This window comes from Nonomuraea candida, assembly GCF_000725485.1.
GTDB classification, from domain to species: Bacteria; Actinomycetota; Actinomycetes; order Streptosporangiales; family Streptosporangiaceae; genus Nonomuraea; species Nonomuraea candida.
On the sequence record NZ_JOAG01000015.1, the window covers coordinates 286457 to 401799 of the forward strand.

Sequence of the window (115343 nt, forward strand, 5' to 3'; positions counted from 1 at the left end):
CGCGGGGCCGGTCGCGGGGCCGGTCGCGGGGCCGGTCGCGGCCATGGCCGGTCTCCGGTGCCCCGTGGCCGGGGCCGGTGGCCGGTGGCCGGGGCCGGTGGTGCCTCCGGCGGGGCCGACAGCCGTACCCCTGACCCAGGAAAGACCCCGCGTCCCTGCCCACCGCGCCGGCCCTCGCGAGAGACGGCCGGCAGGGCGCGCCGATCGAAAGGTCTGGAAGTTGTGATCGTCACCTATCCGTTCAGCGCCGTGGTCGGGCTCACCGACCTGAAGCTGGCGCTGGTGCTCAACGCCGTCTCCCCCAGGGTGGGCGGCGTGCTCGTACGCGGGGAGAAGGGCACGGCCAAGTCCACGATCGTCCGGGCGCTGGCGGCCCAGCTTCCCGCCGTGGACGTGGTGCCCGGCTGCCGCTTCGCCTGCGACCCGGCCGCGCCCGCCCCCGACTGCCCGGACGGCCCGCACGAGCCGGGGAGCGGGGGCGTCAGCCGTCCCGCCGCGCTGGTGGAGCTGCCGGTGGGCGCGTCGGAGGACCGGCTGGTCGGCTCCCTCGACGTGGAGCGGGCGCTGACGGACGGGGTGAAGGCCTTCGAGCCCGGCCTGCTGGCCGCCGCGCACCGCGGCGTGCTGTACGTGGACGAGGTGAACCTGCTCCACGACCACCTCGTCGACCTGCTGCTCGACGCCGCCGCGCTGGGCACGTGCTACGTGGAGCGCGAGTCCGTCTCCGTACGCCACGCCGCCCGCTTCCTGCTCGTGGGCACCATGAACCCGGAGGAGGGGGAGCTGCGCCCGCAGCTGCTCGACAGGTTCGGGCTGACCGTGGAGGTCAGGGCGTCCAGGGAGCCCGCCGAGCGGGCCGAGGTGGTGCGCCGGCGGCTCGCCTTCGACGCCGCGCCCGAGGAGTTCGCGGCCGGGTGGGCGGCCGAGGAGGCGGCGCTGGCCGCGCGGATCGCCGCCGCCCGGAGCCGGGTGCCGGAGGTGCGGCTGCCCGACGCGCGGCTGCGGCAGATCGCGGCGGTGTGCGCGGCGTTCGAGGTGGACGGGCTCCGCGCCGACCTCGTCACGGCCAACGCCGCCATCGCGCACGCCGCCTGGCAGGGCCGGGACCGGGTGACGACGGAGGACGTGCGCGCCGCGGCCCGCCTGTCGCTGCCGCACCGGCGGCGGCGGGACCCGTTCGACGCGCCGGGGCTGGACGAGGCGCTGCTGGACGAGCTGCTGGAGCGCACGTCGGGCGACGACCCGGACGACGACCCGCCCGGCGGCCCCGGCGCGGGCGATGACACCGGTCCCGGCGGCGGCTCCGACGGAGGTGCCGGTCCTGACGGTGGTCCGGGCGAGGGCGCCGGGCCGGACGGCGCCGGCGGTCCGGGCGAGGGCTCCGCGCCGGACCGGCATGGCGGTCAGGCCGGCCGCGGGCCGGGCGGCGGGGGCGACAGCGGGCGCCGCGACGGCGCGGATGCGTTCGGAGCCAGGACGGACCCGTTCGGGTCCGGGACCGACGCGCAGGGCGGCGGCGGGGCCGGGCAGGCAGGCGGGGCCGGGCGGGGAGAGGGGTCCGAGGCCGCCGGGGACGGCACGCAACAGGGCACCGGCGGCGAAGGGCCCGGCGGGGAAGGACGGGTGGCCGGGGTGGCGCGGCCGTACCGGGTGCCGCTGCTGGACGTGCCGGGCATCGGTGAGGGGGCGGCGGGCCGGCGGTCGCGCTCGCGGACCCCGCACGGCCGGGCCACCGGCTCGCGGCGCCCGTCGGGACGGCTGCGCGACCTGCACGTGGCCGCGACGGTGCGGGCGGCGGCGCCGTACCAGAAGGAGCGCGGGCGCACCGGGCCCGGGCTGGTGCTGCGCGGGGACGATCTGCGCGAGGTGGTGCGGGAGGGCCGGGAGGGCAACCTCGTGCTGTTCGCCGTGGACGCCAGCGGCTCGATGGCGGCCCGCAAGCGGATGACCGCCGTCAAGACGGCCGTGCTCAGCCTGCTGCTCGACGCCTACCAGCGGCGCGACAAGGTGGGCCTGGTGACGTTCCGGGGCTCGGGCGCGGAGGTGGCGCTGCCGCCGACGTCGTCGGTCGAGGTGGGGGCGGCGCGGCTGCGCACCCTGGCGACCGGCGGGCGCACGCCGCTGGCGGCGGGGCTGGTGCGGGCGGCGGAGGTGCTGCGCGTCGAACGGCTGCGCGACCCCTCCAGGCGGCCCCTGCTCGTCCTGGTGACCGACGGCCGCGCGACGGCGGGCGGCGACGTGGACCGGGCCGCCGCCCTGCTGGCGGGCACGGCCGTGGTCGTCGTGGACTGCGAGAGCGGCCCCGTGCGGCTCGGCCTCGCGGTACGGCTGGCGGCGCGGCTGCGCGGGCGGCTCGTACCGCTCGACGAGCTGGCCGACCTCGGCACGGTCGTCCGCGACCACCGGACAGGCGGCCAGCTGACGGGCGGCCGGCGGACGGGCGGCCAGCGGACGGGCGGCCGGCGGACGCGGAACCACGACACCCGCGGCCACCGGACGCGCGACGGCAGATCGCGCGACGGCGGATCACATGGTGACAGGACGCGTGAGGACAGGATGCAGGGCGACAGGCCCCGTAACTACAGGAAGGCTGGTTGAGGATGCCGCAGGGGAAGCCCGCCATGGTGCCCGACGACGGGCTCACCACCCGGCAGCGCCGCACCAGGCCGCTGCTGATGGTGCACACCGGTCCGGGCAAGGGCAAGTCGACCGCCGCCTTCGGGATGGCGCTGCGGGCCTGGAACCAGGGCTGGCCGGTCGGGGTGTTCCAGTTCGTGAAGTCGGCCAAGTGGCGCATCGGCGAGGAGCGGGCGCTCAGGGTGCTCGGCGACAGCGGCGAGGGCGGCCCGGTGACCTGGCACAAGATGGGCGAGGGCTGGTCGTGGATCCAGCGGCCGGGCGCCGAGGAGGACCACGCGGCCGACGCCCGCGAGGGGTGGGAGCAGATCAAGCGGGACCTGGCGGCCGAGACGTACCGGTTCTACGTGCTGGACGAGTTCACCTACCCGCTGAAGTGGGGGTGGCTGGACCTGGACGACGTGCTGGCGGCGCTCACGCGGCGGCCGGGGAACCAGCACGTGGTGATCACCGGCAGGGACGCGCCCGAGCGGCTGGTCGAGGCGGCCGATCTGGTGACGGAGATGGGCAAGGTACGCCACCCCATGGACGCCGGGCAGAAGGGCCAGAAGGGCATCGAGTGGTGATTCCCCGGCTCGTCGTGGCGGCGCCGTCGTCCGGCAGCGGCAAGACGACGGTGGCCACCGGGCTCATGGCGGCGCTGCGGGCCCGTGGCCTGCGCGTCTCGCCGCACAAGGTGGGCCCCGACTACATCGACCCCGGCTACCACGCGCTGGCCACCGGCCGTCCCGGGCGCAACCTGGACCCGTGGCTGCAGGGTGAGGAGCGGGTGGCGCCGCTGTTCCTGCACGGGGCGGCGGGGTGCGACGTGGCGGTGGTCGAGGGCGTGATGGGGCTGTTCGACGGGCGCGGGGAGACGGACTTCGCCTCCACCGCGCACGTCGCCAGGCTGCTGGACGCGCCCGTGGTGCTGGTGCTGGACGTGGCGCGGCAGAGCCGGTCGGTGGCGGCGGTGGTGCACGGGTTCGCCACGTTCGACGCGCGGGTGCGGGTGGCCGGGGTGGTGCTCAACCGGGTCGGGTCGGAGCGGCACGCCGAGCTGTGCCGGGCGGCGCTGGCCGAGGCGGGCGTGCCGGTGCTGGGGGCGATCCCGCGCGACGAGGCCGTGTTCACGCCCTCGCGCCATCTGGGGCTGGTGCCGGCGGCGGAGCGGGGGGCCGAGGCGGTGGCGGCGGTGGAGCGGCTGGGCGCGCTGGTGTCCCGTACGTGCGACCTCGGCGCGCTGCTGCGCCTGGCCGGGTCGGCGCCCCCGCTGGCCACCTCCCCCTGGAGCCCCGGCGACGCCGTGACACACGGCACCGGTGACGGGGCCGGGCACGGCCGTGACGGGGCCGGCGGCGGGGGCCGAGGGCGGCCCGTGGTGGCGGTGGCGGGCGGGGCGGCGTTCACGTTCGGCTACGCCGAGCACGTCGAGCTGCTGCGGGCGGCCGGCGCGGACGTCGTGACCTTCGACCCGCTGCGCGACGAGCGGCTGCCCGACGGGACCGGCGGGCTGGTGTTCGGCGGCGGCTTCCCCGAGGTGTACGCCGCCGAACTGGCCGCCAACGAGCCGCTGCGCGCGCGGGTCGCCGCCTTCGCCGGGCCGATCGCGGCCGAGTGCGCGGGCCTGCTGTACCTGTGCGAGGAGCTGGACGGGCGGCCCATGTGCGGGCGCGTCCCCGGACGGGCGTCGATGACCTCCCGGCTCACGCTCGGCTACCGGGAGGCCGTCGCGCTCGGCCGCTCGCCGCTGACCAGGCCGGGCGAGCGCTACCGGGGCCACGAGTTCCACCGCACCGCCGTGCGGTACGCCGCCGCGCCGCTGTTCCGCTGGGAGAACACCCCCGCCCGCCCCGGCGCGGAGGGCGCCGACGGGTACGGCGACGCCCTGGTGACGGCGTCGTACCTGCACCTGCACTGGGCGGGCGGCCCCGGGCACGCTCAGCGGCTCGTGTCGTCCTCCAGGTCGCCCTCCGTCTTGAGATAGACCTCCTGCAGCCCGCGCAGCACGTCCGGGTCGGGGTGCTCCCACATCCCGCGCTCGGCGGCCTCGAGAAGGCGCTCGGCGATGCCGTGCAGCGCCCACGGGTTCGACTCGGCCATGAACGCCTGGTTCTCGGGGTCGAGCACGTACGTCTCGGTCAGCTTGTCGTACATCCAGTCGGCCACCACGCCGGTGGTGGCGTCGTAGCCGAACAGGTAGTCGACGGTGGCGGCCAGCTCGAAGGCGCCCTTGTACCCGTGCCGCCGCATCGCCGCCAGCCAGCGCGGGTTGACCACCCTGGCGCGGAAGATGCGCGCGGTCTCCTCCGACAGGGTCCTGGTGCGTACGGCGTCGGGACGCGTGCTGTCGCCGATGTAGGCGGCCGGAGCCCTGCCGGTGAGGGCGCGGACGGTGGCGACCATGCCGCCGTGGTACTGGAAGTAGTCGTCGGAGTCGGCGATGTCGTGCTCGCGGCTGTCGACGTTCTTCGCGGCCACGGCGATGCGGCGGTAGGCGTCCTCCATCTGCGGGCGGGCCGCCACGCCGTCGAGGTCGCGGCCGTAGGCGAAGCCGCCCCACACCGCGTACACCTCGGCCAGGTCCGCGTCGTCGCGCCAGTTGCGGCTGTCGATCAGCGGCAGCAGCCCGGCCCCGTACGCGCCGGGCGCGGAGCCGAAGACGCGCATCGTGGCCGTGCGCTCGTCGGCGCCGCTGCCGGCGACGTGGGCGCGGACGTAGTTGTGCTCGTGCGGCTCGTCCAGGCCGGCGACCAGGCGTACGGCGTCGTCCAGCATGGCCACCACGTGCGGGAAGGCGTCGCGGAAGAAGCCGCTGATGCGCACCGTCACGTCGATCCTGGGCCGGGCCAGCTCGGCGAGCGGGATCGGCTCCAGGCGCGTGACGCGGCGGGAGGCCTCGTCCCACTCGGGGCGCACGCCCAGCAGCGCGAGCACCTCGGCCACGTCGTCGCCCGCCGTGCGCATGGCGCTGGTGCCCCAGACGGACAGGCCCACCGAGCGCGGCCACTCCCCCGTGTCGGCCCGGTAGCGCTCCAGCAGCGACTCCGCCATCGCCTGCCCCGTCTCCCACGCCAGCCGGCTCGGCACCGCGCGGGGATCGACGGAGTAGAAGTTGCGGCCGGTCGGCAGCACGTTGACCAGGCCGCGCAGCGGCGACCCGCTCGGCCCCGCCGGCACGTAGCCGCCGTCCAGGGCGTGCAGGACGTGGTCGAGCTCGTCGGTGGTTCGGGCCAGGCGCGGCACCATCTCCGTGGCGGCGAAGGCGAGCACGCGGGTGACCAGCCCGACGTCATGACCCCCGGCCGGCCCGCTTTCCGAAGCCGCCTCCGGAACCTCCGCGACTTCCGGCGTCTCGCGGGCCGGGGCCGCTTCCGTGACCTGCGGAGCCGCCTCCGCGAAGGCGGTCTGCGGAGCCGTCCGGGCGAGCACGGAGCGTGCCACCTCCGGGGCCGCCTCCGGCGCCCAGCCGCGTTCCTCCATGCCCTCCACCAGGGCGCGGGCGACCGCCTCGGCCCGGTCCACCGCGCCCAGCCCGGCCGTGCCGTCCTCGGCCAGGCCGAGCGCCTCGCGCAGGCCGGGCAGCGTCTCGCGGCCCGCCCACATCTGCCGGGCCCGCAACATGGCCAGCACCAGGTCGACCCGCACCCGCCCGGCGGGCGCCTGGCCGAGCACGTGCAGCCCGTCGCGGATCTGCGCGTCCTTGACCTCGCACAACCAGCCGTCCACGTGCAGCAGGAAGTCGTCGAACTCGCTGTCGTGCGGCCGGTCGGCCAGCCCCAGGTCGTGGTCGAGGCGGGCGGCCTGGATCAGCGTCCAGATCTGCGCGCGGATGGCGGGCAGCTTGGCCGGGTCCATGGCGGCGATGGTGGCGTGCTCGTCGAGGAGCTGCTCCAGCCGGGCGATGTCCCCGTACGTCTCCGCCCGCGCCATCGGCGGCACCAGGTGGTCGACCAGCACGGCGTGCGCCCGCCGCTTGGCCTGCGTCCCCTCGCCCGGGTCGTTGACCAGGAAGGGGTAGACCAGCGGCAGGTCCCCGATCGCCGCGTCCGTGGCGCACGCGGCCGACATGCCGGCCGACTTGCCCGGCAGCCACTCCAGGTTGCCGTGCTTGCCCACGTGCACCATCGCGTGCGCGCCGAACTCGGCCGACAGCCAGCGGTAGGCGGCCAGGTAGTGGTGGCTGGGCGGCAGCTCGGGGTCGTGGTAGATGGCGATGGGGTTCTCGCCGAAGCCGCGCGGCGGCTGCACCATGACCACGAGGTTCCCGGCGCGCAGCGCGGCCAGCACGATGTCCGTCCCGTGCTCGCCCTCGTGCACGAACAGCTCGCCGGGCGGCGGGCCCCAGTGCCGCTCCATGGCGGCGCGCAGCTCTTCGGGCAGCGTCCGGTACCACCGCTCGTAGGAGGCGGCGGAGATCCGCACCGGGTTGCCGGCCAGGTGCTCCTCGGTCAGCCAGTCCTGGTCCTGCCCGCCGGCCGCGATCAGCGCGTGGATGAGGGCGTCGCCGTCCTGCTCGGCCACGCCGGGGAAGCCCTCGCCCAGGTCGTAGCCGGCCTCGGCGAGCCGGGCCAGCAGCCGTACGGTGCTGGCCGGGGTGTCCAGGCCGACGGCGTTGCCGACGCGGGAGTGCTTGGTCGGGTACGCCGACAGCATCACGACCAGGCGCCGCTCGGCGGGCGGGACGTGGCGCAGCAGGCCGTGCCGCACCGCGATGCCGGCCACCCGCGCGGCCCGCTCGGGGTCGGCGGCGTAGACGGTCAGCCCGTCCTCGTCGATCTCCTTGAACGAGAACGGCACCGTGATGATCCGCCCGTCGAACTCGGGGATCGCCACCTGGGAGGCGGCGTCCAGCGGCGACAGGCCGTCGTCGTTCTCCTCCCACGCCGTCCTGCCGGTGGTCAGGCAGAGGCCCTGGAGGATCGGCACGTCGAGGCCGGCCAGCGCGCCCACGTCCCACGCCTCGTCGTCGCCTCCCGCGCCGGCGTCGGCGGGGCGCGCGCCGCCCGCCGCCAGCACCGTCACCACCAGCGCGTCGGCGGCGCGCAGGGCGTCGAGCAGCTCGGGCTCGGCGGTGCGCAGCGAGGAGCAGAAGATCGGCAGGGCCCGGCCGCCCGCGTCCTCGATGGCCGCGCAGAGCGCCTCGACGAACGCGGTGTTGCCGGCCAGGTGATGCGCCCGGTAGTACAGCACGCCCACCACGGGCCCGCGCTCCGACCTGGCCGCCCGCTCCAGCCGCCCCCACGACGGGGTCGGCGCGGGCGGCGCGAACCCGTGCCCGGTCAGCAGGACGGTGTCCGACAGGAACGCGTGCAGCTCGGCCAGGTTGGCGGGCCCGCCGTGCGCCAGGTAGGCGTGGGCCTCGGCGCAGACGCCGCCGCTGACCGTGGACAGCTCCATCAGCTCGGCGTCCGGCGCCTGCTCCCCGCCCAGCACCACGACCGGCCGGGGGCCGGCCAGCAGCGCGTCCAGCCCGTCCTCCCAGGCCCGCCGCCCGCCGAGCAGCCGCACCACGACCAGGCCGACGCCCTCCAGCAGCGCGGGCAGGTCCTCGGGCAGGAGCCTGGCCGGGTTGCCCAGCCGGTAGGCGGCGCCGCTCGCGCGGGCGCTCAGCAGGTCGGTGTCGGAGGTGGAGAGCAGCAGGACGGCGGGGCCGTCCTCGCCGCTCGCGGCGCGCTCGCCGGGACGCGGATGGACGGCACGGCCGTCGTGGGGGCGCGGGTGACCGGTACGGCCGCCGTCGGGGCGCGGGTGGCCGGCAGGGCGGTCGCCGGAGCGCGGATGAACGGCACGGCCGTCGTCGGGGCGCGGGTGGTCGGTACGGCTGTCGCCAGGCACGGCGCATTCCTCCCTCGGGGTCCTCGCCCCGGTCGTGGGTGACGCGACGGCAGGAGTCTCCTGGCTCCCGGATCAGCGCTCACCCCGGCCTTCCCACCCGTCGCCGGGCAGTGGCCTGCGGTGGGGTTCGCTCCCCGGTCACAGTGGCGGGACCGCGCCGGTTTCGCACCGGCTTCCTCCCTTTGCCATCGCCTACCAGGAGACTACGGCAAGAGCGGCCTTCACAGAACTGGCGTTACCATCCTCTTCGTGTCCATAGCCGACTTTTCCGGGCGGATGCGTCCTGACGCCTGTCCGGGCGCGCTACAGGTACACGAGGCCGCCGACGGTCCTCTCGCCCGGGTCCGCCTGCCCGGCGGCGCGATCTCCACCGCCCAGCTCCGCGAGCTCGCCGCCTGCGCGGACTGGCTCGGCTCGGGGGTGATCGAGCTGACCTCGCGGGCGAACGTCCAGGTGCGTGGGCTGCGCTCGCCCGCCGCCTTCGCCGCCCGCGTCGCCGCCGCCGGCCTGCTGCCGTCGGCCGCGCACGAGCGGGTGCGCAACATCGTCGCCTCCCCGCTGAGCGGGCGCGGCGCGGCGGGGGTGCTCGACGTGCTCGCACTGGCCCGGGCCCTGGACCGTACGCTGTGCGCCCGCCCCGAGCTGGCCGCCCTCCCGGGACGCTTCCTGTTCGCCCTCGACGACGGCACCGGCGACGTGACCACCCTCGGCGCCGACGTCACCTACACCCCGTTCCCCCCCGCCGGGACCATGACCTCGCCGCCCGGGCAGCCCGGCACCGGCCGGGTGCTGCTCGCGGGCCGGGACACGGGGCTGGTGGCCGGCCCGGACGCCGCCGTCGCGCTCATGGTCGCCGCCGCCGGGGCGTTCCTCGACGAGCGCCGCGAGCAGGCCCCCGAGGACGCGACCGCCGCCTGGCGGATCCACGAGCTCACCGACGGCCCCGCCCGCATCACCGCCCGTGTCTCCGCCCGCCTGCGCGACCGGCCGGACGAGCCACAGGCCGCCCCGCCCGCGCCGTCAGTCCCTTCGGCGCGGGCGGTGGCGCGGCGGGCCGGGCGGGTCGGGCAGCGGGACGGGCGGGTGGCGCTGGAGGTGCTGGTGCCGCTCGGCCGGCTGTCCGCCGCCCAGGCGCGGGCGCTGGCCGGCAGCGGGCCCGAGGTGCGGCTCACCCCCTGGCGGACCGCCGTCCTCCTGGACCTCTCCCCCGCCGGCGCGGACCGCGCGGAGCGCGTGCTCACCGCCGCCGGCCTCGTCACCGACCCCGCCTCCCCCTGGGCCGGCGTCACGGCCTGCACGGGACGCCCCGGCTGCGCGAAGGCGCTGGCGGACGTGCGGGCGGACGCGCGGCGCTGGGTGGAGAGCCTCGACGCCGCCCCCGAGACCCCCGTCCACTGGGCCGGCTGCGAACGCCGCTGCGGCCTGCCGCGCGGCCCGGTCGCCGAACTGATCGCCACCGGCGACGGCTACCGGCGGCGACAGCGGTGACGGCCCCCGCCGAACCGGGCCCACGATGAGGACCGACCGTCACCGAGAAAGGCAGACGTGACCGACTACATCCGCGACGGCGCCGAGATCTACCGGCGCTCGTTCGCGACCATCCGCGCAGAGACCGACCTCACGGGCCTGCCGCCCGACGTGGCCCAGGTCGCGGTGCGGATGATCCACTCCTGCGGCATGACCGACCTGGTCGCCGACCTGGCCTGGTCCCCCGGCGTGGTCGCGCGGGCCCGTGAGGCGCTGCGCCGGGGCGCGCCCGTGCTGTGCGACGCCATGATGGTGGCCTCCGGCGTCACCAGGCGCAGGCTGCCCGCCGCCAACGAGGTGCTGTGCACGCTGCCCGACCCGCGCGTGCCCGGCCTGGCCGAACGCCTCGGCACCACGCGCAGCGCCGCCGCGCTGGAGCTGTGGCGCGACCGCCTCGACGGCGCGGTGGTGGCGATCGGCAACGCGCCGACCGCCCTGTTCCGGCTGCTGGAGCTGGTCGCCGAGGGCGCGGGCCGGCCGGCGGCGGTGCTGGGCATCCCGGTGGGGTTCATCGGCGCGGCCGAGTCCAAGCAGGCGCTGGCGGACAGCGACCTGGAACACCTGGTGGTGCACGGCCGCCGTGGCGGCAGTGCGATGACCGCGGCGGCGGTCAACGCCATCGCGAGCGAGACGGAGTGAGCACGATGCAGGGACGCCTGTACGGGGTCGGCCTCGGCCCCGGTGACCCCGAGCTGGTCACGGTGAAGACCGCCAGGCTGATCGGCGAGGCCAACGTGATCGCCTACCACGCCGCCAGGCACGGCCGCAGCATCGCGCGCTCGATCGCGCAGCCGTACATGCGGGAGGGGCAGATCGAGGAGCTGCTGCTCTACCCGCTGACCACGGAGACCACCGACCACCCGGGCGGCTACCAGGGCGCGCTGGACGACTTCTACGCCGACTGCGCGCGGCGGCTGGCCGCGCACCTGGACGCGGGCCGGACCGTGGTGGTGCTGGCGGAGGGCGACCCGCTCTTCTACGGCTCGTACATGCACATGCACAAGCGGCTCGCCCACCGCTATCCGACCGAGGTGGTGCCGGGCGTCACCTCCGTCAGCGCAGCCTCCGCCGTGCTCGGCCGGCCGCTGGTGGAGCGGGACGAGGTGCTGACCGTGCTGCCCGGCACGCTGCCCGCCGACGTGCTGGCCGAGCGGCTGCGCGACACGGACTCGGCGGCGGTGCTCAAGCTGGGCAGGACGTTCGGGAAGGTGCGCGACGCGCTCGCGGAGGCGGGGCGGCTGGACGACGCCTGGTACGTCGAGCGCGCCACCATGGGCGCCGAACGGGTCGCGCCGCTCAAGGACGTGGACGAGGACGGCGTGCCGTACTTCTCGCTGGCCCTGCTCACCAGCCCGGCCGAGGCCACGTTCGTGCCCGAGCCGGCGCGCGCCGGGGCCGGGGAGACCGGGGGTGAGGTGGTCGTGGTGGGGCTCGGGCCCGCCGGGCGGCCCTGGCTCACGCCCGAGGCCCAGGAGGCGCTGGCCGCCGCGACCGACCTCGTCGGCTACGGCCCGTACGTGGACCGGGTGGCGCCGAACCCGCGCCAGCGCCGGCACCGTACCGACAACCGGGTGGAGGCCGAACGCGCCAGGCACGCTCTTGAGCTGGCCCGCGACGGCGCGCGGGTGGCCGTGGTGTCGTCCGGCGACCCCGGGGTGTTCGCCATGGCCAGCGCGGTGATGGAGGCGGCGGCCGACTTCCCCGAGGTGCCGGTGCGGGTCGTGCCGGGGCTGACGGCGGCGCAGGCGGTGGCCGGCCGGGCGGGCGCGCCGCTGGGCCACGACTACTGCGTGCTGTCGCTGTCCGACCTGCTCAAGCCGTGGGAGGTGGTGGCGGAGCGGCTGGCGGCGGCGGCCCGGGCCGACCTGGTGCTGGCGATCTACAACCCGGCCTCGCGCAGCCGTACGTGGCAGCTCGGCGCGGCCCGCGACCTGCTGCTCGAACACCGCGACCCGGCCACGCCCGTGGTGATCGGCCGGGACGTCGGCGGCGAGCGGGAGAGCGTCACCGTCACGACGCTCGGCGAGCTGGACCCCGGGCAGGTGGACATGCGCTGCCTGCTGATCGTCGGCTCCTCGACGACCCGGATCACCGAACGCGGCCTCGTCTACACCCCACGCCGCTACCCGGCCTGAGGACCCCGCACCACCACCCGGCCTGCCCCTCAGGCCCCGCACCACCACCCGGCCTGCCCCTCAGGCCCGCGCCACCACCCGGCCTGCGCCCGGGTCCCGTGCCGCTACGCGGTCCGGACCCAGGCCGCCGCCGTCTCCACGCTGTCCACCAGGCGGGCGCCGCGCGGGAGCGGCGGCCGGTCCACCATGATCACCGGCAGGCCCAGCTCGCGGGCGGCGACGAGCTTGGCGGCGGTCATGGCGCCGCCGCTGTCCTTGGTGACCAGCACGTTCAGGCGGTGCTCGCGGATGAGCGCGCGTTCGCCCGCGACGGTGTAGGGGCCGCGGTCGAGCAGCACGCGCACGTGGGGCGGCAGCGGCGGCTCCGGCGGGTCCACCGACCTGGCCAGCAGCCACGCGCCCGGCACCGGCGTGAAGACCGGCAGGCTACGGCGTCCCGTCGTCAGGAACACCCGCGCCCCACCGGCGAACTCCGCGCCCCGACCAGCCGCGCCCCCGGCGCCGTCGGTCAGGAGGGCGGCGGCGGCCTGCAAGGAGGCGACCCGCCGCCAGGAGTCGCCCTCGCCCTCCCGCCACCCCGGCCGCCGCAGGACCAGCAGCGGCACTCCGGTGGCCGAGGAGGCGGCGACGGCGGAGGCGGTCATCCGCGCCGCGAACGGATGGGTGGCGTCCACCAGCACGTCGATGTGCTCGGCCAGCAGCCAGGCGGCCAGCCCCTCGGCCCCGCCGAACCCGCCCTCCCGCACCTCGCCGACCGGCAGGCGCGGGTTGGTGACCCGCCCGGCCAGCGACGACACCACATGCAGGCCGGGGTCGGGAGCCAGCGCGGCGGCCAGGGCCCGCGCCTCGGCCGTACCCCCCAGAATCAGGACGCGCCGCACGTCCGGTCCCTGGTGGCGCTGTAGAGGTGGCTGTCGGGGAACTGGGAGGCGGACAGGACGCGTCCGACGACGATCACCGCCGTACGGCGGATGCCGGCCTCGTGCACCCGGGCCGCGATGTCCGCCAGAGTGCCGCGCAGGATCACCTCGTCGGCCCTGCTGGCCCGCGCCACCACCGCGACCGGGCAGTCGGCCCCGTAGGAGGGCAGCAGCTCGGCCACGACGGCGTCGATCCGCTGCACGGCCAGGTGCAGCACCATCGTGGCCGCGCCGGCCCCCAGGGTCGCCAGGTCCTCGCCCTCGGGCATGGGCGTGGCGCGCGCGGAGGTGCGGGTCAGGATGATCGTCTGGCCGACGCCGGGCACGGTCAGCTCCCTGCGCAGCGCGGCCGCCGCCGCCGCGAACGCCGGCACGCCCGGGACGACCTCGTACGGCACCCCGAGCGCGTCCAGCCGGCGCATCTGCTCGGCCACCGCGCTGAAGACCGACGGGTCTCCGGAGTGCAGGCGCGCGACGTCGAGCCCGTCGCGGTGCGCGTCGGCGAACTCGGCGACGATCTCGTCGAGGGTGAGGTTCGCGGTGTCCACCAGCCGGGCCCCCGGCGGGCAGGAGCCGAGGAGTTCACGGGGCACCAGCGAGCCCGCGTACAGGCAGACCGGCGACGCCTCCAGCCGCCGCAGCCCGCGCAGCGTGATCAGGTCGGCGGCGCCGGGCCCCGCCCCGATGAAGTACACGGTCATGAGACGTCCTTCCCGGTCACGGAGCACATGGGCGTCGCGGGCCGCCGGAGCGCGCTGGTCATCAGGCGTCCTTCCTGGTCACGGACCATACGGTGACGGGCATGGCGGGGCGCCAGCCGGTGAAGCCGCCCACCGGTGAGGCCCGCTGCACGGCCAGGCGCACCAGCTCGCCGCCGAGCCGGCCGTACCACTGGCCGACGAGGGCCTCGGACTCCAGCGTGACGGCGTTCACGACGAGCCTGCCGCCGGGGCGCAGCCGCTCCCAGCAGCGGTCGAGCAGGCCGGGGGCGGTGACGCCGCCGCCGACGAACACCGCGTCCGGTTCGGGCAGGCCCTCCAGCGCCGCCGGGGCGCGGCCCTCGACGACGCGCAGGGACGGCACGCCGAGCCGGTCGGCGTTGCGTCGCAGCGCGGCGGCGCGGTCGGCCCGGTGCTCGACGGCGACGGCGGCGCAGGACGCGTGGCTGCGCATCCACTCGATCGCGACGCTGCCCGCGCCCGCGCCCACGTCCCACAGCAGCTCGCCGGGGAGCGGGGCGAGCCGTGACAGGGTGACCGCGCGGACCTCCCGCTTGGTGAGCTGGCCGTCGTGCTCGTACGCCGCGTCGGGCAGTCCCGGCACGCGGGCCAGCGGCTCGGCCCCGGGCGCGAGGGCGCATTCGACGGCGATCACGTTCAGGGCGGAGCCGGCGGGGCCCGTCCAGGTCTCGGCGGTGCCCTGCCGCAGCGTCTCGGTGCCGGCGCCCAGGTCGGACAGGACGGTCATGGGGCTGGGGCCGTACCCCTGCCCGGCCAGCAGCCCGGCGACCAGGGACGGCGACTCGCGGCCCGCGCCCAGCACGATGATCCGCCGCCCGGGCAGCACGGCGGCGTTCAGGGCCTGCGGCGGGCGGCCGACGAGGCTGACCACCTCGACGTGCTCGACCGGCCAGCCGAGCCGCGCGCACGCCAGCGACACCGACGAGACGTGCGGCAGCACCCGCACGGCCGCCGCCCCCAGCAGCCGCACCAGCGTGGAGCCGATGCCGTAGAACATGGGGTCGCCGCTGGCCAGCACGCACACCTCGCGGCCGGCGTACCGGTCGAGGAGCGCGGGCAGCGCGGGCAGCAGCGGCGACGGCCAGGCGACGCGTTCGGCGGCGCAGGCGGCGGGCAGCAGGCCGAGCTGCCGGGCGCCGCCCATGACGATCTCGGCCGTCTCCAGCGCGCGCCTGGACGGCTCGGGCAGCCCCGCCCAGCCGTCCGCGCCGAGGCCGACGACGGTGATCACACGTTGCCCAGCACGCGGGTGACCCGGATCTCGATGACGACCCGGGAGGGGTTGGCGCGGGGCGGCTTGTAGCGGGCCGCGTACCGGCGCTCGGCGTCGGCGACCTGGTCGGGCTCGGTACGCACCACCGCCATCCCTTCCAGCGTGGACCAGCGGCGGCCGTCCACCTGGCAGAGCGCCACGGGCGCGCCGGCGGCCCCGATGAGCCGGGCCTTGGCCGAGGAGCCCGAGGTGATCACCCGGGCGATGCCGGTCGGCAGGTCCAGCGTCGCGCCCACCGGTGTCACGTGCGGCGGTCCGCCGGGGCGGGCGGTGGAGAGCGTGCACAGGTGCCGCTCCCGCCAGAAGGCGGCGAACGCGCCGCCCTGCTCGACCAGGTCCACGATCCTCCTCGGGGTGTGCCTACTGGGGGCACTAGATTGTGACAGCCACCCCCCTGCCGCAACCGCCCAGCCCCACCCTTCCCACCTGCCGACTGCCCCTGACGCCGTGCGCGCGCCTTCACCGGTCGCCACGACCGGAATCGGCCGGCCTGCCGGCGCGGATCAACGGCGACGAGCGCGCCGAGCCCGAACGGCTTCCGCGGGCCCCACCCGCCTGTGTGGTACCAGCCGGGCGATCGGGTGCGCCTCGTCGCCTTGGTAGTCCTTACACCCCGAGCCCGCCTGCGTCTCGGGTGGCGGGGGGACGCCCTCCGGCAAGGGCGTGGCGGCCGGCACCGTCGGTATGGTGAAGGAATGCCGCTCGTGTCATGTTTCGTCGTGTCATGACCAGGGAGATCCGTACGCTGCCCGTCGTCGAGGCGGGGCCGGTCGAGATGCCGTTCACGATCCTGAGCTGGAGCGAGGTCTTCGACCGCGACACCACCTGGAACGAGCACTCCCACCCCTTCCACGAGCTGCTGTGGAACGAGCGGGGCACGTCCACGGCCGTGGTCGGGACGCGGGTCTGGACGGTCACCCCCTCGCTGGGCCTGTGGATGCCGGCGGGCACGCTGCACTCCGGCTCGGCGACCACCGGCACCTGGTGCCGCGCCAGCTTCTTCGGCTTCGGGGCGGTGACCTCGATCTCCCTGACGCCCGTCGGCGTCGAGATCACCCCGCTGCTGCGGCTGCTGCTGGAGCGGCTGGCCGACACGGAGCTGCCCATGAGCTCGCGGGCGGTGACGGAGGCGATGGTGCTCGACGTGCTCACCCCCTCCTCGCACGAGCTGCTCCTGCAGGTGCCCACCTCCGACCTGCTGCGCCCGATCGTGGAGGCGGTGCAGGCCGACCCCGGCGACCCTCGTACGCTCACCGACTGGGCCCGCCACCTCGGCGTGAGCGCCCGTACGATCACCCGCGCGTTCAACGCCGAGACGGGCACCAGCTTCGCGCGCTGGGTCGCGGCGGTGCGCGCGCAGCACGCGGTGGCGCTGCTCACCCGGGGCTGGGAGGTCGACGCGGTGGCCGAGGAGGTCGGCTACCGCTCGGCGAGCTCGTTCGGCGCGGCCTTCCGCCGGACGACGGGGCTGACCCCCGGCGCCTTCCGCACCCGCCCGGACCACCGCCTCTGACGCTCCCGCCCGAGCCGGCGGGCCCTGACGCTCCCGCCGAACCAGCGGGCCCTGACGATCACGCGCGGACCAGCGGGCCCTGGCGGTCGTGTCCGCGCCCCGCGTGTCCCGATCTCTACAACGCGTGTCTCAAACGATTGATTGCGACAAGTCGCCCATGTCTCCTAAGGTGCGACCAAAGGCAAGCCTTACCTAACTTTGGTACTCGAGCGGTACGGTGCACCACTCCACGGACGCAGAGCGCGATCCAGCCGTGCGAGGACCGGCACCGGCGGATCACGAAAGTGGAGCACGGATTGAAACGACCCCATCGCCTTCGCATCCTCGCCGTGGCGGCCGTCCTGCTGGGCCTCGCGGGCTGCGGCGGCTCGACGGGCGCCGCCCCGGAGACCAAGGCGGAGACCACGCCCGGGACCGCGACCGGCGCCACGGCCGCTCCCACGACCGGCGGCGCCGCCGCCTTCCCCATGACGATCAAGCACGCCCTGGGGACGACCACCATCGACAAGAAGCCCGAGCGGGTGGCCACCGTCAACTGGGCCAACCACGAGGCGCCGCTGGCGCTCGGCGTCGTCCCGGTCGGCATGGCCGCCGCGAACTTCGGCGACGACAACGGTGACGGGCTGCTGCCCTGGGTCGAGGAGCGCCTGAAGGAGCTGAAGGCGCCCAAGCCCGTGCTGTTCGACGAGACCGACGGCATCGACTTCGAGGCCGTGGCCGACACGCAGCCGGACGTGATCCTGGCCGCGTACTCGGGCCTGACCCAGCAGGACTACGACACGCTGAGCCAGATCGCCCCGACCGTGGCCTACCCGGAGGCCGCCTGGTCGACACCGTGGCGCGAGATCATCCGGCTGAACAGCAAGGCCATCGGCCTGGCCGCCGAGGGTGAGAAGCTCATCGGGGACATCGAGGGCGACATCAAGACGGTCGTCGCGAAGTACCCGCAGCTCCAGGGCAAGTCGATCATGTTCATGACACATGTCGACCCCAACGACGTGAGCGAGATCGGCTTCTACACCGCGCACGACACCCGCACGCTGTTCTTCGAGGACCTCGGGCTGAAGATCCCGGGCAGCATCGCCGAGGCGTCCAAGGGCACCGAGAAGTTCGCCCTGACGCGCAGCGCCGAGCAGATCGACGTGTTCGACGACGTGGACATCATCACCGGGTACGGCGGCGACAACGCCGACCTGCTCAACAAGATCCGCAAGGACCCGCTGCTGTCGAAGATCCCCGCCATCAAGCGCGGCTCGGTCTACCTCCTGCCCGACAGCAAGCCGCTCGGCACCGCCGCGAACCCGACCCCGCTGTCGATCTCGTGGGTGCTGGAGGACTACGTCAAGGCGCTGGCCGAGGCCGCGGACAAGGTGAAATGACCTCGGCCGACACCGAGACAGGCCCAGGGACCGGCCCGGGGACCGGCCCAGGGACAGGCCCGGGGACCGATCCGGGGACCGATCCGGGGACCGGGCGCGCGCCGGACGTCGCATTCGTGCGGCGTCCGGCGCGCGTCCGCCTGCTGTGGCTGCTCGCCACCGTCGTCGTCCTGGCCGCCACCATGGTCGCCTCCGTCGCCCTGGGCTCGCGCGACGTGGACTGGGCCGACGTCTGGGCCGCCCTCGGCGGCGCGGACGCCTCGCTGGAGCAGGCGGCGGTCGCCAAGCGGGTGCCGCGCACCCTGCTCGCGGTGCTCATCGGCGCCGCGCTGGGCCTGGCCGGCGGCGTCATGCAGGGCGTGACCCGCAACCCGCTGGCCGACCCGGGCATCCTGGGCGTCAACATGGGCGCCTCGCTCGCGGTGGTCGTCGCCGTCGCGTTCTTCGGGCTCGGCTCGCCGACCGGCTACGTCTGGGTGGCGATGGCGGGCGGCGCGCTGGCGGCGGTGTTTGTGTACGCCGTGGGGTCGCTCGGGCGCGGCGGCGCCACGCCGCTCAAGCTCGCGCTCGCCGGCGCGGCCACCTCGGCGGCGTTCGCGTCGCTGGTCAGCGCCGTCATCCTGCCCCGCAACGACATCGCGGGCGGCTTCCGGCTCTGGCAGATCGGCGGGGTCGGCGGCGCCTCGTACGAGCGCATCGGGCACATCCTGCCGTTCCTCGCCGTCGGCTTCGCCATCTGCCTGCTGTCGGCGCGCGGCCTGAACTCCCTCGCCCTCGGCGACGAGGTCGCGGCCGGGCTCGGCGAGCGGGTCGCCGTCATCCGGGCCGTGGCCGCGCTCGGCGCCGTCGTGCTCTGCGGCGCGGCGACGGCCGCCGCCGGGCCGATCGCCTTCGTCGGGCTCGTCGTCCCGCACGCGTGCCGCCTGCTCGTCGGCGTGGACCACCGCTGGCAGCTGCCGTTCTCCGCGCTGACCGGGGCGGCGCTGCTGACCGCGGCCGACGTGGTCGGCCGCATGGTGACGCGGCCCTCGGATGTCGAGGTGGGCATCGTGACCGCGCTGATCGGCGCGCCCTTCTTCATCCACATCGTCCGCCGTCAGAAGGTACGTGAGCTTTGAGCGCCCCCACCGTCACCCAGGACGCCGTCGAGAGCGTCGTACGGGCCGTCGCCCGTGGCCGCCGCCGGCGGTCCCTGCGCCGGCGGCTGATCATCACGACGCTGGCCGTGCTCGTCGTCGCCGCCTTCGCCGTGACGCTGATGGCCGGGCAGCGCTTCTACCCGCCCGGCGACGTGCTCCGCGTCATCCTCGGCGAGCAGGTCCCGGGGGCGTCCTTCACGGTCGGGCGGCTCCGGCTGCCGCGCGCCGTGCTGGCCGTGGTCGCCGGGTTCAGCTTCGGCCTGGCGGGCGTCACCTTCCAGACGATGCTCCGCAACCCGCTGGCCAGCCCCGACATCATCGGCATCAGCTCGGGGGCGAGCGCCGCGGCGGCCATCGCGATCGTGTCGCTGTCGCTCGGCGGCACCCAGGTGTCCGTCCTGGCCATCGTCTCCGCCCTGGCCGTCGCCCTGCTCGTCTACACGCTGGCCTTCAAGGATGGCGTCGTCGGCACCCGGCTCATCCTGATCGGCATCGGCATCGCCGCCATCCTGGACAGCGTCACCTCCTACGTCCTGTCGCGCGCGGGCGAGTGGGACCTCCAGGAGGCCATGCGCTGGCTGACCGGCAGCCTCAACGGCACGACGTGGGAACAGGTCCTGCCCGCCCTCGTCGCGCTCGTCGTCCTCACCCCCGTCCTGCTGGTCCGGGCGGGCGACCTGTCGGCGCTGCAGCTCGGCGACGACACCGCCTCCGCGCTCGGCGTCCGCGTCGAACGCACCCGTGTCGTGGTGATCGTGGCCGCCGTCGGCCTGATCGCCTTCGCCACGGCGGCGGCCGGCCCGATCGCGTTCGTGGCGTTCCTGTCCGGGCCCATCGCGGCCCGGATCCTCGGCGCGGGCGGCTCCCTGCTCGTGCCCTCCGGGCTGGTCGGCGCCCTGCTGGTGCTCGTCGCCGACTTCGCCGGCCAGTACGCCTTCGGCACCCGCTACCCGGTGGGCGTCGTCACCGGCGTGCTGGGGGCGCCGTACCTCGTCTATCTGATCGTCCGCACTCATCGGGCCGGAGGCTCGCTATGACCACCTCGCACTCCCTCGCGGCCGAGGGTCTCACCCTCGGCTACGGCGACCGCGTCGTCGTCGAGTCCCTCGACCTGGCCGTGCCGCCCGGCGAGATCACGGTCATCGTCGGCGCGAACGCCTGCGGGAAGTCGACGCTGCTGCGCTCGCTGTCGCGGCTGCTCACCCCGCGCGAGGGCCGGGTCGTGCTGGACGGCAAGCAGGTGCACCGCATGCCGGCCAAGGAGCTGGCCCGCACGCTCGGGCTGCTGCCCCAGTCGCCGGTCGCGCCCGAGGGCATCACCGTGCTCGACCTCGTCGGCCGCGGCCGCCACCCCCACCAGCGGCTCTTCTCCCGCTGGAACGGCAGGGACGACGCCGCGGTGGCGGCCGCCCTGGAGGCCACCCGGACGACGGAGCTGGCCGACCGCGCCGTGGACGAGCTGTCCGGCGGGCAGCGGCAGCGGGTGTGGATCGCCATGGCGCTGGCCCAGCAGACCGACCTGCTGCTCCTCGACGAGCCGACCACGTTCCTGGACGCCAGCCACCAGATCGAGGTGCTGGACCTGCTCACCGACCTGAACCGCGGCCGCGGCACCACCATCGTGATGGTCCTGCACGACCTCAACCTCGCCGCCCGCTACGCCGACCACCTCATCGCCCTGGCCGGCGGCCGCCTGCACGCCGCCGGCAGCCCGGCCGAGGTGCTCACCGAGGAGTGCGTCCGCGCCGTCTTCGGCCTCGACAGCCGCATCATCGAGGACCCCCTGACCGGCCGCCCGCTGATGCTCCCCATCGGCCGCCACCACATCCGCGCCGGCGCGCCCGAGCCGTCCCGCTGACCGCGCCGTCCCTGCGGGGGCGGGCCGGTGGCGCTCTGGCACACTCTTTCGGGTGAAGCGGCTACTCATCATCGGCATCGGCGCCGGCGACCCCGACCATCTGACCCTGGGGGCGGTCAAGGCGATCGCCGCGACCGACGTGTTCTTCATCGTCGACAAGGGCGAGGTCAAGCACGATCTCGTCCGGCTGCGGCTGGACCTGATCGCCGAGCACGGGCGGGCGCCGTACCGGATCGCGGAGGCGCGTGACCCGGAGCGCGACCGGGACGCCGCCGCGTACACCGCCGCCGTGGACGACTGGCGCTCGCGGCGGGCGCTGGCGTGCGAGGCGCTCATCCGCGACGAGCTGGCCGACGGGCAGACCGGGGCGTTCCTGGTGTGGGGCGACCCCGGCGTGTACGACAGCACGCTGGCCATCGTCGAGGAGATCCTCGACCGGGGGAACGTGACGTTCGACTACGAGGTCGTCCCCGGCGTCAGCAGCGTGGCCGCGCTCACGGCCGCCCACCGCACCAGCCTCACCCGGGTCGGCCGGCCCGTGCACCTCACCACCGGCCGCCGCCTGGCCGAGCACGGCCCCACGGCCGACGACGTGGTGGTCATGCTCGACGCGCACTGCTCGTTCGCCGGTCTCGACGACTACTCCATCCACTGGGGCGCCTACCTGGGCACGCCCGACGAGCTCCTGGTGTCGGGGCCGGTCTCCGAGGTCGGGGAGCGCATCCGCGAGCTGCGCGCCGAGGCCAGGGCCCGCAAGGGCTGGATCATGGACACGTACCTGCTGCGCCGCACGGCGCCGGAGGATCCCGGCGCCGCCGGCGCGTTCGGCTGACGGCCACGAGGCCGGAGCCGGTCGCCGCTACCCGGCGGCGAGGCGGGTGATGAGGTCGCGTTCCTTGTCGACGAGAGGCTGGACGGGGGTGTCGTAGTTGCTGAGGACCACGGCGATCCAGTCCAGGCCGGGGTAGATGTCGATGTTGGTCGATCGGCCGGGGCCGCTGCCGGAGTGCCCGAGGATGCGCCGGCCGCCGAGGATGGTCTCGCGGAAGCCGTATCCGTACAACCGGCACAGGCCCGCGGTCACGGGTGGGTCGGCCGGACCGAGGACCACCTTGCCACCGGTGAACAGCTCGGTGAACGCCTCGCTCATGAGCTCGCCCGCGTGCAGCGCCCTGACGAAGGCGAGCAGGTCGGGAGCGCTGGCGTAAACGCCCTCGGCGGGGCCGCCGACGAATCCGAAGTGCTCGGTGGCGGTGAAGTCGGCACGCTCTCCCGATTTCTGGGTGTAGTAGGGGCGCGCGATGCCGCGGTCGGCCAGGACCTGCGGCCGGGTGTAGAGGCCGGAGCGCTTCATGCCGGCCGCACCGAGCACGTGGCGGCGCACGTAGTCGTGATACGTCTGGCGGGAGGCGGCCGCCACGAGAGCTCCCAGCATGAAATATCCGGAGTTGCTGTATTTGTACCGGGTGCCGGGCACCGGATCCGGCTGCTGTTCCATCTCGCGGATGATGGCCATGACGCCGTCCATCATCTCGCCGGCGCTGGTCCAGTTCTTGATGCCCTCGGAGAAGTCCGGCGAGGCCGGGTAGTGGCCCATGCCGGCGGTGTGGGTCAGCAACTGGTGGACGGTGACCCGCTTGGCCGCCTCCGAGAAGCCGTCGAGATACGCGCCCAGCGTCTCGTGCAGGTGCAGCTTGCCGTCCTCGACGAGCTGTCCCACGGCCACGGCGGTGAAGATCTTGGTCACCGAGGCGAGGCCGAAGACGGTGGAGCGGCCGTTGCGGATCGATCGGGACGCGTCCGCCATGCCGTAGGACCGGGTGAGCACCGGATCACCCCGGTGCGCGAGCAGGACGGTCCCGGAGAACTGATCCTGCTCGGCGCGGCGCGCCAGATACTCGTCGAACTCTCCGCCGGGCAGCAGTTCCTCGGGCACGCGCCCTGCCCGGGCCGCAGTGGCGGCGGTGGCGGGACCTGCGAGCACACCGCCCCCGGCCAGAGAGGCGGTGCCCAGCAGGGCGAGAGCGGAACGGGTGTGCGGGTTCGTGCCATGCCATGGTTTGCGCCTTCCTAGTGGCCGTCCGGGTCCATGGTGTCTCCGGTGACGTACAGGTTCATGTGGGCGTAGTCGAAGGTGATGGCGAACGGTTCGAAGAACTCGTGGGTGAAGTTGGCGATCGTGTCGAATCTCATCCCGGCACCGACCTTGGGATTCTCGTTCGCGTACCCCTTGATCCGCCGCCGCGTCGCCTTGCCGAGACTGCTCCGCTCCGGCGCGATGGGATAACGCACCCCGCCCCTGGTCTCCTCCGGCTCGCCGAGCGCGATCCCGGCGCGCTCGGCGAAGGCGATGGAGGTGCCGATGCCCCGGCCGGGGCCGCCGGTGTCGAACGTGACGACCCGGGGCCCCAAGTCGCCGAGCGAGCCCAGCGTGCAGGGGAAGTGGTCCTTGGCGAGCCACAACGGCAGGACGTCGCCCTTCGACCGAGCGGCCTCGGCACGGAAGCGCCGCAGGTTCGCGTCAGTCTTGCGACGCAGGACGAACTGTCCGCGGGCGTAGTCCATGGTGGTCAGGAAGTGGTAGAACAGCACGGTTCCGAGGGTGCCCTGCGGCTCGGACCCGTCGGGCAGTTTCGGTCGCTCGGCGTTGTTCCAGTGCACCGGGACGTTGCGCATCTCGATGTCCCCGACCCGCACCGACCTCGCGATGCCGTGGTACATCTCGTATTCCTGGTCCTCGACCCGCCCGACGCTCGTGGAGATCACCTCCAGCCCGGCGTCCATGGCGACCTGCTCGGTGAAGCCCGCCGTGGTCGCGCCGGTGTCGAGCAGGAAAGTCGTCGGCGGTCGGCCGTTGACGGAGACCCGCAGATGCGGCAGCGGATCGATGCCCAGCAGCGGCACCCGGGTGCTCTGCGGGCCGTGCACCTGCCACGGCCCGCCCTCGATGCGCTCGTAGAGGGTGGCGTACGCCGCGTGGGTGGCGTTCCCCGTCTCCCGCAACCACGGAATCGCCTCGCGCAGCCGGTCCTGGCGGACGTAGCAGTCCGCCAGCTGATACAGGTAGAACGGATCGGGTCGGAGCGTGACGGAACGCTTGAGGAACTTCTCGGCGTCGGCGAACCGGTTGGACAGCAGGGCTATGTAGCCAATCTGCGCCGCGGCGTGCGCGTTGCCATCGTCTTCCTCCAGCAGCCGCCGGTAGCCCCGCTCGGCCCGCCTGAACTCCCCGTCCTTGAACAGCTGGTCGGGGTCGGTGGCGGACGACGGTGCGGTGGTGGCCCCGGCGGTCGCACCGCCCGCGCCCAGCAGCGGCAGCACCGTTCCCGCTCCGGCCGCCAGCCCCGCGAGCCGCAGGAACTCCCGGCGATCCGGCTCTCGGGAAACTCTCTCTTCGTACACGGTCGACTCCTTTTCGAGGTCGTCGGGGATCGGCCCCGCCCGCTCGGCTCTCGATCGGGGCCGTCGCCGGGCGAAGGTCCGGGCAAGCCGGGCCAGTACACCACCGCCGTTGTTTCCTCGGTGTTGCCGCCCGCCGCCGCACGGGGGAACGGCGGGCGACAAGTGCTGGCGGGTGCCTGCCCTGCCGTCGAGCGGACGGGCACCGGATCTCGCTCTCCTTCGACGACCACGTACGGGGCCGCGCCGCAGGCCCGGTTCCGAAGGTCCGTTCGACTAAACTGGGCCCGGTCGCCGGCCTGATCTGCGTGAGGGGAGCCCGTGGAGGAGAGCGCGTCGCTGGCCCGGCTCACCCGCCGGTTGGAAGAGGTGGTCAGCGAGCTGCGCGGGCTCCCCGTGGACGTCGAGCGGGTGGAGGACCGCCGGGACATCCGGAGCCGGATCGCGCAGGTCGTCGAGTCGTCCGCCGAGCTGCGCGCCATGCAACCGGTGGGCTCCACCGACACGGGCAGCGAGGAGCACCGGAGCAGGGGCGCCGTGCTCGACGCGCTGCGGCGCGGCATGACGATGCGCACGATCGTGCACACCAGCGTGCTCGGCGACCCGCTCAAGTCGGCCCGCATCAGGCAGCTGCACGCCGCCGGCGACCTGCACCGGGTCGTCGACGAGCCGATGCAGCAGCTGCTCGTCTTCGACCGCACGGTGGCGTTCCTGAGCCCCACGCCCGTGCCGGGCTCGCCGGGAGCCCTGGTGATCAGGCAGCAGGGCCTGATCACCGCCCTGATCGACCTGTTCGAGCAGACCTGGGCCAGGGCCAGGGAGGTCACCGAGCCCACGCACGAGCTGACCGCGCGGGAGCGCGAGGTGCTCGCGCTGATCGCCGAGGGGCGCTCCAACAGCGCGGTCGCCCGCGCCCTGTCGATCACGGAGGCGGCCGTCGGCAAACACGTGGCCGGCGTGTTCGCCAAGCTCGGCATCCCGGCCACGGCCGACGACAACCGCCGGGTGCTGGCGGTGCTCGCCTACCTGCGCGGCACGGCCAGGTAGCCGGGCCTCGCGCGCCCGGCACGCTCCACCCGGGGTGGTCCCGGCCGTCCGCACGGCGCCGCCGGGTAGTGCCAGCCCCACCTCGATGTCGTACCAGGGCCCGTGTGGCGGCGGCTGCCGGCACGCTTGAATGATCACCATGCAACGTATGACAGGGTTACTCGTCGGCGCGGTCTTCGGCGCCGTCTTCGTCGTGGTCAACGCGCACGAGCCGCTGAACTCCGTGGTCGCGGTCGTGCTCAAGGTGCTCGCCGTGCTGCTGGCCGTGGCCTTCACCGCCATGTGGTTCACCGCCGCCCGCGCGGACCGCATCGCCGCCGCGCGGCACGCGGGCTCCCCGGGGGGCTCCCCGGCGGGCTCCCCAGTGGACTCCACAGCGGACTCCACAGCGGACTCCACAGTGTCCCCGCCTCCGGGCATGTACGGCCGGGGCTATCTCGCGGTGGTCGCCGCCGAGGTGATCCTGCTGTTCGGCGGCCTGCGGCTGCTGGCCGCCTGGGAGGTGCCCGAGCAGGCGAACGTGGCGTGGGTGGCGTTCGTGGTGGGGGTGCACTTCGTCGCGCTGGCGCCGATCTGGAAGGAGTGGGCCATCGCCGTGCCCGGCGCGCTCCTCACCCTGCTCGGCGTGGCGGGGTTCGCGCTGGCGTGGTCGTCCGCGGCGGAGTGGGTGCCGATCCTCAGCGGGGTGCTGTCCGGGGTGGTGCTCCTGGCGGGCAGCGTGACCGGCGGCCGGCTGATCATGGCGACGCCGAAGGGACGGCCCGCGTAGCCGGCCGAAGGTGGGTCTGGCCCTACCGCCCTCCTCTCGCGAACAGGGCAGACTTCATCTGTGACCCGGACCCGACCCGATCCCCTCGACCCAGCACGAACGGCCGCGCGAACGCCGCCTGCGGACGCGGCGGAGAGCCCGCGGGCCCGCCCGGCCGAGGTCGCGCCGGCCCGTCTCCCCGGGGCCGCGAAGGCGCGGCTGGGGTCGTTCGCGAGGGGCATGCTGGCGGGGCTGGTGGCGCTCGTCGTGAGCGCCGTCACCGGCCTGGCCGCGTTCGTCCTGCTCGTCCTGATCACCCTGCTCGCGCCGGTGCGGGCTGCCGCCGCGCTCCTGCCGGCCAACGGCGGCGGGCCGCTCTTCCGGCTGCGCGCACCCGCCCGCCGGCTGGCCGCCTGGCCGTACGGGCCCGCCCGCCGGCTGGCCGCGTACCGGCGCCGCTGGGCGGAGCACGTCCCGGACACCCGGCGCCCGCCCCCGGGCCAGACGCGAGACCCCGGCACCCGGCGACCGGCCTCGGACGCCGCGTGGGACCCCGGCATCCCGGAGCCGGTCCGGGAGCCGAGCAGGCGGCGGCTGGTGGTGTGGCTGGGGGTGCACAGCCTGGCGGGGCCTGCCCCGGTGGCGGCGGTGTGGGGGCTGATGACCGCGCTGCACTACGTCCTGTTCCGGCTGCACCCGCTGGAGCGCAGCACGCTGAACACGTTCGCGCTCAGCACGTCCATCGTGGCCCTCGCGGTGGTCGTCCTCGTCTCCGTCCTCCTGTTCCGCATCGGCCAGGCCAGGCTGACCCGGGCCCTGCTCGACCCGCCGCCCGCCCCCGAGGCCCGGATCAGGGAGCTGACCGCCTCGCGGGCCGCGCTGGTGGACGCGCGCGAGGCCGAGCTGCGCCGCATCGAGCGGGACCTGCACGACGGCGCGCAGGCCAAGCTGATCGCCATCCGCATGCAGCTGGGGCTGGCCCGCGGCTGCCCCGACCCCGGCGAGACCCTGCGCCTGATCGACGAGGCGCGGGAGGTGGCCGGCCAGGCGCTGACGGAGCTGCGTGACCTCGTGCGCGGCATCCATCCCCCGGTGCTGGCCGACCGCGGCCTGACCGGCGCGATCGAGGCGTCGGCGCTGCTGTGCCCGATGCCGGTCGAGCTCGACCTCGACCTGCCGGGCCGCCCGCAGCCGCCGGTCGAGTCGGCCGTGTACTTCGCCGTCGCCGAGGCGCTGACCAACGTGACCAAGCACAGCGGCGCCTCCCGCGCCTGGGTGCGGCTGCGGCACACGGCCGGCGTGCTGCGCCTGACCGTCGGCGACGACGGCCGCGGCGGCGCCCGCATCGCCGGCAGCACGCGGGGTGCGTCAGGTGCGAGCGACGGCGCCCGCGCGAGCGGGGGCGGCAGCGGGCTGCGCGGGATCGAGAGCCGCCTGTCCGCCTTCGACGGCTCGCTCACCGTGAGCAGCCCGCCCGGCGGGCCGACCGAACTGACCATGGAGGTGCCGTGCGCGTTGTCATCGCCGAAGATCTCGCCCTGCTGAGGGACGGGCTGGTCCGCCTGCTGTCGGCGCACGGCTTCACGGTGGTGGAGGCGGTCGACAACGGCCCCATGCTGCTGCGCGCGCTGCTCGCGCACCGTCCCGACGTGGCCGTGGTGGACGTGCGGCTGCCGCCCGGCTTCGCCGACGAGGGCCTGCGCGCCGCGCTGGAGGCCCGCGGCCGGGTGCCCGGCCTGCCCGTGCTGATCCTCTCCCAGTACGTGGAGCAGCTCTACGCCAGGGAGTTGCTGTCGGACCGCTCGGGCGGGGTCGGGTACCTGCTGAAGGACCGGGTGGGTGACGTGGACCGGTTCGTCGAGGCGGTCCGCCAGGTGGCGGCGGGCGGCACCGCGATGGACCCCGAGGTGGTCACCCAGCTGCTGACCCGGCGGGGCAGGGACGAGCCGCTGGCCACGCTGACCCCGCGCGAGCGCGAGGTGCTCGAACTGATGGCCGAGGGCCTGTCCAACCTGGCCATCGCCGCCCGCTTCCAGGTCACGGACAAGGCGATCGGCAAACACACGAACAACATCTTCGCCAAGCTCGGCCTGCCCCCGTCCGACGACCACAACCGCCGGGTCATGGCGGTCCTGGCCTACCTTCAGGCCACCCCCGCCCCGCCCGGCGGCCGTGGCGGGCCGTGAGCCGGAGCCGCGCAGGAAAGGCCGAGCGTATGGGCCCCGGCGGGCCCGGGAAGCCGGGAAGGGCGTCCTTTGAAAACGGGCCGGGCACTTTATTCGGGGCCCGGCCGGCCGCCGGCAATCGCCCGTGTCACGAGCAAGAGGAAAGGCCCATTACACGACGGGCCTTTCCCCGGCTTTCTCGTGGGCGGCGTCGTACTGCTGGATCACCGTGGCGGCGATGCGGCCCCGCTCACTGACCGGCAGACCGTGCGCCTTCGCCCACTGCCGGATTTCCTGATTCTTCTCCTTGCTCATCGCCCGCGTCGCACCGCCGGCCGCGCGCCGGGCGCGCGAGCGTGTCACCGGGGGCGCGCCGTCGCGCCGGGCCTTGGCGATGAACGGCGCCAGGGCCGCACGCAGCCGGTCTTCGTTCTCGGGCGTGAGATCCATGATGAACCGGTCACCCTTGATGCTGAAAGAGACGGGGTTCTCCGCCTCCATCGGAGAGCCGTCGAAGTCATCCGTGATCGTCTCAATGAGCCTCCTGGCCATGCTGGAACTCCAATTCATCCGTAATCCTGACGGGATTCGCCGACATTTCCTGAGCGTGGACGGGGCGGACCAGCATGAGTTCGCCGGAGCCATTCTACCTAAATGATTATCGCCACCGGAAGATCGGTCCAGTCCTTTTCAGCGGATACCCGGGGCGGCACTTTCGGTTACGCCATTACCGTCGTTTCGACCGCTCGGCCCCTGTGACGAATGCCGCGGGGCGCGTAATTTGCCGTCATGCCGAGGAGATCACGCGGGGCCGAGGTCATCGAGGCCCGCGTCCGGGGCGGCATCCACACCCGGCCGGCGGACCTGGCGGGCGCGGAGATCGGCCGGAACGTCGCCGCCTACGTGGTCGCCCGCCACTTCAGGCCGAGCGCGCCCTGACCCTCAGGCGTCCTCCCGGTAGAGGGCCATGAGGAGGGGCCGGGTCAGGTCGGCCATCTCGGCCGGCGAGCGCGGGCAGCCGCGATTGAGCCAGTCGGTGGCCACGCCGAGCAGCGCCCCCGCGGTGAACGCGGCCGTCACGTCATGCGGGGTCTCGTCCGCCGCGCCGTCTGCGGCGCCGCCCGCCGCGTTGCCCGCCGTCTCGTCCACCGTCTCGTCCACCGTCTCGTCCACCGCGTCGTCCGCCGCCGGACCGGCCGTGGCGCCGCGGCGGGCGCCGAGGTAGGTGGCCACGGTGGCGCGGTGGCGGACGTGGTCGATGACGCGCGCGCTCCCCTGCGGCCCCAGCACGCCGCGGTAGAGGCCGGCGTGCTCGGCGAGGTGGGCGAAGAAGGTCAGCAGGGTGTCGCGCGCGGCCTCGGACAACGCGCCCGCGGGCTCGGGAATGGACTCGATCAGCTCGTCGATCATCGCGGTGCAGGCGGCCTCGGCCAGCTCGTGCACGTCGCGATAGTGGTCGTAGAACGTGGAGCGACTCACCCCGGCGCGCTCGGCGACGTCGGCCACGCTGATCCTGGACAGCTCCCGGTCCTGCACCAGCTCGATGAGGATGGCCCGCAGCGCCGCCTGGGTGCGCCGCACCCGGGGATCGACCTGCTCTCTCGTTGTCACCACGGGCTTCAGTGTAACGTCTCGTACAGATGCAGGTTAGGCTACACATGTACGGAAGCTGTGCCGATCGGACGACCACGCCGAATGGGGAAAGCCCTTGACCACTGACTCCGCCGCGACCCTCCAGACCACGCGCAGCTGCCCGTTCGCCCCGCCGGAGCAGCACCTGCGGTTCCTGCGCGAGCAGCCGGTCGCCAAGGTCACCCTGCCGACGGGCAGCGAGGCCTGGGTGACCGCCCGCTACGAGGACATCCGCACGGTGCTGAGCGACCCGCGCTTCAGCGCCAACCGCCGCCACCCGGCCGCGCCCCGCCTGACGGGCGGGCCGGAGGGTCCGGACGCCGCCTCGCCGCTGCCGAGGATGATGCTGGAGATGGACCCGCCGGAGCACGGCCCGGTCCGCCGCGCGGTGCTCGGGGAGTTCACCGTCCGCCGCATCGCGGCGCTGCGCCCGCGCATCCAGCAGATCGTGGACGAGCACATCGACGCCATGCTCGCCGGCCCGCGCCCGGCCGACCTGGTGCGCGGCCTGGCCCTGCCGGTGCCGTCGCTGGTGATCTGCGAGCTGCTCGGGGTGCCGTACGACGACCACGACTTCTTCCAGGTCAACTCCGCCAAGCTGCTCGACCGGACGGCCACCGAGCAGGAACGGCAGCACGCCGTCCTGGAGCTGGCCGTCTACCTGGACAAGCTGATCAAGATCAAGGAGCGGGAGCCCACCGAGGACCTGCTCGGCCGCCAGATCGTCAAGCAGCGCGAGAACGGCGGCGCCGACCACTCCGCGCTGATCAGCATGGCGTTCCTGCTGCTCATCGCCGGGCACGAGACCACGGCGAACATGATCTCGCTGGGCACGTACATGCTGCTGCGGCACCCCGAGTCGCTGGCCGCGCTGCGCGCGGACCCGGGCAAGACCGAGAACGCGGTCGAGGAGCTGCTGCGGTACTTCACCATCGCCGAGCTGGCCATGGCGCGGGTGACCCTGGAGGACGTGGAGCTGGGCGGCACCGTCATCCCGGCGGGGTCGGGCGTGCTCATGCTGGCCAACGCCGGCAACCGCGACCCCGAGGTGTACGAGGACCCCGAGCGGTTCGACATCGACCGGGGCGCCCGCAACCACCTGGCCTTCGGCTACGGCCCGCACCAGTGCCTGGGCCAGAACCTCGCCCGGGTGGAGCTGGAGATCGTCTTCGAGACCCTGATCCGGCGCGTCCCCGGCCTGCGACTGGCCGTCCCCGCCGACCAGCTCACGTTCAAGGAGGAGTCCACGGTGTACGGCATGCACGAGCTGCCCGTCACCTGGTGACCTCGGAGGGCACGGCGACACCGGTTCGCCGTGCCCGCAGCGCGGCGCCCGATCAGAGCGCGGCGCCGCGCCCGATCGGGACCCGGGCGGCCGGTCAGGACCCCGGCGTGCGGTCAGGACCCCGGCGGCCGGTCAGGACATGACGGCGTCGCGGAAGTCGACGTCCTTCGTCTCGATCGTGCCGGCCGTGCGGCCGGGCGCCGACTGGAAGCGCCAGTAGAGGTTGGTGTGCGCGATGACCTGCTCGGGCGCGGGCGCGCCCCACGCCGTCAGGTCCTCGGTGGTGTGCGCGTCGCTGACGAGCAGCGCGTCGTATCCCCTGGTGAACGCGCCGTGCAGGGTCGAGCGCACGCAGACGTCGGTCTGCGCGCCGGCGACCACGAGCCGCCCGACCCCGAGCTCGTCCAGCACGCTTTCGAGCGTGGTGGCCTCGAAGGAGTCGCCGTACAGCTTCTCCACGATCGGCTCGCCGGCGGCGGGGCTCAGCTCCGGGACGATCTGCCACGCCCGGCCGCCCTTCGGCAGCTCCTCGTCGGAGTGCTGGACCCAGACGACGGGCACCCGCTCCTGACGTGCCTTCTCGACGAGGCTGCGCACGTTGGCAACCACCGCGTCACGGTCGTGGGTCGTCGCGACGATGCCGTTCTGCACGTCGATGACGAGCAGCGCGGTGTTCGGCCGGTTCTCGAGTGTCGTCACGTCTCCCCCTTGATGTGCACGGATGTCACGTTTGCACCGACCGTACACCCGGTCTCCGGCCGGGCGGGCCGCGTCCGGGACCGGGGGCGGCGGCTCAGGACCCCGCCGGGACCTGGAGCGGAACCTCCCAGCACAGCCGGGTGCCGCCGCTCTCCGGCGTCTCGACGCGCGCGGCGCCGCCCAGCCGCTGCGCCCGCTCCTCGATGTTGCGCAGCCCGCTGCGGCGCCCCGCCTCCCGGACCCCGACGCCGTCGTCCGTCACCACCAGGGCCAGCCGGCCGCCGGCGACCTCGACCGAGACGTCCGCGCGGCCCGCGCGGGAGTGGCGCACCACGTTCGACAGGGCCTCGCGCAACACGGCCAGCAGGTGCTCGACGACCGGCTCCGGCACCAGCGTGTCGATCTGGCCCTCCACGCGCAGGCCGGGCATGAAGCCGAGGTGGCTGCCCGTGCCCTCCACCAGGCTCACGATCTGCCCGCGCGGGCTCGGCGCGACGTCGTCGTGCGGGCCCTGCAGCGCGAAGATGGACGAGCGGATCTGCCGGATCGTCTCGTCCAGCTCGTCGATCGCGTGCTGCAGCCGCTTGGACGCCTGCGGATGGTCCACCAGCCGGACCGTGCTCATCAGCGTCATGGCCGTGGCGAACAACCGCTGGATCACCACGTCGTGCAGGTCCTTGGCGATGCGGTCGCGGTCTTCCAGCAGGCCGAGCCGCTCGGCGTCCCTGCGCGCCTCGGCCAGCTCCAGCGCCAGCGCCGCCTGGCCCGCGAACGCCTGCAACATCTGCCGGTCGGCCCCGCTGAACGCCCGCGATCCGGCCGGTGAACCACCTCGTCTCGGACGGGCAGATCATCATCCGCTCCAACCCCGGCACGATCGTCAGCGCCCACGTGGCGGCGGCGGAGTCGGTCGTGGCCTACGAGGCCGACGAGCTGGACGGCCACGCCCACCTGGGGTGGAGCGTGATCATCACAGGCGTGGCGCGGCTCGTGACCGATCCGCGGGAGACGGCCAGGTTCAAGGCGCTGCTGCGCCCGTGGGTGGCGGGCGAGATGGACCAGGTGATCCGCATCCAGCCGGAGATCGTCACCGGCTTCACGCTCGTGCCCGTCGCCGCCACGGCCTGACGCGCCGCCCGGCCCGCTCCCCGCTTTGACAGTACCCATGCCATTACTTTGCGTTATGGTTGCTCGCACAGAGCAAAGGTGGCGTGGGGTCGCATGAGGTGGAAGCGGTTCTGGTTGATGCTGGCGCCCTCGCTTGCCGCGCTGGCCGTCCTGGCGGCCGGGATGGCGCAGGGCGCGGTGCCGGCCTCGTTCGCGGTGTCCGGGCGGCAGATGAAGGTGTCGGCCACCACGCTGTCGGGGCGGGGCGTGGGAATAGTCCCCGGCGTGGTGCGGTCGATCGACGGGCGCCCCCATGTGGTGCTGCATCTGTCCCTGCGCACCGCGCGGGTGTACGGGCTGTGCCAGTCGGCCGAGGTGGACACCCCGCTGGGGCCGTTCACGGTGCGGCTCGGCGCACGGGATCGCGAGAAGCCGTCACAGGTCGGCCGGCTCGGCATCTCGGCCACCTCCTTGAACGCCGACGTGGACCTCGGCTCGGTCGTCCTCAACCGTGACGCCGGAATGCTGGGCGGCGGAAACGTCCCGGAAGGCGAGCGGGGCGACTACGGAGTGGAAGTGCTGACGTTCTCCGCGCGAAACGTCGCCGCGGACGCCTGGATGGTGATGGGAGGGTCGTTCCTGGTGGACGGTTTGAGCGTGGAGATCGGCCGGGACGTTCGGCCGTGCTTCTGAGCGTTCGGCGCCTGCTGGCCAGGTCACGGGATGCGGCGGCGGCCTGGACGGGGCGGCGGCCGTTCTGGGCCGGAGGATTGCTGATCGCCTCCGGAGCCGAGATCGCGCTGATTCCGGTGATCGGCACAGGGGTGATCATCCATACCGGCGTGGGCGGTTACGCGGGCTTTCTGCTGGGCTTCTTCCTCGCCGCCATGGGCGCGGGGTTGTGGTTCGCACCCGAGCAGCGCTTCGTCCTCGCGGTGCTGTCCGTCATGGCGGCGCTCTCGGCGTTCGTGCTGTCGAACCTGGGCGGCTTCCTGGTGGGCTCGCTGCTGGCCATCGGGGGCGCGTCGCTGGGCTTCGCCTGGATGCCGCGAGAGCCCCGGTGACAAGGGCGGCCTGAGGCCGGGCCTGTGCCGCCAGCGCCCGCCCGCGCAGTCCAGGAGAGCAGAGCCGCCCGCTTCCGCGTCTACCTCACCTCTCACACCAGGCCCCCTTACCTCCGCAGGAGACTTCCTTTCCACCCGTGACAGCCCATAGTAACTTCAAGACTACGTAAAGCTATGGTTGCGTGAAGGAAGGAGCGACCGAGAGGCGACAGCATGCGTGATGCTGAGGCAGACCACCGCCGGACCGCAGCGGAAGAGACCGGCCGTCCCCGGCCCGGGCAGCCCGTGGCCATCGTGGGCACGGGCTGCCGGCTTCCCGGCGGCATCATGAGTCTGGAGGCGCTGTGGAGCGCCTTGATCCGCGGTGACGACCTCGTCAGCACGGTGCCGCCGGACCGGTTCGAGACCGACCGGTACGTCGATGAGAGCATCCCGAGGCCGAACCGGAGCTACACCCGCGCGGGCGGCTTCCTCGACGACGTCGCCACCTTCGACGCCGCCTACTTCGGGATCACGCCGAAGGAGGCCGTCGCGATGGACCCCCAGCAGCGGCTGATGCTGGAGATGGCGGCCGAGGCCTTCGACGACGCCGGCATCGACCCGGCGCGCCTGGCCGGCAGCGACACCGGGGTGTTCGTCGGCGTGTCCGACCCCTCGTACGGCGCGTTGCAGGCGATGGAGCCCGGCGCGGTCGGCCCGTACACGATGTCGGGCTCGACGCTGTCGATCGTGGCCAACCGGCTGTCGCACGCCTTCGACCTGCGCGGGCCGAGCATGTCCATCGACACCGCGTGCTCGTCCTCGCTGCAGGCGGTCGAGCGGGCCTACCGGGCGCTGATCGACGGGTCCTGCCGGACGGCGCTGGCCGGCGGGATCAACGTGCTGCTCGGCCCCATGGGCTTCATCGGGTTCAGCCAGGCGTCGATGTTGTCGCCGACGGGCCGGTGCCGGGCCTTCTCCGCCGACGCCGACGGGTTCGTCCGCGCGGAGGGCGGCGGCGTGGTCGTGCTCAAGCGGCTGGCCGACGCGCTCGCCGACGGCGACCGGGTGCACGGCGTGATCATCGGTGCCGCCGCCAACAACGACGGCCACACGATGGGGCTCGCGCTGCCCAACGCCGAGGCGCAGGAGGCGCTGCTGCGGCAGGTGTACGACACGTGCGGCATCAGCCCGGACGAGGTGGCGTACGTGGAGGCGCACGGCACCGGCACACAGGTGGGCGACCCGGCCGAATGCCGGGCGCTGGGGCGGGCGCTGGGCATGCGCCGGGCCGGCAGGCTGCCGATCGGGTCGGTCAAGACCAACGTCGGGCACCTGGAGCCGGCCTCCGGCATGCCGGGGCTGTTCAAGGCCCTGCTGGTGCTGCGGCACCGGACGATCCCGCCCTCGCTGCACGCCGCATCGCTCAATCCGGACATCGACTTCGACGGGCTCGGGCTCAGCGTCGCGACCCGGGCCCGGGCGCTGCCCGAGGTGAGCGGGCGGATCGTGGTGGGAGTGAACTCCTTCGGATTCGGCGGCGCGAACGTCCACGTGGCCCTCGCCCCCGCGCCCGGGGAGATCCCCGCCCGCCCCTCCCCCGGCCGTCAGCACAATCAGGTCATCTCCGCACGTCCTGCCGGCCCGCTCCAGGAAGCTCACCCGCCGACCGAACCGGCGGGCCAGGAGACTCACCCTCCGGCCGAACCGGCGAGCCAGGAACCTCGCCCTCCGGCCGGACCGGCGGCCCAGGAGACACAGCCGTCGTCCGGATCGGCGGGTCAGGAGGCGGGTGAGCTGCCGTTCGTGGTTTCGGCGCGCAGCCCGGCGGCGCTGGCCGAGGCCGTGGCCCGTGCCGCCGAGCACCTGAAGTCCGTGGACGAGCACGACTTCTACCACGTGGCCTACACCGCCACCCGGCGGCGCGCTCTTCATCCGCATCGCGCCGTGGTGCTGGCCCCGTCCGCGGCCGAGGCCGCCGCCGGTCTGTCCGGCCTGCGCACCGGCGCCCCGGACCAAGCGGTCACCTCCCCAGGCCGGCAGGCCGCCCCGGATCAGGCGGCGGTGTCCGCCAACGGGCACGGCTCCCTGGACCGGACGGCCGTCGCCGCCGCAAGCCGCACCGCCTTGGGGCAGGCGGCCGACGTGGCAGGGGCAGTGGCCGGAGAGGCGATGGCCCACGGCCGGGTGGCGCTGGTGTTCTGCGGCAACGGATCGCAGTGGGCGGGGATGGGCGCCGACCTGCTGGCCGACGCGACCTTCCGGGCGGTCGTCGAGGAGCTGGACGCCGAGCTGACGCCCAGGCTGGGCTGGTCGGTGTCGAAGGAGCTGGCCGCGCCGCCGGACCAGTGGCGGCTGTCGGAGACCGACATCGCTCAGCCCTTGCTGTTCACCGTCCAGGCCGGCCTGGTGGAACTGCTCGCCGCGGCGGGCGTGCGGCCGGGCGCGGTGCTGGGCCACAGCGTGGGCGAGGTGGCCGCCGCCTACGCCTGCGGAGCGCTGTCGCTGAGCCAGGCGGCCCAGGTGATCGCCGAACGCGGCCGGGCGCAGGCGGCGACCCGCGGACAGGGCCGCATGGCCGCGGTCGGGTTGCCGGAGACGGCGGCCGTGCAGGTCCTGGCCGGCCATCCGCTGCTGGAGATCGCGGCCGTGAACTCCGACCGGGACGTGACGGTGAGCGGGCCGCAGGAGTCGCTGCGCCTGCTGGGCGAGAGCCTGGCCGCACGGGAGGTGTTCTTCCGCGAGCTGAACGTGGACTACCCCTTCCACAGCGCCGCCATGGACGGCGTGCGCGAAGGGCTGTGCGGGGCGCTGGCGGACCTGCGGCCGTCGCGGGCGCGGATCCCGATGATCTCCACGGTGACGGGCGACGTCCTGACCGGTGAGGAGCTGGACGCGGAGTACTGGTGGCAGAACGTACGCCGTCCGGTGCGTTTCGCGGCCGCGGCGGAGCGGGCGCTCGCCGACGCGTTCGACGTGCTGGTGGAGGTCGGCCCCCACCCGGTGCTGCAGTCCTACCTGCGCCGGACCTCCGGCGCGAGCCGCGTGCGCGCGGCCGTCATCCCCACGCTGCGACGCCCCGAGCAGGGCCGGTCAGCGGACGCGACGCCGGCCGCGGTGGGCGGCCCCTCGGTGGGTGGTCCCTCGGTGGGCGGCCCCTCGGTGGCGCAGCCGGGGGTGCGCGCGGTGCGGCGCGCGGTCGCCCGGATCATCGCCGCCGGAGCCGAGATCGACTGGGACCGCTATTTTCCCCGCCGCGGCGAGGTGCGGACGCTGCCGGCGTATCCGTGGCAGCGGCAGCGGCACTGGATCGGCACTCCGCTCTCCTGGACGCGCACGATCGGTGATCCGTCGATCCGGCATCCGCTGCTCGGCCAGCGGCTGCCGATGCTCGCCCCCACCTGGTACGGCGAGCTGAACCAGGTGCGGGCGCCCTGGATCACCGAACACCGGACGGGCGGGGTGGCGGTGATGCCCGCGACCGGCTACGTGGAGATGGCCCTGGCCGCCGGCCGGCTGGCGATACCGGAGGCCGGCGAGGCGGTCGAGGTCGACCAGATGGCCATCACCCGGGCTCTGGCGGTGCCGGGGCCGAGCGCGGAACAGGCGTGCGTACAGACGTCGCTGTGGCCCGAGACGGGCCTGCTCACGGTGGCCAGCACGACGCTGGGCGGGCAGCATCCGCGCGAGCACGCCCGGGCACGGGTACGCCCGCTGCTGCGCCCGGCCCCGCCACCGCTGGACGTGGCGGAACTGCGCGCCCGCGTCGCCACGCCCGTGGACGTGGCCGACTACTACGCGCGGGCCGCCGAGGGGCGCATGGTGTGGGGGCCGGAGTTCCAGGTCCTGACCGGTCTGTGGACGGCCGAGAGCGAAGTGCTGGCCACCTACGCCTGCCCGCAGCAGCGCGACGAGCGCTACCAGGCCCATCCGGTGCTGCTGGACAGCGGGCTGCAGGCAGGGGTGGTGCGGCTGGTGGAGGCGCTGCGGTCGGGCACCGGCTACATGCCCGCGGCGATCGGGGCGGTCCGGCTGTGGTCCCGGCCGGAGCCGGAGGGCCTGCTTCACGTACGCGAGACCTCCGGCAGCTTCGAGGAGGTCTGCTGGGACATCACGGTCGCCGACGGCGACGGACGGGTGGCGGCCGAGCTGACGGGCGTCAGGCTGCGCCGGATTCCCGGCGTCCACGCCACACCCGTCAGCCGGTACCACGTCGAGCTGCGGGCGGCGCCCCGGCCCGGCGAGCCGGTGGGAGCATGGCCGGCGCCCGATCCGGAAAGGCTCCTGGCGGGGGCCGCCGAGCGGCTCGCCACCCTGCGGGCGGCCTGGCGGGAGGTCGGTCACGGCGACTACACGGCACGGCTGGAGGAGACCTTCGCCCGCGCGCTGGCCACGGCGCTGATGCGGCCGACCCACGCCGAAGGGGATGAGGAGGCCGAGGCCACGGGGCACGACGCGCGCCACCTCACCACCGATGACCTGCCGGCCACCTGCGCGCAGCCGCACCACCGGCGCATGCTGCAGGCGGCGCTGCCGCTCCTGGAACGGCACGGCCTGCTCGAACGCCTCGGCGAGCACGAGGTGCGGCTCGCCGCGCCCGGCGGGAACCCGGCCGAGGCGCTGCGCGACCTGTTCGCCGGGACCCCGTTCACGGCTCAGACGGCGCTGGCGGCGCGGGCCTGCCTGCACCTGCCCCGGCTGTTGCGCGGCGAGGTGACGGCGGCCGACGTGCTCACCTCCGGCGGCGCCGCCGAGCTGCTGGACCAGGTGCACGACATCGGGCCGATCAGCCTGTTCGCCAACCGGACCGCCCGGGCGCTGGTGGAGCAGATCGTCCGGCAGTGGCCCGCCGACCGGCCGCTGCGCATCCTGGAGGTGGGGGCGGGAACGGGCGGCACCACCGCGTCGCTGCTGCCGGTCCTGCCCGCCGACCGCACCCGCTACACGATCACCGACGCCGCCGAACCGGCGCTGGCCCAGCTCCGGCAACGCTTCTCCGGCGTGGACTTCGTCGAGTACGGCCTCCTCGACCTGAACGACGTCCCGAACGGCGAGCTGAACGGCGACGTGACCGGCGACGTGACCGGCGACGTGACCGGCGCCCCGAACGCCGCCGCGAACGCCGACCCGAACGCCGACCCGAGCGGCGACCTGACCGGGCACCTCACCGGCGGCTACGACCTGGTGGTGGCCGCCGGGTGCGTGCACCTGGCCCGAGACGTGACCGCCGCGCTGCGCAGGCTGGCCACCCTGCTCGGGCCCGGCGGCAAGCTCCTGATCGCCGAGCCGCACCGGGTGGAGGCCCTGCTGCCCTTCGCCGGCCTGATGCCGGAGTTCTGGGACTTCACCGACGTCGACGTCCGGCCGGTCTCGCCGCTGCTGTCGCGGCGGGGTTGGTCGCAGGTGCTGACCGCGACCGGCTACACCGACATCGTGCAGGCGGGCCTGGAGAGCGATCCTGACGCCGAGGAGTTCTCCGTGCTGCTGGCCACCGCCCCCACCACCGTCTCGGCACGTCCCGAGCAGGCATCACCCGATGCGGCCGGCACCGGCACCTGGATCATCCTCGCCGAGGACGATCGGGACGCTCTGCCCGCCGCGCTGGCCACGTCACTGGAAAGCCACGGGGCGCACGTGAGCGTGTCGCCCTTCAGCGACGACCCGGCCGGCTTGACCGCGCGGATACACGCGTCAACCGACGGAGTCACGCTCACGATCGTCCTCGGCGACGCGTGCGACGCAGCACCGTCCTCGCCCGCGACCGAGACGATCGCCGCAGCACCCTCCGAACCCGCCACCCAGACGATCGCCGCAGCACCCTCCGAACCCGCCACCCAGACGATCGCCGCAGCACCCTCCGAACCCGCCACCCAGACGATCGCCGCGGCACCGTCCGGGCCTGTGACCGAGGCGGTCGTCGAGCAGGTCACCCGGCGGGCCGCCCTGCTGCGCGCGGTCTCCCTGGCCTGTGAGGAGCTGCCCCCCGATGCGCGGATCACCTTGTGGCTGGTCAGCCGGCCCAGTGGCGCGCTCCCGGAGCCCGGCCTCGCGGGCGGGCCCGTCCATCCGCAGGACGCGGCCACCTGGGGGACCGCGCGTTCGCTGGCCAACGAGCAGCCCCGGATCGACCTGCGGCGGCTGTGCCTGCACCGGACCGGCAGCGACGAGACCGACGCGGCGCGGCTGACGGCCGAGCTCCTGACCCCCGGCGAGGAGGACGAGCTCCTGCTGACCCGGCGGGGCCGTTTCGTCCCGCGCCTGGTGGAGACGCCCGCCCCCGCCGTCCCGGCGTCCGCCGGTGCCACGGAGCCGGACGCCTTCCGGCTGGCCGTGTCCGACCCCGGCCTGTCGTACAAGCTGGGCTGGGAACAGGCGGAGATGCCCGCGCCGGGCCCGGGACAGGCGCTGGTCGAGGTGCGGGCGATCGGGCTGAACTTCCGCGACGTGATGTTCGTGGTGAACCTGCTGCCGGCCGAGGCGGTCGAGGCCGTCTTCGGCGGCCACGAACTGGGCCTGGAATGCGCCGGCACCGTCGTCGCCGTCGGGCCGGAGGTCACCCGGGTCAAGCCCGGTGACCGGGTGGCGGCGCCGGGGCCCGTCGGGTTCGGCAGCCACGCCCTGATCGACGCGAGCGTGGCCGGCCACATCCCGGACGGGATGACGTTCGCCCAGGCCACCACCCTGCCCATGGCCTGCTCCACCGTCTACCACGCGCTGCACAACTGTGCCCGCCTCAAGCCCGGGGAGAGCGTGCTGGTCCACGGCGGTGCGGGCGGTGTCGGGCTGGCCGCGCTGGAGTACGCGCGGCTGACCGGCGCACGCGTGATCGCCACGGCCGGCAGCCCCGCCAAACGCGACCTGCTGCGCGCGCTCGGCGCCGACCACGTGCTCGACTCGCGCAGCCTGCGCTTCGCCGAGCAGGTCAGGCAGCTGACCGGAGGCCGTGGCGTGGACGTCGTGCTGAACTCGCTGGCGGGCGAGGCCATCAGCCGCGGCCTGGAGTGTCTGGGGCACGGTGGCCGCTTCGTGGAGCTGGGCAAACGTGACATCTACCAGAGCGGGCACCTGCCGTTGCGGCCCTTCGGCGACAACATCTCCTTCTTCGGGGTCGACGTCGGCACGCTGCTGTGGAAGAACCCGGCCGTGGTCGCCGAAGGCAGGGTGGCGGGCTCCCTCCTGGACCGCCTGCGCCCGCTGCCGCACACGGTGTATCCCGCCGAGCGCGTCGCCGACGCCTTCGCGCTGATGCGGCACTCCCGGCACGTCGGGAAGGTGGTCGTCTCCCTCGATCCGCGCGACGAGCCGGTCATGGTGCGGACGCGGCCGGTCCCGCCGGGCCGCGGCTCCGGCGGCACGTACCTGATCACGGGCGGGCTGACCGGGTTCGGCGCGGCCACCGCCCGTCACCTCGCCCGCGCCGGGGTCCGGCGCCTGGCGCTCGTCGGCCGCCGCGGCGCGGACACCCCCGAGGCGCCCGCGCTGCTGGCGGAGCTGGCGGCGCTCGGGGCGCGGGCCCGCGCGTACGCCGCGGACGTCGCCGACCGCGACGCCATGCGCGAGATCCTGCGCGAGCTGGACGCCGGCGGCCACCTGGTGCGCGGGGTCGTGCACGCCGCCATGCACCTCGACGACGGGGCGCTGGCCGACCTGTCCGACGACCGGATCAGGGCCGTGCTGCGCCCCAAGATCGCCGGCGCCCTGGTCCTCGACGAGCTCACCGCCGGCCTGCCCCTGGAGGCGTTCATCCTGTACTCGTCGCTGACCACGATCGGCAACATCGGCCAGGCGCCCTACGTGTCGGCCAACCTGTTCCTGGAGGCGCTGGCCCGCCGGCGCAGGGCGCAGGGCCGGCCGGCGCTGGCGGTCTGCCTGGGCGCGCTCGCCGGCACCGGCGTCCTGGCCCACGGCACCCAGGCCGAGGCCCTGGCCAAGCTCGGCATCCACTCCCTGGCCACCGGCAAGGCGCTGGCCGCCGTGGACGACATGCTCGCCGAGCACGCCGACGTCGCGGCCGTGGGCCGCTGCGACTGGGCCCGCATGCGACAGCTGCTGCCCGGGCTGCGCAGGCCCTGGCTGTCGGCGGTGCTGCCGCCCGGCGCCGACCTCGACCTCGACACCGGCGACCTGCTGGCGAAGCTGGCGACGATGAGCGGCGAGGAGATGCACGCCTACGTCGCCGAACACCTCACGGCGCTGCTGTCCACCGTGCTGCTCATCCCCGCCGCCGACATCGACCCCGACCGGCGGCTGGACGAGTACGGCATGGACTCGCTCATGGCCACCGACCTGCTCGTGTCCATCCGGCACCAGTTCGGCGTGGACATCCCGCCCATGGAGCTGGCCCGCGGCGCCGGGACGATCAACGACATCACCCGTACGGCGCTGCTGCACCTCGGCCTCCAATCCGCCGCCAAGGACGCGCCATGACCGCCGTCCACTCCCGGCTGGCCGGCGTGGCCGCCCACCTGCCGCAGGCCACCATGAGCACGGCGGAGCTGGAGGACCGGCTCGCCGCGCGCAACCCCGCCCTGAAACTGCCCCGGGGCGTCATCCACAGCGGCAGCGGGGTGCGGCGGCGGCACATCGCCGCGCCGCACGAGAAGCCCTCGGACCTGGCCGTCCACGCCGCCCGGACGCTGCTCGCCGAGCAGGACCTGCGGGCGGACGACCTCGACCTGATCATCTTCGCGGCCGTGACGATGGACGTGATCGAGCCCGCGACCGCGCCTATCGTGGCGGCGAAGCTGGGCGCTGGCTGCCTGGCGTTCGACGTGCGCAACGCCTGCAACAGCGTGCTGAACGCCATCCAGGTCGCCGACGCGCTCATCGCCGCACGGCGGCACCGGCGGGTGCTGATCTGCTCCGGCGAGATGGCCACCGCGTTCATGCCGTGGACGCTGTCGGGTACGAAGGAGTTCTTCTCCTTCGCCGCCGCCTACACCGTCGGCGACGCCGGGGCCGCCCTGCTGCTGGAGGCCGCGGCGGAGCCGGGCGTGCTCGGCCACCGGTTCACCGCCTACCCGGCCGGCTGGGAGGCGGCGACCGTGCGGGCCCTGAACCTGACCACCGACCCGGAGGCCGACTGGCCGGTCATCGAGCCGCTCACGGTCAACGGCGTCGAGCTCGCCCGCAGCCTGGAGCGAACCGACCTCACCGTGCTGCCCAAGGCCATCGCCGAGCTCGGCCTGGCGTGGGACGACTTCGCGGCCATCTGCGTGCACCAGGCGTCGCTGCCCGCGCTGTGGAAGTTCTGCGAGCACGTGGGAATCCCGCCGGACAAGGTCGTCGTCACCATCGCCCAGCACGGCAACCTCATCGCCGCCACCCTGCCCGTCCAGCTCGCCCAGGCGGTCGCGGCCGGGCGGGTGCGGCGCGGCGACCTGGTCGCTCTGGTCGGGCTGGCCAGCGGGTTCAGCGCCGGCATCGTCGTGGTCAGGTGGTGACGCCGAACAGGCCCGGCGCTGCCGGGCCGGCCGGCGTCGCGGCGGGCGAGCTCCTCGCCCTCCTCGGCCATCACCTCCATGACCGGCCGGACGGCATCGCCTGCCACATCGGAGGCCGCGCGCCGCTGACCGTCGGCAACGCCCGGCTGGCGCGGACGGTGGAGGAGACCACCGCCGCCCTGGCCCTGGCCGGGGTGCGCCACGGCATGCGTGCCGTGCTGCTGGTGCACCCCGGGGTGGACCTCGTGGCGCTGGCGCTGGCACTGCTCCGGCTGGGCGCGGTGCCGGTGCTGGTCGATCCGGGCATGCCGTACGCCGCCATCCGGCGCTGTCTGGAGCGGGCCGCCCCCGAGGCGTTCATCGGCGTTCCGCTCGCCCAGGCGGCGCGGCTGGCGCTGGGCTGGGCCAGGCGCAGCAACCGCGTCACCATCACGGTGGGTCCACGCCGGTTCTGGCCGGGTCACACCCTCGCGTCGCTGCGGGCCGCCGCACGCCGCCACGCGCCGGAGCCTCCGGGCCGGCTCACGGGCGCAGGGCCGCAGGCCGCCGCACGCCGCCTTGCGCGCGAGTATCCGGCAGGAGGGCCCGCGACCGGCTCGCCGTCGTACGCGCCGGCGGCGGGCGACGTCGCCCTGATCGCCTGCACCTCCGGGTCCACCGGCCCGCCCAAGGGGGTGCCGCTGCGGCACCGCCACCTGGCCGCGCAACTGGAGCTGCTCGGCGGGCTGCGCCTCATCCGGCCGGACACATCCGTGCTGTCGACGTTCCTGCCGTTCGCGCTGGCCGCCACGGCGCTGGGAGCGACCGCCGTGATCCCCGACGTGGACCCGCGGCGGCCGATCCGCGCCGACTTCGCCGCCCTGGCCACCGACATCCTGCGCCACCGCGTGACCACCGTGTTCGCGGCCCCGGCGCTGCTGGACCGGCTGGCCCGGCACTGTGTCTCCCGGGGCGTGGTGCTCGACACGGTGGAGACCGTCGCGGTGGCGGGGGCCCCGCTGCCGCTGCCCACCCTGGAGCGGGTGCGCCGCTGCCTGCCCCGGGCGGCCCGGGTGTTGTCGGTCTACGGCGCCACCGAGTGCCTGCCGGTGGCCGCGATCGAGGGCGCCGACCTGCGCGCCGCCGCCGTCGAGCACCCGGGGACCGGCACCTGCCTGGGCCGGCCGGTGACGGGCGTGCAGGTGCGCGTCATCGGCGTCACCGACCAGGCGATCGGCCTGTGGAGCGACGAGCTCCTCGTGCCGGTCGGCACGCTGGGCGAGATCCTGGTCGCCTCCCCGGCGCTCGGCGATCCGTACCTCGACGATCCCCGCGCCACCTCCCTGGCCAGGATCGCCGACGGGAACCGGGTCTGGCACCGCATGGGCGATCTGGGCCACCTGGACGGCCACGGCAGGCTCTGGTTCGCCGGCCGCAGGTCCGAGCGCGTCCGCGCCCCTGGCGGCGACCTGTGCACCGAACACGTCGAGCCGCTGTTCGCGGCCCTGCCCGGCGTGCGCCGCACCGCCCTCGTCGGCGTCGGCCCGGCCGGCGCGCAGCGCCCGATCCTGGTGGTGGAGCGCGAGCCGGGCGCCCGGCGTGCCGGCGTCCGGGCCGCCGTCCTCGAACACGCCGCGCGCCACCCCCACAGCGCCGGCATCCAGGAGGTGCTGTTCCATCCGGGCTTTCCCGTGGACGCCCGGCACAACAGCAAGATCCGCCGCCACGTCCTCGCCGCCTGGGCCTCCCGCCGGCTGCGGGCAGGACTCCGATGAACGTCCTGGTCACCGGGGCGAGCGGATTCCTCGGCCGGGCCGTGTGCCGGCGGCTGGCCGCCCGCGGCGACACCGTGCACACCCTGCACCGCCGCCGCCACCCCGAACTGGACGCGCTCGGCCTCACCCAGCACCTGGCCGACCTTCGCGACCCGGCGGCCGTGCACGCCGCGATCTCCGCCTGCGAGGCGGTGGTGCACTGCGCCGCCCTGGCCGGTGTGCTCGGCCGCGACCGCGACTACCACGAGATCAACGTGACCGGCACGCGCAACGTGCTCGACGCGTGCGCCCGCCACGGCGCGCGCCTGATCCACATCTCCTCGCCCAGCGTCGTCCACGACGGGCGCGACCTGGAGGGGGTGGACGAAACCATCCCGTACGCGCGCAGCTTCCCCGGGGCCTATCCCCGCTCCAAAGCCCTGGCCGAACAGCTCGTCCTGGCCGCCGCCGGCCGCGGCCTGCCGGCGCTCGCGCTGCGCCCGCACCTCATCTGGGGCCCCGGCGATCCGCACTTCCTGCCCCGGTTCGCCGCCAACCGGCGCCTGCTGTGGCTACTCGGCCCGGCCGACAAGACCATCGACACCGTCTACATCGACAACGCGGCCGAGGCCTGCCTCCTCGCCCTGGACCGGCTGCGTGCCGGTTCACCGCTGAGCGGACGCGCGTACTTCATCGCCCAGGACGAGCCCTGCACGTTCGGCGCGTGGGTGAACGCCCTGCTGGCCGCCGCCGGGCACCCGCCGGTGCGGCGGCGGATGCCGCTCGGGCCGGTGAAGGCGGCGGCCGCGTTCCTGGAGCACGGCCGCACGCTCGCCCGGGCACTCGGCCTGCCCTTCGCGCCGCCGCCGATCCGGTTCCTGGTGGAGCAGGCCTCCACCGCGCACTGGTTCGACCTGTCCGCCGCCCGCCGCGACCTCGGCTACCGGCCGCGGGTGAGCACCGCCGAAGGGCTGGCCCGCCTGGCCGCCCACCTCGCGGAGGCCGGCCGATGAGCCGCTTGGAGGGATACCCGTTCCGCTCCCGCTGGTTCGTCCACTCCGCCCGGGCCGGGCTGCGCCAGCACTACGTGGACGAAGGCGAGGGCCCGCCCCTGCTGTTCGTGCACGGCAACCCCTCGTGGAGCTACCTGTGGCGGCGTCCCATCCACGCGCTGCGCGACCGCCACCGGTGCATCGCACCCGACCACATCGGCATGGGCCTGTCGGACAAGCCGGCCGCCGCCGGCTATCCTCACACGCTCGCCTCCCGCGTCGACGACCTCGACGCCCTCACGGCCCACCTCGTCGCCGAGCGGGGAGCCCCCGAGCGCGGCTGGACGCTGATCATGCACGACTGGGGCGGCCCGATCGGCATGGCCTGGGCCCGCCGCCACCCCGGCCGCGTCGCCCGGCTGGTCATCCTCAACACGGCCGCCTTCCCCAACCCGCACGGCGCCCGCGCGCGCCTGCCCCTGCGGCTCCCGCTCTGGCTGCTGCGTGACACCGCCCTCGGCGCCCGGCTGGTTCTGCGGCACAACCTCTTCGCCCGCGGCGCCACCTGGCGGCCCTTCGGCGTGCGCCGCCACATGCCCGCCTCCGTCCGCGCCGCCTTCCTCGCCCCCTACGCCCGCCCCGAGCACCGGATCGCGATCCACCGGTTCATCCGCGACATCCCCTTGCGGCCCGGTGACCCGGCCTGGCGGATCGTGTACGACACGGGGCGGGAGCTGGACCGGTTCGCGAACCGGCCGGCCCTCATCGGCTGGGGCCTGCGCGATCCCGTCTTCGACCCGGTCATGCTCACCTACTGGTGCCACGCCCTCCCGCACGCCCGCACCCACGTCTATCCCGACGCCGGCCACTACGTGCTGGAGGACGCGCACGAGCGGCTCATCCCCGAGATCAGCGACTTCCTCCACGAAGGCTGAGGTCGTCGCCCCGAGCGCGGGCGCGCCGGCACTCGGGCGGGAAGCCGGCACTCCTCGCCGGCCGCCGGCGGGCGCGGGTCGTCAGGGGGTGCGGGTCTTCAGGGGGTGCGGACGGCGGTGACGACCACCGTGGCGTAGTCGACGGTGATGCGGCCGCCCAGGGCGTCGATGGCCGCGCCGGCCCCGGCGAGCACCTCGTCCAGGGTGTCCGGCGGCAGCCGGGTCAGCAGGCCGAACGTGGGCATCAGGTCCAGCCACTCGGCCCGGGTGTAGGAGGTCTGCCAGTCGAACTGCCACTGCTCCGGCTCGCCGAAGCGGCCCACCTCGCGCAGGCCGCCGGCGGCCTTGGTGAGCAGCGGCTGGTAGGCCTGCACGGCCGTCTGACCCTCGCGCGGCGGGACGATCGGCAGGTCGGGGGCCGCCCGGCGGAGGATCTCGGTGACGACGGCGGCCACGGTGGGAGGCTGGTCGGACACGTGCCAGAACGCCGCCATCCTGCCCCCGGGACGCAGCACCTGCGCCGCCTTGGCCGCGCCGGCGACCGGGTCGACCCAGTGCCAGGCCGTCCCGGCGATGACCGCGTCGAAGGTGCGGCCGGCGGGCTCCCACGCCTCGAACGTGGCCACCTCGACCTCGGTGCCGCCGCGCCGGGTGACCTCGGCCATGCGCGCGTCGGGCTCGACCGCGAGCACCCGGCAACCGGCCTCCTGGAACTGCCGGGCCTCGATGCCGGTGCCCGCGCCGACGTCGAGGACGTCGTGGCCGGGGCTGGCGGCGATGATGCGCCGCACCATCGCGTCGGGATAGCGGGGCCGGGCCCGGTCGTAACGCTCGGCGTCCTCGCCGAACGACTCCGCCACGTGCCTGGCCTTGTGGGGTTCCTGCGGGGACGTCGGCGTCCCCGGCTGAGCTGAAGTGGGCATGCGCCCACTTTAGGAATCGGCCCTGTGCCGGTCAATCCGGTTCCGCCACCCGCGAACGGCCGGCCGGCCCGCACGCGCGGGCCCGGCGGCGCGCGAGTCAGACAACGGGCGGGCCAGACAGCGCGCGGGTCAGACAGCGCGCGGGTCCGGCGGCGAGGGCAGGCGGCGAGGGCAGGCGGCGCGGGGGTCAGGGCAGCAGGCGCACCGGGCCGGCGTCGATGGGGATGCGGTACAGCGCGTACGGATGGCGGCGCAGGTCGCGGCCGTTCTGGAACCGGGCCTGGCGGTGCAGCTGGTTGGCCGTGACGTACACGTACCCGTCGGTCACCGACAGCGTGTCCGGCCACAGCAGCCGCGGGTCGTGCACGAGGGTCTCCATCGTCCCGTCGGGATGGCGTCGCAGGACGGCGTTGTGCTCCCAGTTCGTCATGTAGACGCGGCCCGCGTCGTCGGACTCCAGCCCGTCGGCCGCCCCGCCCCGGTCCCCCTCGTACGCGACCGTGGCCGCGATCTCCTCCTCGCTGAGCGAGGGATCGGTCAGCGCGTCGGCCGAGACGCTGTAGAGGCTGCGCGACAGGAGCGGGCAGTAGTAGAGGCGGCGGCCGTCGGCGGAGATGGCGATGCCGTCGGCGCCCATGGTGACCGGCTTGGGCGGGCCGTCGGGGGGCCGTTCCATGAAGGGGCGGCCCTCGACCAGCGGCACGAAGCCGGGCGGCGTCTCCGCCTTGGTGGTGGGATCGTCGTGCAGCCGGCGCCGGGCCTGCCCGGTGGCCAGGTCCACGACGATGATGCCGTTCGGGCCCTTGTCGGAGGAGTCGGTGATGTAGGCGCACCCGCTCTCGCCCTTGCGCAGGTCGAAGCGCACGTCGTTCAGGTACGTCGTCCCCAGCGCGACGTCCGGCTGCAGGTGGACGACCTGGGCCACCGTGTCGTCGGCGAGGTCGACGCGGACCAGCTTGGGACCGCCGGGCCGGGGCGGCCGGAACAGCGGGCTGCCGGTGTCGAGGATCCACAGCCGGTCGAGCGGATCGACGACCACGCTCTGCACGGAGACCAGCCGGCCCGCCTCGTCGCCGGCCTCGCCGTTCCACCGCTCGTCGGGGTACGGCACCGCCTCCCCGTCACGCAGCTCGACCACCGTGGCGGTCACGTCGTCGCCCCACTTGGGGAAGTTGACGAAGATCCGCCCCCGGCGGGAGACCGTGACCCCGGTGGGCATCGGGCCCGCGGTGAAGGCGTGCACGAGCTCCAGCTCGCCGAACGGTTGCTCGCTCGGTTGCCCGCCGGCGCCGTTGGGAAGCGTCATCGCAGATCACCGCCGCTCGTCGTTACGGTCCTGCGACCCGCCTGCCCCGCGCGCCCACCCGGAAACCCTGGCCCGCCCGCCCCTCACCAGCCCCGGGACCGGGGCTTGACGCACGCCGGCCCGGGCTTGCCGGACCCCGCGCGCACGAGGGCGGCGTGCGGCAAAGCCGGCGCAAAGGATCCCCCGCCCGCTGCGGGACGGGGAATCCGCGCCCGGCCGGTCACAAGGGGCGCTTGGTGCCCGACTCGCCGTCGGCCAGCACCGTCACGCCCTGCGGGGTGCGGACGACGGTCGCGTCGGTGGACGCGCACGGCCCGTCGTCCGCCTGCGCCGGAACGGTGCCCAGCGCCAGCACCGCGACCAGGGCGGCGGCGGAGGCGGAAGCACGGTGGATCCAGGAACGGGTCTTCATTGAACTCTCCCAGTCGGCCGATCGTCACGGCAGTGCCGCCTCCCAGCATCGGCCCTCACCCGCCCGCCCGTCCACCCCCGGCCGGGCCTCACCCCTGGAGGTAGCGCAGCACGGCCAGCACGCGGCGGTGGTCGCCGTCGGAGGGGGCCAGGCCCAGCTTGGTGAAGATCTGGGAGACGTGCTTCTCCACCGAGCCGTACGACAGGAACAGCGTCTCGGCGATGGCGCTGTTGGACCGGCCCTGCGCCATCATGGCCAGCACCTCGCGCTCGCGCGGCGTCAGCAGCGCGAGCGCGTCGGCGCGGCCGCTGGCGCCCATGAGCTGGGTGACGACCTCCGGATCGAGCACGGTCTCCCCCGCCGCGATCCGCTCCAGCGCGGACATGAAGTCCTTGACGTCGGCCACCCGCTCCTTCAGCAGGTAGCCGATCCCCCGCGCGCCGCCGGCCAGCAACCGGGCGGCGTAGCGGGTCTCGATGTACTGCGAGAACACGAGCAGGCCCAGCTCGGGCCGGTCGCCGCGGAGCCGGATCGCGGCGCGCAGGCCCTCGTCGGTGTGGGTGGGCGGCATGCGCACGTCGACCACGGCCACGTCGGGATCGTGCTCGGCCACGGCCGCCACCAGCGCCTCGCCGTCGCCGACGGCGGCCGCCACCTCGTGGCCCCGCGTGGTGAGCAGCAGGCTCAGGCCGTCTCTGAGCACGACGGAGTCCTCGGCGATCACGATGCGCATGCGGTGTCCGTTCGGGCGCGCAGGGGCAGGTCGACGGTGACCACGGTAGGCCCTCCGGCGGGGCTGTGGATCTCCAGGACGCCGTCCACCACCCGTACGCGGTCGGTCAGGCCGCGCAGCCCCGACCCCGAGCCGGCCGCCGGGTTCGTCCGCCTGCCGAGGGCCGCGCCGCCGTCGCCGTCGTCCCAGACGCGCAGGCGCAGCCGCCCGTCCTCGGCCCGCACCCGTATCGCGGCCTGGCCCGCGCCGCTGTGCTTGGCCACGTTGGCCAGCAGCTCCGCGGTGCAGAAGAAGGCGATGGCCTCCACCGCCGGCGAGGGGCGCTCGGGCAGGTCGGCGTCGAGGTCCACGGGCAGCGGGCTGCGCGCGGCGAGCGTGGCCAGCGCGACCTCCAGGCCCTTGTCCAGGGCGGGCGGCAGGATGCCGCGGATCAGGTCGGTCAGCTCCGACAGGGTCTCCTTGGCGTTGCGGTGCGCGCTGTCGAGCAGGGCGCGGGCGCGCTCCAGGCGTTCCGGCTCGGCGGCGGCGTCCAGCTCCTCCTGGGCCATGCCGAGGGTCATGGCCAGCGCGGTCAGGCGGGCGGCCGTCCCGTCGTGCAGGTCGCGTTCGACGCGGCGCAGCACGGCGGCGGCGTCGTCCACGGCCAGCGCCCGGGTCTCCTCCAGGGTGCGGATGCGGGCCTGGCCGGGGGCGGGGCCGAGCAGCGTACGGGCCAGCAGCCGTTCCGGGGCCAGCGCGGCGTGCACCCCCCACGGGGCGAGGAGCAGCAGCCCGGCCCCGGCCAGGGCCAGGAGCAGCGCGGCCGGCCAACTGCCGGGCGCCAGGGCGGGCAAGGAGAGCGACTGCCACCACAGCGGGCAGGAGAGCAGCACCAGCCCGAGCCCCCACAGCCCGGCAACGGCGGCGAGGGCGAGCACGGCCGCGGGCAGCCGGACCAGGGCGTGGATGACGGCCCGCCAGCCGGCCACGTCGCCGAGCGCCACGCCCAGCCGGTTCACCAGCCCCCGGCCCGGGCGGTGCGGCGCGGGCGCCGGCACCGGCACGCCCGCCAGCGCCCGCGCCAGCGCCCGGTTGGCCGCGCCGAGGCGCCTGGCGCCCACGACCAGCCCCGCCAGCAGCGGCAGCCCGACGATGTTGGCCGAGGCCAGCACCGCGAACGCGACGACGAGCAGGTAGCCCAGCCCGAGGACGGCCATCAGGGCCGCGCTGAGGGCGTAGGCGAGTTCGCGCCAGATCCGCACCGGCTTGCTCCTTTCCGCTCCTCCGTCCAGCGTGCCGAGCCGGCGCCGGGACGGCCACCCGGTGCACCCCTGGGGGATGTCCGGAGGGCGGGACGGCGGAGCTTCCCTAGGCGCGCGGGCGGGGGCGCGGGCGAGGGTGGACCCATGACGCGAACAGGATGGAGGAGACGGGCATGAACGGCAAGATCACAGGCAGGATCGCGGGCGGGTTCACGGCCAGGGTCACAGGCCTTGCCGCCGGGCTGGCGCTGACGGCGCTGGCGGGCACGACGGCCGCTCCGGCGGCGGCGTCCACGCCGGCCCCGGCATCGGCCCCGGCGGCGGGCACGTCCTCAGGCCCGGGCGTGGCGGCCCCGGCATCGGCCCCGGCGGCGGGCACATCCTTAGGCCCGGGCGTGGCGGCCCCGGTGACGTGGCGGCCCTGCACGGGTGAGGGCGTCCCCGAAGACATGGAGTGCGGCTCGATCGAGGTGCCCGTGAACTGGGCCAGGCCACGCGGGAAGCAGGTCAGGCTCGACCTGGCCAGGCTGCCCGCCACCGAGCCCGCCCGCCGGATCGGCGGTGTGCTCGGCGTGCCCGGCGGGCCGGGCTCCGACGGCATCGAGGACCTCAAGCGCGCGGCCGGCGGCCTGACCGAGCTGCGCCGCCGCTTCGACCTGCTCGCCTACCGCCCCCGCACCTCCGTCTGGGCGGCGAGCTCGCCGGCGTCGTGCGCGCGGCCGGGGGCGACGCTGTACGAGCCGCGCCACCGCAGGCAGCTCGAAGCCCTGGCCGCGACGATGCGCAAGGCGTTCGAGCGGTGCCGGGACGACGACCGCACCGGCCTGTTCTCCCACCTGGACTCCCTGTCCGTCGCCCGGGACATGGACGCCGTCCGCCGGGCGCTGGGCGAGGAGCGGCTGAGCTTCATGGCCAACTCGTACGGCGGGGTGGCCGCGGCGGCGTACATCAGGCTGTTCCCCCAGCGCATCCGGGCCATGTACGTGGACGGGGTGGCCAACCAGATCGAGGGCTGGCCCACGTTCAACCTGCTGACGTACGGCAACGCGCAGGAGACGCTGACGCGGTTCGGCCGCTGGTGCGCGCGGACGCCCGAATGCGCCCTGCACGGCGAGGACGCCGCGGAGGTCTGGCGGGAGCTGACCCGCGCCGCCGACCGTGAGCCGATCCCGGTCACGTCCGAGCAGTTCGGCCCGGGCGAGCTGACGGGCTGGCACCTGCGCAGCTTCGGCTTCGGCCCTGACCCCGGCCCCGGCCACGTCCGCTGGCTGGCCTTCGCCGAGGCGGTGGACAAGGCGCGGCGCGGGGACGGGTCGGGCTTCGCCGAGCCCGTGCTCGGCAACATGCGGGTGTGGGCGATGCCCGCGATTCTCGCGATGACCTGCGGCGACCAGCGCGGCTACACCGGCTGGGCGGAGCTGCGGGACTACCGCAGGCAGATGCGCGAGATCGCGCCGGACTTCCCCTCCGTGTCGGCCGACGCGCTGGGCTGCACGGGCTGGCCCGAGCCGGTCGCCAACCCGCCCCGCCCGCTGGACGTACGCGGGGTGCCGCCGGTGCTCGGGGTCGGCACCACCGAGGGCGACCTGCCGGTGACCGAGCACTTCACGAAGATGGTGCCGGGTTCCGTGGTCGTGGGCTACGAGGGGCCGGGGCACGTGATGTACCTCCAGGGCAAGAAGTGCCCGATCGCGCACGCCACGGCGTACCTGACCGACCTGCGTCTCCCGCCTCCCGGCACCACCTGCCCCGCCGAGTGAGATCCCACGGCCCCACGGCCCCGCACCCCGCCCCGCCGCGGCCGCGTCAGGGCGGGCTTTCGGTGATCTCCTTGATGTGGGCGTTGCGCAGCAGGATGAGCCTGGTCAGGTAGCGCCGCAGCACGAGCGCGTCGGCCAGGGCGCCCAGCGGGCCGGCGGGCGCGGCGAAGTCGACGACGTCCGTCATGAGCGTGGCCTCGCCGCCGTGCGCCGGCTCGAAGGCGTGCTCGTGGCGCCAGCGCCGGAACGGGCCCGCCACCTGCTCGTCCACGAAGGACGAAGGCGGGGTGCAGGCGCTGATGGCCGAGGTCAGGTGCCAGGTGAGGCCGAAGTGCCGGGCCCGCCAGGTGACCTGGTCGCCGAGCGTGAGCTGCCCGGAGGTGACGCCCGCGACCGCCCGCTCGCCCGAGCCGCGCATGGAGGAGGCGTGCACGTCCACGGACAACGACGCGGCGAAGACGACCTGCGGGGGTGCGAGCACGAGGGTGCTCACCTCGAAACGCGACATTCCCGGATCTTAACCGTGCGGCCGGGGACCGCTACGGGGTGGTGAAGCGGGTGAGGAGCTTGGCGGCGGTGGCGAAATCGGCGACCACCTCGGCGGCGGTGCGCTGCCGCTCCACCAGGCCGACCGCCTGGCCGGCGTAGACGTAGGCGGTGTCGAAGTCGCCGGCCGCGCGGGCGTCGGCCAGCTCGGCGCGGGCCGCCTCGTCGCGGGCGAGGGCGTCCTCGCGCCCGTCCCACCGGTCGAAGAACGGGTTGCGCAGCGCCCGGCCGCCGAACTCCGGCGGCCAGGCCAGCCGCTGCGCCACGTCGAAGACCCGCCCGTACGCCGTGCCCGTCTCGGAGGCGTTCAGCACGCGGGTCCTGGCCGCCTCCGGCAGGGTCGTCTCGGCGCAGCCCAGGAAGGCGGTGCCGGCCCAGCCGCCCTCCGCGCCCGCGGCGAGCACGGCGGCCAGGCCCGCGGCCGTGGCGATGCCGCCGGCCGCCAGCACCGGGACGCGCACGGCCGCCAGCACGCCCTGCAGCAGGGGCAGCGTGGCCACCTCGGCGCGGCCGTGGCCGCCGCCCTCGCCGCCCCTGGCCACCACCACGTCCACGCCCGCCCGCTCGGCCGCGCGCGCCTCCCCGGTGGTGCCCGCCTGGGTGGCCACGGTGATCCCGGCGCGGCGCAGCGGCTCGACGTACGGGGCGAAGTCGCCGTAGCTCACCGACACCAGGGCGGGCCGGGCCGCCAGCACGGCGTCGAGCTGCTCCGGGTTGCCGGCCAGGGCCCAGGCCATCAGCCCGATCCCGTACGGCCTGCCGCTCGCGGCGGCGACGGCGGCCTGCTCGGCGATCCACGAGGCGGAGGCGCCGGCCGGCACGCCGAACATGCCCAGCCCGCCGGCCGCCGACACGGCCGCGGCCAGCCGCCCGTCGCCCACGCCCGCCATGGGCGCTCCCACCAGCGGGACGTCCACCCCGAACCGCTCGGTCAACCACGTGCGCAGCAGCATCCTCACCCCTCCTGTGAACCCACGATGCCGGTGGACCGTCCCTCAGTAAATCGTACAAATCGGTGATCTCGGGCGCTGTTCACCTCCATGCTCCTCGGGCAGCGCCCGCCGTTCGGTCGCAGGTCACCCGCACGCCCTTGACTGCCCTGACAGAAAGTCGCTTCATCCCTAAGCTTGTCATTTAAGTCCTGATCTTCGCGTTTCACGCTTTCCTCTCGAAGCGGTCGTCGCAGTAGGTAGCCGAGTCAGGCTCGACGCCGGGGCTTTGTTCCGATGCGGTGGTGAGCTGGGCGTTTGAAAACCTCGCCGGTGGCCAGGACGCGGCCGACCTCATGGCGAGGGACGGGCTTGTTTCTGGAACCCGGGGGACGGCCGCGGCCCGGGGCAGAGGGTTTGGGCGCATGCGCTGGCAGTGCCGTCTTCGTGCGGATGTTCCGGAACCCCCGCCGAACACGGGCGGGGGTGAGTCGGTCGGGATCCGCGGGCTTCTCCCATGGGCGGCGCAGGTCCTGTACCAGACCACGCGCCAGACGGAGCTGAGTGTGGACGGCGAGGATGAGCCAGGTCCAGATGTCGGCGGCTTGCGGAGCGCGGATCTTCGGTGTGGTCCAACCGAGGGTCTGCTTGAGCAGCCGGAAGGTGTGCTCCAGGTCGAATCTGCGCAGAAACGCCTGCCAGAGCCGGTCCACATCGCCGCACGTGGCATCCACCTTGGACCACCATAACCAGACCGGCTTGGGGTTGCCGCCGGAGGGCAGGTGCTCCACCTGCAGCCGGATCACCGTGCCCTCGATGATGGGCAGGTCGCCGGGGTAGTCATCCCAGGCCGAGCGCCGGGTCAGGCGCGGGTGCAGCCGGTCCCAGGCGGTCGCGATGGCGCTGCCGTAGCGGGTGGTGGCGGTGACGGTGCGAGCCTGCGGCTCCTGCCAGGTGGCGGGGTCGCCGAAGACGAACTCGGTGCCGTGCTTGGATGGCCGGCCGCCGCCAGGGTTAGCCAGGAAGAATTCCTCACGCGAGGGCGTGGCCCGGCGCAGCACCCGATCCGAGCGCATCCGTCCCAGGACCTCCACCGGCAGGTCGGCCAGCAGGAAGGCCAGGCGGGGCACGTCGTAGCCGGCGTCCACGACGATCAGGATGTCGGGTTCGCTCAAGTGGTGCTGCCCTGCCTGGATGAGCCGCTCGACCACGTCTCGCAGTTGGGCGGCGGTCACCGCAGCGACATCGGCGCCTGGCTCGAGCCGGATCGCATCCAGCAGCGCGGTCCAGGAGGTGCGGCCGGTCTCCAGCGCCGCGACGATCGAGTACGGCCAGCCAGGGATCATCACGTGCTGGTACTGGCCACGCCCGTAGGTGTGACAGAACGAGCGATCTGGGCTGGTGGCCGCGTCCGGGCGCAGCCACGGGCTGATGTCGGTGGCCAGCACCAGTCGCTCGTCGGCCGCGCGTGGCAGCGGCTGCCTGGCCAGCGTCGTACGCAAGCGTCCGACCTCGATGCGGCCGTGGTTCAGCCCGTCATACAGGGCGCCGTGACCACGCCGGTGCTCGGGCGCCAGCGCTAGATCCACCAGTGTCTTGACCGGCCCATCTGTGCACAGCACCGCCTCGGCCAGCTCGAACAGCTCATCGCCGCGCGCGGTGAGGCAGGCATAGGACTCCCGCCGGAACTTCGACAACCCTGCCAGAGGACTCTCACCAGCACCATCAGGGGCCGTATCCGTTCGGCCAGCCGTCAGACGTGCCAGAGTGGACACCACGGCCACCGCCTCTCCTCGGTTCTTCGACAACCCCGAAGATGAGCCGGTGGCCGCCCGCCTGTCAGGCGAATCAGGGTGACCTAGAAGCCACAGCCCGCTATGTGTGATAGATCCCCAATGCATGGTTGAACCGCGCCTCCAGTCCGACCTGTCACCCTGATCGGCGGTCGGGCCTGAGGGTGACCCGGAGGTGGTTCACCGCCTCGATGACGGGGGCCGCGCCGTCTTCTGCCGAGATCCGGGCCGAGAGGGCTTGGGCCCGCTGCCGATAGGCCGGGTCGGTGACCGCGGTAGTGAGCGCAGCGGCCAGCTGTGCGGGCGTCAGGCGGCGGAACGGGATCGCGGCCGGCGCCACGCCGAGTGCCATCAGCCTAGACGCCCACAATGGCTGGTCGTTCATGACCGGCACGGCCACGGCGGGCACCCCCGCCCGTACCCCGCTGGCGGTGGTGCCGCTGCCGCAGTGGTGGGCGACGGCGGACAGTTGGGGGAACAGCCAGTCGTGCGGCACGTCGCCGACCGCGAGCACGTCGTCCGAGATGTGTCCCCGCAGGCCGGTCTGCAGCACGCCGCGCAGCCCGGCCCGGCGCAGCGCGTGCACGGCAAGCTCGGTGTACTGCTCGGCCCGCGTGCCCGCCAGGCTACCGAAGCCGACGAAGACCGGTGTGGGCCCTGAGGTCAGGAAGTCGCGCAGCACAGGATCCGGCTGCCAGCCCCGCGGCCGGAGCGGCCACCAGTAACCTGTGATCTCCAAGCCCGGCCGCCAGTCGGCCGGGCGCGGCAGCACCAGCGGGCTGACCCCGTGGAAGACCTGCCAGCGCGTGCTCTCCCGGCGCCGGTAGAGGGCCCGCGCGCTCATCGGGGGCAGCCCTAGCCGGGCCCGCATCTTCGCACTCGCCCCGGTGAGCAGCGGTAACTCGAACGCGAGCCGGGCCGCCCTGCGGTTCCCCCACCGCCCGAGCGACCGGCGGAACAAGCTCATGACCGGCGGAAAGTCACCGGTGGGGTCGATCGGCTGCAAATGCACCCCCATGCTCGGCACGCCCATCGCCTCGGCGACGTGAATGCCCAGCGCGCCCGCCACGCCCAGCAGGAGCAGGTCGGCCTTCTGCTCGGCGATCCCGGTCAAGCCCTCCATGACCTGCTCGCCGTATTCCTTGAAGGCGTTGATGGAGAAGCGCCCGGTCAGCATGGGGAGGGGGTCTCCGGGAAGTGGTAGATGCTCCAGGCCCGCATCGGTCACCAACTCCGCGTACGGCTCGTGCGCGGCGATGGCCACCTGGTGCCCGGCCTCGCGTAAGCGCGCCCCCAGCCCCGTGTACGGTGCCATGTCCCCCCGTGTGCCGACCCCGACGATCAGAACCCGCATCCTCATCACCCTGTCTCGTTTATCATGCGACTGCATGATAAACGGCGGCGGCCGGTTTTTACCATGCACTCGCATGAGAAAGTGATGGAAAATGCCAAAGATCGTTGACCACGACGCCCGGCGGCGGCACATCGCCGAAGCCGTGCACCGCATCATCCACGACAAGGGCATGGAGAGCGTCAGCCTGAGGGAGGTCGCCGCCGAGGCCGGAATGTCCATGGGGACAGTGCAGTACTACGTCACAACGAAGGACCAGATGCTGCTACTGGCGCTGGAGCACTTCAGGGTCTGGATCGGGATCCGGATAACAGCCGTAACCGAGCGCCAGTCCACGCCGCTCGACCTGCTGCGAGGGACCGTGCTGGAGCTGCTACCGCTGGACGACGAGCGCAGCTACCTGAACCGCATCGGGCTGGCGTTCCAGGCGAGCTCGGTAGTGGCCGACGACCAGGCGGCGGCGATGCGGCTCGGGCTGCCGCACCTACTGTCCTTCCTCGCCGAGCAGATCAGGGCCGCCCAGGCTGCTGGGCAACTCGCCGACCACCTGGATGCCGACAAAGAGGCGAGCATCCTGCATGCCTTCGCGCAGGGCATCGTGAACGCCACCCTGGTTGGGCACTACACGCCCAAGGAGGTCGTGGCGGCGCTCGACTACCACCTGGCACGGCTCCGCGTGGGGTGATGGGCCGACCGGCGCGCAGGTGTGTCTGGCCACCGGCGAGGCCTTCAAACGCTCAGCTCACCACCGCATCATGACCAAGCCCCGGCGTCGAGCCTGACTTCGGCTACCTACTGCGACGGCCGCTTCGAGAAGAAAGCGTGGAATGCGAAGATCAGGACTTAAATGACAAGCTAAGAAGGTGTCTTTGAACCCCGTCACTATAAGTGATCTTGTTGACTTCCCGAAAATGTCCGGTCGCAAAGGGCCGACCGCTGCCACATAGAACTCGTTGCTCTCGATCCTGCACGATCCACTGCTCGCCCTCTGCTGGACGCCCTGCAGAAGACGGTGACGGTCCGGCTCCAGGCCGTCCCGTCACCGCGATGAGGCGATAACTGGTTTCAGATGCGGGGCCGAAGGGTGCGCCGAACAGCGACGCCGCCCAATGCGAGAGCGGGGATGAGCAGGATTCCCGCTTCGGTCCATTGGAACTGCCAGAACCTGTCCGCGGGGTGAAACTCGGTCACCTGTCGATAGCCGTGGCTGAAGGAGCACTTGGCGTACTTCTTGGTCGTCTGGTCTGTCCCACAGGGGCCAGCGAGCGCGAGCTCTCTCTCCTGAGAGGTGTACTTCACGCCGCTTCCGTCGATCCAGTAGCTCGTCACGTACAGCGAGTCATCCGGTGCGGGGTCGTCCATGACCGTGGCCTGCACGACTCGCTCCGGTGTCGCGTAGGAGGACGGCGCCCTGAGGAGTCCGAAGAATGCCAACGCACACACCGCCAGGGTCACCGCCATCGCCGACAGGGTCCGCCGGAAGAGCGCGCCCGTGGCCATGCCGAGCACGAACGCGGACAGCCACCACGCCGCCGGCAGGATACCGACAAGGCGGAACCAACTCATGTCGAAGCGGTCGACGTTGTAAGGGGGAACGTCGAAGGCGGCCAGCCACGGCTCCACCATGCCGGCCAGCACCAGCCCGCCGAGCGTGACCGCGGCGCCGAGCCCGACGATCTTGGCCGCCAGCCAGCGGCGCCGCGTCACCGACTGGGTCCAGGTCAGCTGGTGTGTGCCCTGCTCGAACTCCCGGGCCAGGAGCGGAGCGCCCCAGAAAGCGCCGATCACCGCCGGAGCCAGCAGCGAAAGCCATCCGAGGAGTTCACCCACCGTCCGTATGCGCTCGTTCATCTCCCCGAGGTAAGCGCTGCACGCGGGAGTGTCCGCCACGCACTCGGGCGCCGGAGCGTTCTGGGCGGCGAACTCGGCTGTGCCCAGAGCGCTGATGAGCAGAACCACGCCGAGGACGGCCAGCAGCGCCGTGGTGAGGAGCACCTGCATGCGGTGCTGCCGCCAGGTAAGCCACAACACTTCCATGTCTCCTAAGCGGTCAGGTAGTGGTCAGGGTCGGACGAGGCAGCGCCGTGGCGTCGGGGCGGCGCAGGTAGGCCAGTACCAGCTCCTCCAGGCTCACGCCGGACACTTTCCATCGCGGGTCGCGCAACGGCGTTCCCGGGCCGGTGCGGACCAGCAGGTCAGCCTGCCGTTCGCTGCGACTGTCGCTGATCACCGGCATCCGGGCCGCCATCCCGTCGGCGAGCTCGGTCGGACCGGACAGCATCCGGTGGGTGGCGAGCAGCTCGTCGACCTCGCCGCTGATCTGGACCTGGCCGCGGTTGAGCACCACCAGCCAGTCGCAGGCGTTGGTCAGGTCGGACACCACGTGGGAGGACAGCACGACGGTCAGCTGCGTCTCGGCCACCGCTGCCATCAGGGAGCGCATGATGTCGTGCCGGGCCACTGGGTCGAGGTTGGCGAGCGGCTCGTCCATGACCAGCAGATCCGGCCGTTTGGCCACGGCGATGGTCAGCGCGACCTGTGCCTGCTGACCTCCGGAAAGCTTGCCGACCTTGCGGTTCAACGGGATGTCCAGTTCCGCCAGCCGCTGCCTGGCTAGGGCGTCGTCCCACCCCGGATTGAGATGGCGTCCGAAGCGGAGCATCTCAGCGACGGTGAAGCCGTCGTAGAGGGGTTTGTCCTGGGCCAGGAACGCCACCCGCGCGAGGGCCTCCGCCCGCTGCCCGACCGGTTCGCCGAAGATCCGCACACTGCCCCGGGTGGGGGCGATCAGCCCGGCGACCAGGTGCAGGAACGTGGACTTGCCCGCGCCGTTCGGTCCGACGAGTGCGATGACGCGGCCGGCGGGGACGGACAGCGTGCAGTCACGCAACGCCCACGTGCCCCGATACCGCTTGGCGAGCCTCACGGCCTCCAGAGCCGTCGGGCTCTGTGCGGGAGCGGTGAACTCACCGGCTCCGCCGCCGAACATCCCCACTGTCCGATCCACCGTCACGCGATCCCCTCCTGACGGAAGTCAGCGAGCACCAAGGCGAACAACGCCTCCATATCCTCTTGGTCGAGCCCCGCTTCACGGCAACCGCGCACCCACTGGGCGAGGTCGCGGCGGAACCGGCTGTGATCGGCCGTGGATCCGCCACCCAGGGACCGCCGCACAAACGTGCCCAACCCGGGCCGGCCGACGACGAGGCCCTCGTTTTCCAGTTCGCGGTAGGCCTTGGCCACGGTGTTCGGATTGATCGCGAGGTCGCTGACGACCTCTTTGATCGTCGGTAGCCGATCGCCCGGCACGAGCACACCGAGCCGCAAGGCGTGTTTGACCTGATGCACCAGTTGCAGATATGTCGCCACACCAGAGCTTGGATCGAGGCGGAACTTGATCATCGCAATACCCTTTTCCTATTAGATTAGTAAAAGGGTATTGACGTCCACGATCTCCGTCAACTCGGCCTCCTGGCCTCTCGCGCGGGTCGTCGTCGCCATTGCCTGGAGCCAAGTTCGTCCGTTCGATCGCCGCGTGCGTCGCCGTGGGCGCCCTAGATGGCGCTTCAGCACGCCGTGGAACTGGTGTCCCTGTGGCCCGGCAATGACCTTGGGCCGAGGCGAACCGTCTGGTCGGCGCTGAGTGGGACAAGGCGCGCGGGGAGGCCCCGTCCCACGTTGCCGACCTGATGGACAAGTACGAGGGTGAGCAGATCTACGAGAACGCGGTCTCGGCACTGGCCGCGATGCTGGCTGCGGGCCAGGCATGCGCACAGGTCTCTTCCGATCGCTGGCAAGGAGGTCCTGAACTGCCCCGGCTCGTGACGCGGTTGGCCATGCTAGAGGGCGTTGCTCTCGAGCAGGACCACGAGGCGGCGGCTTCCTGAGCTGGCGGCCCTCTTCGGGCGGCCTGCGGAACAGACACTGGGCCTCGGGTCCATGCCGGCGGCCTCTTCCTGGTCAGCCGTCTGGTCATGAGGGTGATCGAGGGAACGGTCAGGTGGGCTTCGCTGTGCGAGGGCTTGCGTTCAAAGTCGATCACGTTGCGGCGGGCGTTCATCAACCACCCGATCGTCCTCTCGACGATCCACCTTCGCGCGAGTACTTTGAACCCGGTCTGACCAGGCCGTTTAGTCACGATCTTCAAGGTGAGGCGCAGGAAGCGGCGGGCCCACTCCACCAGCGTCCCGGCGTAGGCGCTGTCGCCCCAGATGAGGGTGAGCTGCGGGTGCAGCATCCGCAGCCGGGCCAGTAACTCCCGGGCGGCGTCGCGGTCGGGCTGTCCGGCTGCGGTGACCATGACCATCATGAGCAGGCCGAAGGTGTCCACGACCAGGTGGCGCTTTCTCCCCGGCACCCTTTTCCCGGCGTCATAGGACGTCTTGTGCCGACCACGTTTCCGGCCGCCCCGCCGGTTCAACCGGATTCCCGGCCGGTTCCCCAGGTCCGTATCTCAGGCCAACTGCTCGGCGATCTTCTGCTGCGTCACGCCCTGCTCACGGATGATCTTCTCCGCCAGCTCCAGCGTGGGCCCGTGCCGGCCCGACTTCCGCACCGTCTCGGCCATCAGCAGGCCGTGGTGCAGGTGCTCCGACAGCGCCGTCAGCCAGGCCCGGTCGAAGTCGGGCCCCTCCCCCGGCAGGTCCACCTTGGCGGGCGCGCCCATGGGCACCGGCTCTCCCCAGGAGCGCAGCCACGACTCCATCATGGTGATGTCGGCCCGCTCCCGCGCGGGCAGCCGCGCGCTCAGCTCGCGCACGTACGCGCTGGTCGCCCGGCCCTGCGCCGCCTCGGCCAGGTCGATCGTCTGCTGGTGATGCCGGATCATGTCCGTGCTGAAGGCCACGTCGGCCTCGCCGTGCGCCGCGTTCGAGTCCGCCGCCGCCGAGCATCCCGCCACGGCCAGCAGCAGGCCCAGCAGCGCCGCGATCGTCATCTTCCACCGCATGTGCTGAGGTACGCACGCCGCCGCCCCCCGGTTCGGACCCTTGCCGAACCGGATCGGGCGGACCCGGCCCCGGGAACGCGTCATCCGCCGGACCGCCTGCCGGCCCTGCTCGGGACCCAAGGGCCGACACGGGGCGGTTCCTCCGCTGACGCGACGTCACTTCCTGCTACTCTCCGTAACATATTGATCACTTTTCGGATGGTGAGGAGCTCTTGTGAAGGTCGCCTGCGTCGGCGGCGGACCCGCCGGCCTGTACTTCTCGATCCTGATGAAGCGGGTGGACCCGTCCCACGACATCACCGTCTACGAGCGGAACCCGGCCGGCTCCACGTACGGCTGGGGCGTCACCTACTGGGACGAGCTGCTCGGCTACCTGCTCGACGTCGATCCCGGCTCCGCCGGCGCCATCAGCGAGGTCTCGGCCCGCTGGGACAGCTGGGTCGTGCACGTCCACGACCGGGCGACGGTGACGGTCGAGCACGCCGACGAGGGCTTCGGCATCGGCCGCCACCGGCTGCTCGGCATCCTCACCGAGCGGGCCGAGGCCCTGGGCGTGCGCATCGAGTACGAGCGGGAGATCACCTCCCAGGAGGAGGTCTCCGACGCCGACCTCGTCGTGGCCGGGGACGGCGTCAACAGCGTGCTGCGCGAGCAGCACGCCGAGCATTTCGGCACCGAGGTGCACGTCGGGCGCAACCCCTACATCTGGCTCGGCACCACCAAGGTCCTCGACTCCTTCACCTTCGCCTTCACCGAGACCGAGCACGGCTGGATCTGGTGCTACGGCTACCCGTACAGCGACGGGCACAGCACCTGCATCGCCGAGTGCTCCCCGGAGACCTGGCGGGGGCTCGGGCTCGACCGGATGACCGAGGCCGACAGCCTGGGCCTGCTGGAGAAGCTCTTCGCCGAGGTGCTGGAGGGCCATCCGCTCATCGGCCGCCCGCAGGCCGGCGGCGGCCCGCAGTGGCTGCGCTTCCGCACCCTCACCAACCGCACGTGGTTCCGCGACAACCTGGTCCTGATAGGGGACGCCGCGCACACCACGCACTTCTCCGTCGGCGCGGGCACCGCCCTGGCGCTGGGCGACGCCGCCTTCCTGGTGGAGGCGCTGCACGGGGACACGCTCGCGCCGGCCCTCGCCCGCTACGAACGCGAGCGCAAGTCCGCGATCCGGCCCTCCCAGCGGGCGGCCCGCCGCAGCGCCCGCTGGTACGAGAACGTCCCGCGCTACATCGACCTGCCGCCGGGGACGTTCATCGAGCTGCTCAACCAGCGCCACTCGGCCCTGCTGCCCCACCTCCCGCCCCGCCTGTACCACGGCCTGAGCCAGGCGGCGGGCCGCCTGTCCGGCCTCGCCGCGGGGCTCACGCGCACGGGACGCTCATCCGGCAGCATGTGACCTTCGGACCGTGCGGCCGGTCACCCGGCAGCGTGGGACCGGCCGGTGAGGGCGGCCGGTCCGCCGCGCTCCGGCGCCTCCGCCTCCCGCCCGGCGGCGCGAAATTCTCCGGCCGGGGCCGTCCCCCCGGCCGGTCCTCGTTCGTCGCCTGAGTGCAAGAGACGGACTTCGACCCCGAGGAGGGGTGGCCATGACCACGCGGCGTGAGAAGAACGAGGCCGAGATCCGCGGCCGGATCGGCGAGATCGTCGAGGGGCTGCGTGCCAAGGATCTGGAAGCGCTGAAGCGGCTCTACTCCACCGACATCGTGTCCTTCGACATCGAATCGCCACTCCAGGACGTGGGGATCGAGGCGAAGCTCAGGAACTGGGCGAAGGTGTTCACGCTCTTCGAGCGCGTGGACTACGAGCTCCGCGACCTGACGCTCACGGTGGGCGACGAGGTGGCCTTCGGGCACGCCTTCGGCCGGCTCAGCGGCACTCTGGCGGGCGGGCCGGCGACGGGCGGCACCTGGGTGCGGGTCACCTTCGGCTTCCGGAAGATCGGCGGCGCCTGGTGGATCACGCACGACCAGGTCTCGCTGCCGATCGACATCCAGAGCGGCAGGGCCATGACCGGCCTCGAACCCTGACCGCCGCCTACCGGCGAAAGGCAGGCTCCGATGAACGTCCTCCTCTGGCTCCTCCAGGTCCTGGCGGCCCTCATGCGGCCGATCGGCCGGGTTGCCTTGACGCTGGTGGCAGGGTTCTAGCATGCCCGGATGAAGTTCGGCATCAGCTACAGCGCGCCCCATTACGGCACCGACCCCGACAAACTCGCGGCCTTCGCCCGGCTCGCCGAAGAGTGCGGCTTCGACTCGCTGCACCTGCCCGAGCACATCGTGCTCTACCCGGGCGCCATGGTCGGGCCCTACGAGCTGCCGCCGTCGTTGCCGTACCTCGATCCGCTCGACTGCCTGAGCTTCGTCGCCGCCGCCACCGAGCGGATCCTGCTCGGCACCGCGGTGCTGTTGCTGCCGTACCACCATCCGGTGACCCTCGCCAAGCGGCTGGCCACCATCGACGTGCTGTCCAAGGGGCGGATGCGGCTGCTGACCGTCGGGCTCGGCGCGCTGCCGGGCGAGGCGCGCGCGGTGGGGGTCGACTACGCCACCCGCGGGCGCCGCGCCGACGAGGCCATCGAGGTGCTGCGGCTGCTCTGGGCGGGCGGCGAGGCCGGCGTCTCGTACGCGGGCGAGTTCTTCGCCTTCGACCACCTGTGCAGCTTCCCCCACCCGCACCAGGCCACGGGCCTGCCGATCCACGTCGGAGGATCGAGCCGGGCGGCGGCGCGCCGGGCGGGCCGGCTCGGCGACGGCTACTTCCCCGGCGGCGCGCTGCCCTCCGACGAGCGGGCCGCGCAGTGGCGGCTCGCCCGGGAGAGCGCCGCCGAGGCCGGCCGCGACCCCGAGGCGCTGGAGTACACCCGCTTCGGCTCGATCGACATGCCGGTCGAGCGGGTCGAGCAGTTCGCCGCACAAGGCGTGACCCGCATCGTCGTGAACGCCGCCGCCACCGAACCGGCCGGGCAACGCGCCGAGCTGACCGCTTTCGCGCGACGGTTCGGGCTCGTGACGGCCGGAGGCGGCGCCTGACGCGGTGCCCGGTCCCGAGGGTGGTACTGGCCGGACCCGGGCACGGGAGGGCGGGGCAACGTCCCGCCAGCGCCCTCACGCACGCCGTGCCGCCCATCGACTTCCGCGGAAATGCCGATCTCGTTTGAAAACCGGCCGGGCCCCGCAGAAAATGCGAGAAACGGCCGCTTCTCTCATCGAGGGTGCCCCGGGTGAACGCTGTCCACGTCATGTTATGGGGAATGCTCGGTGCGCTCGCGCCCGAGATCGTCCGGCTCTACTCGATCCGGCGTAACCCTCGCCGGTTTCGCTGGTCCTGGTTCTATCTGGGCGCGTCGGCCGCATTCGCACTGCTGGGAGGGGCGCTCGCCGTGGCCTTGCCTGCCACGACCCCGTGGGCGGCCCTCTACGTCGGCGTGGCCACCCCGGCTCTCGTCACTTCGCTGGTCCGCAAGGGCCGCGAGATGGCAGAGACGGAGCTGAAGGGTCCGATAAGGCAGCTCTCCGCCTTCGATTCCTACCTTTCGGCGCTCTGACCATGGAATTGGGCGCCGCACACGGCCTCCGCTGGCGGGCAGCGGACGGGTTGCTGGCGGCCATCGGGCTGGACGCGCATCGCAAGCAGGACGTGCCGGCGGTGGAAGCCCTCACGACCGTGGCCGGCGGCGAGCTGGACGTCGGCCCGCTCACGCCCGAACTCGTGGGCACCCTCCCAGCGCCCGACACGGAGGAGGCGCGGCTGATCGGCATGATCCGGATGGTGCAGCGGCTCGGGATCGGAGAACGCACGTTCACCCAGCTGCAGTCGACGGGAATCGGGAGCCAGGCAGGCCGTTTGGTGACGGCGCTGGCTCTGGATTTCGTCCTGACCGACGCGCTGGACTGGAGCCTGGCCGTGGACGGCGTCCCGGTGACCGGCGCGCCGGACGCGGATCTGCGGCTCGCCTGCGGCCGGAACGTCTATCTCAAGGTCACGGCGCCCATGGCGGCATACGACGACAGCGTCGTCCGGGTACGCTTGCCGGCCGGTGAGTCGCGGCTCTCGCTGGCCGTCGTCAGCAATCCCGATCTCCCGATCGCCGACACGATCGTGGTGTGCAGGCCGGACCAGGTCAGGGAGGCGGCCATCGTGGCCGCGTGCCTGCCGGCCGGCCGCTTCACGCCGATCGTCACGGTGACGCCACCGCCGATCGCGATGGAGGCGTTCGACGATCTCATCGCGCGCCAGGAGGCCGCGAGCGAGTCGGCCATGCGGCTGATCGGCGGTTCGCTCGGTCTCCGGGAGGTGCTGGCGGGCGAACGGGACCTGCGTGAGACGGTGCTGGACAACCTCACCGCCTCCGCCTCTCTGCGCCGCGACCTCGCGCCGCAGGCGTCCTGGTTCCGGCGGCACGAGAAGATCGCCGCCCTGATCTCGGCGGCAGGCGTGCGGCGGGCCGTCCTGCTGTTCGAGCCGGACGACGCGGATCCCGACGTCGTCGGCGCCGCGGGCCGGCTCCACCTCCTGCCCGGCGACCCGGGTGCGGCTGAGGCGGGGCGGGTGTTCTATCGCGATCTGGACGAGCTGGCACGGCTGGCGTGGTCCTACCTCGCGGATGCGGGCACCGACCCGGTCGCGTGGGTGGAGGCGCCGGCCGATGACCGCTCGGCGTGGGTGCCGGGGCTGTTCGTGGCCAGGCACGCCGGCCTGCCGCTGCGGCCGGGACCCGGCACCGGCCTGCGCGACCTGCTCGCCGAGACCAACAGGCGGATCGCCGCGGACGAGGCCGTGCTCGCCGAGGCCGGCGGCGAGGCCGACGAGCTTCTCGCCGCTCTCTACGCCCACCATCGCGGCGCCCGCCTTGTGACCGTTCCGCCCCCGGACCTCACGGCCGTACGGCAGGCCGTGGCCGCCCATCAGGAGAGCGTCCTGCACGGCTCCGGCCGGCGGTTCACCGCGATCGAGGCGGCGGTGACCGCCCAGGTGCCGCGGGACGCGGTGGCCGACGTGGGAGATCGCCGGCTGACCGCGTTCACGCACGGCCTGCCGTACTCGTTCGTCAGGGACGGCGAGATCGACTGGTCGGCCAAGCCGATCGGGCACGTGATCGGCGACCCCTTGCTGATTCTGCTGGCAGAGCTGTACGGCTCCGGCTCCGCGCGCGCCCCTGCCGCGTTCAGCCTGATCTTCGATCCGGGTTTCTTCACGACCTCCGAGACCGCTGACGTCCTGGAGTCACTGTCCGGGCACCATACGCATCCGCTCGTCCTGGCCGACGATGAAGCGAGCGCCGTCGCGCTCACCTCGCTCCCGCAGCGCCTCCCCGTCGAGCTGATCTTCTTCAACACCCACGGGAACGACGAGTCCATCCTCCTCGCCGACCTCGCGTTGCCCGGAACGCACATCCCCGCGCTCGTCTCCCTGCCCACGACGCCGATCGTCTTCAACAACTCGTGCGAGTCGTGGACAGGGGTCGGCAGGGAGTTCGTACGCTCGGGCGCACGCGCCTACATCGGCTCGTTGTGGAGCGTGCCCTCCGGCCTGGCCGCGAAGTTCGCCCGCCGGGTGATGCGCCATCTGGCCATGGAGGCCACCCCGGTGGCCGAGGCGATGGTCAGGACGCAACTGCCGGCCCAGATCACCCGTTCCTACCTCTTCGTCGGCACCGCCAACGCCACACTCGACCACTGGGCCGGGCGACCGGTCGAGCCCGGACAGGACGCCGCCGCCGCCTGCACGAGCCTGCGACTCGCCGCGCAAGACAGCCCTCCCGCGCTGTCCCGTCTGTTCCTGCGTGAGCTCGACCGGCACCTCGACGCCGTCGAGGGCACGCCGTACGGCTCCACGACCGCCTACGGCGATGTGCTCATCGCCGCCCTGATCCTCACCAACACCCTGCCCGTCCTGCGGGCCGCGGACGTCGATCGGGCCGAGCGCCTGGCGGGGCGTCTGGACGGGCTCCTGGACCGGCTGGAGATCAGCGACCGGTCCAGGGACGGGCACCGGGCACTCAACCTGTCCCTGTCCGGCGACCGTCGCCGGACGCGCGGAGAGTTCGAGGCGGCACTCGCCGCCTATGAACAGGCTCTCTCCTTCGGGGAGGCGTGTCCGGACCCGGCGATGCTCCACCTGAACGCGGCCGAGATCCTCTCCGGTCGGGGGCAGCACGCCCGCGCGCTGGACCACGCCAAGCAGGGGTACGACGCCTACGCCGCGGACGGCGACGAGGAAGGTCTGCTCATCGCCGCCGGAACCCTCGGTCAGCTCTACGGCCGCATGGGGCGACACGACCAGGCGTTGCGATACGCGAGGGAAGGTCACGCGCTGGCCGAGCGGGCCGATGATGTCCGGCGCCGGCGTCGGTTCAAGGCCGACGAATCCATCGCCGCGCTCCGGCTGGGCGACACGGAGACGGCCAGGAGCGCGGCCGAGGAAGCGGTACGGCTGGCGCGCGGGGCGCTCGACGAGCGCGGAGAGCTCAAGAGTTACGGCCTGCTCGGCCAGGCACTGCTGGCCGCGGGCGCGCTGGACGAGGCCGAGCAGCGCATCCGCAGCGGCCTGGAACGTGCGCGTGAGCTGTCCGACCCGGTGGAGGAGGCGGCCTTCACCTACGACCTGGGCCTGGTCCTGGCCCGCCGGGAACTGCACGGACGCGCCGCGATCGAGTTCGCCGCCGCGCTGGCGCTCTATGGCGAGAACGAGCGATGGGCCGACTGTGCCAACCTCATCTGGTACCTGGCCGACAGCGCCACACGGGCGCGCGACCTCGACCGGCTCTGGCTCGTGGTGACCGAAGCGTTGCGGGTCTTCGCCGTCGCGGACGTCGAGGTGTTCAGCGGCCTGCTCGATCCTGTTGTCGAGGCCTTCCAACAGGTGTGCGTCCATGGCACCAGACGAGAGATCCGACGCCGGACGGCGGAGCTCGTCCAGATCTGCGGGCGGATCGAGGAACCCCGTCCGCCGGAGGCGGATTTCCTCACCTATCTGGCCGGCCTCGTCGAACGCCGGGTGCGGGGCGACTCGGCCGCCGCCATGGACGCCGCGCGGGAGCTGGACGAGCAGACGGAGAACAGGTACGACATGGCCGCCTTCCTGGCCCGGCTCCCGGCCCGGCGCGGCTGGTCGCGCAGGCCGTTCCGCTGACGGTCGTTTCGCGGGACCGGTCGGCCGGCCGCGCGGTTCCCGGGCGGCGGCGCCCGCGGGGCTGAAGGTCAGGCGACGATGTCGAGGGCGTCGATCGAGACGGCCGGGCTGATGGCCAGGAAGGGGCGCTCGTCGCCGTCGTCGAGGTCGGTGGTGACGAGCCGCCCGGGCGCGGAGCCGGGGCGGACGACCCGGCCGGCGCTGACGGCGAGGTAGCCGTCGAAGGTGCGCCGGGTGAAGCGGCGCTCGCCGCCCGTCCGCACGTCGATCAGGATCAGCGGGCTCTCGTCGTCGGGCTCCGGGTAGACGAGCAGCTCGTGGCCGGAGGCCCAGACGGAGTGCGGGCCGGGCAGGGCCACGCGTTCGGCGTAGGCGGCGAGCTCCTTGCCGGCACGGTCGAGGACGACGGTCGTCAGGACGTCGTCCGGCGTGAGATAGGTCGCGGCGAGCAGCAGCCCGTCGGGCGACCAGCTGATCGAGGCCTCCTCCCAGTAGCCCTCGGCCCACCAGAGCCGCTGCCGGGAGCCGGTGCCGGTGTCGATCAGCTCGATGCCGGCGAGCGCGTCGCCGACGCCGGGGATGCCGGGGCCGCCGGACAGGTCGGCCAGGACGGCCAGGCGGGTGCCGTCCGGGGAGAGCGCCGCGCGCAGGTAGTCGTCGGAGACGAACTCCTGGCGGGCCCCGGTGGCGAGCGTGTGCAGCACGACGCGCGGCGGGCCGGCGCCGTCATCCTGGCGCGCGGTGAGCACCAGCCGGGTGCCGTCGGACGACAGCGACACCGTCTCCGGCGCGAGGTGCGCCGGCAGGCCGGGCACGGCTGCGAACGTGTCGCTGTCGGCGTCCAGCACGATCACGGCGGTCCCGCCCGGCCCGGTGGCCGCGAGCGCCATCCGGGCCGCGCGCACCGGCCGCGCGGCCGGCCCATCGTATGCGATCTCCCATGACCGGTCGACGACCACGGCACCTCCTGTTGCTGATCCGGTGCGCAGCCTAGTCAAAGATCACACGGAAGGGGAGCCGGTGATCTCTATCGCGCAACGATCTTTTGGGTGTACCGTCCCGCTTCGACTTATGTTCTCTTTATTCGGGGTGAATGCGTGCGGCGTCTTCGTCTGTTCATGGTGGCCGTGCTCGTGGCCGGGTTCCTCGTTCCCGTGCCCGACTTCTTGTTAACCAGGTGGGCGGAGGCGGCCACCGCCTGCTCCCCCAACAGCAGCGACTGGTCCAACGGCCGCAGCGGCCAGAAACGCTGCGTCTTCAACCACATGTACTCCACGCGCCGCCGCATCAACGAGGCGTGCCTGCGCGACCGTCCGGTGCTCGGCACCCACATCTACCAGCAGCCCAACGAGTGCAGCCCGTCCGGCGGCATCGAGGCCATCGGGCAGGCCCGGGCCATCAAGTACCTGAGCGACCAGATCGGCGGCAGCGGCGGGCTCATCAACCCCGAGATCCAGTGGGAGCCGACCCTCAGCGGCGGCAGCGACCGGCCCGACATCGTCTACTACGACCGCGCCGGCAGCAACTGGGGCCAGGTGATCGAGGCCAAGGTCGAGGGCAACCCCGACTACTCCGGCTGGGGCGGGCAGGTCGTCCGGTACGTCGGCGTGCTGACCAATGACGGCGTCAAGAACGTCACCGCCGGCACGGTGCTCAACCGCTGGGGCACCTACGACGACTGGTTCCAGGTCTACAGCAAGAACCCCTCCTGCAAGGTCGACGGCAAGGACGGCTACCAGCTCTCCACGTACCGGGCGCTGTCGCCCGTTCCCGGCCTGCTGCACATCGAGGAGGTGAAGAAGGAACGCAAGTGCGAGGAGAGCAAGCGGCAGCCCCCGCCGGGCAGCCCGCCCGCCGACATTCCCGAGCCGGACGAGAACGACGACGACCGCGACTGGCCGATCCCGCAGGGCCTGCGTCAGCTCCTCGACCGCCTCACCACCCCCAGCAACGACTCCAACGACTCGCGGAACAACGACGTGGCCAAGTACGGCAGCGCCGCGGCGGCCGCGGCCGCGCTGACCGCCTCCGTCATGGTGTTCCTCCGCAGCCCGCAGGGCGCGCTCTTCCTGCGCGCGGCCGGCTTCGCCACCATCGAGATGGCGCTGGCGCTCGGCGTGGGCGCGCTGGTCGTCCTCATCCTGTTGTGGTACTTCTCCGAGCACGGCGGCCTGGTCAAGGGCGAGCCGCACTTCACCACCGTGGACGGCCTGGGCTACGACCTGCAGTCCGTCGGCGAGTTCGTCCTCGCCAGCAGCGACAGGCACGGCCTGGAGATCCACGGCCGGCTCAGCCCCGCCAGCGGCGGCCGGGACGTGTCGGTGATGTTCGACGCCGCGATGGAGGCCGGTGACCACAAGGTCGAGTTCCACGAGGACGACCTCTACATCGACGGCCAGAAGTTCACGCTCGCCCCCGACAAGATCCTCTACCTGGGCAAGGAAGCGTTCGTCCTGCGCAAGGACGGCAAGTGGCTGGTCATGTTCGACGGCCTGGAAGGGCCCGTCCTGTCCTGGAGGCGGGGCGCCGCCGGCCTCTACCTGCCGCCGTCCACCGACAGCGACCTGCAGGGCCTGCTCGGCAACGCCGACGGCGACCCGAAGAACGACCTGAAGCTGCGTGACGGCACCCAGCTGCCCGCCAACGCCACCCCCGCCCAGCTGCACACCGACTACGCCAACTCCTGGCGGCTGGACGACACCGAGTCACTGTTCACCTACGGCCCGGGCGAGAGCACCGCGACCTTCACGAACCTGCAGTTCCCCTCTCGCATCGTCACGATCCACGACCTGACGCCCGAGCAGATGCAGCTCGCGACGGCGCAGTGCGAGGAGAGCGGCGTCGCGCCGGGCGTGCCGTTCAACGACTGCGTCCTGGACATCGCGCTGACCGCGGACACCTCGTTCGCCGCGGCCGCCGCCGAGCAGAAGACGGTGAGCCTCGACCCGGCGGCGCAGGCCGTGGACGCCAACGGCGACCTGACGATCGACTTCGAGGGCACGCTCGGCAAGAACACGCTGCCCTCGCGGGTGTCGGCCGACCCCGCGGTGAGCTCGTTCGCCGGGCCGTTCAGCGGCAGCGACTCCTACCGGTTCTTCGTGCAGTCGTTGCCGCTGCACAAGGCCGGCACGCTCAGCTTCGACCTGCTGGCCCTCGGCGACTGGACGTCCGACACCGACAACGAGACGATCAAGGTCGAGACCGACCGCGACGACCCGCACACGATCACGCCGGGCGAGCTGACGCCCGTCGCCTCCGGGACGCTGGCGAACGGCCTGCCGTGGGCGAAGTACCGCGTCACGGTGCCGATCACGCACAAGAACAGCCAGATCGAGGTCAAGGTCTCGGCCACCGGCACGGCGGGCCTGTCCAACCAGGCGTACGGGCTCGACAACGTGGCGCTCGACCTGGAGGTCACCCCGCCGCAGACGTTCCCGGTCTCGCTGCCGTTCACGGCCTCGGACGGCGTGCCCGGCGAGGGCGCGGGCAACCTGGAGGGCGAGGTCGCCGTCGACGAGTACCGGTTCACGCTGGACCAGCCGGCCTCGGTCTTCGTCAACGCGCAGAAGTGCCCCGGCTCCGGGTTCGGGCTCCGGTGGGAGCTGGCCGACGCCGCGGGCGCGAGCGTCGCCACCTCCTACCTGTGCGGCGCCAAGCGCGTGGACGGGCTCCCCGCCGGCGCCTACCGGCTGCGCGTGTGGCCGTGGAACGACGTGTTCGGCCCCTACAAGCTCAGCGTGAACACGCTGGGGACCGACGTCACCGCCACCGCGGCGATCGGCGGGCCGCAGGTGCCGCTGCAGATCACCGACCCGGGCCAGCGGGGCACCTGGACGTTCACGGGCACCGCAGGCCAGCAGATCTCCGCCGAGCTCGCCGGCGGCACGCTGACCTCGCTCAGCGACGCCACCCTGCAGCTGCGCGGGCCCGACGGGAAGGTGCTGGCGCAGGAGTCCTGCGGCGCGGCCTGCTACGTCGACACCGAGACGCTGCCGGTCACCGGCACATACTCGATGGTGTGGGACCCGAAGGACGCCAAGACCGGCTCGATCGCGCTGCGCCTGCACGCGGTGCCCCCGGCGGTCACCGGGACGGTCGCGATCGGCGCGCCGTCCACGCTGACCACCACCGTCCCGGGACAGAACGCGTCCTGGACGTTCGCCGGCACGGCGGGCCGGCGGGTCGCGTTCGCGGTCAGCGGCCTGGCCGGCACCGCCAGCGCCTCGATCACCAAGCCGGACGGGACCCGGCTGTTCGGCTCCACCCACTGCCCGAAGGCCTGCGCCTTCGACACCACCACGCTGCCCGCGACGGGCACGTACACGCTGCTCGTCGATCCCAGCGACGTGCACACCGGGCCCGTCACGGCCGCCGTGATCGAGGGCGACGTCGTCGGCGCCCTGACCGTCGGCGGCGAGCCGGTGCGGCTGACCACCACGGGGCCCGGCCAGCGGGCGTACTGGACGTTCGCCGGCACGGCGGGCCGGCGGGTCGCGTTCGCGCTGACGGACGGCACGTTCAGCGGCGCGTACGCGTCGCTGCGCAAGCCGGACGGCACGGACCTGGTCCGCTCCACCTGGTGCAGGACGTCGTGCGCGTTCGACACGATCGAGCTGCCGGCCGACGGCACCTACACGCTCGTCCTCGACCCGTCCAACACCGCGGTGGGCTCCATCAGCGCGCAGGTCACCGAGGGCGACGTCACGGGCACGCTCACCGCGGGCGGCGGCCCGGTCAAGCTGACCACGACCGGCCCGGGGCAGGCCGCCACCTGGTCCTTCGCCGGGACGGCGGGCCAGCGGGCCGCGTTCGCGCTGACGGAGGGCACGTTCGGCAGCGCCTACGCCCTGGTGCGCAAGCCGGACGGCACGGAGCTGTTCGACTCCGCCTTCTGCAAGACGTCGTGCGCGTTCGACACGGTGTCGCTGCCGGCGGACGGCACCTACACGGTGGTGCTGGACCCCTCCGGCACGGCGGTGGGCTCCATCTCCGCGCAGGTCACCGTGGGCGACGTCACGGCGGCGCTCACGGCGGGCGGCGCGGCGGTCGAGCTGACCACCAGGGGCCCGGGGCAGAACCCGGCCTGGACCTTCGACGGGACGGCCGGGCAGCGGATCTCGGTCACCTTCTCGGGCGGCACCTTCTCCAGCGCGTACGCCTCCATGCGCAAGCCGGACGGCTCGGTCCTGGTGCCGTCCACGTTCTGCCCGAGCTCCTGCTACTTCGACACGACGGTGCTGCCGGTGGACGGCGCCTACCAGGTGGTGGCCGACCCGGCCGGCATCCAGACCGGCTCGATCTCGGCCCAGCTCAACCTCGTCCCGCCGGACGTGACCGCGCGGATCGCCGTGGGCGGTCCGGCGTCCACGCTGACGACCACCATCCCCGGGCAGCGCGGCCTGTGGACCTTCGCCGGGACGGCGGGGCAGCGGGTGTCGTTCGACTTCACCGGCTCGACGTTCACCTACGCCTCGGACGCCACCGTCAGGGTCAGGAAGCCGGACGGCACCGACCTGATCGCCGACACCAACTGCGGCACGGGGTGCCTGCTGGAGCCGGTCACGCTGCCCGCGACCGGCACGTACCAGGTGGACCTGCGGCCCAAGGGCGCCAAGACGGGCGCGCTGACGCTGCGGGCGTACCTGGTGCACGACGTCACCGCCACGATCGCGGTGGACGGCGCCACCTCGACGCTGACCACCACGACCCCGGGCCAGAACGGCGCCTGGACCTTCACCGGGACCGAGGGTCGCTACGTCAACCTCGCGTTCATGAACGGGACGTTCGCCGGCGCCTCCGACGCCGCGGTCTCGGTGCGCGGCCCGGACGGCGCCGTCCTGCGGGAGGACACCTCCTGCGGCAAGCTGTGCGTGCTGGACCCGATCACGCTGCCCGCGTCCGGCACGTACACGATCCTGTTCGACCCGCGCAAGGCCCTCGCCGGCTCGCTGACCGCGCAGCTCACCGAGGGTGACGTCACCGGGACGATCTCGGTCGGCGGCCCGGCCTCCACGCTGACCACCGTCGGCGCCGGGCAGAAGGCCGTCTGGACGTTCACGGGGACGGCGGGCAGGCAGGTGTCGTACAACTTCACCGGTTCGACGCTCACCGGCACCTACGACGCCTACGTCGCGGTGCGCAAGCCGGACGGCGCCGTCCTGATCGACGACACCGCGTGCGGGAAGAACTGCCTGCTGGACCCGGCCGTGCTGCCGGTCGACGGCGCCTACACGGTCGAGTTCAGGCCGCAGAACGCCAAGACGGGCTCGATCACCCTGCAACTGCACGAGGTCACCCACCTGAGCGCGACCGTCACGCTCGGCGGCCCCGCCTCCACGCTGACCACCACCACTCCGGGCCAGAACGGCACCTGGTCGTTCGCCGGGACGGCCGGGCAGCTCGCGTCGTTCAACCTCACCGGCGCGAGCTTCGCCAGCTCGCTGGACGCCCAGGTGCTGGTGAAGAAGCCGGACGGCACCACGCTGGTGCCGGCCACCTCCTGCGGCAAGAACTGCTTCCTGGAGCCGGTGGCACTGCCCGTGACCGGCACCTACACGGTGGAGTTCACCCCGAAGGACGACAAGACCGGCAAGCTGACCCTGGCGGCGTACGCGGTCACCCACCTGCCCGGCACGGTCACCGTCGGCGGCGCCGCCTCGACGATCACCACGACGGTCCCCGGCCAGAACGGCGCCTGGTCGCTCGCCGGGACGGCGGGGCAGGTGGTGTCGTTCAACCTCACCGACGCGAACTTCACCACCAGCACCGGTGCGCGGGTGTCGGTGAAGAAGCCGGACGGCACCACGCTGGTCTCGGCCACCTACTGCGGCAAGAACTGCTTTCTGGAGCCGGTGGCACTGCCCGTGACCGGCGCCTACGCGGTGGAGTTCGACCCGCAGGACGAGAAGGTCGGCAAGCTGGCCCTCAGGGTGCACGCGGTCCGCGACCTCGCCCCGGCCGCCGTCACCATCGGCGGCACGGCGGTCACGCTGACCACCACGACCCCGGGCCAGAACGGGAGCTGGACCTTCAGCGGCACCGCCGGGCAGCAGGTGACCGTCGCCTTCACCGGCACGAGCTTCACCGGCTCCACCGATGTCCGGGTGGGCCTGCTGAAGCCCGACGGCACGGCGCTGGGCAGCTCGCCCTACTGCGGCCGCAACTGCACCATCGCGGCGACGACGCTGCCCGCCACGGGCACGTACACGATCGTCTTCAACCCGCAGGCCGACAAGGCCGGCTCGCTGACCGCGAAGGTGGCGGTGCCGTGACGAGCTGAGACGCGAAAAGGGCACGGCCGGAACCGCTCCGGCCGTGCCCTTTCCCGCAGCGGCCCGCCAGCCCTCGGCCTGCGGCTCAGCGTGCGGGCTGTCGCAGGCGCGTCTTCACGTCGCCCTCGCCGCCTCCACGGCGGCGGCGACGAAGGAGGCGACCAGGCGGCGGCGGTCGTCCCGCGCCCACGCGACGACAAGCGCGCTGCTGGGGGCACCGGTCACGGGCCGGTAGACGAGGTCGGGGTGCACGGGCCGGACCAGCGAGCGAGGCAGGATCGCGATGGTGCGTCGTTCGCGGCCCGGCACCACATCCGGGTCCCGGGTGACGACCACGCCCCGGTGGCCATCGCCGGCGCCGTCCTGCAGTTGCGTCTGGCCGCCCTCGATGCGCTGAACGCGACCTCCACCATGCCCGGGGCCGCCGACCTCATCAAGCGCCGGCAGGCTCGCCACCCGTACAAGGCGATCCGGGTCAACCACGAGCCGCTGGCCTGAGCGCCTCCGGACGGGGCGGGGCCGCGCGCACGACCACGCCTATGACACGGCCGGCGGCGAGGTAGCCGTAATGCCGAGAATCATGTGAATGCGGGGGATTGTCCCCTTCGACGAGGAGCCGGCGCGGGGGAACGGTGTCGTCGTCCACCGGGAACCGGCCCTCGGGGACACGATCGCCGGGCGCGGCGGCGACGCGCTTGACCGTCCACGGAGCGAGCCGGCCGGGGATCGCCGCCGGAGCGCCGCTCCCCCGCCCGGCCGTCGGAGGCGGGGTGGCCGGCGGAGGTGGGTCGGTGAACACGACACACTCCCCGGCTCTCACGCGGTCGCCGCCGCGCCTGCGCACCAGCAGCCGCTGGCCGTCGCGGAAGGTCGGGCTCATGCTCTCACCCCGGACGGTGACCATCACCCAGCGGCGCCGCAGCCGGAGCGCCGTGAAGGTGAGGAGCCCGGCCGTGGTGATGAGGACGAGGGCCGTCATGGTCATCCGTTCCGTCACCTTCCGCGGTCGTCGGGTGGTCCGGCTCGCGGTCGTAGCCGGCGGCCTGCAAAGCGAACAGGCGGGCGTAGGTGCCGCCGGCGGCGAGAAGGGTCGAATGGTCCCCCCGTTCGGAGATCACCCCGTGTTCCAGGACGGCGATCGCGTCGGCGTCACGGACGGCCCCCAGGCGATGGGAGATGAGCAGGCTCGTCCGTCCGGCGCGCATCGAGCGCAGCCGGGCGTGGATCTCGTGTTCGGCCTCGGCGTCCAGCCCGGCGCTGGGCTCGTCCAGGATCATGAGGTCGCTCTCGCCCCGCAGGAAGGCCCGCGCGAGCGCCAGCCGCTGCCATTGGCCGCCGGACAGGACCACCCCGCTGTGCGGGTCGCCGCCGTGATCGCCGCCGTGGTCGCCGCCGTGATCGTCGCCGTGGTCGCCGCCGTGGTCGCCGACGAACATGCGCGACAGGAGGGTCTCGTAGCCGCGGGGCAGCGCCCGCAACGTCTCGTGGACGCCCGCGCGGCGGGCCGCGGCCTCGATGCGGTCGCGGTCGGCCCGGGCCGTCAGGTCACCGATCGCGATGTTGTCGGCCGCGCTCATGTCGTAGGACACGAAATCCTGGAAGACCACGCCGAGCCGGGACCGCAGCTCGTCGACGGGCACCTCGCGGATGTCCACGCCGTCCCACAGGATGCGGCCCTCGGTGACGTCGTAGAGCCTGCACAGCAGTTTGACCAGGGTGCTCTTGCCGCTTCCGTTGCGGCCGACGAGCGCGACGGAGCTGCCGTGCTCGATGGTCAGGTTCACGCCGCGCAGCACCCAGGGGTGGCTGCCGTCGTAGCGGAACCACACGTCGCGCAGCTCGATGCCACGGCGCAGCGCGGGCAGGGCGCGCGGGCGAGGCGGCGTCGCCAGGTCCGGGCCCGCGTCGGCGATCGCCAGGTAATGCCCGAACAGCAGCAGGTGCTCCTGGCCCGAGGTGACGGCGGCGACCAGCGTGTTGAGGCCCCCTTGCACGCCCGCGGCGGAGGCGACGAACATCGTCACGTCTCCGGCGGTGAAGTGGCCCTGGGCGGCCCTTGAGATCATCCACAGCAGGCCCGCGCCCGACACCGCCGTGGCCAGCAGGGTCAGCATCGCCTGGACGGCGAGCTCGCGCCGGTCGAACCGGCGTTGGCGGGCGTTCGTCGCCCGCGTCTCCCGGCTCATCCTGGCCCGCAGGAAGGCCCCCACGCCGAAGAGCCGGATCTCCTTGGCGGCGTCCACCGTGCTGAGCAGCCCGGCGTAGAACAGCTCGCGGCGCATGGCGGGGCTCGTCCGCCACGACAACGACACCCGTCCGCGCGACAGCCGGCGCTCGGCCAGGAGAGCCGGCACGCCGGCCGCGATCACGCAGGCGGCGTACCAGGGGCTGAGCACCACCAGCGAGCCGATGAACCCGCCTGTCGTCACGACCGCGCGCAGTGCCTGGAACGACGTGTCGATGATCGGAGCGGTTCCCGAGGCGCTCTGCTGCGCCAGCCGCAGCCGGTCCAGCACGGCGGGGTCCTCGAACCTGCCGATGCCCCGGAAGTTCCGTTCCACGGCGGCGAACAGGTCGTCCTTGGCCCGCAGACCCGACCGCCTGCTCAGCTCGGCCAGCAGGTACCGGCCGGCCTGCGGCAGCACCCCGGCCGCGACGCCGAGGACGGCCAGCGCCACCACCGGGCCCGTGAGCGCCTCCGCGGGTCCGGGCCGCGTCAGCCGATCGAGGATCAGCTTCGTCGCCCAGGCCAGCGCCACCGGGCAGGCCGCGCCGGCCAGCGTGACGACCAGGTATCCGGCGAAGGGCAACGGGGCCGACGACCAGATCAAGGACACCATGCGCGCGGCGGCGGCCGACGCCCGCCGGTCGTGCCCGACCGCCGGATCGGTGCGCCGCCTCACGACCGGCTGACCGCGGGGAGCTGCGCGAGGTCCAGGGAGGCCGCCTGCACCTTGCCGCCGGAGACCAGGCAGTAGGCGGGAAAGGCGGACACCCGGAACAGCTCGCGCAACGGTCTGCCCTTGGTCTCGACCACGACCCGCGCCACCGGGTCGAGCAGCGCGGCGAGGCCGGACACGTCCGACACCTGACCGTCCAGCACGGCGATGACGCGCTCGCGGTCGTGCTCCCGCGCCCATGCGACGAGTTCCGGCAGGCGCTCGCGGCACGTCTTGCACTCGGGGGCCAGGAACGCCACCAGCGTCCCGTCGAGCAGCCGGTTGCCGGAGAGCGACCGGCCGTCGGTGGTGGGCACGAGGAAGGGGCCGATCTCGTGCCCGGGGCCGGGGAGGGACGCGCCGAGGTCCCAGGCTTCCGCCGGCGGGCCGGCGCCGATGCCGCCGCGCCGGCGCAGGCGCCTGATGAGGCCGAAGGTGAGAAACAGGTTCAGCAGGCACAGCAGACCCACCGCGACGGTGGAAGCGGCGAGGACAGCCACGGGTCGTCTCCTCGTCAGAGAATCAGGAACCGGAAAGATCAGGAAAGGGAATCCGCGCCGGACGTGAAGAGCTCGAGGATGTCGTCGAGCCGGCTCGTCACCATCGCCGCCACGGCCGCCACGGCGACGGTGACCGCGAACCCCGCCGCCTCGCCTCCCGGCCGGTCCGGCACGACGATCCCGGCGACCGCGACCGTGAGGATCACCGCGTCGCGCACCACGTGCCACCTGCTCAGCGGCACGGCCGAGCCGCCGAAGCAGTGGCACAACGCTCGCACGCCCCGGTGAAGAGCGAGCGTCGTCGCAGCGCCGAAGACGGCCAGCAGCACGGCGGACAGGGCGAGGCCGAGCGGCCACCATGACGGCAGGAGGACGAGCACGCACACCGCCGCCTCCACCGCGAGCACGCCGAGGGCGGCGGCCCACAACCCGCGCCGGCCCAGGCGCAGCCGGGGCGCCGCGGCCGCGATCAACGATCGGGTCGCGCGCACGAACTCTTCGAGCTCCCGGCGGTTGCGCGCCTTGCCGAGCACGGCCAGGGCGAACACCACCGCGACGAAACAGCGGGAGCCGAGTGACAGGTACGTCATCGTGTCGCCTCCTTGCCGGCGGCGTCGCCGGTGAGAGAACCGGGCGACGCCGCCGGGATCATCAGCAGTAGCCGGAGACGTAGCAATTGGTGCAGGCGTTGCCGCGGTCGGTGTCGTACCTCATCACCAGCCTGACGTAACCCCCGTGGGAGTCGCTCCAGATGCAGCCGCAGTTCCGCCAGCCGCCGCAGGCGGCGCTGACGTTCTCCTGCGGGAGCAGCCGCGCCAGCAGACGCTCCTGGAACCGGCTGAGCGTTTTCATCATGTGCTTCCTCCACTGGGTGTGATCTGGCACTGCTCGCCCGACACCGTGACCCGGTTGTCGTTGGGACCAGCATGAGCCGCGGAGGTTGGACGATTGTTGTAAGGCCGTTGAATCAGCCGGCCGCCTGGGATATCCGGTACGTCGGAGAGCCGCGACGGCGAGGGGGAGCACATGGCGGTGGAGTTACGGGTACTGGGCGAGATCGAGGCCGCCGTCGGCGGTGTCCTCGTGCCGCTGGGGCCGGCCCGGCAGCGATGCGTGCTGGCGGTGCTGCTGGCCGACGCCAACCGCCCGGTGCACACCGACCGGCTGGTGGAGCGGGTGTGGGGAGAGCACCCGCCGCGCACCGCTCGTGCCACGCTGCGCAGCTACGTGTCACGCTTACGCGCCGCCCTGGCCGGCGCGGGCGAGGAGGTGCTGGCGCAGCGGGCGGGTGGCTATGTCCTCGTCGTGGACGAGGAGGCGACGGACGTGCACCGGTTCCGCCGCCTGGTGAGACAGGCACGCGCCACCGAGGGCGAGCAGAGCCTGGCGGTGTGGGAGCAGGCCTGGGCGCTGTGGCGCGGCGAGCCGTTCGCCGGGCTGGACAGCCCCTGGCTGGCCGAGACCCGCGCCCTGTGGGAGCGGGAGCGGTTCGCCGCGCAGCTCGACTACTTCGACGTCGCGCTCGCCTGCGGCCGGCACGCCGAGATCTCCGGGGGCCTGTCGGCGCTGAGCGCCGATCATCCGCTGGACGAGCGGGTGGCCGGTCAGCTGATGCTGGCGTTGTACCGCGGCGGTCATCAGGCCCAGGCCCTGGAGCACTACCAGCGCGTACGCGGACGTCTGGTCGAGGAGCTGGGCATCGACCCGGGCCCCTCGCTGCGCCGGCTGCACCAGCAGATCCTGACCGGCGATCCGGCTCTGTCCGCTTCGCCGGCCGCGGTGGCGGCGGCGGTGGGGGCGCCCGCGCGGCCGGTGGCGGTGCCGCGCCAGCTGCCGGCCGCGCCCGGCGCGTTCGTCGGCCGGGAGCGGGAACTGAGCCGGCTGACCACGGCGCTGCGGGCCGGCGCCGGCGCCACGGTGGTCATCTCCGCGATCGGCGGCGCCGGCGGGATCGGCAAGACCTGGCTCGCCCTCCACTGGGCGCACCGGCACCTGGAGCGCTTCGGCGACGGGCAGTTACACGTCAACCTGCGCGGTTTCGACCCCTCCGCCCAGCCCGTGCCGCCGGCGGCGGCCCTGCGGGGCTTTCTGGACGCGCTCGGCGTGGACCCGCAGGCGATCCCGGCCGACGCCGAGGGCCGGGCGGCGTTGTACCGCAGCATGGTCGCCGGCAAACGGCTGCTCATCGTCCTGGACAACGCCCGCGACAGCGACCAGGTGCTGCCGCTCCTGCCCGGCAGCCCCACCTGCACGGTCCTGATCACCAGCCGCAACGCGCTCACCGCCCTGGTCGCCGGCCACGGCGCGCGGCCCGTGGCGCTGGACGTCCTCGACCTCGACCAATCCCGGCGGCTGCTGTCCGGCAGGCTCGGCCGCGCGCGGATCGACGCCGAGCCGCGCGCGGCCGAGGACCTGGTGCGCCATTGCGCCGGCCTGCCGCTGGCCCTGGGCATCGTGGCGGCCCGCGCCGCCGCGTCCCCCGCTCTGCCGCTCGCCGCGCTGGCCGGGGAGCTGCGCGAGGCCGCGGACCGGCTGGACGCCCTGGATCTCGGCGAGCCGGCCGCGAACCTGCGGGCGGTGCTGTCCTGCTCCTTCGCCGCCCTGCCCGCCGAAGTCGCCGGCGTGTTCACCCGTCTGGGCCTGGCCGTGGGAGCGGACGCCGGCCTCGCGGCCGTCGCCGCCCTCACCGCCCTGCCCGTCCGGCGCGTACGGCTGCTGCTGCGCCGGCTGGAGAGCGACCACCTGGTCCAGCAGCACCTGCCCGGCCGCTACCGGATGCATGACCTGATCCGCATCTACGCCGCCGAGCACGCCCGGAGCCTGCCCGAGCAGGAACGGCGGGCGGCGACGCGGCGGCTGGTCGACTTCTACCTGCGCACCGCCCACGCCGCCGAGCGCGTCCTGAACTCCAGCCGCCCGCCCATCGAGCTCGGCCCTGCGGTCCCCGGCGCTCACCCGGACCCGCCCGCCGACGAACCGGCCGCGCTGGCCTGGTTCGAGGCGGAGCGCTCCAACCTGCTGGCCGTCCAGCGGCTGGCGATCGAGCAGGGCCGGCACGTCGAGGTATGGCAACTGGCCTGGTCGCTGACCTCCTTCGACTACCGGCGCGGCCACCTGTACGACCATCTCACGATGTGGCAGGCCGGGCTGGCCGCCACCGAGGAGCTGGGCGACCGGGCCGCGCAGGCCCTGGCCCACCGGCTCCTCGGACCGGCCTACGCCCGGGCGGAGCAGTACGCCGAGGCCGCGGCCCACCTCAAGCAGGCCCTCGCCCTGGCCGAGCGCGCCGGAGACCTCACCGGCCAGGTGTCCATCCATCACAACCTCGCCTGGGTCTGGGAGGCGGAGGGCGACGACGAGCAGGCGGTGGAGTCCGTCCGGCGCGCCCTGCGGCTGTCGCCGGCCCTCGGCAACCCGGTGCTGGAGGCCCAGCTGCTCAACTCCCTGGGGTGGCTGCTGGCCAAACGGGGAGAGCACGCCGAGGCGCGTCGCCATGGCGAGAAGGCGCTGGGGCTGTTGCGCCGCCACCACCACCCGACCGCCGAGGCGGCCACGCTGACCACGCTGGGGTGGATCGCCCGCCTCACGGGGCGGCATGAGCAGGCGATGGCCCACTACCGGCGGGCTCTGGCGATCTGCCATGAGTACGGTGACGCCTACGAGGAGCCGAGGGTGCTGGAGCACATGGGCGAGGTTCATCACGCGCTCGGCGACCTCTCCCGGGCCCGCCACGCCTTCGAGCAGGCCCTCGAACGGTATGAGGCGCAGCGGCGCGACGCGGAGGCCGAGCGCGCGCTCCGGAGGCTGGCCGCGCTGTGACCGGTCACCGGCTCTTCACCGGGCCTGGGACATCGTGGCGGCCGCCCGTTCGTGCTCGGCACTGCCGCACCCACAAGACGTCGATCCCCGCCGCTGTGTAACACCCACGGCGGGTGGCCCATGTCACATGGCCGCGCTGTTACGGCAACCGGGGCGCCGGCGTCTCGTGGTCGTCAGAACGCTGTGCGACCGATCCGTACGGCACCACGACGCACTGAGTGAGAAGGGAAGTCTTCCCCATGTCCACGCCCACCACGACCGAGCAGCAGCGCTCGCGTATGCCCAACCCCCTCCCCTTCCTCCCCGAGATGGCGGAGGTCGGCGAAGGTCTGCACAAGGCCCTCCAGAACGGCGTCATCCCCCCGACGACCATCAGCCTGCTGCAGCTGCGCGCCGGGCAGCTCCTCGGCAGCACGTACTTCACCATCCGGGAAACCGGCACCCTCCGCAGGCTCGGGGAATCGGAGGAACGCATCACCGCCGTGGCCACCTGGCGCGACGCCACCTACTTCACCGACGCCGAACGGGTGGCGCTGGAGCTCGTCGAGGCGGTCCTCACCCCGAACCCGTCGGGGGAACGCGTCCCCGACGAGCTGTACGCCAGGGCGTCCGCGCACTACGACGACAAGGCGATGTGGTCGCTCATCATGGCCATCGCCCACATCGGCTTCTTCACCCCCGCCGCGCTCATCGCCAAGCCGATCCCCGGCATGCCCCCCGGCCGGAACTACAACAAGTGAAGAAGGCGAGCAGCATGAGCAGCACCACGTTCGCGGTGGCGGGAGCGACCGGACGGCTGGGCCGCCACGTCGTCGACGTCCTCACCGAGAGGGGACAGCAGGTCGTGCCGATGTCCCGCGCCACCGGCGTGGACATCACCACCGGTGAGGGCCTCGCCGAGGCCCTCACCGGGGCCGAGGCCATCATCGACGTCGCTTCGTGGCACGCCTCCGACCAGGACGCCGCGACGGACTTCTTCCGCGCCTCCGCCCGCAACCTGCACGAGTACGGCCGCAAGGCGGGGGTCGCCCGGATCACCATGGCGTCCATCATCGGCGCCGATCAGGCCACCGCCGGTTTCCTCGCCGCCAAGAAGGCGCACGAGGAGCTCCTCCTGCCCGGCCCGCTCCCGGTCCGCATCCTGCGGGCGGCGCAGTTCCACGAGTTCGTCGGCCAGCTCCTGGACTGGCGGCAGGGTGACGTCGCCTACCTCCCGGCCCTGCCCACCCAGCTCGTCGCCTGCCGCACCGTGGCCGAGGAACTGGTCGACCTGGCCACCAGCCCCACCGCCCCCACCGCCCCCACCGCTCCCGGTGCGCCGATCCCCGAGATCGCCGGACCCCGCAAGGAGATCATGGCCGAGGCGGGCCGGCTCCTCGGCGCCCGCCGGGGCATCAAGGTCGTCGCCGTCGACGGCTCCGGCATGCCCGATGCCGAGCTCGCCGCCAATGGCGCCTTCCTGCCCGGTCCGCACGCCAAGCTCGCCGGACCCACCTTCCAGGAGTGGCTCGACACCCAGCCCTGAGCCGCCCGGGCCCTTGTTCCCGGAGCAGCGCCAGGCACTCGCCCGCCGGGATGGCGGTCGTCGCCAGCGTGGTGGTGGCCAGGGCCGGGCCTTTCACTCGCCAGTGGTGATCATGAGTCTCACCCGGCTCACGCGATCGGGGCCCAGAACTGTGCCGGGCCGGTCAAGGCGTCCATTCGGTTTCGAGGATGGCGTAGATCGCTTCGCTGGCCCAGGCGCCCTTGACGAACTCGCTGTCGATGAGGGTCGCTTCGCGGCGCATGCCGAGCTTCTCCAGGACGCGGGCGGAGGCGGTGTTGCGCGCGTCGAGGCGGCCGACGATGCGGTGCAGGCCGAGGCCGGCGAAGCCGAGGCGGAGCATGGCGCGGGAGGCTTCGGGGGCGTAGCCGTGGCCGTGGTGGTCGGGGTGCAGGATGTAGCCGAGCTCGCCCTGGCGATGTTCCCTGCTGGTCCAGATGAGCAGGCAGTTGCCGATGAGATCGCCGGTGTCGCGCAGCGTGACGGCCAGGTCGAGGACGTCGCCTTCGTCGTGGAGTGCGCTGCGGGTGGTCTTCTTGTCGAGGAAAGCGGCGCTGGTGTCACGGTCGCGCGGCTCCCAGTAGAGGTAGCGAGTGACGTCGGGGCGCGATTCGTAGGCGTTGACGGCGTCGAGATCGCCGGACGTGAAGGGGCGCAGGAGCAGGCGCTCGGTCATGATCGGGTAGTCGGGCGTGAGCACGGGGGAAGTGTAGGTACCGATCATGGACGCAGCAACGCATTTTCGGCGGCGCCCACCCGGGTTCAGCGCAGCGTGGGCAAGCCTCCACCGCCGGCGCATCCGACCTCGACCGTGACGCCGGGAAGTCCCCTGGCCCTGCGGCCGGCGGTCTCGCCGAGCCGGGCGGCCGTCGCCGGCGCACGGCCCAGGCGGCCCAGGCGGCCCAGGCGGCCCAGGCAGTCCAGGCAGTCCAGGCAGTCCAGGCAGTCCAGGCGGTCCAGGACGATCACGTCATAGCCGTCGGCCAGGGCGTCGAGCGCGGTGTGAGGGACCACGATCTCCGAGGTCACGCCGCAGATGACCGACGTCTTCCGGCCGGTAACGCGTTGTCCCTGCTCAGGAGCTCGCGCTGCTCAGAGCAGATCTGCCCCAGGCAGATCGTGTCGACGCCGGTCCGGATCACCTCACAAGATGGACGCATGAGCGAAGAATCGAAACTTCCGCTGTTCAACACACGAATGAGACGCGAACTCTATGAGCAGCGTGTTCTCGTTCTCGACGGCCCTCTCGACGACGACAATGGCACACTCCTGGCCACTCAGCTGATGGCACTCGCCACGGAGGACGCGTCGTCCGATATCGCCTTGTGGATTCATTCTCCCGGTGGCTCGGTCCCGTCGATGCTTGCGATCCGCGACATCATGCGCCTCATTCCCTGTGACGTATCGACCCTCGTCCTGGGTATCGCTTACAGCGCCGGGCAGTTCTTGCTGTCGTCGGGGGCGCGTGGGAAGCGCCGCGCTCTGCCGCACTCACGCGTCCTGATGCACCAGGGTTCGGCGGGAATCGGCGGCACCGCGGTCGACATCGAACTGCAGGCCGGCGACCTTCGGCATACGCGCGACACGGTGCTCGGTCTGATTGCCGAGGACACCGGCCAGCCTGTCGAGCGCATATTCGAGGATTCTCTGCACGATCGCTGGTACACCGCACAGGAAGCACTGGACTACGGCTTCATCGACGCCATCGTGCAGAACTTCGACGAAATCGCACCGCAAAACCGCCCACGGCTCGGATTCGGCGTCACCCAAGGAGTCGGCCAGTGACCACATATACGATCCCGAACGTCATCGCCTCGAATCCTCGTGGCGAGCGGATCATGGATGTCTATTCGCACCTGCTCACCGAGCGGATCGTCTACCTGGGCACCGCGATCGACGCGGGCGTCGCGAACGCCCTCATCGCGCAGCTGATTTTCCTGGAATCGGACAATCCCGAGGCGGAGATCCAGTTCTATATCAACTGCGAGGGCGGAGACCCGAGCGCGATGCTCGCGATCTACGACACCATGCGCCATATCCGCCCGCGGGTCTCGACGACCTGTGTGGGACAGGCCGTCGCGGTGGGTGCCGTGCTTCTCGCCGCGGGCGCCGAAGGCAAACGTGCCGCTCTCCCGCACGCACGGATCATCCTGCACCAGCCGGCAGCCCAGGGGCGAGGAGCGATCCCCGATCTCATCCTGCAGGCCGACGAGGTCGTACGCGTCCGGGCGGACATCGAGCGCATACTCTCACGGCACACCGGCCAGACGGTCGAGACCCTGCGCGCCGACACCGATCACGACCGCGTGTTCACCGCTCCCGCGGCCTTGGAGTACGGGCTCATCGATCAGATCATCGAGGAGCGTTCATAGGCCCGTGAACAACCCCGGCAAGCCGCGCTACGCGGCCAGAGCATAGGCCGCCGAGCAGGTGGCGCCTCTCGACGCGCCCTGCTGAGCAGGCCGCAAACTCTCGGCAACGGCAAGGGTCAGATCGACCAGGGTCACGTCCAGCGCCCCGGCGACCGCGGCGATCATTTCGCTCGACGGCTCCTTGACGCCTCGTTCGATCTCGGAGAGATATTGCGGCGAGACTCCGGCGCGGCTTGCCGTCTCGCTCAGCTTCTCGCCCCGCTCATGGCGAAGCCCTCTCAAGCACTCACCGAGCGCCTGCCGCCACAGCGGCTCGCGAGCCGGAGACGGCTCGGGGACGGTCCGATTGATCGCTGGACGCGACGGCATGGATGAGGCCATACCTCACCATAGGTCGATGGCGCGTTCGCGTTCCGCCGGCTTCGCGCAGAGCAGAACCATCTCCGCCTACCTTGCCCGGCCTCAGGCCATTCGCGCTCACCGAGCGGTCGTCGCGGCGGCGACCGCTCGGTGCAGCCGAAGCCCAGCCACGTGAGCACCGCTTGCGCAGCATGGCCTGAAGAGAGGTGATGTGGTGTCAGAGGGGGTGGACGAGGTGCCGTGGGGGCGGCTCGGGTACTGGCCTGAAGGCTCGGTCACGGTGCCCGTGAGGTCCCCTCATTGCTGGAAATGCGGTGCGACAAATTGTTCCCCGCTCACAAGCAGGAATTTCGGCTACGCAACCTCGCGTGCCATCGTTGAACCGGTCCGGGTTTCATGGAGCCTCCATAAACCCGGCGCGGTTCAGCTCCTACCCCCGTCACCTTGCCCGTATGCCTTGGGAAACCGGCTTGGGCGACGCCTGGCGCGCTCCGGCACCGAAACGGTCAGCCTGCAACGTGCGCGCGGATCCCGGCCTTGCGCCATATCTTCAGCAGCCGCCTGGCCGAGCCGCCCACCGGGCCCACCGCCTCGTAGAGGACCTCGCGCGAGACGGGCCCGGCCGTCTCCACGGCGTTCACCGCCTCGTCGGCGGTGGTGATCGTGCGTGCGCAGACGCTCAGCAGGTAGCCGGGGATCTGCAGCGCCGGGTCGGTGCAGCCCACCAGCGGCACGCCCACCGCCGCCACCACGGGGAAGACGGTCCCGGGGATGCCGATGGCGACCTCGGCCCGCGCCGCCGCCTGAACCGACGGAACCGTGCTGATCTCGTACCTCTCCCACAACGAGCGGTCCTCGCGCGGGTGCAGGCCGACCAGGATGTGCCGGCCGGCCGCCGCGAGCCGCTCGGCCGCGGCCAGCAGCAGTTCGGTGCCGGGGGCCGAGCCGCCGGTCTGGCCGGACCTGGTGACGCTGGTGAGCACGAGGACGGTGCCCGCCTCCGGCCGGTGCCTGGGCAGGGCGTCGGTCTGCGGGGTGCCCACGACCGAGATCGCGCGGCGGGTGCCCAGGTAGTCGTCGAACACCTCGGCCTCGGCCGGCGACGACGCGGTGATCGCCCGCAGCCGGTCGCGGAACTCCCCGGCCCGCGGCGCCTCCCGCGGCAGCTGGTAGGCCAGCGAGGAGGCGACGAGCGGCAACCGGCGCAAGCGTGCGGCGCAGTCGGCGGGCCAGTCGCCGGCCCCGGTCACCACGAGCAGGTCGGCCCGGGAGACCTCGTCGGGCGTCGCGACGGGGACCGGGTCGCCCGGCTTGATCTGGGACCGGTCGGGAACCAGGTGCACGATCTCCCACCCTTGCCGACGTGCCTGCGGCAGCAGCGGCGCGGTGTGGTACGTGCCCCACGGCTCGTTCGTCGCGATCAGGACGCGCGGCCGGATCCCTTCCGGCCGGCTCGCCGCCTGGGCGGAAGTGCCGCCCAGGACGGTGATCCCTGCTCCTGACAGGAAGCCGGTGAGGAGGGATCTGCGCGACAGAAGGGCGGAAGATGCGTCATTGATTGCCATGGATTGGTAACTTATGTGGCATTTGTGAACATTGGGGGACGTGCAGGCGAATCCCGGCCCGATTAACCGGCAGGAAGTCTCTCCGGCCCCGCCGGAGTACTTGCTTTGTGCGGATGATGCTCGACATGCCCGGCCAGGCGCCCGCGCTGCTGATGACCGGGGTGCTGGACATCCTGGCGCTCAACCGCATGGGGGCGGCGCTCCTGGCCGACTTCGGGAGCTGCCCCGCGCCGAGCGCAACGAGCGAGCGCCACGGTCTGGGTCAGTGACCAGGCCCTTCTTTCGCGCTCACAAATCGATCACCCCGTCGATCCGCTCGCGAACCTTCGGCCCCGCCTCGCCATGGGGGCGACCCGGCTGGTGCCGGACCAGGAGTGGCCGGTCCTCACGGCACGATGGTCCGGCCCTGCATGGTGCCCTCGATCGCCTTGACGTACGCCTGGGCCACCTCGGCGGCCGGGGTGCCGTCGGAACCGTCCATTCCCAGCTGTTCCAGCGTCTCGCGGAGCCAGCCCGGGCTGATCACGTTGATGCGCAGCCCGCGCGGCAGCTCGGCGGCGGCGTTGCGGACGAAGCCCTCCAGGCCGGCGTTGTGCCCGCCAGCTCGATGGCCCTGTCGTACGCCGCCCCGGCTTCCCGGCCCCGGCCCAGCTGGCGCAGCAGGTCGGCGCGGGTCCCGTGGTAGGCGTGGTAGGCATGATAGCCGGCCAGGTCACCGTCAAGACGGTCGACGATCGCCAGCGCCACCTCCGGGCCGTCGAGCTCGGCGACCGCGACGGCCCGGTTGAGTGCGACGATCGGCGAGGGGGCGAGGCGGACGAGCTGGTCGTAGAGGGCGACGACCTGCGGCCAGTCGGTGTCGCGTACGTGCCGGGCGGAGGTGTGCACGGCGTTGATCGCCGCGAGGATCTGGTAGCGGCCCGGTGGCGTCCCGGTGGCCGGGCGCTCGCGCACCAGCCGATGCCCCTCGGCGATCAGCGCCGCGTCCCAGGCCGCGCGGTCCTGCTCGTCCAGGGCGACCAGCTCGCCGCCCGCCGAGACCCGGGCGCCGCGGCGGGCCTCGGTGAGGAGCATCAGCGCCGGCAGCCCGGCCACCTCACCGTCCTCCGGCATGAGGGCGCGCAGCAGGCGGCCACTCCTCCCCCGCCGCGGGCGAGCGATCCGGCGGCGACGATGGCCCGCCGGCGAACGTTCGTGACAGTCGTCAGCTTCATGATCGTCGCCCTTCTCGCCGCTTCGTTGAGGGCGCCCCTCGCGGGCGGCCTCCCACCTCTTCTACGAGCGTCCCCGTCCCGATCGGACAGCCGGAGAGGAACCTACGTGAGCAGGCGGCGGCGGTAGCCCTCGGCCACCGCTGACGCTCGGTCACGAACGCCGAGTTTGTCGTAGATGTGTTGCAGATGGGTCTTGATGCTCGCTTCGCCGATGAACAACGCCGCGGCGGCCTCCCGGTTGGAACTCCCGTTCGCGACCAGTTGCAGCACCTGCTTCTCCCGGTCGGTGAGTGTGCCGGCGCCGGGCCTGCGGACCTGCCCCATGAGGTGCCGCGTCACCGACGGCGCGAGCACCGGCTCGCCCCGCGCGGCCGCGCGGACGGCTCGCATCAGCTCGTCGGGCAGGGCGTCCTTCAGGAGGTATCCGATCGCACCCGCCTCGATCGCCGGCAGTACGTCGCTCTCGCTGTCGAAGGTGGTCAGGACCAGCACCCGGGCGCCCGGGGCCCGCTCGCGCAGGGCCGCGGTCGCGGTGACACCGTCCATCCCGGGCATCCGGAGGTCCATGAGCACGACGTCCGCCGCCAGCGCCGTCGCGCGTTCGACGCCCTCGGCGCCGTCACCGGCCTCACCGACCACGACGATGTCCTCGGCGTCGGCGAACATGTCGCGAAGACCGCCCCGGACGATCGGATGGTCGTCGACGATCACCAGCCGGATCATCGGCCGTTCTCCCCTCCGGTTCTCGTGCCCCCGGGGGCGATCGCCGGGACGCGCGCGCTGACGGAGGTGCCTTCACCCGGCGCGCTCTGCACCTCCACGTGACCGCCCACCCCTCTGATGCGCTGGCGCATGCTCGTCAGGCCGAAGCCGGCGCCGGCCCCGTTCGTGAACCCGCGTCCATCATCCCGCACGTCCAGCAGCACCTCGGCGCCCGTGTACGACAGCGTGACGCCGACGCGCGAGGCCCGCGCGTGCTTGGCCACGTTGGTCAGCGACTCCTGCGCGACCCGGAAGAGCGACACCTCGATCGCCGGGCTCAGCGGCTCCCGGGCGCCGGTGACCTCCACCCGCGCGCTGATCCCCTGCTCCTGCGACCAGCGCTCGGTCAGCGTGCGCAGCGCGTCGGGGAGGTGCGCCCGCCCGAGCTCCCGGGGGGCGAGCGCCCGCACGGAGCGCCTGGCCTCGGTCAGGCTGCTGCGCGCGAGCCGGAGTGCCCGCGCGACGTGCTCCTCCGGCTCGCCCCGCACGCTCGCGGACCGCTCCGCCGCCTGGAGCTGCGTGATGATGCCGGCCAGCCCCTGGGCCAGCGTGTCGTGGATCTCGCGGGCCAGTCGCTGCCGCTCGTCCTGCGCCCCGGATTCGCGGGCCTGGGCGACCAGTTGCGCGTGGAGCCCGGCGTTCTCGTGCAGTGCCGCCTCAAGCCGCTCGACGAGTTCCTCCCGCCTGCGTTCCTCCGGTTCCGTGCGCGCCGTCAGCAGGATGCCCACCCCGATCGCCGCCGTCTGCACGGTGACGATCAGGATGAACTCCGCGAGCACGCCCGGCACCGGGCCGGCCCCGCGCATCGCCGAGCCGTTGAGGACCACGGAGGTGGCCAGGACCCCGAGCACCCCCAACGGCCACGGCCTGAGCAGGTAGGCGTGGAAGAAACCCGCGATGGTGAAGACGAGGAAGATGTCGGAGTACGTCATGAGGATGACGCACAGCACCAGCAGCCCGACGAGGAAGACGCCCGCCGGCACGGGCCGGAGCCTCCTCCTCTTGATGGGCAGCGTGTGACCGAACAGCACCCACAACACCGAGACCGCGACCAGCCCGAGGACGGAGGCGCCCCGGGGCCAGAAGCGTTCGCCGGAGGCCGGGAGCACTCCCGAGAAATAGATCACCGTCGAGATCGTCAGCAGCAGCCACGGCGTGATCAGGTGCAGCAGGTCCCAGACCCGTAGCTGCTCCTGTTTCCAGGCCAGCCGGGAGCGATGGGCGATCTCCACCTCTTCCGCGATGGCGGACCGTTGCGTCCCGGAGCTCGGGCTCTCATCGGCCCCGGCATCCCGCGTCATCGACATCTACTCCCAGCGGAAGAGCTTGGCGGCGACCGCGCTCGCGGCCACCGCGATCCCCGCCATTATCGCAATCTGCAGCCAAAAGGGCTGGCCACCGGCGGTGGCGGTGATCTGGCCCGCTTCGGCGGACCACGCCGAGGTGAGAGCCTGCAGCCCGGGCGGAATGAACTCGCCGGCCTCGCGCAGCACTTCGGGCATGAGGGCCCGGGGCAGGAAGGCTCCGCCGAAGAACATCAGCGCGACGAACAGGAGGGTTCCGAGCTGGTTCGCGGCACTGCTCGTACGGACCACGGCCGCGGAGATCATGCCGATCCCGAGCAGCGCCGCGTAGCCGGCGACGAAGGCGACGGCGAGCTGCAGGGGCCGCTCGGGCGGAGCGATGTCCAGCACCGCCCACGCGAGGAGGATCATGAGTGCCGCCGAGACGACCACGGAGGCGAACGCGACGATCATCTGCGCGAGCAGCACACTCCGCGGATGCGCCGGAGTGGTCGACAGCCTGCGCAGGATGCCGCGCTCCCGATACGTCGCGATCACCGCCGGGATGTGCTGCACGGCGATCATCACCATCCCGAACACCAGCGCGGTCGGCGCCCAGACGTCGATGGACCGCAGCCCGCCGGTTTCCGGCGACGGCTCTCTGAGCGCCGGGATGGAGCCCAGCCCGAGCAGGAGCCCCGTCGGGAACAGCACGCCGAAGACGACGGTGGCGGAGTCCCGGAGGAAGAGTCTCGTCTCGACCTTGACCAGCTTCAGCAGCGCGCTCATCGCTCACCCCGCCGCTCGGAGAGGTTGCGGTACTCCGGGGCGCGTCCCGTGAAGGCCACGAACGCGTCATCGAGGTTGCGCCGGTCGACGCGGAGATCCTCGGCCACGACCTGCGCCCTGGCCAGAGCCCCTGCGACGCTGCTCAACAACTGTCCCCTGCCGGTCACCAGCCAGCGGCCGTCGCTGATCTCGACCCCGGTCACGTCGGGAAGCTCGGTCAGCACCCTCTTGTCCAGCGGCCGGCTCACCCGGAAGCGGACCTGCTGCACCGCGCTCGACCGCGCGATCAGCCCCGCCGGCGTGTCCACCGCGGCGACCCGGCCGCCGTCGATGACCGCGATCCGGTCGCTGAGGCGCTCGGCTTCGTCCATGAAGTGCGTGACCAGGAGGATCGTGACGCCCGTGTCGCGAACCCGCTCGATGAGGCTCCAGGTGTCGCGCCTGGCCTGCGGATCCAGTCCCGTGGTGAGCTCGTCGAGAATCGCGACCCTCGGATTGCCGACCAGAGCGAGCGCGATCGACAGCCGCTGCTTCTGCCCGCCCGAGAGGGCCTTGTACTGCGTGTCGCGCTTGTCGCCGAGATCGAGGAGCTCCATCAGCTCGCGCCAGTCGGCGGGGTCCCGGTAGAAGGAGCCGTGGAGCTCGAGCGCCTCGGCGACCTTGATCGCGTCCGGGAAGCCGCTCTCCTGCAGTTGCACGCCGAGCAGCTCACGCACCTCCGCCCGGTCCCTGACCGGGTCGAATCCCAGCACGGAGATCGAGCCCGAGTCGGGCGTCCGCAGGCCGGCGATGCTCTCGACGGTCGTCGTCTTGCCGGCGCCGTTGGGCCCGATGACGCCGAAGATCTCCCCCTCTTCGACGGTGAAGGAGACGTCGTCGACGGCGACGTGCTCCCCGTAGCGCTTGTGCAGATTTCGTACGTCCAAGGCGGTCATACGGCGAAGGTACGGACGCACCACCCCCCGCCACATCGACCGTGACGTCCGCGGTGAGGTTGATCCGCGCCTCCACCGAACGGTGGATACGCGGCACCCCGCGGGACGCCCGAAGCCCCGGTGGCCCGCCGGCTGACCGTGGTCTTTCGCGGGCGGGGAAAGGAGCTCACGCGGCCGTCGTCGTTCTCGGACACTGGCGGCATGAAACGAAAAGGACACGCGGTGGCCCTGCTCGTCGCGGCGCAGGCGGCCCTGGTCGTCACGGCCCTTCCGGCACCGGCCATGGCCACTCCGGCGACCTGCTCGCCCGGCGTCTCGGGCTCCAGCGACTTCAGCTACACCTGCTCGGGCGGATCGGGCGAGTTCAGGGTGCTGGCCGATTGTGTCGGCATCGTCGGCACCATCTATCCCCGGTACAGGTTCTACACCGCCGAGGGTCCCTGGGTGTCCGCTCCGGGAGTGTCGGCCGCCACGTGCAAGCGCTCCGACGTCATAGGCGGCTCCGTCTACCCGGAAACCGTCCGGTACGAGACCAGGTAACGGCGGGCACGGACCGGTGAGGGGCCGGCTTCGGCGAAGCAGCCCGCGCGGGCTGCCTGAAACGATGACCGACTTGCCACGGCAACCAAGCCGACGGGGCGGAGCGGTGGTAAAGGCCAGGATTCGCTCACGGGGAATGACGCCGCAGCGGGCCGCCCACGCGTCTTGGTGTCGTGAGCCGAGAACGATGACAACCTCCGGTCGCCCTCCCCTGAGGGCAAAAGTCGGGGTGGTCGGGTGGGGAGCACCCGATGTTAGGGAGCGCGCGGGGGCGGAGGATGCCTGCGGTATGACATCCCGTTCGTCCCCTCCGGCGTAAAGGAAACTGCCTCCATGCGACCTCCCCACCGGTTACGGCGCTGGCTCCTGCTCGGGCGGCTGGGCCTTGTCGGGCTCGTGGCCGCCATCGTCGCGACCGTGCTGGCCGGCGGGCCGGCCTCCGCCGGGCCGAACCTGCCCCGGCCGACCACAGGGCCGATCAAGCCGACGCTCAAGCCGGTGCCGAACTTTCCCCCGCCCCCTGTGACTCCGCCGCCGACCACCGAACCGACCACCGAACCGACCACCGAGCCGACGAAGCGCACCTACAAGTGGGCGACGGTCGGCGACAGCTACACCAGCGGCGAGGGCGCCAGCCACGGCAGCGTCTACGTCGGCTATCCCACGGAGTCGTTCAAGCACCAGTCCGGGTACGCCCCCGCCCATCTGGCCTGGGCCTACCTGCAGCAGGGCCGCTATCCGATCGGCTCGTACACGATCCTGCCGCAGGAGATCCGCTCCACCTGGGGCGGCGACGAGATGCACTTCAACGCCTCGTCAGGGGCCGAGACCAAGCACCTCAAGCAGCAGCAATGCGAGAACAAGAGCTGCAGCGTCGTACGCAACCCGCCCCAGCTCGACGGCGTTCCCGCAGACACCGACATCGTCTACTTCGGGCTCGGCGGCAACGACGCCGGCTTCGGGTCGCTGCTGTCGTCCGCGATCGCCTCGCACTACGTCGGCTGGCTGAAGGAGGACATCCACGATCCGTCGATGCCGAACTACCAGGCGCGCGACGTGGAGCTCGAGGTGAAGCGGCTGCTGAAGCGGATCCCGCAGGTGTCGGCGAACGTCGAGCAGGCCCTGGTCGACACGCATGCCAAGGCGGGCAAGGCGGCGATCGTCGTGGCGCTCTATCCGCTGGCTGTCAAGGCGTCCGGCAACGCCGGCATCACCCAGATCACCGGCGCCGCGCTGGACCAGATGTATCCGTTCGCCGCCGCCGTCAACCAGGCGATCAAGGACGCGGTCGCGAACTTCCGCGCCAGGTACCCCTCGGTCAAGCTGCACGTCTTCGACCCGAACACGGCCGGGCCGAACGGCACCAGCGTGGTGGCCGGACATGAGCTCGGTCAGGCGGCGCCGTACTTCAACGGGCTGAAGGTCCGCAAGGAGCTCATCGGCAACACCAAGGTCTTCAAGATCGCCCAGGAGAGCTTCCACCCCAACGAGCCGGGCGCGGTGGCGATCGGCAAGGCGCTGGCGACCTTCATGGCCGGCGCGTTCCCCGACCTGTTCCCGAACGGGCCCGACTTCACCAACGTGCACGCCAACCCGATCGCCGACGCGCAGGACCCGGAGGCGGAGCGGGAATTCGAGGAATGGGCGCTTGCTCACCCCGAGCTGATGTGCGAGGGGGCCGAGATCGACAGCATCTGTCACTACATCCGCCCCAACGGCGAGACCAAGTTCCCGGTGACCATCGTGACCGACCCGATCCCGTTCCCCGCGATTCCGGGGGCGCAGGTGGTCAGCGGTGGCATCGGCGGTGGTGGTGGCTACGGAAGCGGCTACAGCTGGATTCCGGCCACGTACACGTACCCGACCGGGGAGCCGGGCGAGCACGGCGGTTCGAGCACCGTCCCTGGCGGCGGCACCGGCGGTAGTTCGGGTGGCGGCACCGGCGGCGGCACCGGCGGCGGCACCGGCGGCGGCACCGGCGGCGGCACTGGCGGAAGCACCGGTGGCGGTACCGGCGACGGTGGCGGTACCGGCGACGGTGGCGGCTCGGGCGACGGCAGCGGCTCCGGTACCGGGACCGGGACGGGCGGCACCGGCGGGGCCACGAACACGCCCACCGGCGACCCGTGCAAGCCCACCCAGGTGGAGCCTGGCGGCGGTGGTTCCATGCAGGTCTCGACGTCCGTGGTGAGCGGCGGCGGCCTCCGGCTGCCCCTCCAGCTCTTCTGGATCCAGTTCTCCAAGACCAAGTCGCACCCGGACCCCTGCTCGCCCAGCATCCACATCAACGACGACATCACAGAGATCACCAACGAGGAATGGGCGTAGGAACGCCCCGGAGCCGCCGGACGGTCACGAGCCGGCCGGCGGCTCCGGCCGTCCGGCCGGGAGGTCGCCGCCGGCCAGTCGCCGGGCCAGCGCCACCCGTGACCGCACGTCGTACTTGCTGAAGATCCGCGACACGTGCGTCTCCACCGTCTTCTGGCTGACCTGGAGCCGCTCGGCCACCTCGCGGTTGGTCAGCCCCTGGCTGATGAGCTCGGCCACCTCCCGTTCCCGCCCGGTCAGCGCCGTCTCCCGCGCCGCGTGCCGCTGCCCCCTGGCGGCCAGCCGCCGTTCCACCCGGGTCAGCCGCCCGGCCAGCCAGTCCGCCCCGGACTCCCGATAGGCGGCCTTGGCCCGCCCGATCTCGGCGCGGCCGGCCGCCGCGTCGCCCATCCGGTCGTGGAGGGTGGCGAGCAGCTGATGGGCCAGGCCCCGCTCCACGACCGCGCCGCTCTCGGCGAACCGCTCGACGGAGATCCGGGCGGCGGTCACGGCCCCGGGCAGGTCGTCGTGACCGCTCAACGCGCGGGCGCGGGCGTCGTGGGCGAGCCCGAGCCGGTACGGGAGGTCGCCGGCGGCCTCGACCGCCGCCGCCGAGCGGGCCAGCGCGGTGGCCACGTCGCCGTCGGCGCCGGCCCGGATCGACTGCACGGCCAGCCGTTCCACCTCGGTGTCGCGGGTCAGGACCGGTGGCAGCCGGGGGTCGGGCCCGGCCCGCCCGGCCAGCCGTACGCGGGCCACCGGCACGTACGCCATCGCCTGCCACCACGCGGACCCGGGTCCGTCGGCGGCCAGCGAGCCGGCCAGCGCCAGGGCGGCCTCGATGCCGTGCCGCCACAGGACCGGCAGGAGCAGCACGCACCGCGCCATCGCCAGCGTCTCGCTGCTACGGATGTATTCGGAGGCCGCGGCGGCGTGCTCGGCGATCTCGATGGCCTCCGCCAGCCGCCCCGCCCTGGCGTTGAGCTGCGCCTGCCCGATCAGCAGGTACGGCATCGCGTAGCTGCGCCCGGACATCGTGGCCAGCTCGACCCCCCGGGTCAGATGGCGTTCGGCGTCGGCAGGCCGGTCCAGGAAGATCTCGCTCCACGACAGCGGCGCGATCAGCTCGACGTGCGGCACGAGGGCGGTGTCGGAGGCGCTGTCCATCAGCCAGCCGGCCCGCCTGCTGTGCGCCCGCGCCGCCGCCAGGTCGCCGTCCTGCATGCAGGCCACCCCCATGAGCGCGTACGCCGCCGCCTCCAGCGCGGGATCGGCCCTCTCCGACACCAGCGCGAGGGCTTCGCGCGCATGCCGCCTCGCGCCCCCGGGGTCCGAGCGCAGCATCGCCACGGCGGCCAGCTCGGCCAGCAGCTGAGCGCGTACCCGCCCCTCGGCCTTACGGGTCTGCGCGCTCAGCAGCGCCTGCGCCTCGTCCAGCCGCCCGAGCATGCGCGAGATCACCGAAGAGAAGGCCACCGCGGCCGAGGCCACCTCGGGCGGCAGGTGGATGACCTCGTGCAGGATGCGCCGGCTCTCCGTCAGCGAGCCCATCACGCCGGTGCCGCGCGCCAGCCCGGTGAGCAGCCTGCCCCGGTACGGGACGAGGTCGTCGCGCTCCGGCAGCACCCGCAGCGCCTCGCGGAGCAGCCGTACGGCGGTCGCCGGAGCCGAGTCCAGGTAGGCGATGCCCGCGTCGCCCAGCGTCCTGGCGGCCCGCTCGTCACCGGGCTCGGCGCACCGCTCGGTGTGGTGGGCCAGCAGCGCGAGCGAGCCGTCGGTGCGGCGCAGGTGGCCGGCGACCCTGGCGTGGGCGGCCACCCGCCAGGCCGCCCCGCACGTGTCGTACGCGGCGGCCCGCACCAGCGGATGCCGGAAGGCGAACCGCGCGCCCGCCAGCGTGCCGAGGCCGTGCCGGCACAGCTCGTCCACGGCGGCGGCGGCGCTCGCCGCGTCCAGCTCGGCGACGTGGGAGATGACGACGGGCGAGGCCAGTTCCCCGGCAACCGCCGCCGCGTGGGCCGCCCGCCGGCCGGCGGGGGTGAGCCGGTCCAGCTCCCGGCGCAGCACGGCCAGCAGCGTCTGTTCGAGGGCGAGCGTGGCGCCCGGCCGCCCCTCGGCCAGCTCGCTCAGGAGCCGGTCGTCGGCGTCCAGCAACGCCCGCAGGAACAGCGGGTTGCCGCCGCTGGCCCGGTACATCAGCCGCCGACGGCCCGGGTCCATCTGCGGCGGCACCAGCAGCGCCGCCGCGTCCTCGTCGAGCGGGGCCAGGCTCAGCCGGGTGACGTGCGGGTCCCGCCGCGCGACGGCCTCGGCGACCACGGGCGGGACGGTGCCCGTGCGGCAGGCGAGGGCCAGCGTGAACCCAGCGGCCGGCGGGCGGCGGAGCAGGAACTCGGTCAGTTCGAGCGAGGGCGCGTCGGCCCAGTGCAGGTCGTCCAGCGCCACCACGGCGCCGCAGTCATCGGCCAGCCGGGCCAGGAACGACCGGATGCCGCGGTAGGTGTGGTAGCGATCGAGCTGGTCGGCCTTGCCCGCCGACAGCAGTGTGCCCAGCGCCGCCTCCGCGGGCCCGCCTTCGGGAGCGGTGTCGGACAGGCGGGTGAAGGCGTCCACGTAGACGCCGAACGGGACGAGCCGCTCGAACTCGGTGGCGCTGCCGGCCAGCACCGTGCGCCCGGCCGCCTCCGCCCGCTCGACCAGGTACTCCAGCAGCCGGGTCTTGCCGACCCCCGGCTCCCCGTCGATGAGCACCAGGCGGTGGCCGCCGGCGATCGCGGCCTCCACCAAGGACCTCTCTCCGGCCCGCCCCACCAGCTCGGGCCGTAACACCGCGTCGGTCATCGCAGACCCCCGGTCCCGCAGAAAGCCGCCCCAAGACACGGATGATCTTACCCAGGGCGTGCGGGGCCGCACAGGGGCAGCACACTGGCGATACGGGAGAAAGACACCGCGGCCGGGGTTCCCGCCGGCGCTGATCGAACAGTCCGTTGTGCCCGCTCCTCGACCGGCGCTCAGGCCGCCGCGCCGTGGCGTACCAGCCGCCGCAGCCCCCTGAGCTCCAGCCCGGCATAGACGGCCACCACCAGCGCCCCGACCAGCAGGAAAGCCACCCCCAGACCGGTCAGCGGAATCACGCCCGCGAACGCCAGGACCACCAGCGCCACACACGACAGCGCGTTGCCGGCGACGACGAGCGCCACGTACCGCGCGGGGATCCGCGGATAGCCGGCGATGAGGCCGAGCGCGGCGGCCCCGCCCAGCATGGCCACGCCGAACGGGATGGACCACGCGGTCGGCAGGCCGAGCGGGCCGCTGAGCGGCCTGGCGGCGGCGAGCATGACCACCCCGAAGACGGCGGTGCTCCACCCGTCGATCCGCAGGACGGTGCGCAGCGGGGCGGCCGCGTCGCTCTGCGGGCGCCGGGCGGTCCCGGTCGGCGTGCTCATATGGATCTCCTTCATCCGGAATGGTCCCTGACCGGATACGACCCTGTCACCGCGGCGGTCACGAGATCAATAACCTCGGAGGTCATGACCGCGCCCACCTGGCGGTGCCCTATCCTCCTCGGCATGGAACAACCGTCCCGGGTGGGGGCGCTGCTGCGGCAGTGGCGGCAGCGTCGCAGGCTCAGCCAGCTCGCCCTGGCCAACCTGGCCGGCACCTCCGCGCGGCACCTGTCCTACATGGAGAACGGCCGCGCCCGCCCGAGCCGGGCCATGCTGCTGCGCCTGTCGGCCGCGCTCGACGTGCCCCTGCGCGAGCGCAACACCCTGCTGCTGGCCGCCGACTACGCCCCGGCCTACCAGGAGAGCAGCCTCGACGACCGCTACATGGCCTCCATCCGCGCGGCGCTGGAGACCATGCTGACCGCGCACGAGCCGTACCCCGCCGTCGTGGTCGACCGCCTGTGGAACGTGCTGCTGGGCAACCGCGCCATGGGCGTGCTCATGGACGGCATCCCGCCGCACCTGCTGCAGCCGCGGCCGAACGTGTTCCGGCTGGCCCTGCACCCCGAGGGCCTGGCCGCGCGGCTGGCCAACCTCGGGGAGGTGCGGGCGCTCTTCCTCGAACGGCTCTCGCGCCAGGCCGACGCCACCGGCGACGCCGACCTCCAGGCACTGTACGAGGAGGTGTCCGCCTATCCCCTGCCCCCGGACGGGGACACCCCCGGCGACGCAGCCTCGCGACACCGCCCGAGCCCGATCCAGGTGCCGTTGCGGATGCGCACTCCGTTCGGCGAGCTGGCGATGTTCAGCACCATGGCCACCTTCGGCGCCCCGGCCGACGTGACGCTGTCGGAGCTGGCGATCGAGCTCTTCTACCCGCTCGACGACTTCACCGCCGACACCCTCCGCTCCCTGCACCGCTGAACCGGCCGCCCCCGCAGTGATTCCTTCTGACGCGGCCGGGTCACAGCGGCGCGGCGGGCCGCGCTCGCCGGGCCGGGTCCTGATCGTCACGCTGATCGTCGTGGCGACGCTCTTCCTGGCCTTCCGGGTCGCCGTCGTCCTGTCGACGGAGGCGCATGTCGGCAGCGGCTTCGACGACCGGCGGTTCGACCGGCTGGAGACGGAATTCGATCGCCGGCAGGCGGCCTTCGCCAAGGCCGGCGCCCGGATGCGGGAGCTGGCGGCCGCCCACCCGCGGGCCGGACGGATCGGCTGGAGCCAGGCGCTGATCTGCGTGCGCGAGGCCGGAGAGGCTGAAGCCTGCAAGCCGACGACTCCGGAGGACAAGGCGGCGTACGAGGCTCTGCCGGGCGCCGACGTGATCGTGCGCCAGGCGAAAGACGACGGGCGCACGTTCTTCCGCTTCTACGGGGACGACCCGCCGCGCTACACGATCATGCACGTGACCGACGGCACGGACGTGGCGGCGTACGCGAAGGAACGCGGGTTCCGGAGCAGCCGGGCGCTGAAGCCGGGGTGGGCGCTCCTCGGGCCGATCCCCGACGAGGACCGTGAGGACGAGCAGTGGCAGTAAGGCTCGGGCATGTCACCGACCCGGCCTTCGGACGTGCGCATGCGCACCGTGGTGCCCGAGCAGCGCGCCGTGCCGATCCGGAACCGCCGGCCGCGTACCTTCGGCAGCGCCTGAAACACTTTTTCATGGTGGATTCACAGGTCCAGGACGAGGCGGGGGGAGCGCGAGCGGGACACGCACGCGTACATGCGGCCCGGCGCGGCGCCCACGTCGTCGCGGTGCTCGGGCTCGCCCTCCAGGACGGTCACCTCGCAACTGCCGCAGACGCCCTCCCGGCATCCGGCCGGCACGGGCAGCCCGGCGTGATTCAGCGCGTCCAGCAGCGACTCGTCCGCGGGCACCGGTACCGTCCGCCCCGACCGGGCGCACGCGACGTCGAACGCGGTGTCCGGCCCGAACGTCCTGGGCTGCGGGCGGAACCGCTCGACGTGCAGCCGCTCCGCCGGGAAGACGGCCTCGCAGTCGGCCAGCAGGGAGGCGGGGCCGCAGCAGTACACGACGGTCTCCGGCGCCAGGCCGGCGGCCAGCGCGGCGAGGTCGGGGCGGCCGTCGTGCCCCGTGGCCACGATCGTCACCCGGTCGCCGTAGGCGGCGCGCAGCTCACCGGCGAAGGGCATGGACGCGTACGTGCGCCCCGCGTACACCAGCGAGCAGGGGACGCCCGCGCCGGCGGCGGCCCGCAGCATCGGCACGATGGCGGTGATGCCGATCCCGCCCGCGAGGAAAAGGTAGGAGGGGGCGGGGACGAGCCGGAAGGTGTTGCGGGGCAGCGACACCTCCAGCGTGCGGCCCTCGCGGAGATAGCGGTGAACGTAGTCGGAGCCGCCCCGGCTGAGCCGTTCGTGGCGCACCGCGATCCGGTAGCGTTCGCGGTCCCGCGGGTCTCCGCACAGGGAGTACTGTCTGGTCAGCCAGTTGGGCAGGGCGAGGTCCACGTGCGCGCCCGGCTCCCAGGGGGCCAGCGGGCCGTGCGCGCCGCGCAGGATGAGGGCGACGACGTCCTCGGCGGGACGGTCGATGCGGTCGAGGATGGTGAGCTGCATGGTCTGCCTCCGTCCCGGTCAGTACAGCTTGCGGTAGCCCTCTTCGAGGCGAGCCTCGAGGAGCCGCGGATCGACGTCGAGCCCGAACTGCGCGACCGCCATCTCGCCGAGCGTCGGCAGCTCGCCGGCGAGCGCCTGGCCGGCCGGGTCCCACAGGCGGGAGCGGATGAGCGCCCGGCCGCAGTGGAAGTAGACCTCCTCGACGTCCACCGCGATGGCCAGCTCCGGCGTCCTGGCCTCGGTCTGCATGCGGGCCAGCACGTCGGGCTCGTCGGTGGCGTACGCGCGGCCGTTGACGCGCAGCGTCTCCCGCGAGCCGGGGACGAAGAACAGCAGCCCGATCCCGTCGTTCTCGGCGAGGTTGCGGAAGGAGTCGGCGATCCTGTTGCCGGGCCGGTCGGGGATGGCGAGCAGGTGCTCGTCGAGGACCTTCACGAAACCGGGGTAGTCGCCGCGCGGCGAGCAGTCGGCGCGGCCGGACGCGTCGGCGGTCGCCATCGTCAGGAAGGGGGAGTGCGCGATGAATCGGCGGGTGTGCTCGCCGATGTGGTCCTGGATCTTACTCTTGATCATCGCGTCGGGCTCGCCGAGCCGTTCGCGGACCTGTTCCATGGACACCCGGCGCGGCCGCCGCTCGGCGACTGGCGCGTTTTGCCTGGTCATGGCACCATTATGAGCAATTATTCAGTTCTTGCGCTACTCGCTTTTGCGTTCTTCCCCGGGAGGTCAGCGGTGTCGAGGGACCCACGGCTCCACCCGCGCAAACAGCCGCGGCAGTTCCGCGCCGAGCTCACCCGCCGGCGCATCTTGGAGGCGGCTGCTCAGGTTTTCGCGGAGTACGGCTACGCCGCCGGCACCACCAACCGCATCGCCGAGCGGGCGCGCGTGTCGATCGGATCGCTGTATCAGTACTATCCGAACAAGGACGCCATCCTGCTGGAGCTGATGCTCGCCCACCTCGACAGCGGCGCCGCCGAGGCCGCCCGCCGCCAGTCCGGGGAGCTGCCGGGCACGGCGGAGGGCCTCATGCGCGTCTTCGTGCAGGCCGCCATCGCCAACCACCTGGAGGACCCGCGGCTGCTGCGCGTCATGGTCGAGCAGGCACCGCGCTCCCCGGAGCTGCTGCAACGCGTCTACCAGGACAAGGACCGGCGCAACGCCTACACCCGCGACCTGCTGCGCCGCTACCCCGAGGTGCGGGTGTCCGACGTGGAGACGGCCGCCCGGATCATCAACGCCACGATCGAGCTGGTCGTGCACCAGGTCGTGGCCGAACGCGAGCCCGTGGACCTGAAGCGCCTGGAGGACGAGCTCGTCGCGATGTTCACCCGCTACCTGACGTCGGCCTGACCGGCGGCGGCGGACGGCGGGCGGCGGGCGGCGGCGGGCGGCGCAGCTGTCCGAGCGGATCGGGGTCGGCGAGCGCGTCGCGCACCCACTGCCGTTCCAAGGTGGGGACGGGCTCGTCGTCGCCGGCGACGGCCAGGTCGAGGACGCTGGTGAGGCGCTGGACGGCCTGGGACAGCTCGAAGGCTCGTGGACGGTGCGCTCTCCGGAGCCGTACGGCGAGCGCACCGTGCACCGCTTCCCGTTCTCCGACCAGTACACCCTGCCCGCCACCCTCGGCGTCGCCTCGGCCCGCACCGGGCTGTGCCTGGACTCGCGCCTGGTCACCCGGCTGCTGTCACTGGCCGGCCGACCGGCCGTCGCCCGGGGCCGCCCACATCGAGCAGCTCGTGGACCCCGTGCCGTTCCTGGCCGAGCCGGCCACCGGCGGATTCGCCCTCGACCTCGGCGACGACCCGCGGGACACGCCCGCCTGACCGCCGCCCCGGCACGCTCCACCCGCCGGGCGGCTCCGCACTCGACCAGATCGTCCAGGTGGCGGGCAGCACACCGCGCACGCGGACCACCGCGATGGCCGTGGGTGCCGGACGCCTTCACCGCTCCCACGCTCGGGGGAACGGTGCGGCTCCGGCCAGGGTCACCTCACAGCCCGGGGGCCGCGATCACCGCACTGATCGCTGCGCTCAGCAGCAGAGTCACGCCCATCGCCGGTCCGGCCAACCGGCTGCTCGGTGTGGTGGTGCCGCGCAGGCGCCGCGCCACCACACCGAGGACGACCAGCTGGACGACGCCGACGACGGCCACCCCGATGTCGTTCAGCAGCAGCGCCAGGGGCAGGAAATGCGCCGCCACGACGATCGCGACCCACCACGCCATCCACCGGGGCGCCCCGCGCCTGGCCAGGACGAGGCACCCGGCTCCCGCGGCGAGGACCTCGGCCGCGACCAGGAGGCCGAACCATGCGTACTTTCCCTCCAACGCGCTCGGCTGGTCCCAGTTCGCGACGGTCAGCACCCCGAAGGCCACGGCGAGCCCGACCCCCAGGGCCGACCCCACGCCCAGCGAGATCCGCCAGCTCCGGGGCGGGTCCTCCTGCGACCATCCGAACCACACGAAGGCCATCAGCCCGAACCAGGCCGTGGTGAAGCACAGGTCGCGCAGGAACTCTGTCAGCATGGGCACTCATTTTCTGTGGTCCGGCAGCCGGAAGGCGGAGCAGGATGTTTCACTTCCGGGCGTCCCGCGGTGTTCGGGCACCGCTGATCATAGTGTCGGCCTTGTTCCCTCTTCTGGTTCGGGCGTTCCGAGATGCCCGGCAGCGACACCCCGGGCGGCTACGGGCGGGTTCGGTCGCCGGCCGGATCGGTGGCGGAGTCGACGGCCTCGGCCAGCAGCTGGGAGAGGCCGTCCAGCGTCGGGTTCTCCAGGATCGTGCGCACCGGCACCCGTAACCCGAGCTCGGTCCGCAGTCGGGACGCCATCCGGACCGCGAGCATCGAATGCCCGCCCAGGGCGAAGAAGTCGTCATGGGGGTCGACTCGCGGCACCTCGAAGAGCTCGCACCAGATCGCGGCGACGACGCCGGCGGTTCCGATGCGGACGCCGTCGGACCCGTCCCCGGCGGTGGAGCTCCTGGCCCTCTCGGAGTACTCGCTCATTCGGCGGTCCCCCGCCCGGACCGAAGGTGTTGCAACCGGTTCCGGCGGTCGCGCAGCCGGGCCGCACGCGCCCGGTCGGGCGGCTCGGCTGCCGCAGGTCCCGTTCCGGGGTCGCCGGCCAGGTGCCGCGCAAGCGTGGCGATCGTCGGGAACTCCAGCAGTGACACCAGCGACGTCTCCTCTCCGGTGCGAGCACCGATCAGGGTGTGTACGGCGGCGAGGGTGAAGGACGTGCCTCCGAGGTCGAAGAAGTTGTCGTCGAGCCCGATGTCGTCGCGGCCCAGCACCTCCCGCCAGATCTGGATGAGGTTCTGCTCCAAGCCGGCGCGGGCCGACGTCGTGAGAAGGGGGCGGGGCGCCGCCGCCGGCGCCGGGCCCGGGGGCCGGGGGACGACGACCCCGTCTGGGCTGGGCAGGGACCGGATCGGGGCCGCCGGCTCCGCGACGGCCGCGACCAGCAGCCGCTCGAAGTGCGCGGCCATCCGGGCCACGGTGTCGGCCTCGAACAGGTCGACCCGGTAGGTGAGCGTCAGGTCGAAGTCGTCCCCGCCCCCGGCCGAGCGGAAGACCACCATGTCGAAGTCGACCTTCGCCCCGGTCGGCGGGAGGTCGATGGCCGTGGCGCGCAGCCCCGCCAGGCGTGGGCTCACGATCGGCTCCTGCTCGAAGGAGAAGAACGCCTGGACCAGCGGGGCGTGCCCGGGGTCGCGGTCCGGCGCGAGCTCCTGCGCGAGCTGCTCCATGGTGACGTCGCGGTAGGTCAGGACGTCCAGCAGCTCCGACTGGACGGACCGGCACAGGTCGGCGAAGCTCCGGTCGCGGTGGGCCTCGACGAGCACCGGCAGCGTCGTGGCGAAGAACCCGATCACGCTCTCCAGCTCGGCGCGGTCGCGGGCACTCACCGGGACGCCCACCAGCACGTCCCGGGCGCCGGCGAGCTGGGAGAGGAAGGTGGCGTAGGCGGTCAGCACCAGCACGAACGGTGTCACCCGCAGGTCCTGCGCCAGCCGCAACGCCGGTCCCATCACCGCCGCGCGCAGCGTGTGCCGGTGATTGCCCCCGCGCGGGCCGGCGACCGCCGGACGGGGCCGGTCGGTCGGCAGCCGCAGCACCGTCGGTACCCCGGCGAGGCGGTCTCGCCACCAGCCGAGTTGTTCGGCGTCGACGGGGCGGGCCCGCTGCCAGGCCGCGTAGTCGGCGAACTGCAGGGCCGGCGCGGCGCGCTCGGGCCCACCGGCGTACTCCTCCCCCAGCTCGCCGAAGAACACCTGCAGCGACGGGCCATCCGAGATCAGCTGGTGCATCGTGACGACGAGCAGGTGGTGCTCGGGCCCTGCCACGAGCAACCGCGTGCGCAGCAGCGGTCCGCGCTCCAGGTCGAACGGCTCGTCGGCCCACGACTGGGCCACGCGGAGCGCCGCGGCGTCCACGTCCTCGGTCCCGTCGACGTCCAGATCGACGACCGGCAGGCCGGCGACGGGCGCCTCCGTGTCCGGGGCGCCGATCCGCTGGACGGGCTCGAACGGCGGCGCGGTGCCGCGTACGAAGGTCGTGCGCAACGCCTCGTGCCGCGCGACGACGCGCGTGATGGCGCCGCGGAGCCGCGGAACGTCGAGCGGGCCCTCCAGGCGGACCGCCACCGTGATGTTGTACATCGGCGTACCCGGGTGGAGCAGTTCGACCAGGTACAGCGCCCGCTGGGCACCCGACAGCGGCGGCGGCCCCGCCGACCGGTCCAGCGCCGGGATGTGGTCCGGCGCCGCCACGGTGATCTTCTCGATCATGCTGCTCCCTCGGTGGCCAGGGCGAGCCGGTCGACCTTCCCGCTGGGGGTGCGCGGCAACGACCCGACGACGTCTGCCCGGACCGGCACCATGTAGGCGGGCAGCCGGTCGCGCAGGCCCGCGAGCAGGCCCGCCGTCCAGGCCGAGGCGTCCTCCGGAGCCGCCTTCGGCACGAGGAACGCACGGAGGTTCCGGTCCTCGGCCGCGGAGCCCGCGACCACCACCACCGCCTGCGCGACGGACGGGTCGGCGGCCAGCACGCTCTCGATCTCTCCCAGCTCGATCCGGAATCCCCGCACCTTGACCTGGGTGTCCTCCCGGCCGAGGAACTCGAGGAGACCGTCCGGGGTGACCCGGCCGAGGTCGCCGCTGCGGTAGGCCGGCACCGCCGGGTCCAGCGGGTCGGTGCGGTAGCTGCGCGCCGTGCGCTCGGGCAGGCCGAGGTATCCGGGCCCGACGGCCGCACCGGTGATCCACAGCTCGCCCACCTCGCCGTCCGGCACCGGCCTGCCGTCCGGATCGCAGACCCGGACGCCGGTGCCGGTGATCGGCCTGCCGATCGAGGGCAGGTCGACCCAGGTGGTCACGTCCGCGGGCAGCTCGTACCAGGTGGCCACGTGGGTCTCGGTCGTGCCCCACTGGTTCACCAGCCGGCAGTCCGGCAGCCGGGTGAACATCGCCCGAATCGCCGCCGTGCACTGCACCTGCTCCCCCGACGTGAGGATCTCGCGCAGCGGGTGCCGCTGCGGGGTCGCCTCGTCGGCGAACAGGGCGAGCGACTGGATCATCACGAACGGGATGAAGAGCCGGTTGACCCGTTCGCGTTCGATGATGTCCCAGAGCAACTGCGGGTCCAGCCGCTCGTCCTCGTCGCAGCAGACCACGGTGCCACCCTCCCCGAGAGCAGTGAGCACCTCCTGGTAGGTCACGTCGAACGACGCGGGGGCGAACTGCAGCGTCCGGTCGCCCGGCCCGCACCCGCTGGCGCCCGCCTGCCAGGCCACGAGGTTGGCGAGGTTGCGGTGGGCGTAGCGCACGCCCTTCGGACGGCCGGTGGACCCGGAGGTGTAGACGATGTAGGCGATGTCGTCGCCGGCCACCTCGGGAGCCTCGAACGCCGGAGCGGGGTCCGGCACCGGCCGGGACGGACCGGCGGAGGCGTAGCAGACCTCCCCGTCGGTCGCGACGACGCTGAAGCCGCCCAGCCGGGAGAGGGGGCCCTGATGGCCGACGGCCAGCTCCACGCCGGCGTCGGCGCACATGAACCGCAGCCGCTCGGCCGGGTATCCGACGTCCAGCGGCACCGCGGTGCAGCCGGAGCGCAGCAGCCCGACCAGCGCCACGACCAGGTCCGCCGACCGTTCCAGGTGCACGCCGACGGCCGTGCCGGGAGCGGCGCCGAGCTGCGCGAGCCGCGCCGCGACCTGCGCGGACCGCTCCCACAGGGTGCGGTAGTCGAGGGCCTCGCGGGCCGAGCGGACCGCTGCGGCGTCCGGCGTCCGCCGCACGTGCTCGGCGACCGCGCGCAGCACCGGGACCGTGGTGCCGGAATCGGGACTCATTTACGCCACTCCTCAGTCGTCGCCTGGACCAACGTGATCCGGTGCGGTCGCTCAGCGCGCAGCAGGACGCGGTTGAGCGCGTGCTCGATCTCGGCCGCCTGCCGCGGCCCCGGGTCGTCCACCGCGACGTCCAGCCCGTAGCGCAGCTCGTGACGTTCGTCCCGGTAGACGGTGGTGGTGGCGCGCCGGACGCCGGGCACCCCGGCGACGATCCGCCGTACCGAGGGCAGCCAGATCTTCTCCCCGCCGACGACGACCGACTCGCCGGACCGGCCGCGGAAGTAGTGGTAGCCGTCGGCGTCGATGTCGAAGCGGTCGCCGGTGTTGATGGTGTTCGCGGCGGTCGGGGCGCCCCCGGGGAGCCGCCGGCGCAGCACCGTGTCGGATTCGACGACGAGCTCCGCACCGGGCCCGTCGCCCGCGGCGTCGCGCAGGTACGTCCGCACCCCGGGCAGCGGGCGGCCGACCGAGCCCCAGCGGTGCTCGGGCTCGCGGTGCGCGGCGAGCGTGGTCACCCGCGGGCCGGCCTCGGTGAGGCCGTAGGTGAGGTAGAGCTCCTCCTGCACGCCGTGGGCCAGCAGGGCGCCGACGTGCCTCGGGGCCAGCTCGTCGCCGCCGACGGTGAGCACGCGCAGGGCGGGCCCGGCAGGCGGTTCCGTGGCCAGCCGGACCGCCGCGCTGGGCGTCAGCGAGGACACCGTGACCTCGTGGGCGCGGATGGTCTCGGCGAAGGACCGGGGGGTGAACGGCGGTCCGGAGACGACCAGCCGCGAGCCCCGTACGAACGCGGCCAGCGCCTGCGCGACCAGGCCGTAGGAGTAGTACAGGGGCAGGGACACCAGGACCGTGTCGTCCGGGCGCTGGCCGATGGCGGTGGCGTGGCGGCCGGCGTTGCGCAGCAACGCGTCGAAGCCGTGCAGGCAGCCGCTGGCGATCCCGGAGGTGCCCGAGGTCATCAGCACGACCTCGCCCGGCCGGTACTGCCGGCGCGCCCCGCTCTCCAGCAGCGCCGCCTCACACCGGCCGCCGAGCGGGTGCACCGCCACCGCCCCGTACCGCGCCGGGTCGATCCGGGGCGCGATCAGTGCCGCGCCGCCCAGATGCCGGCGGATCTCGGCGATGCGCGCTGCTCCCGCCATCGGAGGGAGCAGCACCGGGACCGCCCCGGCGAGCAGCGCCCCGAAGAACGCGGCGAGGGCGATCCTGCCGTTCGGCATCGCGATCAGCAGCGGGGAGCCGGGCGGCAGGTCCAGGCCGGCGATCGCGTCGACGACGGCCCCGGGCTCGTCGGACCCGCCGGGCCCGCCGGGCCCATCGCCGGACACGCTGCCGGACACGCTGCCGGACGCGCTGCCGGACGCGCTGCCGGACGCGCTGCCGGGCCCCTGTCCGGCGTCCACGGACGCGGCCAGGAAGGCCAGCACGGCGGCGCGCTCCGGGACGCCCGGGGCGCTCGCGCTCACCGCGGTGCTCCGGACGGACGCAGGGCCGGTGCGGGCCCGGCCATGACGCACCACACCTCGTGCCCCCGCAGCGGATCGTGGTGGTGGACGGCGACCACGACCTGGCTCGCCGCGCCGGTCCGCAGCCAGTGCCGGGCCATCGTCCGGGCCGCGGGCATCCCTTCCGCCGGATCGGTGGTGATCACGAGGGTGGGTCCTCGCAGGCCGTGCACCATGCAGACGAGACTGATCGGTCCACCGGGGCTCGCACCGGCGAACCGCATCGGCGAGAGACGCCCGCCTGGGACCGCGCGGGCGATCCCCGACATCGTCTCCGCCGTGCCGTACGCGCTGACCAGGACCATCGCCGTGGTCTCGGCCGCCTGTGCCGCCTCCGGGCACCCGGCCCACAGTTCGTCGACGGCCTCGAGGAGCGCCCACGAAGCCGGGTCGGCGTACAAGGAGGGGATACGCCGGGGCGGCGGCGCCGTCGCGAGCCGGGCGAGCCGGGCCGCGGCCAGCGGGACCAGCCCGTCTGCCTGCAGTGCCGGCAGGTCCTCGACCGGCGTGTGGCCTTCGTGACCCGTCACGCGGGAACCTCCAGCGCGAGGCAGGTGGTGAACCCGCCGAACCCGAGCGTGACACTGAGCCCGACGTCACCGGTGAACGGCAGTGGCGCGGCGCCGGTGGGGAGGGGCAGCGGGAATCCCGGCATCACCGTGCTCAGCCCGTGCACGGGTGGCACCTGTTTGTCCCGCAGGGCCAGAAGCACGGCGACGGCCTCCAGCGCCCCGGTGGCTCCCAGCGTGTGGCCGAACGCGCCCTTGGTCGCGAACACGACGGGCCCCGACCCGTTCGGGAACGTGCGCGCGAAGCCGCGGCTTTCGGCCTCGTCGTTGACCGGAGTGCCGGAGCCGTGCGCGTTGAGCACACCGACCTCGCCGGTGCGGCGGCCGGCCGCGGCGAGCGCGGCGCTCGCCGCGTGCAGGATGGTGCCGCCGCTCGGGTCCGGGGCCGTCGGGCCGGCGGCGTCGTTCGCCGAGCCGGTGCCGGACAGCCGGCCCCGCACGCGAGCCCGGCGCGCCCGCGCCGAGCGAGCGCGCTCGAGCACGAGGAAGGCCGCGCCCTCCCCGAGGATCGTGCCGTCGTGGCTCTCGTCGAAGGCCCGCAGCGCGGTGGGCGACATGGTGCCGAGCGCGGAGTGCCCCAGTCGCTTGGCCGGGGTCAGGACGTCCACGCCGCCGACGACGCAGATCTCCTCCTCGCCCTCGGCGATCAGGGCGGCTCCGGCCAGTATCGCGTCCGAACCGGCCGAGCAGGCGGTGCTGACCACCAACGGCCGGCGGGCCATGCCCACCGTCGTCGCGAGCACGTCGCCCCACCGGTCCAGCCCGTCGGGCGGAACGTCCAGGTGTGAGCCGAAGCTGGTGCCGGCCACCAGGCGCAGCCGCGGGTCGGTGATGTCGAGCCCGGCGTCCGCCACGGCGGCCCGCAGGGTCCGGGCGCCGAGTTCGCGCTGGCGTACGACCGGGTCGAGCTCCATCGGCAGGTCCGCCACGACGGCCGCCCGGTCGTTGCGCAGCGGGTGGTCGCCCGGCACCGTCGTCACCCCGCTCGCCCCGGCCAGCAACGCCCGCCACACCTGGTCGAGGCCCGATCCCAGTGCCGTGGACCAGGCCATGCCGGTGACCAGCGCGCCGGTCACCACCACTGGTGTCCCATGTCGGCGGCCTTGCGCCGGACGAGGCTGGCGCGGAACGCCGCGACCGTCGTGGAGTCGACGGCCGCCCGGCCGGAGAAGAAGAACGTGGCGCCCAGCAGGCGGTCGGCCTCGATGGTGATCGTCACCGTGTCACCGGGGGCGACGATGCGGAAGAAGCGGGAGTTCATCGCACCGATCAACGTCAGCTCGTCGTCGGCGAGGCGCGAGGTACTGAGCTGGAACAGGATGATCCCGGACTGCGCGAACGCCTGGCTCAGGTGGCTGGCCGGGAAGATCGCGCGCTCCGGGAAGTGCCCCGCGATCGCGTCCATCTGCGCCGACACCGACAGGCTGCTGACCAGCCGCACGCCCGGCTCGTAGTCCAGCACGCGGTCGAGGTAGAGCATCGGGTGCCGGTGTCGCAGCCAGCTCTTGATTTCGGTGAAGCCCATGGTCCGGCCCGGCTCGGCCGGCGTGTCCCGGCCGGGCGCGCCGGCCGGCACGGCTTCGGATTCAACGGTGGACATCGGAACGGCTCTCCTCGAGGACGGCGTGCAAGGCGGGGAAAAGCGGGCAGGGCGCACCGGTTACGCGGTCGGTCAGGGCCACGACGAGGGAGCCGGTGGCGAGTTCGACGCCGTCCGCGGCCCGCTGGATCGTCGTGTCGATGCGGGCCCGCGCGGCGCCGAGGTGCCCGACGACGGGTCTCAGGCTCAGCTCGTCGGGGTATCGCGCCGGGGCGCGGTACCGGGTCGTCGCCTCCGTGATGACGAGGTCGAACCCCTCACGCGCGAGCACACCGAGGCCCACGCCGAGCCGTTCGAGGTTCGCCAGTAGCGCCACCTCGAACAGGTTCGGATACCGGGCGAAGTGCATCACGCCGGACGCGTCGGTGTCGGCATGCTCGACGCGCCGGTGGACCGGCAGCAGCCGCGGGTCCGGGGGCGCCGACGGGGTGGCCGTCATGCCGCGAGCTTCCGCAGGGCACGCGACCCCGCCGCCAGCCGCGCGACGATCGTCTCGACGTCCGCGGCGCTCACCACGAGCGGGGGCGCCACCCGCATCGTCGGGTACACGTAGCGCAGGCCGCGCGAACGGCGGCCGGCCCCGGACATGAACTCCACGTACACGCCGTTGCGGATCATGCAGCTGCGCAGCTCGCCGATGCGGGCGGCGGCGAGCTCGGTCAGCTCGATCCCGTGCAGCAGGCCCGCGCCGCGAGTCTCCCGGTACAGGTCGGGGAACTCCGCCACCACGTGTTCGCGCAGCAGCCGGCCCAGCAGGGCGCCCGTCTCCGCGGAACGCTCCACCAGCCCTTCCGCGACGATGTGCTCGATTCCGGCCCGGATCACCGCGCACGTGAGGGGGCGCAGGTCGG

At 73.3% G+C, this 115343-nt stretch carries 101 protein-coding genes, 1 pseudogene and 1 riboswitch (1 of these 103 cut by a window edge); of the genes and pseudogenes, 46 read left to right on the plus strand and 56 right to left on the minus strand.

The window, feature by feature from the left end:
* Nucleotides 1-222 precede the first annotated feature (222 nt).
* Genes IO39_RS16260 through IO39_RS16270 form a run of 3 tightly spaced genes read left to right on the plus strand, consistent with a single transcriptional unit; the run spans nt 223 to nt 4603 of the window.
* On the plus strand, nt 223-2598 hold the full coding sequence (locus tag IO39_RS16260) for a VWA domain-containing protein (protein ID WP_157548405.1): 2376 nt from the start codon (nt 223-225) through the stop codon (nt 2596-2598).
* Nucleotides 2599-2600: 2 nt separating this feature from the next.
* Complete coding sequence (gene cobO / locus IO39_RS16265) at nt 2601-3203, plus strand: cob(I)yrinic acid a,c-diamide adenosyltransferase (protein WP_043622857.1); 603 nt, start codon at nt 2601-2603, stop codon at nt 3201-3203.
* Nucleotides 3200-4603: a cobyrinic acid a,c-diamide synthase CobB gene (locus tag IO39_RS16270; RefSeq protein ID WP_169789075.1), complete on the plus strand. Its 1404-nt coding sequence runs from the start codon at nt 3200-3202 to the stop codon at nt 4601-4603. The genes cobO and IO39_RS16270 overlap by 4 nt, the downstream gene beginning before the upstream one ends.
* Here IO39_RS16270 and cobN read toward each other — a convergent pair.
* Nucleotides 4558-8259: a cobaltochelatase subunit CobN gene (gene cobN / locus IO39_RS16275; RefSeq protein ID WP_043623271.1), complete on the minus strand. Its 3702-nt coding sequence runs from the start codon at nt 8257-8259 to the stop codon at nt 4558-4560. The genes IO39_RS16270 and cobN overlap by 46 nt on opposite strands.
* Nucleotides 8260-8485: 226 nt before the next feature.
* Nucleotides 8486-8692, minus strand: a riboswitch (cobalamin riboswitch).
* An 11-nt stretch (nt 8693-8703) separates the two neighbouring features.
* On the opposite strand from cobN, the gene cobG reads away from it, so the two are divergent.
* Genes cobG through IO39_RS16290 form a run of 3 tightly spaced genes read left to right on the plus strand, consistent with a single transcriptional unit; the run spans nt 8704 to nt 12116 of the window.
* A complete protein-coding gene (gene cobG / locus IO39_RS16280) occupies nt 8704-9942 on the plus strand; it encodes a precorrin-3B synthase (RefSeq protein WP_211267036.1) in 1239 nt (412 codons plus the stop codon).
* A gap of 57 nt (nt 9943-9999) precedes the next feature.
* Nucleotides 10000-10620 (plus strand): precorrin-8X methylmutase, encoded by a 621-nt coding sequence (locus IO39_RS16285; protein WP_043622864.1) that lies wholly within the window; start codon nt 10000-10002, stop codon nt 10618-10620.
* A gap of 5 nt (nt 10621-10625) precedes the next feature.
* Nucleotides 10626-12116 (plus strand): precorrin-2 C(20)-methyltransferase, encoded by a 1491-nt coding sequence (locus IO39_RS16290; RefSeq protein ID WP_043623274.1) that lies wholly within the window; start codon nt 10626-10628, stop codon nt 12114-12116.
* A gap of 104 nt (nt 12117-12220) precedes the next feature.
* Here the strand turns inward: IO39_RS16290 and IO39_RS16295 are convergent, their stop codons facing one another.
* The 4 genes from IO39_RS16295 to IO39_RS16310 all read right to left on the minus strand — a co-directional run bounded on the left by IO39_RS16295 (nt 12221) and on the right by IO39_RS16310 (nt 15390).
* A complete protein-coding gene (locus IO39_RS16295) occupies nt 12221-12997 on the minus strand; it encodes a cobalt-precorrin-6A reductase (protein WP_043622866.1) in 777 nt (258 codons plus the stop codon).
* Nucleotides 12982-13737 carry a precorrin-4 C(11)-methyltransferase gene (cobM, locus tag IO39_RS16300; protein ID WP_043622869.1) on the minus strand — a complete coding sequence of 252 codons (756 nt, stop codon included), beginning with the start codon at nt 13735-13737 and terminating at the stop codon, nt 12982-12984. The genes IO39_RS16295 and cobM overlap by 16 nt, the downstream gene beginning before the upstream one ends.
* 61 nt (nt 13738-13798) lie before the next feature.
* Nucleotides 13799-15007, minus strand: a complete 1209-nt coding sequence (locus tag IO39_RS16305; protein ID WP_043622871.1) for a bifunctional cobalt-precorrin-7 (C(5))-methyltransferase/cobalt-precorrin-6B (C(15))-methyltransferase — start codon at nt 15005-15007, stop codon at nt 13799-13801.
* Nucleotides 15004-15390 (minus strand): pyridoxamine 5'-phosphate oxidase family protein, encoded by a 387-nt coding sequence (locus IO39_RS16310; RefSeq protein ID WP_052422965.1) that lies wholly within the window; start codon nt 15388-15390, stop codon nt 15004-15006. Before IO39_RS16310 ends, IO39_RS16305 begins: the two co-directional genes overlap by 4 nt.
* 383 nt (nt 15391-15773) lie before the next feature.
* Between IO39_RS16310 and IO39_RS16315 the strand changes: the two genes are divergently transcribed.
* The 6 genes from IO39_RS16315 (at nt 15774) to cobF (ending at nt 21770) form a co-directional block, all read left to right on the plus strand.
* Entirely contained in the window at nt 15774-16562 is a 789-nt protein-coding gene (locus IO39_RS16315) for an AraC family transcriptional regulator (protein WP_043622874.1), read from the plus strand.
* A 296-nt stretch (nt 16563-16858) separates the two neighbouring features.
* Nucleotides 16859-17941: an iron-siderophore ABC transporter substrate-binding protein gene (locus tag IO39_RS16320; RefSeq protein ID WP_245641996.1), complete on the plus strand. Its 1083-nt coding sequence runs from the start codon at nt 16859-16861 to the stop codon at nt 17939-17941.
* A 116-nt stretch (nt 17942-18057) separates the two neighbouring features.
* A complete protein-coding gene (locus tag IO39_RS16325) occupies nt 18058-19059 on the plus strand; it encodes a FecCD family ABC transporter permease (RefSeq protein WP_052422966.1) in 1002 nt (333 codons plus the stop codon).
* Nucleotides 19056-20117, plus strand: coding sequence for a FecCD family ABC transporter permease (locus IO39_RS16330; protein ID WP_043622881.1), 1062 nt, complete (start codon nt 19056-19058; stop codon nt 20115-20117). Before IO39_RS16325 ends, IO39_RS16330 begins: the two co-directional genes overlap by 4 nt.
* Nucleotides 20114-20938, plus strand: a complete 825-nt coding sequence (locus IO39_RS16335) for an ABC transporter ATP-binding protein (RefSeq protein WP_043622884.1) — start codon at nt 20114-20116, stop codon at nt 20936-20938. The genes IO39_RS16330 and IO39_RS16335 overlap by 4 nt, the downstream gene beginning before the upstream one ends.
* A gap of 52 nt (nt 20939-20990) precedes the next feature.
* Complete coding sequence (cobF, locus tag IO39_RS16340) at nt 20991-21770, plus strand: precorrin-6A synthase (deacetylating) (protein WP_043622887.1); 780 nt, start codon at nt 20991-20993, stop codon at nt 21768-21770.
* A 27-nt stretch (nt 21771-21797) separates the two neighbouring features.
* On the opposite strand, the gene IO39_RS16345 is transcribed toward cobF, so the two are convergent.
* A complete protein-coding gene (locus tag IO39_RS16345) occupies nt 21798-22874 on the minus strand; it encodes a serine hydrolase domain-containing protein (protein WP_211267038.1) in 1077 nt (358 codons plus the stop codon).
* Between the two features lie 134 nt (nt 22875-23008).
* On the minus strand, nt 23009-24340 hold the full coding sequence (locus tag IO39_RS16350; RefSeq protein ID WP_043622890.1) for an aspartyl protease family protein: 1332 nt from the start codon (nt 24338-24340) through the stop codon (nt 23009-23011).
* Nucleotides 24341-24658: 318 nt separating this feature from the next.
* Between IO39_RS16350 and IO39_RS50685 the strand changes: the two genes are divergently transcribed.
* The 4 genes from IO39_RS50685 (at nt 24659) to IO39_RS16370 (ending at nt 28318) form a co-directional block, all read left to right on the plus strand.
* The gene (locus tag IO39_RS50685) at nt 24659-25384 is read left to right on the plus strand and encodes a helix-turn-helix transcriptional regulator (protein WP_052422967.1); all 726 of its coding nucleotides are present in this window, start codon (nt 24659-24661) and stop codon (nt 25382-25384) included.
* A gap of 148 nt (nt 25385-25532) precedes the next feature.
* The gene (locus tag IO39_RS16360; RefSeq protein WP_052422968.1) at nt 25533-26153 is read left to right on the plus strand and encodes a hypothetical protein; all 621 of its coding nucleotides are present in this window, start codon (nt 25533-25535) and stop codon (nt 26151-26153) included.
* Between the two features lie 60 nt (nt 26154-26213).
* Nucleotides 26214-27677: a sensor histidine kinase gene (locus IO39_RS16365; RefSeq protein ID WP_245641997.1), complete on the plus strand. Its 1464-nt coding sequence runs from the start codon at nt 26214-26216 to the stop codon at nt 27675-27677.
* Nucleotides 27641-28318 carry a response regulator transcription factor gene (locus tag IO39_RS16370; RefSeq protein WP_043622896.1) on the plus strand — a complete coding sequence of 226 codons (678 nt, stop codon included), beginning with the start codon at nt 27641-27643 and terminating at the stop codon, nt 28316-28318. Before IO39_RS16365 ends, IO39_RS16370 begins: the two co-directional genes overlap by 37 nt.
* Nucleotides 28319-28468: 150 nt before the next feature.
* Here IO39_RS16370 and IO39_RS16375 read toward each other — a convergent pair whose 3' ends face one another.
* A complete protein-coding gene (locus IO39_RS16375; protein WP_043622898.1) occupies nt 28469-28849 on the minus strand; it encodes a histone-like nucleoid-structuring protein Lsr2 in 381 nt (126 codons plus the stop codon).
* A 237-nt stretch (nt 28850-29086) separates the two neighbouring features.
* On the opposite strand from IO39_RS16375, the gene IO39_RS54450 reads away from it, so the two are divergent.
* Nucleotides 29087-29236, plus strand: coding sequence for a hypothetical protein (locus IO39_RS54450; RefSeq protein WP_157548408.1), 150 nt, complete (start codon nt 29087-29089; stop codon nt 29234-29236).
* A 3-nt stretch (nt 29237-29239) separates the two neighbouring features.
* Here the strand turns inward: IO39_RS54450 and IO39_RS16380 are convergent, their stop codons facing one another.
* On the minus strand, nt 29240-29911 hold the full coding sequence (locus IO39_RS16380; protein WP_043622901.1) for a TetR/AcrR family transcriptional regulator: 672 nt from the start codon (nt 29909-29911) through the stop codon (nt 29240-29242).
* A 94-nt stretch (nt 29912-30005) separates the two neighbouring features.
* Here IO39_RS16380 and IO39_RS16385 point away from each other — a divergent pair, with 94 nt between their 5' ends.
* Nucleotides 30006-31214: a cytochrome P450 gene (locus tag IO39_RS16385; RefSeq protein WP_043622904.1), complete on the plus strand. Its 1209-nt coding sequence runs from the start codon at nt 30006-30008 to the stop codon at nt 31212-31214.
* A 132-nt stretch (nt 31215-31346) separates the two neighbouring features.
* Here the strand turns inward: IO39_RS16385 and IO39_RS16390 are convergent, their stop codons facing one another.
* Both IO39_RS16390 and IO39_RS16395 read right to left on the minus strand, forming a co-directional pair.
* On the minus strand, nt 31347-31913 hold the full coding sequence (locus IO39_RS16390) for a cysteine hydrolase family protein (protein WP_043622907.1): 567 nt from the start codon (nt 31911-31913) through the stop codon (nt 31347-31349).
* A gap of 94 nt (nt 31914-32007) precedes the next feature.
* The gene (locus IO39_RS16395) at nt 32008-32697 is read right to left on the minus strand and encodes a histidine kinase (protein ID WP_084772948.1); all 690 of its coding nucleotides are present in this window, start codon (nt 32695-32697) and stop codon (nt 32008-32010) included.
* 38 nt (nt 32698-32735) lie between these two features.
* Here IO39_RS16395 and IO39_RS16400 point away from each other — a divergent pair, with 38 nt between their 5' ends.
* The 8 genes from IO39_RS16400 to IO39_RS16435 all read left to right on the plus strand — a co-directional run bounded on the left by IO39_RS16400 (nt 32736) and on the right by IO39_RS16435 (nt 47166).
* Nucleotides 32736-33041 carry a pyridoxamine 5'-phosphate oxidase family protein gene (locus IO39_RS16400; RefSeq protein ID WP_052422969.1) on the plus strand — a complete coding sequence of 102 codons (306 nt, stop codon included), beginning with the start codon at nt 32736-32738 and terminating at the stop codon, nt 33039-33041.
* Between the two features lie 93 nt (nt 33042-33134).
* Nucleotides 33135-33713 carry a DUF6230 family protein gene (locus IO39_RS50690; RefSeq protein ID WP_157548411.1) on the plus strand — a complete coding sequence of 193 codons (579 nt, stop codon included), beginning with the start codon at nt 33135-33137 and terminating at the stop codon, nt 33711-33713.
* The gene (locus tag IO39_RS16410; protein ID WP_157548414.1) at nt 33704-34084 is read left to right on the plus strand and encodes a DUF6114 domain-containing protein; all 381 of its coding nucleotides are present in this window, start codon (nt 33704-33706) and stop codon (nt 34082-34084) included. Before IO39_RS50690 ends, IO39_RS16410 begins: the two co-directional genes overlap by 10 nt.
* Before the next feature lie 213 nt (nt 34085-34297).
* Entirely contained in the window at nt 34298-42490 is an 8193-nt protein-coding gene (locus tag IO39_RS16415; protein ID WP_084772954.1) for a type I polyketide synthase, read from the plus strand.
* Nucleotides 42487-43506 carry a 3-oxoacyl-ACP synthase III family protein gene (locus IO39_RS16420; protein ID WP_043622914.1) on the plus strand — a complete coding sequence of 340 codons (1020 nt, stop codon included), beginning with the start codon at nt 42487-42489 and terminating at the stop codon, nt 43504-43506. The genes IO39_RS16415 and IO39_RS16420 overlap by 4 nt, the downstream gene beginning before the upstream one ends.
* Entirely contained in the window at nt 43503-45260 is a 1758-nt protein-coding gene (locus tag IO39_RS16425) for a fatty acid CoA ligase family protein (protein WP_084772982.1), read from the plus strand. The genes IO39_RS16420 and IO39_RS16425 overlap by 4 nt, the downstream gene beginning before the upstream one ends.
* A complete protein-coding gene (locus IO39_RS16430) occupies nt 45257-46252 on the plus strand; it encodes an NAD-dependent epimerase/dehydratase family protein (RefSeq protein ID WP_043622918.1) in 996 nt (331 codons plus the stop codon). Before IO39_RS16425 ends, IO39_RS16430 begins: the two co-directional genes overlap by 4 nt.
* Nucleotides 46249-47166 (plus strand): alpha/beta fold hydrolase, encoded by a 918-nt coding sequence (locus IO39_RS16435; RefSeq protein ID WP_043622920.1) that lies wholly within the window; start codon nt 46249-46251, stop codon nt 47164-47166. The genes IO39_RS16430 and IO39_RS16435 overlap by 4 nt, the downstream gene beginning before the upstream one ends.
* 98 nt (nt 47167-47264) lie before the next feature.
* On the opposite strand, the gene IO39_RS16440 is transcribed toward IO39_RS16435, so the two are convergent.
* The 5 genes from IO39_RS16440 to IO39_RS16460 form a co-directional block, all read right to left on the minus strand.
* Complete coding sequence (locus IO39_RS16440) at nt 47265-48089, minus strand: class I SAM-dependent methyltransferase (RefSeq protein ID WP_043622923.1); 825 nt, start codon at nt 48087-48089, stop codon at nt 47265-47267.
* A gap of 187 nt (nt 48090-48276) precedes the next feature.
* A complete protein-coding gene (locus IO39_RS16445) occupies nt 48277-49395 on the minus strand; it encodes an L-dopachrome tautomerase-related protein (protein WP_043622926.1) in 1119 nt (372 codons plus the stop codon).
* Nucleotides 49396-49615: 220 nt separating this feature from the next.
* Entirely contained in the window at nt 49616-49807 is a 192-nt protein-coding gene (locus IO39_RS16450; protein ID WP_043622929.1) for a hypothetical protein, read from the minus strand.
* An 88-nt stretch (nt 49808-49895) separates the two neighbouring features.
* Nucleotides 49896-50540, minus strand: a complete 645-nt coding sequence (locus IO39_RS16455) for a LuxR C-terminal-related transcriptional regulator (protein WP_043622932.1) — start codon at nt 50538-50540, stop codon at nt 49896-49898.
* Entirely contained in the window at nt 50528-51781 is a 1254-nt protein-coding gene (locus tag IO39_RS16460; RefSeq protein ID WP_052422972.1) for a sensor histidine kinase, read from the minus strand. Before IO39_RS16460 ends, IO39_RS16455 begins: the two co-directional genes overlap by 13 nt.
* Nucleotides 51782-51954: 173 nt before the next feature.
* On the opposite strand from IO39_RS16460, the gene IO39_RS16470 reads away from it, so the two are divergent.
* A complete protein-coding gene (locus IO39_RS16470) occupies nt 51955-53541 on the plus strand; it encodes an alpha/beta fold hydrolase (RefSeq protein ID WP_157548420.1) in 1587 nt (528 codons plus the stop codon).
* A gap of 46 nt (nt 53542-53587) precedes the next feature.
* Here IO39_RS16470 and IO39_RS16475 read toward each other — a convergent pair whose 3' ends face one another.
* The 4 genes from IO39_RS16475 to IO39_RS16490 all read right to left on the minus strand — a co-directional run bounded on the left by IO39_RS16475 (nt 53588) and on the right by IO39_RS16490 (nt 58334).
* On the minus strand, nt 53588-54049 hold the full coding sequence (locus tag IO39_RS16475) for an SRPBCC family protein (RefSeq protein ID WP_043622942.1): 462 nt from the start codon (nt 54047-54049) through the stop codon (nt 53588-53590).
* 31 nt (nt 54050-54080) lie between these two features.
* Nucleotides 54081-55040: an NAD(P)H-dependent flavin oxidoreductase gene (locus tag IO39_RS16480; RefSeq protein WP_052422974.1), complete on the minus strand. Its 960-nt coding sequence runs from the start codon at nt 55038-55040 to the stop codon at nt 54081-54083.
* A 245-nt stretch (nt 55041-55285) separates the two neighbouring features.
* On the minus strand, nt 55286-56713 hold the full coding sequence (locus tag IO39_RS16485) for an NF041680 family putative transposase (RefSeq protein WP_245641998.1): 1428 nt from the start codon (nt 56711-56713) through the stop codon (nt 55286-55288).
* Between the two features lie 232 nt (nt 56714-56945).
* Entirely contained in the window at nt 56946-58334 is a 1389-nt protein-coding gene (locus tag IO39_RS16490) for a glycosyltransferase (protein WP_342671420.1), read from the minus strand.
* On the opposite strand from IO39_RS16490, the gene IO39_RS16495 reads away from it, so the two are divergent.
* On the plus strand, nt 58255-58845 hold the full coding sequence (locus IO39_RS16495) for a TetR/AcrR family transcriptional regulator (RefSeq protein WP_043622945.1): 591 nt from the start codon (nt 58255-58257) through the stop codon (nt 58843-58845). The genes IO39_RS16490 and IO39_RS16495 overlap by 80 nt on opposite strands.
* A gap of 380 nt (nt 58846-59225) precedes the next feature.
* Here IO39_RS16495 and IO39_RS16500 read toward each other — a convergent pair whose 3' ends face one another.
* The 5 genes from IO39_RS16500 to IO39_RS16520 all read right to left on the minus strand — a co-directional run bounded on the left by IO39_RS16500 (nt 59226) and on the right by IO39_RS16520 (nt 63108).
* Nucleotides 59226-60197: an ABC transporter permease gene (locus tag IO39_RS16500; RefSeq protein ID WP_052422975.1), complete on the minus strand. Its 972-nt coding sequence runs from the start codon at nt 60195-60197 to the stop codon at nt 59226-59228.
* 13 nt (nt 60198-60210) lie between these two features.
* Entirely contained in the window at nt 60211-61173 is a 963-nt protein-coding gene (locus IO39_RS16505) for an ABC transporter ATP-binding protein (RefSeq protein ID WP_245642000.1), read from the minus strand.
* Entirely contained in the window at nt 61170-61562 is a 393-nt protein-coding gene (locus tag IO39_RS16510) for a GntR family transcriptional regulator (protein ID WP_043622949.1), read from the minus strand. The genes IO39_RS16505 and IO39_RS16510 overlap by 4 nt, the downstream gene beginning before the upstream one ends.
* Nucleotides 61563-61875: 313 nt before the next feature.
* Complete coding sequence (locus IO39_RS52625) at nt 61876-62580, minus strand: transposase (RefSeq protein WP_169789072.1); 705 nt, start codon at nt 62578-62580, stop codon at nt 61876-61878.
* 33 nt (nt 62581-62613) lie between these two features.
* A complete protein-coding gene (locus IO39_RS16520; RefSeq protein WP_169789073.1) occupies nt 62614-63108 on the minus strand; it encodes a DUF305 domain-containing protein in 495 nt (164 codons plus the stop codon).
* Between the two features lie 214 nt (nt 63109-63322).
* Between IO39_RS16520 and IO39_RS16525 the strand changes: the two genes are divergently transcribed.
* The 5 genes from IO39_RS16525 to IO39_RS16545 all read left to right on the plus strand — a co-directional run bounded on the left by IO39_RS16525 (nt 63323) and on the right by IO39_RS16545 (nt 70245).
* A complete protein-coding gene (locus tag IO39_RS16525; protein WP_043622956.1) occupies nt 63323-64510 on the plus strand; it encodes an FAD-dependent monooxygenase in 1188 nt (395 codons plus the stop codon).
* A gap of 190 nt (nt 64511-64700) precedes the next feature.
* Nucleotides 64701-65141, plus strand: coding sequence for a YybH family protein (locus tag IO39_RS16530; RefSeq protein ID WP_043622960.1), 441 nt, complete (start codon nt 64701-64703; stop codon nt 65139-65141).
* A gap of 129 nt (nt 65142-65270) precedes the next feature.
* Entirely contained in the window at nt 65271-66143 is an 873-nt protein-coding gene (locus IO39_RS16535) for a TIGR03619 family F420-dependent LLM class oxidoreductase (RefSeq protein WP_043622962.1), read from the plus strand.
* Nucleotides 66144-66364: 221 nt separating this feature from the next.
* Nucleotides 66365-66658 (plus strand): hypothetical protein, encoded by a 294-nt coding sequence (locus IO39_RS16540; RefSeq protein WP_043622964.1) that lies wholly within the window; start codon nt 66365-66367, stop codon nt 66656-66658.
* A gap of 2 nt (nt 66659-66660) precedes the next feature.
* On the plus strand, nt 66661-70245 hold the full coding sequence (locus IO39_RS16545; RefSeq protein WP_157548430.1) for a CHAT domain-containing tetratricopeptide repeat protein: 3585 nt from the start codon (nt 66661-66663) through the stop codon (nt 70243-70245).
* Between the two features lie 68 nt (nt 70246-70313).
* Here the strand turns inward: IO39_RS16545 and IO39_RS16550 are convergent, their stop codons facing one another.
* Entirely contained in the window at nt 70314-71204 is an 891-nt protein-coding gene (locus IO39_RS16550; RefSeq protein ID WP_043622969.1) for a hypothetical protein, read from the minus strand.
* A gap of 138 nt (nt 71205-71342) precedes the next feature.
* Between IO39_RS16550 and IO39_RS16555 the strand changes: the two genes are divergently transcribed.
* Nucleotides 71343-77516: a VWD domain-containing protein gene (locus IO39_RS16555; protein ID WP_157548433.1), complete on the plus strand. Its 6174-nt coding sequence runs from the start codon at nt 71343-71345 to the stop codon at nt 77514-77516.
* Between the two features lie 114 nt (nt 77517-77630).
* Here IO39_RS16555 and IO39_RS54460 read toward each other — a convergent pair whose 3' ends face one another.
* Nucleotides 77631-77852, minus strand: a complete 222-nt coding sequence (locus IO39_RS54460) for a type 2 periplasmic-binding domain-containing protein (protein WP_211267039.1) — start codon at nt 77850-77852, stop codon at nt 77631-77633.
* Nucleotides 77853-77858: 6 nt separating this feature from the next.
* Between IO39_RS54460 and IO39_RS16560 the strand changes: the two genes are divergently transcribed.
* Entirely contained in the window at nt 77859-78014 is a 156-nt protein-coding gene (locus IO39_RS16560; protein WP_211267040.1) for a hypothetical protein, read from the plus strand.
* On the opposite strand, the gene IO39_RS16565 is transcribed toward IO39_RS16560, so the two are convergent.
* The 5 genes from IO39_RS16565 to IO39_RS16585 all read right to left on the minus strand — a co-directional run bounded on the left by IO39_RS16565 (nt 77992) and on the right by IO39_RS16585 (nt 81810).
* On the minus strand, nt 77992-78501 hold the full coding sequence (locus IO39_RS16565; protein ID WP_157548436.1) for a S26 family signal peptidase: 510 nt from the start codon (nt 78499-78501) through the stop codon (nt 77992-77994). The genes IO39_RS16560 and IO39_RS16565 overlap by 23 nt on opposite strands.
* On the minus strand, nt 78401-80419 hold the full coding sequence (locus IO39_RS16570; protein ID WP_063765288.1) for an ABC transporter ATP-binding protein: 2019 nt from the start codon (nt 80417-80419) through the stop codon (nt 78401-78403). The genes IO39_RS16565 and IO39_RS16570 overlap by 101 nt, the downstream gene beginning before the upstream one ends.
* Nucleotides 80416-80955 carry a thioredoxin domain-containing protein gene (locus tag IO39_RS54465; RefSeq protein WP_043622974.1) on the minus strand — a complete coding sequence of 180 codons (540 nt, stop codon included), beginning with the start codon at nt 80953-80955 and terminating at the stop codon, nt 80416-80418. Before IO39_RS54465 ends, IO39_RS16570 begins: the two co-directional genes overlap by 4 nt.
* A gap of 38 nt (nt 80956-80993) precedes the next feature.
* A complete protein-coding gene (locus IO39_RS16580; protein ID WP_052422979.1) occupies nt 80994-81545 on the minus strand; it encodes a MauE/DoxX family redox-associated membrane protein in 552 nt (183 codons plus the stop codon).
* A gap of 61 nt (nt 81546-81606) precedes the next feature.
* A complete protein-coding gene (locus IO39_RS16585; protein WP_043622976.1) occupies nt 81607-81810 on the minus strand; it encodes a hypothetical protein in 204 nt (67 codons plus the stop codon).
* 171 nt (nt 81811-81981) lie between these two features.
* Here IO39_RS16585 and IO39_RS16590 point away from each other — a divergent pair, with 171 nt between their 5' ends.
* The 3 genes from IO39_RS16590 (at nt 81982) to IO39_RS16600 (ending at nt 86299) form a co-directional block, all read left to right on the plus strand.
* Complete coding sequence (locus IO39_RS16590; RefSeq protein ID WP_043622979.1) at nt 81982-84774, plus strand: AfsR/SARP family transcriptional regulator; 2793 nt, start codon at nt 81982-81984, stop codon at nt 84772-84774.
* A 218-nt stretch (nt 84775-84992) separates the two neighbouring features.
* Nucleotides 84993-85514, plus strand: a complete 522-nt coding sequence (locus IO39_RS16595; RefSeq protein WP_245642003.1) for a carboxymuconolactone decarboxylase family protein — start codon at nt 84993-84995, stop codon at nt 85512-85514.
* Between the two features lie 14 nt (nt 85515-85528).
* Nucleotides 85529-86299 (plus strand): SDR family oxidoreductase, encoded by a 771-nt coding sequence (locus tag IO39_RS16600; RefSeq protein ID WP_043623332.1) that lies wholly within the window; start codon nt 85529-85531, stop codon nt 86297-86299.
* Nucleotides 86300-86462: 163 nt separating this feature from the next.
* Here IO39_RS16600 and IO39_RS16605 read toward each other — a convergent pair whose 3' ends face one another.
* Together IO39_RS16605 and IO39_RS56750 are read right to left on the minus strand one after the other, a co-directional pair.
* Nucleotides 86463-87017, minus strand: coding sequence for a GNAT family N-acetyltransferase (locus IO39_RS16605; protein WP_043622985.1), 555 nt, complete (start codon nt 87015-87017; stop codon nt 86463-86465).
* Nucleotides 87018-87079: 62 nt separating this feature from the next.
* A pseudogene (locus tag IO39_RS56750) lies at nt 87080-87364 on the minus strand (hypothetical protein); the annotation flags it as partial.
* A gap of 111 nt (nt 87365-87475) precedes the next feature.
* On the opposite strand from IO39_RS56750, the gene IO39_RS16615 reads away from it, so the two are divergent.
* Both IO39_RS16615 and IO39_RS16620 read left to right on the plus strand, forming a co-directional pair.
* Nucleotides 87476-88102, plus strand: coding sequence for a ClpP family protease (locus tag IO39_RS16615; protein WP_043623335.1), 627 nt, complete (start codon nt 87476-87478; stop codon nt 88100-88102).
* On the plus strand, nt 88099-88689 hold the full coding sequence (locus IO39_RS16620) for a ClpP family protease (RefSeq protein WP_043622992.1): 591 nt from the start codon (nt 88099-88101) through the stop codon (nt 88687-88689). The genes IO39_RS16615 and IO39_RS16620 overlap by 4 nt, the downstream gene beginning before the upstream one ends.
* A 27-nt stretch (nt 88690-88716) precedes the next feature.
* Here the strand turns inward: IO39_RS16620 and IO39_RS16625 are convergent, their stop codons facing one another.
* Complete coding sequence (locus IO39_RS16625) at nt 88717-89058, minus strand: helix-turn-helix domain-containing protein (RefSeq protein WP_245642005.1); 342 nt, start codon at nt 89056-89058, stop codon at nt 88717-88719.
* A gap of 497 nt (nt 89059-89555) precedes the next feature.
* The gene (locus tag IO39_RS16630; RefSeq protein ID WP_052422980.1) at nt 89556-90614 is read right to left on the minus strand and encodes a hypothetical protein; all 1059 of its coding nucleotides are present in this window, start codon (nt 90612-90614) and stop codon (nt 89556-89558) included.
* A 113-nt stretch (nt 90615-90727) separates the two neighbouring features.
* Here IO39_RS16630 and IO39_RS54470 point away from each other — a divergent pair, with 113 nt between their 5' ends.
* Entirely contained in the window at nt 90728-90883 is a 156-nt protein-coding gene (locus IO39_RS54470) for an MmyB family transcriptional regulator (RefSeq protein WP_157548439.1), read from the plus strand.
* 253 nt (nt 90884-91136) lie between these two features.
* On the opposite strand, the gene IO39_RS16640 is transcribed toward IO39_RS54470, so the two are convergent.
* The 5 genes from IO39_RS16640 to IO39_RS16660 form a co-directional block, all read right to left on the minus strand.
* Nucleotides 91137-91775, minus strand: a complete 639-nt coding sequence (locus tag IO39_RS16640) for a DUF6596 domain-containing protein (RefSeq protein WP_342671422.1) — start codon at nt 91773-91775, stop codon at nt 91137-91139.
* A 155-nt stretch (nt 91776-91930) separates the two neighbouring features.
* Nucleotides 91931-92551 carry a response regulator gene (locus IO39_RS16645; protein ID WP_043622997.1) on the minus strand — a complete coding sequence of 207 codons (621 nt, stop codon included), beginning with the start codon at nt 92549-92551 and terminating at the stop codon, nt 91931-91933.
* Entirely contained in the window at nt 92548-93822 is a 1275-nt protein-coding gene (locus tag IO39_RS16650; protein WP_245642007.1) for a sensor histidine kinase, read from the minus strand. Before IO39_RS16650 ends, IO39_RS16645 begins: the two co-directional genes overlap by 4 nt.
* 75 nt (nt 93823-93897) lie before the next feature.
* Entirely contained in the window at nt 93898-94662 is a 765-nt protein-coding gene (locus IO39_RS16655) for an ABC transporter permease (RefSeq protein WP_043622999.1), read from the minus strand.
* Nucleotides 94659-95597: an ABC transporter ATP-binding protein gene (locus tag IO39_RS16660; RefSeq protein WP_043623002.1), complete on the minus strand. Its 939-nt coding sequence runs from the start codon at nt 95595-95597 to the stop codon at nt 94659-94661. The genes IO39_RS16655 and IO39_RS16660 overlap by 4 nt, the downstream gene beginning before the upstream one ends.
* Before the next feature lie 201 nt (nt 95598-95798).
* Here IO39_RS16660 and IO39_RS16665 point away from each other — a divergent pair, with 201 nt between their 5' ends.
* Together IO39_RS16665 and IO39_RS54480 are read left to right on the plus strand one after the other, a co-directional pair.
* Nucleotides 95799-96137 (plus strand): hypothetical protein, encoded by a 339-nt coding sequence (locus IO39_RS16665; protein WP_157548448.1) that lies wholly within the window; start codon nt 95799-95801, stop codon nt 96135-96137.
* A 333-nt stretch (nt 96138-96470) separates the two neighbouring features.
* Complete coding sequence (locus IO39_RS54480) at nt 96471-98465, plus strand: SGNH/GDSL hydrolase family protein (protein ID WP_043623008.1); 1995 nt, start codon at nt 96471-96473, stop codon at nt 98463-98465.
* A gap of 24 nt (nt 98466-98489) precedes the next feature.
* On the opposite strand, the gene IO39_RS16675 is transcribed toward IO39_RS54480, so the two are convergent.
* Entirely contained in the window at nt 98490-101285 is a 2796-nt protein-coding gene (locus IO39_RS16675) for a helix-turn-helix transcriptional regulator (RefSeq protein ID WP_043623011.1), read from the minus strand.
* 170 nt (nt 101286-101455) lie between these two features.
* Nucleotides 101456-101890 (minus strand): hypothetical protein, encoded by a 435-nt coding sequence (locus IO39_RS16680; protein WP_043623015.1) that lies wholly within the window; start codon nt 101888-101890, stop codon nt 101456-101458.
* A 123-nt stretch (nt 101891-102013) separates the two neighbouring features.
* Between IO39_RS16680 and IO39_RS16685 the strand changes: the two genes are divergently transcribed.
* Both IO39_RS16685 and IO39_RS16690 read left to right on the plus strand, forming a co-directional pair.
* Nucleotides 102014-102814, plus strand: coding sequence for an MmyB family transcriptional regulator (locus tag IO39_RS16685; protein ID WP_043623018.1), 801 nt, complete (start codon nt 102014-102016; stop codon nt 102812-102814).
* Between the two features lie 16 nt (nt 102815-102830).
* Nucleotides 102831-103427, plus strand: coding sequence for a hypothetical protein (locus tag IO39_RS16690; RefSeq protein ID WP_043623021.1), 597 nt, complete (start codon nt 102831-102833; stop codon nt 103425-103427).
* A 134-nt stretch (nt 103428-103561) separates the two neighbouring features.
* Here the strand turns inward: IO39_RS16690 and IO39_RS16695 are convergent, their stop codons facing one another.
* Both IO39_RS16695 and IO39_RS16700 read right to left on the minus strand, forming a co-directional pair.
* Entirely contained in the window at nt 103562-104470 is a 909-nt protein-coding gene (locus tag IO39_RS16695; protein ID WP_043623024.1) for a PDR/VanB family oxidoreductase, read from the minus strand.
* Nucleotides 104471-104488: 18 nt separating this feature from the next.
* A complete protein-coding gene (locus IO39_RS16700) occupies nt 104489-105133 on the minus strand; it encodes an MSMEG_1061 family FMN-dependent PPOX-type flavoprotein (protein WP_043623027.1) in 645 nt (214 codons plus the stop codon).
* Between the two features lie 69 nt (nt 105134-105202).
* Here IO39_RS16700 and IO39_RS16705 point away from each other — a divergent pair, with 69 nt between their 5' ends.
* Nucleotides 105203-105820, plus strand: a complete 618-nt coding sequence (locus IO39_RS16705; RefSeq protein ID WP_043623030.1) for a TetR/AcrR family transcriptional regulator — start codon at nt 105203-105205, stop codon at nt 105818-105820.
* Here IO39_RS16705 and IO39_RS57740 read toward each other — a convergent pair.
* The 11 genes from IO39_RS57740 to amcC form a co-directional block, all read right to left on the minus strand.
* A complete protein-coding gene (locus IO39_RS57740) occupies nt 105795-106052 on the minus strand; it encodes a hypothetical protein (RefSeq protein WP_245642009.1) in 258 nt (85 codons plus the stop codon). The genes IO39_RS16705 and IO39_RS57740 overlap by 26 nt on opposite strands.
* A gap of 407 nt (nt 106053-106459) precedes the next feature.
* Nucleotides 106460-106993 carry a hypothetical protein gene (locus IO39_RS16715; protein ID WP_043623034.1) on the minus strand — a complete coding sequence of 178 codons (534 nt, stop codon included), beginning with the start codon at nt 106991-106993 and terminating at the stop codon, nt 106460-106462.
* Between the two features lie 158 nt (nt 106994-107151).
* Entirely contained in the window at nt 107152-107475 is a 324-nt protein-coding gene (locus tag IO39_RS16720; RefSeq protein ID WP_043623037.1) for a phosphopantetheine-binding protein, read from the minus strand.
* Nucleotides 107472-109259 (minus strand): condensation domain-containing protein, encoded by a 1788-nt coding sequence (locus IO39_RS16725; protein ID WP_043623040.1) that lies wholly within the window; start codon nt 109257-109259, stop codon nt 107472-107474. Before IO39_RS16725 ends, IO39_RS16720 begins: the two co-directional genes overlap by 4 nt.
* The gene (locus tag IO39_RS16730; RefSeq protein WP_052422982.1) at nt 109256-110821 is read right to left on the minus strand and encodes an amino acid adenylation domain-containing protein; all 1566 of its coding nucleotides are present in this window, start codon (nt 110819-110821) and stop codon (nt 109256-109258) included. The genes IO39_RS16725 and IO39_RS16730 overlap by 4 nt, the downstream gene beginning before the upstream one ends.
* Nucleotides 110818-112284 (minus strand): adenylate-forming 2-oxoglutaryl-ACP ligase AmcH, encoded by a 1467-nt coding sequence (gene amcH, locus IO39_RS16735; RefSeq protein ID WP_052422983.1) that lies wholly within the window; start codon nt 112282-112284, stop codon nt 110818-110820. Before amcH ends, IO39_RS16730 begins: the two co-directional genes overlap by 4 nt.
* Nucleotides 112281-112853: a cispentacin moiety biosynthesis protein AmcG gene (amcG, locus tag IO39_RS16740; protein WP_052422984.1), complete on the minus strand. Its 573-nt coding sequence runs from the start codon at nt 112851-112853 to the stop codon at nt 112281-112283. The genes amcH and amcG overlap by 4 nt, the downstream gene beginning before the upstream one ends.
* On the minus strand, nt 112850-113968 hold the full coding sequence (gene amcF / locus IO39_RS16745) for a cispentacin biosynthesis acyltransferase subunit AmcF (protein ID WP_211267042.1): 1119 nt from the start codon (nt 113966-113968) through the stop codon (nt 112850-112852). The genes amcG and amcF overlap by 4 nt, the downstream gene beginning before the upstream one ends.
* Complete coding sequence (amcE, locus tag IO39_RS16750; protein ID WP_211267043.1) at nt 113965-114492, minus strand: cispentacin biosynthesis cyclizing decarboxylase AmcE; 528 nt, start codon at nt 114490-114492, stop codon at nt 113965-113967. The genes amcF and amcE overlap by 4 nt, the downstream gene beginning before the upstream one ends.
* Entirely contained in the window at nt 114479-114931 is a 453-nt protein-coding gene (locus IO39_RS16755) for an acyl-CoA thioesterase (RefSeq protein ID WP_043623044.1), read from the minus strand. The genes amcE and IO39_RS16755 overlap by 14 nt, the downstream gene beginning before the upstream one ends.
* Nucleotides 114928-115343, minus strand: partial view of an amipurimycin biosynthesis protein AmcC gene (gene amcC, locus IO39_RS16760; protein ID WP_043623047.1) — the 3' end only. The gene runs 976 nt beyond the window's last position; 416 of the gene's 1392 nt are visible here — the last part of the coding sequence; its start codon lies off the right edge, out of view; its stop codon occupies nt 114928-114930. Before amcC ends, IO39_RS16755 begins: the two co-directional genes overlap by 4 nt.

What these genes read in the sequence shown, in the direction of transcription:
- cobO (WP_043622857.1), top strand. Translation starts at nt 2,601, where the DNA reads ATGCCGCAGGGGAAGCCCGCCATGGTGCCCGACGACGGGCTCACCACC.
- IO39_RS16290 (WP_043623274.1), top strand. Translation starts at nt 10,626, where the DNA reads ATGCAGGGACGCCTGTACGGGGTCGGCCTCGGCCCCGGTGACCCCGAG.
- cobM (WP_043622869.1), bottom strand. Translation starts at nt 13,737, where the DNA reads ATGACCGTGTACTTCATCGGGGCGGGGCCCGGCGCCGCCGACCTGATC.
- IO39_RS16315 (WP_043622874.1), top strand. Translation starts at nt 15,774, where the DNA reads ATGACCAGGGAGATCCGTACGCTGCCCGTCGTCGAGGCGGGGCCGGTC.
- IO39_RS16335 (WP_043622884.1), top strand. Translation starts at nt 20,114, where the DNA reads ATGACCACCTCGCACTCCCTCGCGGCCGAGGGTCTCACCCTCGGCTAC.
- IO39_RS16360 (WP_052422968.1), top strand. Translation starts at nt 25,533, where the DNA reads ATGACAGGGTTACTCGTCGGCGCGGTCTTCGGCGCCGTCTTCGTCGTG.
- IO39_RS16375 (WP_043622898.1), bottom strand. Translation starts at nt 28,849, where the DNA reads ATGGCCAGGAGGCTCATTGAGACGATCACGGATGACTTCGACGGCTCT.
- IO39_RS54450 (WP_157548408.1), top strand. Translation starts at nt 29,087, where the DNA reads ATGCCGAGGAGATCACGCGGGGCCGAGGTCATCGAGGCCCGCGTCCGG.
- IO39_RS16395 (WP_084772948.1), bottom strand. Translation starts at nt 32,697, where the DNA reads ATGTTGCAGGCGTTCGCGGGCCAGGCGGCGCTGGCGCTGGAGCTGGCC.
- IO39_RS50690 (WP_157548411.1), top strand. Translation starts at nt 33,135, where the DNA reads ATGAGGTGGAAGCGGTTCTGGTTGATGCTGGCGCCCTCGCTTGCCGCG.
- IO39_RS16415 (WP_084772954.1), top strand. Translation starts at nt 34,298, where the DNA reads ATGCGTGATGCTGAGGCAGACCACCGCCGGACCGCAGCGGAAGAGACC.
- IO39_RS16420 (WP_043622914.1), top strand. Translation starts at nt 42,487, where the DNA reads ATGACCGCCGTCCACTCCCGGCTGGCCGGCGTGGCCGCCCACCTGCCG.
- IO39_RS16430 (WP_043622918.1), top strand. Translation starts at nt 45,257, where the DNA reads ATGAACGTCCTGGTCACCGGGGCGAGCGGATTCCTCGGCCGGGCCGTG.
- IO39_RS16435 (WP_043622920.1), top strand. Translation starts at nt 46,249, where the DNA reads ATGAGCCGCTTGGAGGGATACCCGTTCCGCTCCCGCTGGTTCGTCCAC.
- IO39_RS16440 (WP_043622923.1), bottom strand. Translation starts at nt 48,089, where the DNA reads ATGCCCACTTCAGCTCAGCCGGGGACGCCGACGTCCCCGCAGGAACCC.
- IO39_RS16445 (WP_043622926.1), bottom strand. Translation starts at nt 49,395, where the DNA reads ATGACGCTTCCCAACGGCGCCGGCGGGCAACCGAGCGAGCAACCGTTC.
- IO39_RS16450 (WP_043622929.1), bottom strand. Translation starts at nt 49,807, where the DNA reads ATGAAGACCCGTTCCTGGATCCACCGTGCTTCCGCCTCCGCCGCCGCC.
- IO39_RS16455 (WP_043622932.1), bottom strand. Translation starts at nt 50,540, where the DNA reads ATGCGCATCGTGATCGCCGAGGACTCCGTCGTGCTCAGAGACGGCCTG.
- IO39_RS16470 (WP_157548420.1), top strand. Translation starts at nt 51,955, where the DNA reads ATGAACGGCAAGATCACAGGCAGGATCGCGGGCGGGTTCACGGCCAGG.
- IO39_RS16475 (WP_043622942.1), bottom strand. Translation starts at nt 54,049, where the DNA reads ATGTCGCGTTTCGAGGTGAGCACCCTCGTGCTCGCACCCCCGCAGGTC.
- IO39_RS16480 (WP_052422974.1), bottom strand. Translation starts at nt 55,040, where the DNA reads ATGCTGCTGCGCACGTGGTTGACCGAGCGGTTCGGGGTGGACGTCCCG.
- IO39_RS16495 (WP_043622945.1), top strand. Translation starts at nt 58,255, where the DNA reads ATGCCAAAGATCGTTGACCACGACGCCCGGCGGCGGCACATCGCCGAA.
- IO39_RS16490 (WP_342671420.1), bottom strand. Translation starts at nt 58,334, where the DNA reads ATGCCCTTGTCGTGGATGATGCGGTGCACGGCTTCGGCGATGTGCCGC.
- IO39_RS16500 (WP_052422975.1), bottom strand. Translation starts at nt 60,197, where the DNA reads ATGGAAGTGTTGTGGCTTACCTGGCGGCAGCACCGCATGCAGGTGCTC.
- IO39_RS16510 (WP_043622949.1), bottom strand. Translation starts at nt 61,562, where the DNA reads ATGATCAAGTTCCGCCTCGATCCAAGCTCTGGTGTGGCGACATATCTG.
- IO39_RS16520 (WP_169789073.1), bottom strand. Translation starts at nt 63,108, where the DNA reads ATGCGGTGGAAGATGACGATCGCGGCGCTGCTGGGCCTGCTGCTGGCC.
- IO39_RS16530 (WP_043622960.1), top strand. Translation starts at nt 64,701, where the DNA reads ATGACCACGCGGCGTGAGAAGAACGAGGCCGAGATCCGCGGCCGGATC.
- IO39_RS16535 (WP_043622962.1), top strand. Translation starts at nt 65,271, where the DNA reads ATGAAGTTCGGCATCAGCTACAGCGCGCCCCATTACGGCACCGACCCC.
- IO39_RS16540 (WP_043622964.1), top strand. Translation starts at nt 66,365, where the DNA reads ATGCTCGGTGCGCTCGCGCCCGAGATCGTCCGGCTCTACTCGATCCGG.
- IO39_RS16545 (WP_157548430.1), top strand. Translation starts at nt 66,661, where the DNA reads ATGGAATTGGGCGCCGCACACGGCCTCCGCTGGCGGGCAGCGGACGGG.
- IO39_RS16565 (WP_157548436.1), bottom strand. Translation starts at nt 78,501, where the DNA reads ATGACCATGACGGCCCTCGTCCTCATCACCACGGCCGGGCTCCTCACC.
- IO39_RS16580 (WP_052422979.1), bottom strand. Translation starts at nt 81,545, where the DNA reads ATGACGTACCTGTCACTCGGCTCCCGCTGTTTCGTCGCGGTGGTGTTC.
- IO39_RS16585 (WP_043622976.1), bottom strand. Translation starts at nt 81,810, where the DNA reads ATGATGAAAACGCTCAGCCGGTTCCAGGAGCGTCTGCTGGCGCGGCTG.
- IO39_RS16590 (WP_043622979.1), top strand. Translation starts at nt 81,982, where the DNA reads ATGGCGGTGGAGTTACGGGTACTGGGCGAGATCGAGGCCGCCGTCGGC.
- IO39_RS16600 (WP_043623332.1), top strand. Translation starts at nt 85,529, where the DNA reads ATGAGCAGCACCACGTTCGCGGTGGCGGGAGCGACCGGACGGCTGGGC.
- IO39_RS16615 (WP_043623335.1), top strand. Translation starts at nt 87,476, where the DNA reads ATGAGCGAAGAATCGAAACTTCCGCTGTTCAACACACGAATGAGACGC.
- IO39_RS16625 (WP_245642005.1), bottom strand. Translation starts at nt 89,058, where the DNA reads ATGCCGTCGCGTCCAGCGATCAATCGGACCGTCCCCGAGCCGTCTCCG.
- IO39_RS16630 (WP_052422980.1), bottom strand. Translation starts at nt 90,614, where the DNA reads ATGGCAATCAATGACGCATCTTCCGCCCTTCTGTCGCGCAGATCCCTC.
- IO39_RS54470 (WP_157548439.1), top strand. Translation starts at nt 90,728, where the DNA reads ATGATGCTCGACATGCCCGGCCAGGCGCCCGCGCTGCTGATGACCGGG.
- IO39_RS16645 (WP_043622997.1), bottom strand. Translation starts at nt 92,551, where the DNA reads ATGATCCGGCTGGTGATCGTCGACGACCATCCGATCGTCCGGGGCGGT.
- IO39_RS16655 (WP_043622999.1), bottom strand. Translation starts at nt 94,662, where the DNA reads ATGAGCGCGCTGCTGAAGCTGGTCAAGGTCGAGACGAGACTCTTCCTC.
- IO39_RS16660 (WP_043623002.1), bottom strand. Translation starts at nt 95,597, where the DNA reads ATGACCGCCTTGGACGTACGAAATCTGCACAAGCGCTACGGGGAGCAC.
- IO39_RS16665 (WP_157548448.1), top strand. Translation starts at nt 95,799, where the DNA reads ATGAAACGAAAAGGACACGCGGTGGCCCTGCTCGTCGCGGCGCAGGCG.
- IO39_RS54480 (WP_043623008.1), top strand. Translation starts at nt 96,471, where the DNA reads ATGCGACCTCCCCACCGGTTACGGCGCTGGCTCCTGCTCGGGCGGCTG.
- IO39_RS16675 (WP_043623011.1), bottom strand. Translation starts at nt 101,285, where the DNA reads ATGACCGACGCGGTGTTACGGCCCGAGCTGGTGGGGCGGGCCGGAGAG.
- IO39_RS16680 (WP_043623015.1), bottom strand. Translation starts at nt 101,890, where the DNA reads ATGAGCACGCCGACCGGGACCGCCCGGCGCCCGCAGAGCGACGCGGCC.
- IO39_RS16685 (WP_043623018.1), top strand. Translation starts at nt 102,014, where the DNA reads ATGGAACAACCGTCCCGGGTGGGGGCGCTGCTGCGGCAGTGGCGGCAG.
- IO39_RS16695 (WP_043623024.1), bottom strand. Translation starts at nt 104,470, where the DNA reads ATGCAGCTCACCATCCTCGACCGCATCGACCGTCCCGCCGAGGACGTC.
- IO39_RS16700 (WP_043623027.1), bottom strand. Translation starts at nt 105,133, where the DNA reads ATGACCAGGCAAAACGCGCCAGTCGCCGAGCGGCGGCCGCGCCGGGTG.
- IO39_RS16715 (WP_043623034.1), bottom strand. Translation starts at nt 106,993, where the DNA reads ATGCTGACAGAGTTCCTGCGCGACCTGTGCTTCACCACGGCCTGGTTC.
- IO39_RS16720 (WP_043623037.1), bottom strand. Translation starts at nt 107,475, where the DNA reads ATGAGCGAGTACTCCGAGAGGGCCAGGAGCTCCACCGCCGGGGACGGG.
- IO39_RS16725 (WP_043623040.1), bottom strand. Translation starts at nt 109,259, where the DNA reads ATGATCGAGAAGATCACCGTGGCGGCGCCGGACCACATCCCGGCGCTG.
- IO39_RS16730 (WP_052422982.1), bottom strand. Translation starts at nt 110,821, where the DNA reads ATGAGTCCCGATTCCGGCACCACGGTCCCGGTGCTGCGCGCGGTCGCC.
- amcE (WP_211267043.1), bottom strand. Translation starts at nt 114,492, where the DNA reads ATGTCCACCGTTGAATCCGAAGCCGTGCCGGCCGGCGCGCCCGGCCGG.
- IO39_RS16755 (WP_043623044.1), bottom strand. Translation starts at nt 114,931, where the DNA reads ATGACGGCCACCCCGTCGGCGCCCCCGGACCCGCGGCTGCTGCCGGTC.